This window comes from Actinotignum saccati (assembly GCF_051265055.1).
Taxonomy (GTDB): Bacteria; Actinomycetota; Actinomycetes; order Actinomycetales; family Actinomycetaceae; genus Actinotignum.
Window position 1 is genome coordinate 115344 of record NZ_JBOZCC010000001.1, and the last position, 115343, is coordinate 230686.

99 protein-coding genes (2 of these 99 cut by a window edge) are annotated in these 115343 nt (G+C 63.1%); 78 read left to right on the top strand and 21 right to left on the bottom strand.

Annotated elements, in window-relative coordinates:
* Positions 1-219: the 3' portion of a DNA-processing protein DprA gene (dprA, locus tag ACRQEC_RS00435; RefSeq protein WP_284889675.1), read on the top strand. The gene continues 1140 nt to the left of window position 1, outside the view; only the last 219 of its 1359 coding nucleotides appear in the window; its start codon lies beyond the left edge, outside the window; the stop codon is at positions 217-219.
* Positions 220-240: 21 nt separating this feature from the next.
* The gene (locus ACRQEC_RS00440; RefSeq protein ID WP_284889674.1) at positions 241-1176 is read left to right on the top strand and encodes a tyrosine recombinase XerC; all 936 of its coding nucleotides are present in this window, start codon (positions 241-243) and stop codon (positions 1174-1176) included.
* 83 nt (positions 1177-1259) lie between these two features.
* Here the strand turns inward: ACRQEC_RS00440 and ACRQEC_RS00445 are convergent, their stop codons facing one another.
* The 5 genes from ACRQEC_RS00445 to ACRQEC_RS00465 all read right to left on the bottom strand — a co-directional run bounded on the left by ACRQEC_RS00445 (position 1260) and on the right by ACRQEC_RS00465 (position 5690).
* Positions 1260-1886, bottom strand: a complete 627-nt coding sequence (locus ACRQEC_RS00445) for a M23 family metallopeptidase (RefSeq protein WP_284889673.1) — start codon at positions 1884-1886, stop codon at positions 1260-1262.
* Positions 1887-2141: 255 nt separating this feature from the next.
* Positions 2142-3236 carry a ribosome small subunit-dependent GTPase A gene (rsgA, locus tag ACRQEC_RS00450; RefSeq protein ID WP_284889672.1) on the bottom strand — a complete coding sequence of 365 codons (1095 nt, stop codon included), beginning with the start codon at positions 3234-3236 and terminating at the stop codon, positions 2142-2144.
* On the bottom strand, positions 3233-3985 hold the full coding sequence (locus ACRQEC_RS00455; protein WP_284889671.1) for an ABC transporter permease: 753 nt from the start codon (positions 3983-3985) through the stop codon (positions 3233-3235). The genes rsgA and ACRQEC_RS00455 overlap by 4 nt, the downstream gene beginning before the upstream one ends.
* Complete coding sequence (locus ACRQEC_RS00460) at positions 3985-4713, bottom strand: ABC transporter permease (RefSeq protein WP_284889670.1); 729 nt, start codon at positions 4711-4713, stop codon at positions 3985-3987. Before ACRQEC_RS00460 ends, ACRQEC_RS00455 begins: the two co-directional genes overlap by 1 nt.
* A gap of 14 nt (positions 4714-4727) precedes the next feature.
* Positions 4728-5690, bottom strand: a complete 963-nt coding sequence (locus tag ACRQEC_RS00465; protein WP_284889669.1) for an ABC transporter ATP-binding protein — start codon at positions 5688-5690, stop codon at positions 4728-4730.
* Between the two features lie 717 nt (positions 5691-6407).
* Between ACRQEC_RS00465 and rpsB the strand changes: the two genes are divergently transcribed.
* The 5 genes from rpsB (at position 6408) to ACRQEC_RS00490 (ending at position 15688) form a co-directional block, all read left to right on the top strand.
* The gene (gene rpsB, locus ACRQEC_RS00470; RefSeq protein ID WP_284889668.1) at positions 6408-7295 is read left to right on the top strand and encodes a 30S ribosomal protein S2; all 888 of its coding nucleotides are present in this window, start codon (positions 6408-6410) and stop codon (positions 7293-7295) included.
* Positions 7296-7324: 29 nt separating this feature from the next.
* Complete coding sequence (tsf, locus tag ACRQEC_RS00475; RefSeq protein ID WP_274734039.1) at positions 7325-8173, top strand: translation elongation factor Ts; 849 nt, start codon at positions 7325-7327, stop codon at positions 8171-8173.
* Positions 8174-8776: 603 nt separating this feature from the next.
* Positions 8777-10531 carry an SHIRT domain-containing protein gene (locus ACRQEC_RS00480; RefSeq protein ID WP_301574934.1) on the top strand — a complete coding sequence of 585 codons (1755 nt, stop codon included), beginning with the start codon at positions 8777-8779 and terminating at the stop codon, positions 10529-10531.
* A 29-nt stretch (positions 10532-10560) separates the two neighbouring features.
* Complete coding sequence (locus ACRQEC_RS00485) at positions 10561-14583, top strand: SHIRT domain-containing protein (RefSeq protein ID WP_284889665.1); 4023 nt, start codon at positions 10561-10563, stop codon at positions 14581-14583.
* A 223-nt stretch (positions 14584-14806) separates the two neighbouring features.
* Positions 14807-15688, top strand: coding sequence for a formate/nitrite transporter family protein (locus ACRQEC_RS00490; RefSeq protein ID WP_284889664.1), 882 nt, complete (start codon positions 14807-14809; stop codon positions 15686-15688).
* Positions 15689-15854: 166 nt separating this feature from the next.
* Here ACRQEC_RS00490 and ACRQEC_RS00495 read toward each other — a convergent pair whose 3' ends face one another.
* Positions 15855-16949, bottom strand: a complete 1095-nt coding sequence (locus ACRQEC_RS00495) for a YeiH family protein (RefSeq protein ID WP_435733984.1) — start codon at positions 16947-16949, stop codon at positions 15855-15857.
* 64 nt (positions 16950-17013) lie between these two features.
* Between ACRQEC_RS00495 and pyrH the strand changes: the two genes are divergently transcribed.
* The 6 genes from pyrH to ACRQEC_RS00525 all read left to right on the top strand — a co-directional run bounded on the left by pyrH (position 17014) and on the right by ACRQEC_RS00525 (position 22926).
* The gene (pyrH, locus tag ACRQEC_RS00500) at positions 17014-17763 is read left to right on the top strand and encodes a UMP kinase (protein WP_284889662.1); all 750 of its coding nucleotides are present in this window, start codon (positions 17014-17016) and stop codon (positions 17761-17763) included.
* Between the two features lie 102 nt (positions 17764-17865).
* Positions 17866-18423 (top strand): ribosome recycling factor, encoded by a 558-nt coding sequence (gene frr / locus ACRQEC_RS00505; protein ID WP_026428541.1) that lies wholly within the window; start codon positions 17866-17868, stop codon positions 18421-18423.
* Positions 18423-19301, top strand: coding sequence for a phosphatidate cytidylyltransferase (locus tag ACRQEC_RS00510; protein WP_284889661.1), 879 nt, complete (start codon positions 18423-18425; stop codon positions 19299-19301). The genes frr and ACRQEC_RS00510 overlap by 1 nt, the downstream gene beginning before the upstream one ends.
* Positions 19302-19459: 158 nt before the next feature.
* The gene (locus ACRQEC_RS00515) at positions 19460-19999 is read left to right on the top strand and encodes a DivIVA domain-containing protein (protein WP_284889660.1); all 540 of its coding nucleotides are present in this window, start codon (positions 19460-19462) and stop codon (positions 19997-19999) included.
* Positions 20000-20009: 10 nt separating this feature from the next.
* Positions 20010-20873: a GNAT family N-acetyltransferase gene (locus ACRQEC_RS00520; protein ID WP_284889659.1), complete on the top strand. Its 864-nt coding sequence runs from the start codon at positions 20010-20012 to the stop codon at positions 20871-20873.
* Between the two features lie 229 nt (positions 20874-21102).
* On the top strand, positions 21103-22926 hold the full coding sequence (locus tag ACRQEC_RS00525; protein WP_284889751.1) for a proline--tRNA ligase: 1824 nt from the start codon (positions 21103-21105) through the stop codon (positions 22924-22926).
* Positions 22927-23078: 152 nt separating this feature from the next.
* Here ACRQEC_RS00525 and ACRQEC_RS00530 read toward each other — a convergent pair whose 3' ends face one another.
* Entirely contained in the window at positions 23079-23480 is a 402-nt protein-coding gene (locus tag ACRQEC_RS00530; protein WP_284889658.1) for a hypothetical protein, read from the bottom strand.
* A gap of 21 nt (positions 23481-23501) precedes the next feature.
* Entirely contained in the window at positions 23502-24674 is a 1173-nt protein-coding gene (locus ACRQEC_RS00535) for a hypothetical protein (RefSeq protein ID WP_284889657.1), read from the bottom strand.
* 268 nt (positions 24675-24942) lie between these two features.
* On the opposite strand from ACRQEC_RS00535, the gene ACRQEC_RS00540 reads away from it, so the two are divergent.
* From ACRQEC_RS00540 to truB, 6 genes are all read left to right on the top strand, one after another.
* Positions 24943-25494 (top strand): ribosome maturation factor RimP, encoded by a 552-nt coding sequence (locus ACRQEC_RS00540; protein WP_087070982.1) that lies wholly within the window; start codon positions 24943-24945, stop codon positions 25492-25494.
* 14 nt (positions 25495-25508) lie between these two features.
* Positions 25509-26618: a transcription termination factor NusA gene (gene nusA / locus ACRQEC_RS00545; RefSeq protein ID WP_284889750.1), complete on the top strand. Its 1110-nt coding sequence runs from the start codon at positions 25509-25511 to the stop codon at positions 26616-26618.
* A 70-nt stretch (positions 26619-26688) separates the two neighbouring features.
* Positions 26689-26925, top strand: a complete 237-nt coding sequence (locus ACRQEC_RS00550; RefSeq protein WP_407707003.1) for a YlxR family protein — start codon at positions 26689-26691, stop codon at positions 26923-26925.
* A gap of 127 nt (positions 26926-27052) precedes the next feature.
* A complete protein-coding gene (gene infB / locus ACRQEC_RS00555) occupies positions 27053-30121 on the top strand; it encodes a translation initiation factor IF-2 (protein WP_284889655.1) in 3069 nt (1022 codons plus the stop codon).
* Between the two features lie 89 nt (positions 30122-30210).
* Positions 30211-30780, top strand: coding sequence for a 30S ribosome-binding factor RbfA (gene rbfA, locus ACRQEC_RS00560; protein WP_284889654.1), 570 nt, complete (start codon positions 30211-30213; stop codon positions 30778-30780).
* The gene (gene truB, locus ACRQEC_RS00565) at positions 30749-31906 is read left to right on the top strand and encodes a tRNA pseudouridine(55) synthase TruB (RefSeq protein ID WP_284889653.1); all 1158 of its coding nucleotides are present in this window, start codon (positions 30749-30751) and stop codon (positions 31904-31906) included. Before rbfA ends, truB begins: the two co-directional genes overlap by 32 nt.
* 99 nt (positions 31907-32005) lie before the next feature.
* Here the strand turns inward: truB and ACRQEC_RS00570 are convergent, their stop codons facing one another.
* Together ACRQEC_RS00570 and ACRQEC_RS00575 are read right to left on the bottom strand one after the other, a co-directional pair.
* Positions 32006-32905, bottom strand: a complete 900-nt coding sequence (locus ACRQEC_RS00570; RefSeq protein ID WP_284889652.1) for a DUF4862 family protein — start codon at positions 32903-32905, stop codon at positions 32006-32008.
* Positions 32906-32928: 23 nt separating this feature from the next.
* A complete protein-coding gene (locus ACRQEC_RS00575; protein ID WP_087070971.1) occupies positions 32929-33882 on the bottom strand; it encodes a carbohydrate kinase family protein in 954 nt (317 codons plus the stop codon).
* Positions 33883-34121: 239 nt separating this feature from the next.
* On the opposite strand from ACRQEC_RS00575, the gene ACRQEC_RS00580 reads away from it, so the two are divergent.
* The 5 genes from ACRQEC_RS00580 to ACRQEC_RS00600 all read left to right on the top strand — a co-directional run bounded on the left by ACRQEC_RS00580 (position 34122) and on the right by ACRQEC_RS00600 (position 40171).
* Positions 34122-35111 carry a bifunctional riboflavin kinase/FAD synthetase gene (locus ACRQEC_RS00580; protein WP_284889650.1) on the top strand — a complete coding sequence of 330 codons (990 nt, stop codon included), beginning with the start codon at positions 34122-34124 and terminating at the stop codon, positions 35109-35111.
* Positions 35112-35187: 76 nt separating this feature from the next.
* Positions 35188-35568, top strand: a complete 381-nt coding sequence (locus tag ACRQEC_RS00585; RefSeq protein WP_284889649.1) for a phage holin family protein — start codon at positions 35188-35190, stop codon at positions 35566-35568.
* A 214-nt stretch (positions 35569-35782) separates the two neighbouring features.
* The gene (rpsO, locus tag ACRQEC_RS00590; RefSeq protein WP_016442511.1) at positions 35783-36052 is read left to right on the top strand and encodes a 30S ribosomal protein S15; all 270 of its coding nucleotides are present in this window, start codon (positions 35783-35785) and stop codon (positions 36050-36052) included.
* A 274-nt stretch (positions 36053-36326) separates the two neighbouring features.
* Positions 36327-38765, top strand: coding sequence for a polyribonucleotide nucleotidyltransferase (locus tag ACRQEC_RS00595; protein WP_284889648.1), 2439 nt, complete (start codon positions 36327-36329; stop codon positions 38763-38765).
* Positions 38766-38857: 92 nt separating this feature from the next.
* On the top strand, positions 38858-40171 hold the full coding sequence (locus ACRQEC_RS00600) for a M16 family metallopeptidase (RefSeq protein ID WP_284889647.1): 1314 nt from the start codon (positions 38858-38860) through the stop codon (positions 40169-40171).
* Between the two features lie 42 nt (positions 40172-40213).
* Here the strand turns inward: ACRQEC_RS00600 and ACRQEC_RS00605 are convergent, their stop codons facing one another.
* Positions 40214-42250 carry a P-loop domain-containing protein gene (locus ACRQEC_RS00605; protein ID WP_284889646.1) on the bottom strand — a complete coding sequence of 679 codons (2037 nt, stop codon included), beginning with the start codon at positions 42248-42250 and terminating at the stop codon, positions 40214-40216.
* A gap of 37 nt (positions 42251-42287) precedes the next feature.
* Here ACRQEC_RS00605 and dapB point away from each other — a divergent pair, with 37 nt between their 5' ends.
* From dapB to miaA, 11 genes are all read left to right on the top strand, one after another.
* Entirely contained in the window at positions 42288-43034 is a 747-nt protein-coding gene (dapB, locus tag ACRQEC_RS00610) for a 4-hydroxy-tetrahydrodipicolinate reductase (protein ID WP_284889645.1), read from the top strand.
* A 9-nt stretch (positions 43035-43043) separates the two neighbouring features.
* Entirely contained in the window at positions 43044-43952 is a 909-nt protein-coding gene (gene dapA / locus ACRQEC_RS00615) for a 4-hydroxy-tetrahydrodipicolinate synthase (protein WP_284889644.1), read from the top strand.
* Between the two features lie 212 nt (positions 43953-44164).
* Positions 44165-45841 (top strand): ribonuclease J, encoded by a 1677-nt coding sequence (locus ACRQEC_RS00620; RefSeq protein WP_284889643.1) that lies wholly within the window; start codon positions 44165-44167, stop codon positions 45839-45841.
* A 61-nt stretch (positions 45842-45902) separates the two neighbouring features.
* The gene (locus ACRQEC_RS00625; RefSeq protein WP_284889642.1) at positions 45903-48818 is read left to right on the top strand and encodes an FtsK/SpoIIIE family DNA translocase; all 2916 of its coding nucleotides are present in this window, start codon (positions 45903-45905) and stop codon (positions 48816-48818) included.
* A 9-nt stretch (positions 48819-48827) separates the two neighbouring features.
* Positions 48828-49439 (top strand): CDP-diacylglycerol--glycerol-3-phosphate 3-phosphatidyltransferase, encoded by a 612-nt coding sequence (gene pgsA / locus ACRQEC_RS00630; protein WP_284889640.1) that lies wholly within the window; start codon positions 48828-48830, stop codon positions 49437-49439.
* Entirely contained in the window at positions 49436-50002 is a 567-nt protein-coding gene (locus ACRQEC_RS00635; RefSeq protein WP_284889639.1) for a CinA family protein, read from the top strand. The genes pgsA and ACRQEC_RS00635 overlap by 4 nt, the downstream gene beginning before the upstream one ends.
* A 132-nt stretch (positions 50003-50134) precedes the next feature.
* The gene (locus ACRQEC_RS00640; protein ID WP_026428564.1) at positions 50135-50515 is read left to right on the top strand and encodes a helix-turn-helix domain-containing protein; all 381 of its coding nucleotides are present in this window, start codon (positions 50135-50137) and stop codon (positions 50513-50515) included.
* 181 nt (positions 50516-50696) lie between these two features.
* Positions 50697-50933: a DUF3046 domain-containing protein gene (locus tag ACRQEC_RS00645; RefSeq protein ID WP_284889638.1), complete on the top strand. Its 237-nt coding sequence runs from the start codon at positions 50697-50699 to the stop codon at positions 50931-50933.
* A gap of 216 nt (positions 50934-51149) precedes the next feature.
* Positions 51150-52322 (top strand): recombinase RecA, encoded by a 1173-nt coding sequence (recA, locus tag ACRQEC_RS00650; protein WP_284889636.1) that lies wholly within the window; start codon positions 51150-51152, stop codon positions 52320-52322.
* A 154-nt stretch (positions 52323-52476) separates the two neighbouring features.
* Positions 52477-53049, top strand: a complete 573-nt coding sequence (locus tag ACRQEC_RS00655) for a regulatory protein RecX (protein ID WP_284889634.1) — start codon at positions 52477-52479, stop codon at positions 53047-53049.
* On the top strand, positions 53046-53960 hold the full coding sequence (gene miaA, locus ACRQEC_RS00660; protein ID WP_284889633.1) for a tRNA (adenosine(37)-N6)-dimethylallyltransferase MiaA: 915 nt from the start codon (positions 53046-53048) through the stop codon (positions 53958-53960). The genes ACRQEC_RS00655 and miaA overlap by 4 nt, the downstream gene beginning before the upstream one ends.
* A gap of 67 nt (positions 53961-54027) precedes the next feature.
* On the opposite strand, the gene ACRQEC_RS00665 is transcribed toward miaA, so the two are convergent.
* On the bottom strand, positions 54028-54627 hold the full coding sequence (locus tag ACRQEC_RS00665) for a class I SAM-dependent methyltransferase (protein WP_284889632.1): 600 nt from the start codon (positions 54625-54627) through the stop codon (positions 54028-54030).
* Positions 54628-54800: 173 nt separating this feature from the next.
* Here ACRQEC_RS00665 and hflX point away from each other — a divergent pair, with 173 nt between their 5' ends.
* The gene (gene hflX / locus ACRQEC_RS00670) at positions 54801-56306 is read left to right on the top strand and encodes a GTPase HflX (protein WP_284889631.1); all 1506 of its coding nucleotides are present in this window, start codon (positions 54801-54803) and stop codon (positions 56304-56306) included.
* Positions 56303-58243: an ATP-dependent DNA helicase gene (locus ACRQEC_RS00675; protein WP_284889630.1), complete on the top strand. Its 1941-nt coding sequence runs from the start codon at positions 56303-56305 to the stop codon at positions 58241-58243. Before hflX ends, ACRQEC_RS00675 begins: the two co-directional genes overlap by 4 nt.
* A gap of 143 nt (positions 58244-58386) precedes the next feature.
* Here ACRQEC_RS00675 and lexA read toward each other — a convergent pair whose 3' ends face one another.
* Positions 58387-59094 carry a transcriptional repressor LexA gene (gene lexA, locus ACRQEC_RS00680; protein WP_284889629.1) on the bottom strand — a complete coding sequence of 236 codons (708 nt, stop codon included), beginning with the start codon at positions 59092-59094 and terminating at the stop codon, positions 58387-58389.
* Between the two features lie 183 nt (positions 59095-59277).
* Between lexA and ACRQEC_RS00685 the strand changes: the two genes are divergently transcribed.
* Positions 59278-59961, top strand: coding sequence for a LysM peptidoglycan-binding domain-containing protein (locus tag ACRQEC_RS00685; RefSeq protein ID WP_284889627.1), 684 nt, complete (start codon positions 59278-59280; stop codon positions 59959-59961).
* A 114-nt stretch (positions 59962-60075) separates the two neighbouring features.
* Complete coding sequence (nrdR, locus tag ACRQEC_RS00690) at positions 60076-60579, top strand: transcriptional regulator NrdR (RefSeq protein WP_026428570.1); 504 nt, start codon at positions 60076-60078, stop codon at positions 60577-60579.
* 72 nt (positions 60580-60651) lie between these two features.
* Here the strand turns inward: nrdR and ACRQEC_RS00695 are convergent, their stop codons facing one another.
* Positions 60652-62754, bottom strand: coding sequence for an AMP-binding protein (locus tag ACRQEC_RS00695; protein ID WP_301574923.1), 2103 nt, complete (start codon positions 62752-62754; stop codon positions 60652-60654).
* Between the two features lie 153 nt (positions 62755-62907).
* Entirely contained in the window at positions 62908-65181 is a 2274-nt protein-coding gene (locus tag ACRQEC_RS00700) for a HelD family protein (RefSeq protein WP_284889623.1), read from the bottom strand.
* Between the two features lie 267 nt (positions 65182-65448).
* On the opposite strand from ACRQEC_RS00700, the gene ACRQEC_RS00705 reads away from it, so the two are divergent.
* Positions 65449-66570, top strand: a complete 1122-nt coding sequence (locus ACRQEC_RS00705) for a PAC2 family protein (protein ID WP_284889622.1) — start codon at positions 65449-65451, stop codon at positions 66568-66570.
* Positions 66571-66602: 32 nt separating this feature from the next.
* Here the strand turns inward: ACRQEC_RS00705 and ACRQEC_RS00710 are convergent, their stop codons facing one another.
* Complete coding sequence (locus ACRQEC_RS00710) at positions 66603-67448, bottom strand: spermidine synthase (protein ID WP_284889621.1); 846 nt, start codon at positions 67446-67448, stop codon at positions 66603-66605.
* A gap of 178 nt (positions 67449-67626) precedes the next feature.
* Here ACRQEC_RS00710 and ACRQEC_RS00715 point away from each other — a divergent pair, with 178 nt between their 5' ends.
* The 29 genes from ACRQEC_RS00715 to ACRQEC_RS00855 all read left to right on the top strand — a co-directional run bounded on the left by ACRQEC_RS00715 (position 67627) and on the right by ACRQEC_RS00855 (position 98545).
* A complete protein-coding gene (locus ACRQEC_RS00715; RefSeq protein ID WP_301574921.1) occupies positions 67627-68895 on the top strand; it encodes a DNA polymerase IV in 1269 nt (422 codons plus the stop codon).
* Between the two features lie 220 nt (positions 68896-69115).
* Complete coding sequence (locus ACRQEC_RS00720) at positions 69116-69523, top strand: DUF3040 domain-containing protein (RefSeq protein ID WP_435729798.1); 408 nt, start codon at positions 69116-69118, stop codon at positions 69521-69523.
* A 380-nt stretch (positions 69524-69903) separates the two neighbouring features.
* Entirely contained in the window at positions 69904-70335 is a 432-nt protein-coding gene (gene mraZ, locus ACRQEC_RS00725; RefSeq protein WP_026428575.1) for a division/cell wall cluster transcriptional repressor MraZ, read from the top strand.
* A gap of 112 nt (positions 70336-70447) precedes the next feature.
* Positions 70448-71434: a 16S rRNA (cytosine(1402)-N(4))-methyltransferase RsmH gene (rsmH, locus tag ACRQEC_RS00730; protein ID WP_301574919.1), complete on the top strand. Its 987-nt coding sequence runs from the start codon at positions 70448-70450 to the stop codon at positions 71432-71434.
* Positions 71431-71820: a cell division protein FtsL gene (gene ftsL / locus ACRQEC_RS00735; RefSeq protein ID WP_301574918.1), complete on the top strand. Its 390-nt coding sequence runs from the start codon at positions 71431-71433 to the stop codon at positions 71818-71820. The genes rsmH and ftsL overlap by 4 nt, the downstream gene beginning before the upstream one ends.
* 16 nt (positions 71821-71836) lie before the next feature.
* Positions 71837-73690, top strand: a complete 1854-nt coding sequence (locus ACRQEC_RS00740; protein WP_301574917.1) for a peptidoglycan D,D-transpeptidase FtsI family protein — start codon at positions 71837-71839, stop codon at positions 73688-73690.
* On the top strand, positions 73690-75366 hold the full coding sequence (locus ACRQEC_RS00745; protein ID WP_301574916.1) for a UDP-N-acetylmuramoyl-L-alanyl-D-glutamate--2,6-diaminopimelate ligase: 1677 nt from the start codon (positions 73690-73692) through the stop codon (positions 75364-75366). The genes ACRQEC_RS00740 and ACRQEC_RS00745 overlap by 1 nt, the downstream gene beginning before the upstream one ends.
* On the top strand, positions 75363-76841 hold the full coding sequence (locus tag ACRQEC_RS00750) for a UDP-N-acetylmuramoyl-tripeptide--D-alanyl-D-alanine ligase (RefSeq protein WP_284889618.1): 1479 nt from the start codon (positions 75363-75365) through the stop codon (positions 76839-76841). The genes ACRQEC_RS00745 and ACRQEC_RS00750 overlap by 4 nt, the downstream gene beginning before the upstream one ends.
* Entirely contained in the window at positions 76841-77926 is a 1086-nt protein-coding gene (mraY, locus tag ACRQEC_RS00755) for a phospho-N-acetylmuramoyl-pentapeptide-transferase (RefSeq protein WP_016442544.1), read from the top strand. Before ACRQEC_RS00750 ends, mraY begins: the two co-directional genes overlap by 1 nt.
* Complete coding sequence (murD, locus tag ACRQEC_RS00760; RefSeq protein WP_284889617.1) at positions 77923-79533, top strand: UDP-N-acetylmuramoyl-L-alanine--D-glutamate ligase; 1611 nt, start codon at positions 77923-77925, stop codon at positions 79531-79533. The genes mraY and murD overlap by 4 nt, the downstream gene beginning before the upstream one ends.
* Positions 79526-80764: an FtsW/RodA/SpoVE family cell cycle protein gene (locus tag ACRQEC_RS00765; protein WP_284889616.1), complete on the top strand. Its 1239-nt coding sequence runs from the start codon at positions 79526-79528 to the stop codon at positions 80762-80764. The genes murD and ACRQEC_RS00765 overlap by 8 nt, the downstream gene beginning before the upstream one ends.
* On the top strand, positions 80761-81852 hold the full coding sequence (gene murG / locus ACRQEC_RS00770; protein WP_284889615.1) for an undecaprenyldiphospho-muramoylpentapeptide beta-N-acetylglucosaminyltransferase: 1092 nt from the start codon (positions 80761-80763) through the stop codon (positions 81850-81852). The genes ACRQEC_RS00765 and murG overlap by 4 nt, the downstream gene beginning before the upstream one ends.
* Positions 81849-83204 carry a UDP-N-acetylmuramate--L-alanine ligase gene (gene murC / locus ACRQEC_RS00775; RefSeq protein ID WP_284889614.1) on the top strand — a complete coding sequence of 452 codons (1356 nt, stop codon included), beginning with the start codon at positions 81849-81851 and terminating at the stop codon, positions 83202-83204. The genes murG and murC overlap by 4 nt, the downstream gene beginning before the upstream one ends.
* Positions 83201-84091, top strand: coding sequence for a cell division protein FtsQ/DivIB (locus ACRQEC_RS00780; RefSeq protein ID WP_284889613.1), 891 nt, complete (start codon positions 83201-83203; stop codon positions 84089-84091). Before murC ends, ACRQEC_RS00780 begins: the two co-directional genes overlap by 4 nt.
* Positions 84092-84347: 256 nt before the next feature.
* Positions 84348-85559: a cell division protein FtsZ gene (gene ftsZ, locus ACRQEC_RS00785; protein WP_284889612.1), complete on the top strand. Its 1212-nt coding sequence runs from the start codon at positions 84348-84350 to the stop codon at positions 85557-85559.
* Positions 85560-85640: 81 nt separating this feature from the next.
* A complete protein-coding gene (locus ACRQEC_RS00790; RefSeq protein ID WP_284889611.1) occupies positions 85641-86435 on the top strand; it encodes a purine nucleoside phosphorylase YfiH/LACC1 family protein in 795 nt (264 codons plus the stop codon).
* A 62-nt stretch (positions 86436-86497) separates the two neighbouring features.
* The gene (locus ACRQEC_RS00795) at positions 86498-86905 is read left to right on the top strand and encodes a cell division protein SepF (RefSeq protein ID WP_284889610.1); all 408 of its coding nucleotides are present in this window, start codon (positions 86498-86500) and stop codon (positions 86903-86905) included.
* A complete protein-coding gene (locus ACRQEC_RS00800) occupies positions 86905-87198 on the top strand; it encodes a YggT family protein (RefSeq protein WP_016442553.1) in 294 nt (97 codons plus the stop codon). The genes ACRQEC_RS00795 and ACRQEC_RS00800 overlap by 1 nt, the downstream gene beginning before the upstream one ends.
* A 102-nt stretch (positions 87199-87300) precedes the next feature.
* Positions 87301-87876: a DivIVA domain-containing protein gene (locus ACRQEC_RS00805; RefSeq protein WP_284891192.1), complete on the top strand. Its 576-nt coding sequence runs from the start codon at positions 87301-87303 to the stop codon at positions 87874-87876.
* Between the two features lie 5 nt (positions 87877-87881).
* The gene (gene lspA / locus ACRQEC_RS00810) at positions 87882-88439 is read left to right on the top strand and encodes a signal peptidase II (RefSeq protein WP_284889608.1); all 558 of its coding nucleotides are present in this window, start codon (positions 87882-87884) and stop codon (positions 88437-88439) included.
* Position 88440: 1 nt separating this feature from the next.
* Positions 88441-89361, top strand: coding sequence for an RluA family pseudouridine synthase (locus ACRQEC_RS00815; RefSeq protein ID WP_284889607.1), 921 nt, complete (start codon positions 88441-88443; stop codon positions 89359-89361).
* Complete coding sequence (locus ACRQEC_RS00820; RefSeq protein ID WP_284889606.1) at positions 89358-89903, top strand: GNAT family N-acetyltransferase; 546 nt, start codon at positions 89358-89360, stop codon at positions 89901-89903. The genes ACRQEC_RS00815 and ACRQEC_RS00820 overlap by 4 nt, the downstream gene beginning before the upstream one ends.
* Before the next feature lie 10 nt (positions 89904-89913).
* Positions 89914-93447 (top strand): DNA polymerase III subunit alpha, encoded by a 3534-nt coding sequence (gene dnaE, locus ACRQEC_RS00825; protein ID WP_284889605.1) that lies wholly within the window; start codon positions 89914-89916, stop codon positions 93445-93447.
* Positions 93448-93600: 153 nt separating this feature from the next.
* Entirely contained in the window at positions 93601-94575 is a 975-nt protein-coding gene (locus tag ACRQEC_RS00830; protein WP_284889604.1) for a metal ABC transporter substrate-binding protein, read from the top strand.
* The gene (locus ACRQEC_RS00835; protein WP_284889603.1) at positions 94566-95252 is read left to right on the top strand and encodes a metal ABC transporter ATP-binding protein; all 687 of its coding nucleotides are present in this window, start codon (positions 94566-94568) and stop codon (positions 95250-95252) included. The genes ACRQEC_RS00830 and ACRQEC_RS00835 overlap by 10 nt, the downstream gene beginning before the upstream one ends.
* Positions 95249-96109: a metal ABC transporter permease gene (locus tag ACRQEC_RS00840; RefSeq protein WP_087070932.1), complete on the top strand. Its 861-nt coding sequence runs from the start codon at positions 95249-95251 to the stop codon at positions 96107-96109. Before ACRQEC_RS00835 ends, ACRQEC_RS00840 begins: the two co-directional genes overlap by 4 nt.
* Positions 96096-96575 (top strand): Fur family transcriptional regulator, encoded by a 480-nt coding sequence (locus ACRQEC_RS00845; protein ID WP_284889602.1) that lies wholly within the window; start codon positions 96096-96098, stop codon positions 96573-96575. The genes ACRQEC_RS00840 and ACRQEC_RS00845 overlap by 14 nt, the downstream gene beginning before the upstream one ends.
* A 2-nt stretch (positions 96576-96577) precedes the next feature.
* Positions 96578-97102 (top strand): VTT domain-containing protein, encoded by a 525-nt coding sequence (locus tag ACRQEC_RS00850; RefSeq protein WP_284889601.1) that lies wholly within the window; start codon positions 96578-96580, stop codon positions 97100-97102.
* A gap of 45 nt (positions 97103-97147) precedes the next feature.
* Positions 97148-98545: a glycine--tRNA ligase gene (locus ACRQEC_RS00855; RefSeq protein WP_087070930.1), complete on the top strand. Its 1398-nt coding sequence runs from the start codon at positions 97148-97150 to the stop codon at positions 98543-98545.
* Positions 98546-98619: 74 nt separating this feature from the next.
* Here ACRQEC_RS00855 and ACRQEC_RS00860 read toward each other — a convergent pair whose 3' ends face one another.
* Entirely contained in the window at positions 98620-98856 is a 237-nt protein-coding gene (locus ACRQEC_RS00860) for an RNA-binding S4 domain-containing protein (RefSeq protein ID WP_087070929.1), read from the bottom strand.
* 99 nt (positions 98857-98955) lie between these two features.
* Between ACRQEC_RS00860 and ACRQEC_RS00865 the strand changes: the two genes are divergently transcribed.
* Entirely contained in the window at positions 98956-100188 is a 1233-nt protein-coding gene (locus ACRQEC_RS00865) for a carboxylate--amine ligase (protein WP_284889600.1), read from the top strand.
* A 15-nt stretch (positions 100189-100203) separates the two neighbouring features.
* Positions 100204-102030: a murein biosynthesis integral membrane protein MurJ gene (gene murJ, locus ACRQEC_RS00870; protein ID WP_284889599.1), complete on the top strand. Its 1827-nt coding sequence runs from the start codon at positions 100204-100206 to the stop codon at positions 102028-102030.
* Between the two features lie 84 nt (positions 102031-102114).
* Here the strand turns inward: murJ and ACRQEC_RS00875 are convergent, their stop codons facing one another.
* Complete coding sequence (locus tag ACRQEC_RS00875; RefSeq protein ID WP_284889598.1) at positions 102115-103347, bottom strand: lipid II:glycine glycyltransferase FemX; 1233 nt, start codon at positions 103345-103347, stop codon at positions 102115-102117.
* A gap of 191 nt (positions 103348-103538) precedes the next feature.
* On the opposite strand from ACRQEC_RS00875, the gene ACRQEC_RS00880 reads away from it, so the two are divergent.
* On the top strand, positions 103539-104693 hold the full coding sequence (locus ACRQEC_RS00880; protein WP_284889597.1) for a YibE/F family protein: 1155 nt from the start codon (positions 103539-103541) through the stop codon (positions 104691-104693).
* 124 nt (positions 104694-104817) lie between these two features.
* On the opposite strand, the gene ACRQEC_RS00885 is transcribed toward ACRQEC_RS00880, so the two are convergent.
* Both ACRQEC_RS00885 and ACRQEC_RS00890 read right to left on the bottom strand, forming a co-directional pair.
* The gene (locus ACRQEC_RS00885) at positions 104818-105162 is read right to left on the bottom strand and encodes a PRC-barrel domain-containing protein (protein ID WP_284889596.1); all 345 of its coding nucleotides are present in this window, start codon (positions 105160-105162) and stop codon (positions 104818-104820) included.
* A 115-nt stretch (positions 105163-105277) separates the two neighbouring features.
* The gene (locus tag ACRQEC_RS00890; protein WP_284889595.1) at positions 105278-106054 is read right to left on the bottom strand and encodes a YsnF/AvaK domain-containing protein; all 777 of its coding nucleotides are present in this window, start codon (positions 106052-106054) and stop codon (positions 105278-105280) included.
* A 287-nt stretch (positions 106055-106341) separates the two neighbouring features.
* On the opposite strand from ACRQEC_RS00890, the gene dusB reads away from it, so the two are divergent.
* The 3 genes from dusB to dnaG all read left to right on the top strand — a co-directional run bounded on the left by dusB (position 106342) and on the right by dnaG (position 111322).
* Positions 106342-107658 (top strand): tRNA dihydrouridine synthase DusB, encoded by a 1317-nt coding sequence (gene dusB / locus ACRQEC_RS00895; protein ID WP_284889594.1) that lies wholly within the window; start codon positions 106342-106344, stop codon positions 107656-107658.
* Positions 107659-107824: 166 nt separating this feature from the next.
* Positions 107825-109075, top strand: coding sequence for a deoxyguanosinetriphosphate triphosphohydrolase (locus tag ACRQEC_RS00900; protein WP_087070636.1), 1251 nt, complete (start codon positions 107825-107827; stop codon positions 109073-109075).
* Positions 109076-109225: 150 nt separating this feature from the next.
* Positions 109226-111322, top strand: a complete 2097-nt coding sequence (gene dnaG, locus ACRQEC_RS00905; RefSeq protein WP_284889593.1) for a DNA primase — start codon at positions 109226-109228, stop codon at positions 111320-111322.
* A 105-nt stretch (positions 111323-111427) separates the two neighbouring features.
* On the opposite strand, the gene ACRQEC_RS00910 is transcribed toward dnaG, so the two are convergent.
* Positions 111428-112195 carry an IclR family transcriptional regulator gene (locus ACRQEC_RS00910; RefSeq protein ID WP_284889592.1) on the bottom strand — a complete coding sequence of 256 codons (768 nt, stop codon included), beginning with the start codon at positions 112193-112195 and terminating at the stop codon, positions 111428-111430.
* A gap of 639 nt (positions 112196-112834) precedes the next feature.
* Between ACRQEC_RS00910 and fucP the strand changes: the two genes are divergently transcribed.
* The 3 genes from fucP to ACRQEC_RS00925 all read left to right on the top strand — a co-directional run.
* Positions 112835-114214, top strand: coding sequence for an L-fucose:H+ symporter permease (fucP, locus tag ACRQEC_RS00915; protein ID WP_284889591.1), 1380 nt, complete (start codon positions 112835-112837; stop codon positions 114212-114214).
* A 69-nt stretch (positions 114215-114283) separates the two neighbouring features.
* Positions 114284-114703 (top strand): RbsD/FucU family protein, encoded by a 420-nt coding sequence (locus ACRQEC_RS00920; protein ID WP_284889590.1) that lies wholly within the window; start codon positions 114284-114286, stop codon positions 114701-114703.
* Between the two features lie 93 nt (positions 114704-114796).
* Positions 114797-115343 carry the 5' portion of an SDR family oxidoreductase gene (locus tag ACRQEC_RS00925; protein WP_284889589.1) on the top strand. The gene runs 242 nt beyond the window's last position, so only the first 547 of its 789 coding nucleotides appear in the window; the start codon lies at positions 114797-114799; the stop codon falls past the right edge of the window.

Sequence of the window (115343 nt, forward strand, 5' to 3'; positions counted from 1 at the left end):
CCGCTTGCCGGGGATCCGCGGGCGGTGCGGGTGCGCGATGCACTACCGGCTCGTAATTACCAGCCGCTGGATAAAATAGCGCAGACCGCGGGAATGGGATTTGCTGAGGTGATGGCGGCCCTCGGGAAACTCGAGGTAGCGGGAATTGCGGAAAGTCGGGGAGGGAAGTGGCGGCTGACTCCCCAGGCCCGGGAAGCGAGCCGGCAGCGCGCCTCCTGAGACTGGCATAAACTGGGGAGCATGCGAGTAGCAGATATCTTGGAACGTTATGAGCGAGAATTGCGGCTGCGCCGCGGATACTCCGAACATACGATCCGCGCCTATCTGCACGAGGTGCTCTCCCTCCTCACTTTTCTCCACGAGCTATCCACCGGAAACAAAGCGGGGGATGAGGACTTATCCGACCTTGATATTGACCTTGAACACCTGGATCTTGCTGACCTGCGGGCTTGGCTAGCCCATTCGCGCGAACACGGTAGCGCTTTGGCTTCGATGGCTCGGCAATCGGCCGCGATACGCACTTTTAGTTCCTGGGCATACCGGTGCGGCTATACCGCGTCGGATGCGGCAGCGCGGCTGAAATCACCTCGGGTGACCAACGAGCTCCCTCATGTTCTCAACGAGCACCAGGCCCAACAATTGCTCAACAACGCGAAAAGCCACGCGGTTGAGAGAGGAGAAGCTCTCGCCTACCGGGACTGGGCGGCCCTTGAGCTCATGTACGCGGCGGGTTTGCGCGTGAGCGAAGTATGTTCCTTGGATATTGACCAGGTTCGCCCTGATTTGACGGTGCGCGTCGTCGGAAAAGGAAATAAGGAACGCGTGGTCCCGTACGGGGTGCCGGCCATGCGGGCCGTGCAAGAATACCTACCTGCGCGTGCCGCTCTGATGAAAGAACCGACCCGGGCTCTCTTTTTGGGGGCGCAAGGTAGGCGCCTCAACCCGCGCTCGCTGCGCGACGTCGTGCACCGTGCGGCCAGCCGCGCCGGAGTGCCCGATATTACCCCCCACGATTTGCGCCATTCCGCCGCCACGCATCTCCTCAACGGCGGCTCGGACCTGCGCAGCGTCCAAGAGATCCTCGGTCACTCCTCCCTGCAAACCACGCAGCGCTACACCCACGTCAGCGCCGACAGGCTCCGTGCTGCTTTCGCGCAGGCCCACCCGCGGGCCTAAAGAATCCTTACCAGAAGCATCCCTGAAGCACCACAGAAGCATCCCTAAAGCACCGTAGAAGTATCACTGAAGCGTCACGGTTATCACGGGTACAGGCGGATCTCACGCCGGTAGAGGAGTGAGAGCGGGTCAATATAGGTTTTCCCGCGCCGTGCGCCCCAGTGCAAAACATCCCCGGGGAAGCGCCCGCCATCCTCATGACCGGCCAGCAACGTCCCAATCACGGTCCCGGCGCTTACGGTATCCCCGCGGTGCACGCTCGGCTCCACGGGTTCATAGGTGGTGCGCAGGCCATTGGCGTGTTCAATAGAAATCACCGGCCTGTCCGCGAGCATCCCGGCATACACCACGGTGCCCGAGCCAGCAGCCAGCACCGGACTCCCCGCTGGAAGCTCTACATCGACACCGCGATGCCCGGGCAGCCAATTGTGCTCGGGCGGATCAAAGGGCCGGGTCACCACCGGCGCGCTACCGGTGGGGGAACGGAAGCCAGTGGCGCGGGGTTGCGTAGCCTTCGTATGAGTGACATTGCTGGCTTCCGCCATAGGGGTGGACGTAAGCGGTGTTTCCGGCTCGCTATCCGTTGTCGAGGTCGCGGCCTGCTCGGGGGTGTTATCCGACGACGCCGCCACCGTGCCAGATGCCGATTCTGAAATAAGGCTCGCCACCAGGGTAAGAGCCGCGCCTGCCGCAGCCAGGCAGCGTGCCACGATTATGCGCCCCGCACGGGAGCGGGAGCGGATTGTGGCCCGAGCACGGGTGCCGGTGTGAGTGCTGGTGCTCGGGCCACAGCGCGCACCGGGGAATTGAGTCGCAAAAATCCTGAGAGTCTTCATAGGGCTGAGCATGCCCTGGACAAGACTCGCCCGCCAGAGGGCAACCGCAGGCTGTGGATAGTCGATGCGTCCCAGCATCCTGTGGATAGTTCTGGCTTATATCTGGGCGTTCACTCGGGTTTTGCGCTGTTATCCGCGGTTTTTACCTTTCAGGCGCATCGTTTCACGCCGCCCGCGGGTATTCTCTTTCGAAGCGTGGCGGTCCTGGCTCCGCGCCGTTCGTGCATTGCTGCGGGAACGTAACCGCTCCGCCTCCGCCATCATCCGCAGATAGCGCTCCAGCCGGTCCGCATCCAAAGCCCCGCTCGCACATGCGTCGCGCACCGCGCACCCCGGCTCACTTCCGTGGCTACAATTCGCGAAATGGCACGAAGTAGCTAAGGCGCGAATATCCGCGAAGGTATCCGCAATCGCCTCCGTGTCCATCGTGGCGCCTAAAGCGCGCACCCCGGGAGTGTCGATGACCGCGAAGTGTTCTCCGCAAACCAGCTGGCGCCCGGTGGTGGTGTGCCGACCCTTATGATCGCTTTCGCGCACCGTTCCCACCGTCTGGGTGGCTCCGAGCAAGGTATTGGTGAGGGTGGATTTCCCCGCGCCGGAGCGCCCCACCACCACGACCGTGCCGGAGAGGAGCTCAACGAGTCGCGCCACGTCCGCAGCTGAGCGTGCATCAAGCGCAAGCACTTCTTCGCACCCTTCACCCAGCTCCTGGAGATCTGCCGGGTTTGCTAGGTCCGCCTTCGTGAGCACCAGCCAGGGGCGGGCCCCGCTCGCGTGGGCCAGGGCCACGAAACGTTCGATACGCCCGCGACTGGCTGCTGGCACCACGGGTTCCACAATGAGAACCACATCAATATTCGCGCAGATAGGTTGCTCGAGAGCGGCTCGGCCCACCGACGGGCGGGTGAGGTAGGTACGGCGCGGCAAAATGTCGAGAATATGCCCGGCATCATCCACGCCTACCCAGTCACCCACCACCGGCGGCCAGGATTCACTATCTTGGCAGTGGCCCGGAATATCGAGGTCAATACGCACCGGCGCCCCGTCCGGCGCACCATGCGCAGCCCCGTCGGGCGCACCGGTCTCATCAACGAGAAGCACCTCAACGGCGCCGCGATGTACCGCGGCAATCCGCCCGCCGTGCACTCGCGCGCCGCCGCCAAGGTTCATTTCCGCGACTTTCAGGTAGGCTGCCCAACGTTCATCAAAACCCAGAAAACTCATACAACATCCCTCCGTATACCCGAACGTAGTCGGGCCACCGCATGGCGGGTCGCTATCACACCAACACCCGCCCAGGTCGCCGCGACTGCAATATCGCGGACTACCAGCCACCCGGCCGTCTCAGCGATACCAGCAATGGTTCCCGAGAGTGGGACGGCATTCGCTAGTGCTGCCAGCACGGGCGGATAGTACTCGAGAGGCACAATCACCCCGGTGAACACCGGCAGGAATGTCGCGAGTAGCGTCGCCCCCAGATACGGGTCGGGAAGATCCACCCCAATCCCGGCCGCCGCCACTCCGAGCAGCACCCCGCATACCAAAGCAGCCACCGCTAAGAGCGCTACGCGCCCCAGCAGCAGCGCATCTTTGTCAGGGGAGAGGAGGAAGACAGCGCCGATGGCCGCAATACCGGTGGAGACCGCCAAGAAACATGGAACGGTAGTTACCGCCACCCAGTACACCACGTCGAAACGACGGCGCAGGTGAACTTCCTGGAAGATCCCCAGCGCCCGGTCGGTTGCCACCGCGCTGACCACTCCGGAAGCCACTGACGTGGCCAAAGCAACCAGCGCCGCGGCATAGCCGGTGCGCACCAGGTCCGGGGTTCCCACATCATTGCCGAGCACCACGTCAAAAAGCACGTCGAGGAGCGGAAGCACCAGGAGGGTGGTTACCGCTGTCCCCACCGTCGCAAAGGTTACCGAGGAAGCCCAGGAGACCCGAATAATCGAACGATAACGCGTCAGCATCACATCACCTCCAAAGTCCCGGAGCGGGTAGCACGGCGCAGCGCCGCGCTACCCGCCACTCCCGCCACCGCGAGCCACGTACCCAGCACGACCGCCCAGATCGCCACGTCACTCCAGGTAATAACCTCTCCGAAGAGTAGGGAGGTGGGCATCGAGAGGGGTACGAAGAGGGAGAGATAGGCCAGCCACGCAGGTGGCGCCGTCGTCGTAAAAAGAATCCCGGACGCCAAAAACATCGGAACCAGAAGCAGACCTTCGTAACTAATCGCGTTCGGGGTGAGCACGAAAAGTGCGGCGATGACGAAGGACACGCTCAGGCACCCCATCCATAGCAGAAGGACGCCGCACGCAAATCCCCAGGACGGTGCAGTAAAGGTAACTGAGGCGGAGCACAGGGCCCACGTCGTCCAGGCCACCGGGAATGCCGCCAGGCCGAAGGAGCCGGCCGATGCCACCACCGCGGCTACGCTCCATAGCGCACCAATCGGCGCGCTCACCAGGTAGACGAGGGTGCCCTTATAGCGCTCGAAACCAATAATTCCGGCGGCGCAGGTGGCCGTGGTCCACATGCCGATAATCCCGGCACGCACCCACCCCTGCGTCGCGCTCATAGTCCCGAAAGCTCGGAAACTTAGGAATTGCACCAGTGCGGTGGCGAGCGTCGTCGTCACCATGAGCTGGATGAAATAGGGGACCGACACAAATTGGCGCACATGAAAAGCGCTCATACGTAACTGCCGGATCACCGCGCCAACCCATCTGCCAGCGCGAGATACGTTTCCTCCAGCGAGGCCGGGCGGGTCACCAGGTCCTCCGGCTCGTGCCCGAGCAGCGCCACCAAGCGTTCGGCCCGCGCACCGGCGCACGCATCCCAATAGATCGTGACCGCCCAATTGCCCGCGCGCGGACGGCGCTGCACCACTGCGTCCGGGAACTCAGTTTCGAGGCTCGCGAAAATATCTGCCTTGCGCGCACCCAGCGTGAACGTTGTGGTTGCACCAACCCCGGCATAGTCCGCAATATCGCGAACGCTGCCGCGCACCGCGATTTTTCCTGCGCCGATGACGGTGATGATATCCGCCAGCTCTTCGACCTCCGGCATGGAATGCGAGGTGAGGAGCACTGCGGTGCCGCCTGCGGCAACGTCGCGGATAATATCGCGCACCGTCAGCGCGACGTCGGGGTCCAGCCCCGTGGTCGGTTCGTCAAGAAGGAGGAGTGGCGGGGCGCCCAATAAGGCGCGCGCCAGGTGGAGACGCTGGCGCATCCCGCGCGAAAACTGGCCCACCTTAGACCCGGCAGAATCGGTGAGCTTGACACGCTCAAGAACATCAGCGACGACGCCGCGCCGCTGCCCGCTCGCCACCCCTTGCAGGTCAGCGAAATAGAGGAGATTATCGCGCGCCGTAGCCCGGGGATAAAACCCGAGGTCGCCGCCTAGCACCAGACCCAGGCGCGAGCGTGCCTTCTCCGGATGGCGCACCGCGTCAATCCCCGCGATCCGCACCTGTCCCGACGTGGGAGCCAGCAAGGTGGCGCACATCCGCACCGTTGTGGTTTTCCCAGCCCCGTTCGGACCGAGTAGGGCATGCACCTGGCCTGCCTGGACCTGGAGGGACACATCTTCAACTGCAACAAATTTTTCTTTCCCGAAAACGCGCCGCACATGGGCGACATCAAGGACGGGAATATGAGGATCTATCAAAATCCTTGTCCTTATCAATCCACTTGCCGTATTCAGGGCAGCATGAACCCCTCTCGCACGCGCCATTTAGGAAAGTACATAGGTGTACTCACCCGGAGGCTTGAGAAAGATAGACATAGGCTCCGGGCGCGCATCATCGCTAAACGCGTGCGAGAATACAGCTTTCTCGCATTTTTATATAAAGAGAATTTCCTTGATGCGATAGGTATTGGATTCAAGGACTCTCATAGGGCAGGTCGCTCCTAGATTGCAGTGTTAGTAACTATGCGTGTCATCCTATAGTCATGTGGCAACGCTGTACAACCTCAGCCGCATCTTGAGACGTAGCGGGTGCGCGTTTGCGAGCGGTGCTCGCTCTGACGGTCCCGCACCGTGTAGTCGCTGGTCCGCACCGTGTAGTCGCTGGCCCGCACCGTGTAGTCGCTGGCCCCCCGTCTGCACATACGCCCTAACCGCAATATTCCCGCGAAAATCACATCTGCCCGCCGTTCCCCGTTTTTCCGGGTGGGGTAATATGTACAGGCGGCCGGTTATCTCCGGTCGTAATACGCGTGCCCGCATAGAAGGGTCGCGGATCGGTCCCGGCATGGGCTTCCCAGTGGGTGGCGCATATGGGGAACCGCGGTTCGTGGGCACCAGGGCGCGGCGGCAATTCCGCCGTCGTGCAAGAACCGATACCGCGCCATCGCCCCGATGGCGCCTGAGAAAGGACGCCGCATGGCTGTCGTCACCATGAGCCAGCTGCTGGAAGCTGGTGTGCACTTCGGGCATCAGACCCGCCGTTGGAACCCGAAGATGAAGCGTTACATCCTCACGGATCGTAACTCGATTTACATTATTGACCTGCGCAAGACGGTCGCCGATATCGACCGCACCTACGATTTCGTCAAGGAAACCGTGGCGCACGGCGGAAATATCCTCTTTGTGGGCACCAAGAAGCAGGCGCAGGAAGCCGTGAAGGAACAGGCCGAACGCACCGGGATGCCCTACGTGAACGAACGTTGGCTGGGCGGCATGCTCACCAACTTCCAGACCGTCGCCAAGCGTATTGAGCGCCTCAAGGAACTCGAGCAGATGGACTTCGAAGATGTCGCCGGCTCGGGCCTGACCAAGAAGGAACTCCTCATGCTGTCCCGCGAAAAGGACAAGCTGGAGAAGACCCTCGGCGGCCTGCGCGATATGCACCGTCTGCCCTCCGCCGTGTGGGTTGTGGACACCAACAAGGAACACCTCGCAGTCTCAGAAGCGAACAAGCTCAACATTCCGGTGGTTGCCATCCTGGACACCAACTGCGATCCGGACGAAGTGGCCTACCCGATCCCGGGTAACGACGACGCCATTGGCGCTGTCGGGCTGCTCACCCGCGTCATCGGTGATGCGGTAGCCGAAGGCCTCCTGGCCCGCGGCGCCGGCAAGAACGCCACCGAAGATGCGATGCCCGAATGGGAACGCGAAGTTCTCGCGGCCGGGGAAGCTACCGAAGAAGCCCCCAAGGCTGAAGAAGCCGCTCCCGCTGCGGAAGCAGAAGCCGAGGCCGCCCAGGCGGAAGCCGAAGCCACCGAATCCGAAGAAAACAAGTCCGAAGAAGCTGACGCCCAGGCCTAAGCCTGAGCGCTACAAGTGAGGAGTGAAGCATGGCTAATTACACAGCCGCCGACGTGAAGGCGCTGCGTGACAAGACCGGCGCCGGCATGATGGACGCCAAGAAGGCTCTCGACGAAGCCCAGGGGGATTCCGCCAAGGCCGAAGAGATCCTGCGTGTCAAGGGCATGAAGTCCGCCGCTAAGCGTTCGGACCGCACCGCTGCGAACGGTCTGGTTGCCTCGCACGTATCCGATACCGCTGCCGGCCAGCGTGGCATTCTCGTGGAGATCAACGCCGAAACCGACTTCGTGGCCAAGAATGAGAAGTTCATCGGTATGGCCGATGAGATCCTCACCGCCGCCGTGGATTCCGGCGCCGATAGCGTGGAAGCGCTGCTCGCCGCCAAGCTGGGCGACGGCACCGTTGCGGATCGCATCACCGCCATGACCGCCGTCATCGGCGAAAAGATGGAAGTCTCCCACGTGGAAGTCCTCGAGGGCGAGCACGTGGAAGCTTATATGCACCGCACCAACCCCGACCTGCCCCCGCAGGTGGGCGTGCTGGTTGCCACCGATGCCAAGGCTGCCGAAGTTGCGCACGACGTCGCTGTGCACATCGCCGCGCTCGACCCGAAGTACCTCTCCATTGAGGACGTTCCGGCCGACGTGGTGGAAACTGAGAAGCGCATCGCCACCGAAACGACCATCGCCGAAGGCAAGCCGGAAAAGGCCGTGCCGAAGATCGTGGAAGGCCGCATGCACGGCTTCTACAAGCAGGTCGTTCTTGAGGAGCAGGGCTACGCCCGCGAGCCGAAGACCCCGGTCAAGACCATCGTGTCCCAGACCGGCGGCAAGGTGACCGGTTTCAAGCGCCTGCGTGTTGGTTCGCACGCTGAGTAAGTTCATGCGCGCACCGGGATGTAGTTTCCGGTTGCCGGGAGCCTAGCTTTCGGTTGCGTGAACGATAGACGCCGGAGGGCGGGATGTACGAGAGTGCATCCCGCCCTCCGTTGTATGTAGCACCGGTGCCTTGCGTGCAGGTGCGGGCTATATGCGTATGCAGACGCGGCGCGATTGATGGGCGCCGGTCCCTTGCGTGCAGGCGCGGCGCGATTACCGGTGCGATGTGTGCGCGCAGCGATGCGCGCCGTTAGTACGACGACGGCGCCCCGCGTGCCGCGGGGCGGGGCCAGCCCACCGTGTGCACCGTAGGCGCATATCGATCACCAGGATGTGCCGCGAACTGGCCCGCCGCCCCAGAGCGCCGTATCCTGCACCGTATGCCCCGCCGTCAGCACCGTGCCGAGCTTTAAGGAGTGTGGACTTCAGTGGATTCGGAACCTAAATAATTTTGCACGCTGGTTGAAATATGCGATGTGCCAGCTCAGGACCTAGGTGCTAAATGTCGGACATTTAAGCTATAGACATGAATATTCTTTGAGAATAATATGCAACCGGGAATGTATTTCAGCATTTATAAACCGAAGGAAATATTCGCCATGGTTGCACAAATCTCGCGGGGGGGGGGGACGTCATTCGTCCAAGCCCATCCGTGCTGTTCTAACTATTCTCCTTGCTGTAGGGCTCATCGGATTTAGCACCGTCCCTGCCTCCGCTGATCCAACTGATGTTCCGATTAACGTAGGTAGCGACGCCTACGCCATCGATAATGAGGGGCAGATTACCAGCGAGAGCGAGTTCCTCTACGACTCCTCCAAGGGCGATACCGCCACCGATGCCTACCAAATCGCCTACCGCGGCACCCTCGATATGACGAAGGTTTGGCAGCTCTACAGTTTCTTCAAGTCGGTGTGGCTGTGGAGAAACGCCAATGACCAGGCGCGCTACGCTGCCAAGACCTTCAGCGGGGAGTGGGATATTTCCTTCACTGTCGATCCCGCAGTGGTCTTCTCAAATCCCGATTTCGTGAGCTGCGAGGCCGTGCAGTCCGAAATGGATAAGCAGAACGCTCCTTCCAAGTTCGGTGAGATCATGCGCTGCGAAACCGCAGCGTACGATGCCGCCACCGGCAAGTTCACCGCTCACTTTGGACTGCACCACGCGGATGGCAGCAAGGTGACGGGCGCGGACCTCGACAAGCCGGAATACCAGCCCGCCAAGCTTGTTCTTACCACCCCAGCGCACGCCTTCTACGTGCCGCAATCGAAGTTTGAGGCCGGCAAGACCTTCTCCATGGTGGAGCCCACCGTCCGCGGCACCATGGCAATGGACTACTTCTACGTAGGGATGCCGCTGCGTTTCAACGACACGTCGGATCCGGTGACCTTGACGATGGTTGCTACCCATGATGCCAGTTTTACCTTCGCCAGTCGGGATCCCGAGCGTCAGCTCCCCGAGAGCGTCACCAAACTCGTACCGGAGCGCGTGACTAAGTTGCGCGACGGCGTACAGGTGACCCCGCCCGCACTGGAGCAGACAAGCGTTGCTGACGGCCAAGGAACCTGGACGTTTGACGCATGGGAACCCGCTGAGGCAACTATGGCCGGAAGCAACCTCAACTTCGTTGGTTACTGGAAATACGCGGTGAATCCCGATGCGGTCTTCAACGCCACGTACAAATATGTGGCGGCTGACGGCTCTGCTCTTCCCGACGAGGTGATGGCCACCCTGCCTAATTCGGAGCAGGTTACCCAGGGCTCGACAGTCACACCACCAACTCCGGCACAAACAGAGTTCACGAGTACCACTCGCACCGAGAGTGCGGATGTGGTGACAACGTGGAAGTTTGATGGCTGGGAACCCACGAGCGCGGTTGTTGATGGCGCGGACCTGAGCTTCACGGGCACCTGGACGAAGACGGTTGTGGAAACACCGCTGCCGCCCAAGCCGGAGCCTGAACCGGGGCCAGATCCGGAGCCCGAACCGGAACCGGAGCCCACAACGGAGCCGGAACCTGACCCGACATGTGAGCCAACGGTTGATCCGACGGTCGAGCCGACGGATACCCCCACCACGGAGCCCTCGCCCCGTCCATCGACGGAGCCGTCACAAACCCCGACGGTTGCTCCAACACCGGAGCCGGCACCAACCTCCGCGCCGCAGCCCACGGTGCCAGCGCCCGTTGCACCCACGACTGCTCCCACGATCTCCCCAACGGCCGCACCTACGGCTAAGCCCGCGCCGGTAGTGCAAGAACTGTCGAAGACCGGGCAGTCCGCGACCCCGTTCGCGTTCGCTGCCGGAGTCCTTATGCTTGCCGGAGTTGGGATTCTCGGCTTGCGCCGTCGTTCTCACTAAAAACAGTCGAACGACGCAAGAAACGCAAGTTGAAAGATAGGAATAACAACGTGGGCAAGAAAATTGTTGCGGTAGTAGCCGCGGCTCTCCTTGGCGTTTCAACGAATGCTCTGATATCCCCGGCTTTTGCGGCGACAACGGTGGGGACGGAGCAGGAGCTCCGTAGCGCCATCACTGCCGGGCAGAGCGTGAGTCTGAGCGCAGACATCACACTCACCGGAGAAATTGAGATCCCAAGCAACGCGGATGTGAGCGTTGAGGGCCAGGGTCATACCATTACGGCAGGGGAGCCAAGTGCCACCCCGGGCGGAGACGATCATTACAATATGTTCCGCACCGCTGGCGGGCAGGTGACCTTCTCCGATGTAACCCTTGACGGCGCGGGTAAACGGCGCGGGCTGTGGCTCGGTGCCGGCTCCGCCGCCACCCTCGATAAGGTGGCGGTCAAGAACGGCACAACCGCAGGAACCCGTAATTTCGAAGGTGGGGCCGTCTACGTTCTTGATGCTGCCCTGAATGTGACCAATGATTCGGTCATCGAAAATAATTCGAGTATCTGGTCGCAGGCCACCTACGATATGCGGGTCGCGGATGAGACGAAGAAGGATCCCGCCTTTGGGAGTCTTCCTGGTGATACACAGAGCAAGAAAATTAGCCAGACGCCTAACGGCGGGGCGATTTACGCCACCGGGCCGCGCTCCACGGTGAATATCAGCGATTCTGTGCTCCGTACTAACCAGACGAAGGACCATTCGCAGGACGGTGCGGGAGTGCGCGGCAACGAAGGGAACGGCGGCGCCATCTTCATGGACGGTGCGGCCACGCTGGTGGCTGAGCGCACCTCCTTCATTGATAACCACGTCGCCCGGGTTTCCACCGGTGGATACCAAGGCGGTGCGATTTATGCGGGGGACGGGACGACGGCGCGTATCACCGGCAGCACCATCAACGTCGGCGCACCCTTCAATACTGGCGGGTTCCTCCGTGCCTTCAACGCGAAAGTCACCGTGGATAACAGTGATTTCACCTTCACGGGGCGCGGGGATGCCTACGGAATTTCCGGCGGTGCGTTTACGAGCCAGAACTCGGCGCTGAAAATCAATAATTCGCGCTTCGTGGCCAGCGATAGTTCCAAGGTGACCTTCGCCGGCGGTTTCATTGATATTGTCGGCACCGGAAGTTTCGAACTCACCAATTCGCAACTGACGGGGCACGGCAGCGGCAACGGGAAGGGGCTGGCCACCTTCGGCGGCGCTATCACCTTCGAAACCGGATCGAGCGCCACCGCGGTGATCCAAGGATCCACCATTCGCGATGTGCACGCTGATTCCAACGGCGGTGCGATTTCCCTTTCTACCAGGATCGGTGAAGAATCCGCGGTCAATCTTCGCGTTGTTGATTCCACGATTTCCAATGCCGGAACCTTGGTCTGGGGACCCGCGACGCAAGTGGGCGGCGCGCTCTTCGTGGGTCCGGGAAATACGGTAGCGCTGGAAGGAGCGACGCTCAGCTCCGGGCGCTCGGGCCGCGGCGGTCTTATCTACAACCAGGGATCAACCACCATTACCGGCGGGACGGGGCCCTCAAAACTCTCTGGCGGTTTTGTCTATTCGGCAATTGGCGCGGGCATTTTCAATGACGGTTACCTGAAACTTGACGATATGAGTCTGGGTAGCAACAAGAAGGGCGACTGGTCAGTGCACCAGGATCATCCCTCGAGCATTGAGGTGGACGGTGCCCGGATCGGGGAGTACCCGGGTTTGAACGTGTACGCCAATAAGGACGTGATCATCACGCCCAAGGCGCGCCTAGATGCCGGCGACGTGCGGGTGATCGATGGGCAATCCGCGGTGCTCCTAACCGGCAAGCTGACCAACCAGCTCAATATTTCCCTCAGCGAGAATGTCAAGAATGCCAGTGAAACGCCCTACGCCGGGCAAAACGAGCCGGCGCAGCGCTACATCGGCTATACGGTGGCCAAGGGCGCGGACGGCTACGCACCCGGCGCAGATGACGCGAATATGGTCCACTACGTGACTCGCGATAACCGCCAGCCTGCCGCGGAATTCGGTGACCATACAGGTGCGGGCGCTTGGGATTACGTGCTCTCTGACGAGGGCACCGTGGTCCTCGGGCAGCGCGCCACGATGTGGTACCACCCCAATGAAGGGCATTTCGATGCCCAAGCGCAGAACGTTGAGGCAGTACAGCCCTATACAATCTACTCCTCGACAAAGCTCCTTCAGGAGCACCCGGCGGCTCGTCCCGCCCAAATGACTCCGTACCAGGGTGCGAACCCGGTTCGTGAGGAGAAGCGCACCATTAGCGACAGTTTGGGCCGCACCGCTGAGCTCGGCACCTACACATTCGTGGGGTGGTATTGCTCCACCGTCACTCCCACCGAGATTGTGGGCGGGCAGGCGAATGATAAGGGATACGATTTCGCGCAGGCCTTTACCGACGGCGCCGCCACTAACTCCGTGACCGACGCCAAGGGGCATAAGAACCCGTGCACGGTCGCAAGCCGAGTATTTGGCAGCGAGACGGTGCGCTCTGAGCCCGCACCGTCGCAGCCGGCCGCCCCTATCACGCAGATTGTGGAACCGCATGAGCTCACGGCCTACGCGGGCTACGCTCCCGCCTATGGCGTGACCTCCACATTCGTGAGCGGTACAGCCGGCAAGGAGCTCCCCGAGGGCGTTAAGAAACAGACGCCCGCCATCGACACCAAGAACGGTGCTGGCTATACGGAGGGCGAGACGGTGAAACCGGCGGATGCGGCAGGCTTCACGGCAGTGCCCGATGGTAACGGCCAGTGGACTTTCCAAGGCTGGGATGCTCCCACCAAGAAAATCACTGGGGCCGATCAGGAATTCACCGGTACCTGGGTGTGGCAGCAGCAGCTCTTCAAGGTAACCCACGAATTCCGAGCGGCTGACGGCGCTAACAAAGCGCTGCCCGCAGCGCTAGCAGCGCGCACTCCCGCCGATAACCTCGGTGAGAACGGTCAGGGTTTCCCGAAGGGAACGCTTGTCACCCCAACCGATACCTTCGATAAAGCGAAATACTCGGATACTCCCGGGGAAGTCTGGTCCTTCATCGGCTGGGACCGCGCGAACGACACCATTACCGATGCCGACGTTCATTTCCTCGGCACCTGGGGTCTGACTCTCTATCCGCAGCCGGCCGTTATGGGAAGCTACGGTGAATGGCAGGATGAGCAGGTTACCTGCGAGAAAAATACCGTGACGCAGACTCGCTTGAAGACCATGTATACGGTTTTCTGGAATACCACCACCTTGGAGTGGGATAAGCGCGGTACTACTGAAACGGAGACTCAGGAGCGGGAGAAGACGCCGGAGGAAGTGAGGGCCTGTACGACGGTGCCTACCAAGGACCCGACGTTCACCGAGTGGGTTGATAGGGAGAAATCCTGCGAGACCCACCAGGTGGCGCAATCCCGCACTAAGACCACGTACACGTACACCTGGAATGCGGCTACCTTGAGCTACGACGAAACAGCGACGCCGAGTACCGAGACGCAGTCACGGCCAATGAGCGCTGCGGAAATCAAGGAATGCGCGGTGGAGCCAGGTCCGGAGCCGGAGCCTGGACCGCAGCCGCCCGCACCGGGTCCGCAACCGGAACCTGGTCCACAACCTGAACCGGGGCCGGCGCCGCAGCCCGATCCAGGGCCGGGTCCATGCCCGGAGCCGGATCCCCAACCGGATCCGCAGCCAGAACCGAGCAAGCAGCCGACGTCGCGTCCTGATCCGCACCCGAGTGTCACGCCGTCGGTGCCTGGAACGCCGAGCCTCGAGCCTACCCGGGAGCCGAGTCTTATTCCGACACCGGAGCAGACGCCAACGGCTGGGCAGCCATCCAATCCGGCGCCGGTGCCTACGGCGGAGCAAAGGCCCACGCCAACAGCTGGGCACTCGCAGCGCCTCGTGCATACGGGGAGCGGGGCTGGCGGCGCCATTGGCGCAGCCCTCCTCTCGCTGCTCCTGGGTGCTGGTGCCATGGTTTATCGACGTCGTGAGCGTCGCTAAACAGGCAGTGGTGAAATAACTGAGCCGCGCGCTCCGTCCGCTAAGGACGGGGCGCGCGGCTCCGTCGTCGTACCACCGTGTGCACCGTGCCCACCGCACTACGTGCACCGTAGAACCCGCCGTCCGCACCGTGCCCCGTCGCTATCTGCCCGTAAATATCTATAGCTCCCAGCGGGCACTTTCACATAAGATGAGGGGCGCTGAACTGACAAAGGAGTAAGAGGTGAGCATAACCATTCCTGATCCGCATACCCTCGCGGTTGAAAACGCCCGCGCGGCATACAAGAAAACTAAGAAACCGCTGACGCGATCCTTCGTGATGGCGCTCTCCGGCGGTGCCTTCATTGGCATGGGATACATTTTCTACATCACGTCGCAACAGGGCCTGGCTGACGGGCCGCTCGGCCCGGCGAAAGTCCTGGGAGGCCTGTGCTTCTCCGTCGGTCTCATCCTGGTGGTGCTGACCGGCTCGGACCTCTTCACCTCAACCACGATGACGGTCATGCCGCTCTATCACAAGCGGGTGCGCCCACGGCGCTTCTTCGCCCACTGGGGCACCTCACTGGCCGGCAACCTAGTCGGGGCACTGTTCTTGGCGCTGCTCGTCTTCGGGGCCGGCCAGGCGCTCTCTAACGGCGGGGCATGGGGCGAGGTTGCCCTCCATACGGCGGCGAGCAAGGCCGCGCATTCTATCCCGGAATCCTTCCTCCTGGGTGTGCTCGCGAATATCGCGGTGTGCGCCGGCGTGTGGATCGCGCAATCGGGGCGGTCCACGGCGGATAAGATTCTCGCCTGCCTGTGCCCCATCCCGCTCTTCGTTGCCGCCGGCTTCGAGCACTCCATCGCCAATATGTTCCTGCTCCCGCTCGGCCTCATGTGCAAGTACTGGGGCGGGGACGCCTTCTGGAATTCCGAAGCGGTGCTCGCCTCCGGCCATGGGCTCGCCGACTACGCCGCGTTCACGCCGGGCGCCGTCGCCCTCAATATCGGTGTGGTGATTCTCGGCAATATCGTGGGCGGCGGTTTCATCCTCGCCACCTACTTCTGGGTTGCGTATCTGCGTGACGACGACGCAGCCGACGTTTACGACGCACCGCTCAAGTAATCCACGGCGCTACCGCCATCGCCCCGGGTACGGGCAAGCATCCCCAGGTGCGGGCACACGATCATTCCTGGCGGGACGGCGCATAGCCATCGCACCGGGTACGGGGCAAAGAAAGCGGGGGCTCTCCTAAGTGGAGGCCCCCGCTTTCGTGTATCTCACGCGGCTGCTACACCACGAAAACGGCCACGCAGGCCAGCCCGATCCCCACAATCACCAAGGTGAGAAGGAAACCGAAGAGCACGGTGCGTGCCCCCGTATGCATGATCGTCTTGAGGTGGACACCGGCACCCATGGCGCCCATGGCGGCGATGAGGAGCCAGTTAGCAACGTCATTACCAAGAATCTGCAAGGCGCTGGCCGCCCAAGCCTGGTTTTCCAGCACGGAGGCGATCCCCACCGCGATAAGGAAGCCGAGCACAAACAGCGGGATGAGGGGAGCGGAGCTACGGGTATGCCCGTGGGCATCAAGCTCCGCCCCGTCCAGCCCCGCGGCGCGGGCCTCACGTTGCTTAGCGGCGCGCTCCAGTAGCCCCACCACGGCGATGACGGCGGCCAGGCAGACCACGCGCCCGAGCTTAGCGGCGGTCGCGGTATCGGCCACCCCACCGTAAATATTCGCGGCAGCCACCACCTGGCCGACCTCGTGAATAGTGGCGCCCATCCACACGGCAGCCTGATTGGCGCTCAAATCCAGCAGGTGGGCGAGCCAGGGGAGTGCCACCAGGGTGAGGGTACCGAAGAGCGTGACGCAGGCAATGGCGGTTGCCGCGGCGGTATCACGCTCATCTTCGTTACGCACCCGCACCACGGCGGAAGTTCCCGCCACCGCGGAAGCCCCGCATATCGAGGTGCCCACGGCGGTGAGAATAGCCGAGGCATAGGGCACCCGCAGGAGCTTACTTAGGGGCACCGAAATGAGCATCGTTGCGGTCACGCAGGTGATGATGGTGATGAGAGTGCCCCAACCCAGTCCCAAAATCGCGGGGATGGACAGGCGCAGCCCCAGGAGCACCACTCCGGTGCGCAGCACCCGCTTGGACGTGAAGGTGAGACCGCGGTTGGCCGAGCGGGGAATAAGTCCCAGGTTACGCACCAGCATGCCCAGTACGATGGCGAAGAGCATGGCAGAGAGCAGGGGCATCAACTTACTCAAGCCCCAGGATGCCACCGCGATGAGAGCGGCGAGCAGCACGCCCGGCGTGAGGGCGCGCAAGGACGCCGCCCACGTGGCGGCGTCGAAAGACGTATTTTTATTAGACACCCGGATATTATGCCTCAGCGCGCGCTGGTATGGTTAAGCCCGATGAACTGAGCGACGGGAGGCAATGGTGACACTACTGGAACATGACGCGAGCTCGGATGGAGTCCGCCGAGTTCTTCTAAAACTATCTGGAGAAACTTTTGGGGCGGGTAGCGTCGGTGTCGATGCCACGGTGCTCCAGCGCGTCGCCGGGGAAATTGCCGAAGCGGCGGCTTCGGGAATTCAAGTGGCCATCGTTGTAGGCGGAGGAAACTTCTTCCGCGGAGCTGAATTGCAGCAGTCCGGAATGGACCGGGCCCGAGCGGACTATATGGGGATGCTCGGCACCGTCATGAACGCAATTGCGCTCCAGGATTTCATTGAGCAGGCCGGCACCCAGTGCCGCGTGCAAACCGCGATCCAGATGACCCAGATTGCCGAACCCTATATTCCCCTGCGCGCCATCCGCCACCTCCAGAAAGGCCGGGTGGTTATTTTCGGCGCCGGGGCCGGCATGCCCTACTTCTCGACCGATACCGTGTCCGCCCAGCGCGCCCTGGAACTGCGCTGCGATGAGCTCCTCATGGGCAAGAACGGGGTAGACGGAGTCTATACCGCCGATCCGCGTACCCATCCGGAAGCGGAAAAGCTCAGCTCCATTAGCTACGATACGGTGCTTTCCCACAACCTCCAGGTGGCCGACGGCGCCGCCTTTGCCCTGGCGCGGAATAACTCCCTGCCGATGCGGGTTTTCGGGATGACCGAGCCGGGTAATGTTACCGCCGCGCTGCGCGGTGAGAATATTGGAACGGTGGTCTCCGCTCAGGGCGCATAGCCCCGCTAAGCCGGTAAGATATGTCACATCGGGCGCGTGGAAGCTGCTGCGTCGTCGTACCACGTAGCTACGCGCCGTGAACGAAACTGCGAAGGAAAAAACATGATTGAAGAAGCTTTGCGCGAAGCCCGCGAAAAGATGGGCAAAACTATTGAAGCAACCAGCGAAGAATTTTCGCATATCCGCTCCGGGCGGGCCAGCGCCGGAATGTTCAACCCGATTCTGGTGGACTACTACGGCACCCTCACGCCGCTCCAGCAGCTGGCCACCATCACCATCCCCGAACCGCGCACCGTGATGATCACGCCCTTCGATCCGGGCGCCAAGCAGGGCATCGACAAGGCGCTGCGCGAATCTGACCTGGGCGTCAATCCTTCCGATGACGGCAATGTGCTGCGCGTGAACCTCCCGGCCCTGACCGAGGAACGCCGCAAGGACTACGTCAAGCTGGCTCGTACCCGCGCTGAAGATGGGCGCGTGTCCATCCGTGCGGTGCGTCGCAAGGCGAAGGATACCCTCGAAGCTATTCAAAAAGATGGCGAGGCCGGGGAAGATGAAGTCAAGCGCGCCGAAGACGAACTGGAAAAGCTGACGAAGAGCTTCGTGGAGCAGATCGATAAGCTCCTCGAAGGCAAGGAAAAGGACCTGCTCGAAATCTAATGCCGCGCCCCTCGTTGCGGAGCCTGCTCGCTCCGCGTCCCCCGCAACCGCCGCGCCCCACCTCCTCGCGGGCCGGCCGTAATCTCAAAGCCGCCGTCCCCACCGCGCTCATCCTGCTGGCGCTGGTGGCCCTCAGTGTTCTCTGGCGCATCGAGCTCTTTGTGGTGCTCGTGGTGGTGGCGCTCAGCTTCGCTGTATGGGAGGCCGCGGGCGCGTTTCTCGCGCGCCGTATTCGGTTGCCGCTCACGATGCTGTTGGTCGGGAATATCGCGATACTGGCACTTGCCTGGTGGCGCGGACTCGGCGCTGCCATGCTGGGTTTCGGGGCCACGGTGGTGGCCTGCGCCGTGTGGCTGGGGATACGCGACCGGGCGCAGGCACAGGTGAGCGACGCCGCCTGCGCGGTTTTCGTTTCCCTGTGGATTAGCGTGCTGGGGAGTTTTGCGGTGGCGCTGTGCCAGCTTGATTCCCCAGCGTGGATGGTGGCAGCGCTCATCCTCCTGCCCGTTGCCAATGACACGGGTGGCTGGGCCGCCGGGGTACTTTTCGGGCGCCATCCGCTCGCCCCGCGCATTTCCCCGAAAAAAACTTGGGAGGGGCTGGCCGGCTCGGTGCTGGCCTGCCTGGTGGTGGCGCTGCTTCTTGCCACGGTGGCCCTGGGGCACAGTGTGTGGTGGGCGTTGGTGATCGGGCTGGCGGCGGTGGTGTGCTGCACCGCCGGTGATCTGCTTGAATCACGCCTCAAGCGCTGGCTGGGTGTCAAGGACATGGGAGCAATTTTCCCCGGGCACGGTGGCATGCTGGATCGCATCGATTCCATCTTGCTCTGGGCGCCATTTTGCTACCTCTTCTTCGCTGCGGCGCAAGGGGTGCTCTGAAAGACGCTCTACATTTCCAACCGTAGTAGCGGTCGGTGCTGCGCTGTGAGCGAGAGCGGCGCGTGGCGGGCGCATATGGCAAAATGAGTGCGGCACATTAAAGAGGGAAGGTCGGCATGTCGGCACCGCGGTGCTGGCACAGACAAGTGAGGTGAGTTGTGAGCACGTTTAAGCGAGTGGGTCCGCTCACGCGCGGATACAATACCGAGCAGGTCGATGATTTCCTCGCCCGCGCGAAAGACGCATATTCGCGGGGAACTGGCGATATGGACGAGACAGATGTGCGGCGTGTCGGCTTTTCCCGCCAGCGCGGCGGATACGATCCGGCCCGTGTGGATGCCGCCCTCGACCGCCTCGAAGCCGCTTTTATTCACCTCAAGCGCGCAAATACCATCGGGGCGCGCGGGGAACAGGCCTGGCTCAACCTCGCCTACCAGGATGCCAGAAGTCTCTATCCGCGCCTGCTACGCCCGGCCGGGCAGCGTTTTGCCGACGCTGAAGGCTGGGGATACCGCAAAACGGACGTTGATGAACTTCTCGACCGCCTCGCCCGATATTTCGACGGTGAAGAAACCGTAACCTCCGAAGTGGTACGGGATGCTATTTTCCCGGAATCACGCGGAAAAAATGCTTATGATGAGGCCGTCGTGGACGTGTTCCTCGAGCGGGCTGTCAGCGTCTTGCTTGCGGTGGAGTAAACGCACCGCGATGAAACGCTCCATTTGGCCGCATCGAGCCGCATCCTCGCTGCGCCGTCTCACGGGCGCGGATAAATCCCGCGCCCTGGAATTTTTAGCCCGCGACCCGATCAATTCTGTGCTCGCTCGCGTCAATGTAGAACGCATGGGCGTGGGAACCTCTTCGGCGCTGGCGGCGATGCACCGCCGCGATATTGAAGCCCTCGCCTGGGATGGTGGAAATATTATTCCCCTCGGCTTTTCGGCGGCGGGGCTGCGCGAACTAGGCGACGATATTCTGTCCCGGCATCGGGTAGCCTGCTCCATCCTCGGACCGGCCGATCAGGTTCTTGGGCTGTGGGAGCACCTGGAGCGCTCCTGGAGCCCCGCCCGCGAGGTTCGCGCGCGCCAATATTCTCTCTCCCTGACCCACGCCTCTCCGGTGGTGCCCGATCCGCAGGTGCGCCCGGCCGAACCCTGGGAATTTGGCGCTGTTTTCCCGGCGGCAGTAGCTATGTTCACCGAGGAAGTCGGATACGACCCCACCGTGTACGGGCCCACCTACGCGCGCCGGGTTCGCGAGCTCATCCGCGCCGGCCGCACCTTCGTGCGCATGGGCATCGACCCCGCCACCGGCGCCCCGCGGGTGGAATTCAAGGCGGATATTGGTGCGCTGGCCGGGGGAGTGGCGCAGATCCAAGGAGTATGGACCGCTCCTGACCTGCGCGGGCACGGGATCGCAACCCGAGCGATGGCCAGCGTCGTCGATCAGGTGCGTGCCCGCCATGCGCCCACCGTCTCCCTCTACGTCAATGACTACAATGCCGCCGCGGTGCGGCTCTACCAGCATGTCGGCTTCAGCCGCGCGGGGGAGTGGGCGACGGTCCTCCTCTAGCGGCGGGGCACCGTATTCGCTCCGGGCACCGTGCTGCGCCGTATGCGCCTTGTTGCGCCGTGTTGCGCCGTCCCTCCACCGGTGCTGCGCCTCGTATGCACCGTGCCGCGCCGCCGCCCCGTCCACCACCAGTGCCGCGCCTCGTATGCACCGTGCCGCGCCGTCGCCCCGTCCACCACCACTGCCGCGCCGTTCCCGGCAAGCGGGTAGAATGGCGGGCGTGCTGAGAATGTCTAGTCTTTTTGTGCGCACCTTGCGCGAAGACCCGGCCGACGCCGAGGTCGCCAGTCATAAGCTCCTAGTCCGCGGCGGGTACGTGCGGCGCGTGGCTCCCGGTATTTACACCTGGCTGCCGCTGGGCCTGCGGGTGCTGCGGAAAGTGGAACAGGTTGTCCGCGAAGAAATGGATGCATCCGGGGCTCAGGAAGTACTTTTCCCGGCGCTCCTCCCGCGCGAACCCTACGAGGCCACAAACCGCTGGAGCGAATACGGTCCCACTCTTTTCAAGCTGGCGGACCGCAAAGGCAACGACATGTTGCTCGCCCCCACGCACGAGGAAATGTTCACGCTCCTCGTCAAGGATCTTTATTCTTCCTACAAGGATCTACCCCTCACGCTCTACCAGATCCAAACGAAGTACCGCGATGAGGCCCGTCCTCGCGCCGGCGTGATCCGCGGGCGTGAATTCGTCATGAAGGATGCTTATTCCTTTGATATGGACGAGGCGGGGCTGGACGCTTCCTACAATACGATGCGTGCGGCCTACCAGCGTATTTTCGAGCGTCTGGGCCTGCCTTACGCGATTGTCTCCGCCATGTCCGGTGCGATGGGTGGCTCGCGTTCGGAAGAGTTCCTGTTCCCCACCGCTATTGGGGAGGATACTTTTGTCCGGTCCGCGGGTGGTTACGCCGCGAATACCGAAGCGGTTACGACGCCGCCGCTCTCGGAGCAGGACTTCTCCGACGTTCCGGCACCCGAGCTGGTGGATACTCCCGGGGCGAAAACCATTGCTGACCTGGTTGAGATGGCGAACCAGGTACATCCCCGCTCGGACCGCCCCTGGAATGCGGCCGATACCCTCAAGTCGGTTATCGTGACTCTCACCCATCCTGATGGGGAGAAGGAAGTGGTGGTCATCGCTCTTCCCGGGGACCGCGAAGTCGATATGAAGCGTGTGGAAGCCAGCTTGGCTCCGGCCGAAGTGGAGCTTGCTTCTCCTGAGGATATGGAGAAGTACCCGGGAATCGTGCCGGGTTATACCGGCCCCGGCGCGGTTGGCCCGCAAGCCCGCGGCGGCGCCCTTGCCGACGGTGCCGATGACGGTGCAGCGACCGGCGACGGCGCGACGGTGCCCGTGGCGCGCCTCCTCCTTGACCCCCACGTGGCCCGTGGCTCGCGCTGGATCGCGGGTGGCAACGCGGTGGATAAGCATGTATTCAACCTGGTGTACGGGCGTGATTTCGAGGCCGATGGCACCATTGAAGCCGCGGAAGTACGCGCCGGCGACGACGCCCCGGACGGCTCGGGCCCGCTCGATATCGCGCGCGGTATCGAAATTGGCCATATTTTCCAGCTGGGACGCAAATACGCCGAAGCTCTCGGCCTCACGGTGCTCGACGAAAACGGCAAAACCCGCGTGGTCACCATGGGCTCCTACGGCGTGGGTGTTTCCCGCGTCCTCGCCGCGATCGCCGAGCAGTACCACGATGAGAAGGGCCTGGTCTGGCCGGTGGGCGTCGCGCCCGCGCAGGTGCATATCCTTGCCACCGGTAAGGACGACGCCGTCTTCTCTGCCGCGGAGGACTTAGCCACGCAGCTGACCGCCGCGGGTATCGAAGTCCTCTTTGATGACCGCCGTAAAGTGAGCGCCGGGGTGAAATTCGCTGATTACGAGCTCCTCGGTATGCCCTATGCAGTGGTGGTTGGGCGGGGCCTGGCCAACGGGACGGTGGAAGTCCGCACCCGCGCCACTGGGGAATCCGAAGACGTGGCGGTGGCGGATGCCGCCGCTCGGGTGCAGGAGATTCTGGCTGCTGGCCAAGCGGGCAAGTAATCGCTCCCGGGCCGGGTAGCTGTGTGCTCGACTCTGATAACTGATAACCACAAAATGCGCTTCCGGCGACATAAATATGTATGTTCTGGAAGCGCATTTTGTGTGCCCGGGGGTGCCAGGCCGGATCCGACCGATAGCCGGGTTACGTTCGGCTAAAACGCTCCTATCACTCCCAATGCGAAACAGAAAGCCAGGAGAGTCCCCATATCCGCGACGGTCTCAAGGTTGAACCCGAAACGGGGCGGTTTACTGCCGGGCTTGCGGTATTTCTTGACGATGACGAATAAAACCGTAAAGACGGCGCAGGCGCCCAGTAAACGCGGCCACTGGTAGGCGAGTGCCTCGCCATAGCCCACTTTTTTCTCGAGTAGTGCCCGTGAATTATTGACGTGGAAAGCGAGTAACAAGAGGATCCACAGAACATAATCGGCAAGCAGATCTAAAATGCGGGACATGCGGCGCTCGATGGCGATGTCCTCCTTTGAGCGCGGCAACGGATCGTCGAGGCCGGGGCGGTCTGAATCATCGCTGAGAGAAGCGTTGTGTGCATGCATACAAACAACGTACCTTATTAGTTATTGATTATCGCCGGGATAACGTAATTGGCCTGCCGTGTGTGGCGAAAGCCCTGGGAGTGCCTCACTGCCAAGACTCTGGCTGGCATCACCATTGGCACCGTGAGCCCCGTCCGCACCGTTCAAGGCAAGCGCAAAATTGAGAGCTTCCGTGGCCGGAACCGGGCTATGCCACAGCGCACCGATCAACGTAGCGTAAGCGGCGGATGCGAGCTCATCATCCGCAACAGCCGGGAGGGGAACGCTGGCGGCTCGGGTATCCGGGGTACCGGCCCGAAGTAGGGCTTCCTCCAGATCAGCAATGCGCGCGATGCGTTCCATACGCTCGGCGTGCCCGTCCATGCCGCGGCGTGCCGCATCAACTTCGTACCATTGGCGGGCCGTATTCGTGGCCGCAAGAAGCTTCTCGTCGCCGCCCGCCGGCACCAGCTGCGCGACGTCGTATCTGGGGCCACCCGCAGCCGCGGCACCAAAGGGATCCGGGGCAGGTAACCCGGCAGCCTCAGCCACGGCCTGAGCATCCCACGTTGCCCGCAGCGCAATAGCTAAATAAAGCGCGCGCTCCCCGGCTGTTTCCTCGGAGATCTCCTCGCGAGCGACGGCGCCTTTCGCTACGCCGCCTGCTGCACCATCCGCCCCGTCAGCTACTGCTGCACTTGCCGCACCATCTGCCCCGTCTTTCACCGGAGTTTCCGCTTCAGGCAGTAGCGCATCTGCCGCCGTCACTGCCACCGTGCTGATCTTGGATAATTCCGCGAGTAATTCAGCAGCATCCGGAGCAAGGGGAGAAGGCTCGGGAGAATTTGTGTGCCCGGCCGGGGCGCCGCTCGGCCAGGCCTGCCACACCCCGCCCAGCTGGTTCTCCCACGCGTTCGCGTGCTCGGCAACATCCTGGTACACCTGCGCGGCGTAGCCGCCCGCTTCGGCGGCCAGATCGGTGGCGGCCGCGGAGCACCGTTGGGATGCCACGGCGAGGCCTTGGCGCAGTTCTTGCGTCGTCGCCATGGGTTTGGGAGAAGGATCGCCGTGTTCCCACCGCGCTCCCATCGCAATAAGAATGGCGCCAATAATGAGAATGGCGAGCACGGCGGTGCCCACCAGCTGCACCGTGGTTCGAACCGGCTGAGAGGTGCGCCGATGAGCGGGCGCTCCGCTCCGGGGTGCAGCTGCCATGATTCTCCGCTTTCTTGACGAGAATAAAACCGCTTACATTGTGCCATCTCCGTCGGCCCTGGAGACGGTGCGCGCGCTGATGACGGTGCGCGCGCTGATGACGGTGCGTGGCGCACCGTGCCACCGTTGGCAACGGCGGGTGATACCTGCACCGTTGGCGATCGCGATCATCCCTGCACCGTGGGCGCCGGCAACGCTAACTGCACCGTGGGCGCCGTCTGGCACGCCCGTGTACCACGGTGCGGCGCGGAAACTGTAGGATTAGCCCATGAGTCATTCCAAGAGTTCGCGTCCTCCCGCGCGGCGGGACCGCCGCTCTACCGGGCCCCGTAAATCCAGTCAGGCACAGCGGACCGGTGAAATCATCGCCGCGATTGAACCTCTTGTCTCGCAATGCGGACTCTACCTGGAAGGTGTGACGGTGGGCCGTGCCGGCGGGCGCGCCGTCGTTCAGGTCACGGTCGATCTTCCCAGCGGTCCCGGCGGTGTTGGCTCGGATCAGCTCACTGACGTTTCGCGTCTTATTTCCGCGCGTTTGGACGATGTCGACCTTGTCCAGGGCGCCTATAACCTTGAAGTGTCCACCCCTGGTGCCACCCGCCCGCTCGTGGAGCCGCGCCACTTTTCCCGCGCCGTGGGGCGCCTGCTGCGTCTGACACCCTCCGGTGAAGATGAGATCGTAACTCGGCTGCGTGCCGTTGAAGGCGATACCCTCGTTCTTGCATCTGATAACGGGGGAGCGGAACGGCGCTTACCCATTGGCCGGGTGGAACGGGCCCGCGTTGATATTGAATTCCATCGCGACGGCGAGGAAGAGTAGGAGAAATCGTGGATATTCAAATTCACATGAACGAGCTGCGGGCCCTGGAAAGTGAACTTGGCCTGAGCTCCGATGTACTCGTCGAAGCAATTGAAGATGCCTTGTTGCACGCTTACGCGCGGGTGCCCGGCGCGATTCGCGGGGCCTGGGTTGATATGGATCGGCGCACCGGCAAAATCGTGGTGTGGGCCCCGGAAATTGACGAAGAAGGCAATGTCGTCGGCGAATTCGATGACACGCCGCACGATTTTGGGCGCATCGCAACGGCAACGGCGAAATCCGTGATCGCCCAGCGTCTCAAGGAAGCCGAAGCGAATCGCGTGCTCGGCTCCTTCAAAAATAAGCAGGGTGACATTATTTCCGGCGTGGTGCAAGGCCGGGCCGGGCGCGATAGCTTCTCCCGTGATCTCCTCGTGGAGGTAGGGGATCACGAAGCTATTTTGCGTGCGGAAGAACAGGTTCCCACCGAGCACCTCAACCGCGGGGATCGCATCCGCGCCCTTGTTTTGGATGTGGTAGTCACCAGCCGCGGTGCCTCCATTCGGCTTTCGCGTACCCACCCGGATTTTGTGCGCCGTCTCTTCGAACTCGAAGTGCCTGAAATTGCTAGCGGCACCGTGGAACTTGTAGCGCTCGCGCGCGAGGCGGGGCATCGCTCCAAGCTCGCCGTGTACGCCGAGGATCCGGAGGTCAACGCCAAGGGTGCGTGTATTGGCCATAACGGTCAGCGCGTGCGCGCGGTCACCACGGAGTTGGGTGGGGAGAAAATTGACATCGTTGATTACAACGATGACCCCGCGGTATTTATCGCCGCCTCGCTGTCCCCCGCGAAAGTAACCCGGGTGGATATTCTTTCCGCGGAGAAGCGCCAGGCCCGCGCCATTGTTCCCGATGGGCAGGCGTCCCTCGCTATCGGTAAAGAAGCGCAGAATGTGCGCCTGGCCGCCAAGCTCACCGGGTGGTCCATCGATATTCGTAAAGAATCCGATGTGCAAGAAGCCTCCGGTGGCGACGTCGCAGATAGTGCCGCTCCCAGCGCCGCTCCCGCTACCCCCGCCGTTGAAGCAAGCGCCGCTGAACACGGGGAAGATCACGCGCCGCATCCGCTTGATGACGTGCGTTAGTAGCATCTTGCCGCTAAAATAGATAGGGTGTGACTTTCGAGGCGGTGGGATGATGGCGAAAAATCCGCGCATGTGCGTGGGCTGCCGTCAGCGTGCCGCCCGGGAGGAACTGGTGCGCTTAGCGCTCACCGATGCGGGAGTCGTTGTGGATAAGGAACAGCGGCTACCCGGCCGGGGAGCGTGGGTGCATCCCCGCCCTGACTGTCTAGCCAGGGGAATGCGGACGGGACAACTTGCGCATGCCTTTTGCTGCGCCGTCGTTCTTCCTCCGCATGCCGTAACAGAAGTAATCAGTTCGCTCGCGTGAGCGGAGCGAAAACCCGAGACCAAGAAAGCGGGTTGGAAGCTGATGGGCACCCGATGAGTACCCAACGATGAACAACCGGATTTAACGGGTCCGCGCGCACTTTTGCCGGGCCCAACGAAGGAGAACTGTGGCAAAAGTCCGCGTCCATGAACTCGCCAAAGAACTGGGGGTGACCAGCAAGAAGCTGCTGGCCACGCTCAAGGAGAATGGCGAATTCGTCAAATCTGCCTCGTCCACCATTGAGGCACCTGTTGTGCGTAAAGCACGTGAATACTTTGAAGCGCATCCCGAATTGGTTGAATCCAAGGGGAGCGGCAAGCCGGCCCCACGCAAGCCGGTTCGTAAGCATCCTGTGGCCCCCGATGCGGTGGATATGCCCGCCGGTTCGGCCTCGATTGTCGATGTGACGGCGCAGGCGAAGGCCGCCGCGAAATCCGATGCCGCCGGTACCGCTGGCACCGGTGCGCCCAAACCCGGCCCGAAGCCGGCCCCGGCCAAGCCGCATGCGGATAGTGCCGCGGCGCCTACCCCTGCCGCGGTGGCAGGCAGCACGGGGGCGAACGCCGGAACCGCTACCGGTACCGCTGCACCTAAACCCGGTGCCGCAACTGGTGCGCACGGCGGGGCAGCCCCGAAGCCCGGCAAGCCCGGCTCGCAGCAGGCCACGCCGAAACCGGCTCCCAAGCCCGGCGCTCCCGCACCGTCCGGCAAATCCGGGGAGGCGAGTTCCGCCCAGGGCTCCAGTGCCTCGCACGGCGGCGCTAAGCCCCAGGAAACGGGGCACGCCGGCCGTTCCAATATTCCTACTCCGCGCGGTGCGGTGAAATCCGCCAAGGCCGCGCGCGCCGAAGCCGATCAGCGCACCCCGCGCCCCGGCAATAACCCCTACGCCACTTCGCAGGGTATGCCCCGTCCGGGTGGCGGGCGCGGTCCGCGGCCCGGCAATAATCCGTATGCCACTTCGCAGGGTATGCCCCGTCCCGGTGGCGGGCGCAAGAATACGGGTACTCCCCGCCCTGGTGCGCATCAAGGCGCGCATCAGAACAACCACGGCGGCGGGCAGCGCTCCGGTGGCGGGCGCGGGCACGGTGGTTCGCGTCCCTCGCCGGCGATGATGCCTAACCAGATGGCGGGTGCTCCGTCCTCCGGGCGGGGCGGTCGCGGCGGTGGCCGCGGGCGTGGCCCGGCTGGCGGAGGTCAGAATCGTGGCGGGCAAGGTCGGCCCACGGGCGGCTTCACCCGCAGCGGCGGGCGTTCGCGTGGCGGCTCCACCGCCGGTGCTTTCGGGCGCCGCGGAGGCGGCGGGGGCCGCAAATCCAAGCGGACCCGGCGCGAAGAATACGAAGCACAGTCCTCGCCGATGCTTTCCGGCGTTCAGGTTCCTCGTGGGGATGGCTCCACCGTGGTGCGCCTGCGCCAGGGTGCTTCGCTGGCGGATTTCGCCGAACGTATCGGTGCGTCCTCGGCGGCCCTTATCACCGTGCTCTTCCGCATGGGTGAAATGGCCACGATGAACCAGTCGCTGGACGAAGATACCTTCAAGCTGCTGGGCGCGGAACTCGGCTACGAGGTGGAAGTTCTCTCCGCCGAAGATGAGGATCGTGAAATCCTGGAGAGCTTCGATATTAACCTCGAAGAAGAAGAGCTCCTGGAAGACGAAGAGAACCTCAAGCCGCGTCCCCCGGTTGTTACCGTTATGGGCCACGTGGACCACGGTAAAACTAAGCTCCTCGATGCGTTCCGCCATTCGCGGGTGGAAGGTACCGAATCGGGCGGTATTACCCAGGCCATCGGTGCTTTCCAGACCGATATCGAATACGAAGGCGAAACCCGGGCGATCACATTCATCGATACCCCCGGTCACGAAGCCTTCACCCAGATGCGTGCCCGCGGTGCGGATATTACCGACATTGCGATCCTCGTGGTCGCCGCGGACGACGGCGTGATGCCCCAGACGGTGGAAGCGATCAACCACGCGCAATCCGCGGGTGTGAAGATCATCGTCGCGGTCAATAAGATCGACGTGGAAGGCGCCAACCCGCAGAAGGTGCGCAGCCAGCTGACCGAATACGGCCTCATTGCCGAAGAATACGGCGGGGACACCATGTTCCTCGACGTGTCGGCCAAGCAGCGTATCGGCATCGACGATCTACTCGAAGCCATCCTCTACGTGGCGGATGCCGAACTGGAACTCAAGGCCAATCCGGATCGCACCGCGCGCGGCGTTGCCATCGAAGCGAAGCTCGATCAGGGCCGCGGCTCGGTGATTACCGCCCTGGTACAAACCGGTACGCTGCGGATTTCCGATCCCATCGTGGTGGGTATTGCCCACGGGCGCGTGCGCGCCATGTTCGATGCCAGCGGCAACCCGGTCAAGGAAGCCGGCCCCTCCATGCCGGTCCAGGTGCTCGGTTTGGACGCGGTGCCCTCCGCCGGGGATGCTTTCCTCGTGGCAGACGACGAACGCACCGCACGCCAGATCGCTGAACAGCGCGAATCGGCCCAGCGGGCGGCCTCCCTGGCGCGGCGTCGCAAGCGTGTGTCGCTGGAGAACCTCGGGGATGTCCTCAAGGAAGGCAGCGTCGAAACGCTCAACCTTATTATCAAGGGCGATTCTTCCGGCGCCGTGGAAGCGCTGGAATCCTCGCTCCTCGATATTGAGGTCGACGACGAAGTGGCGCTGCAGATCATCCACCGTGGCGTGGGTGCCATCACCCAGAACGATGTCAACCTCGCAACCGTTGATAACGCCGTCATTATCGGTTTCAACGTGCGCCCGGCCGAACGCGTGGCCGATATGGCCGAACGCGAAGGCGTGGAGATGAAGTTCTACTCGGTCATCTACCAGGCCATCGAGGAAGTGGAAGCGGCCCTCAAGGGCATGCTCAAGCCCGTTCTCGAGGAAGTTCAGCTGGGCAGCGCCGAAGTGCGCCAGCTCTTCCGCTCGGGCAAGGCCGGCACCATTGCCGGCTCCATTGTCCGCACCGGTGCGATCAAGCGCGGGGCGAAGGCCCGGTTGGTACGCGACGGCGTCGTGGTGCAACCCGAGCTCGAAATTGTCTCGCTGCGCCGCGAAAAGGACGATGTTACCGAAGTGCGCGAAGGCTACGAATGCGGCATTACGCTCGGCTACCGCGATATTCACGAAGGCGACATTATTGAAACCTTCGAGATGCAGGAGAAGGCCCGTAGCTAAGGGGCTGTCCTGAGGAACGTTGTGGCCCGCCGGCTCGCCACTGGCGCTGGCGGGCCGCAGCATATCCACCAGCAATAAAGGAGACGAAGATGGCTAATCCCCGTGCGGAACGGGTGGCGAAACGTATCCAGCAGATCGTGGCGCAAACTATTAACACCCGTATGAAAGACCCGCGGCTGAATATGGTGACCATCACCGATACCCGCGTGACCGGCGACCTCCAGCACGCCACCGTATTCTTCACCGCCATCGGGCACGAACACCAGGTGAAAGACGCCGCCCGCGGACTGGAAGCAGCCAAGGGTGCGCTGCGCTCGGAGGTGGGGCGCCAGCTCGGTTTGCGGCTCACCCCGACCCTGGAATTCGTGGCCGACGAACTACCCGAAGGAGCCCGCACTTTTGAGGATGTATTGGCCGCCGCTCTGCACCGTGACGCCGAATTGGCGCGCAACGCGGAGGGGAAGGAATACGCGGGGGATGCTGATCCTTACCGCAAGCCCCGTGAGGTAACGGAGGACGACGGCGCCGCCGCACCGTCCGGTACCGGTGCACCGTCGGGCGCCGCTGCACCGTTCGCTCCCGCCGCACCATCGGGCCCCGTTGCGCCGTTCGCCCCTGAGGCATCCCATGAAACCGATGCGCCAGAATCCCTGGCCTGATCTGCCCCGCGCGCAGCATCCGGCGCCGAGCGGCGTCTTGGTTATTGATAAACCAGCCGGGGTGACCTCGCACGACGTCGTTGCCGCGCTGCGCCGTCTATGCGGCACCCGCAAGGTGGGGCACGCAGGTACGCTTGACCCGATGGCCACCGGGGTGCTCGTGGTGGGTATCGGCGCCGGTACTCGGCTCCTCACCTACTTGAGCGGGGCTGATAAAGATTACCGGGCCACGTTCACGCTCGGCATCGGCTCCGATACAGAGGATTGCACCGGTACCGTCACATCCGCCCCAGGTTTTTCCGGTACGACGGCGCAGCTCGACGCTGCCCTCTCCTCCCTCCAGGGTGATATCTCGCAGGTGCCCTCGGCGTATTCGGCCAAGAAGATCGCCGGGCAGCGTGCCTACGATCTGGCCCGGGCCGGGCAGGAGGTGGTGCTCGAAGCGGTACCGATCCATATTGCTCGCCTGGAACGGAGCGGGGAGCTCCGCTGGCGCCAGGCGCCGGTCCGCGGCGTGGCGCTGGGTGGCTCAGCTTTTGCGGATGGCGCGACGCAATTCGAAGGGGCGGAGCCGGTAGAAACTCAAGCAGGATCTGTGCCGGTTGCGGATGTTGATGTGGAGGTGAGCTGCTCCTCGGGTACCTACGTGCGCGCCCTTGCCCGCGATACCGGGATAGCGTTGGGAAGCGCAGCCCTCATGAGCGCGCTGCGGCGTACCCGCGTGGGTGGCTTCCGGCAAGACGAAGCGGTGAGCATAGCGGAACTGGCGCAACTGGTGCAGGGCGGGGCGCAGCCCCCCGTTATCCCACTGGCGCAGGTGGCGGCCCGCGCTCTCCCGACGGTGCAGATTGCGAAAGTCGAAGCCGAATCCGTGCGCCACGGCCAGTTCCTTCAGGCACTGGGGAAAACAGTGGCCCCGGCCGCAGGAACGGTCTCGGGAGCTGCACACGTCGCTGGAACGGCGCAGACAGATTCATGCGCTACGGGAACCACGCCGGGACAAGCACCCGCCGCGGGAAGCGAAGCTGGCACCGTCGCCCTGCTGCACGGCGATGAGCTTGTTGCGGTGGCACGCCGGCACGGGGATACCTTCCGGCCCGCTACCGTCTTCCCGCCCGGCGCATAAATACATAGATACGTAGGCGCCCAGCTGCATAAAAATCCCCGCGCCGGCACCTCTCGGGTGACGGCGCGGGGTGATGCACGCGCTAGCGATAATGTGCGGTTAGTTCGCTACCGCGGCACGGTGGATATGCTCGAGCATGGCCACGCGCTCGGGCAGGGAAGCATTGGCCGGCACGCAGATTTTGGCACCCAGATATTGCGCCCCACCCTCGCGAGCGGCCGTGGCGCAGCGGGTGATTTCTTCCGCCGTCATAATCGATGTCGGCTCATCAGCCCGCGAGGGGAGATGCCCATCAATCCAGGAGTAGCCGTACTGGGTTTCTGCCGGGCCTGCCCCGGAGAACATGAGACCGGCGAGCACACCCGCCTGCGCGCATGCCTCGATATGCGCGAAAGCAGTATCCGCGCTGCGTTCCTCAAGTGCGGAGCGGCCCCAGTTAATATGAATACCAAGACCCAGCTCCTGGCAGAGGGCGATTTCTTCCTCGAGAGGAAGGAAGCCCTTTTCCGGAGCCTGACCTTCGATATAGCGGTCACAATGCTCAATCACGGGAACTGCCCCGGACCAATCCCACTCCGATAGTTCGGCGAGGGAGGCGCGGAAAGCTGCGCCGTCGGCCTGCTTGGTTGGGGCCGAATGGAGCTGCACCTTCGTGATGACGGGGCGGCCACTGAGCTGAGCGAGGGAAGCGATGGCGTCGCGAATCTCACGGGTGAAAGCTAGAGCGGCCGCGCGGCCCCCCTCATCGGGGGAGGCCAGTCCGAAAGCCGGGTTTTTCCCGACGTTTTGCATGGTGCCAGGAATCGCGGTAATTGTGTTAAGTGTCCAGTGCGGGGCGATGACGTCCGCGATGGCCTTGGGCTCGCCGGCGAGGACTCCGGGGAAAGGAATTTCGATTCCGGAGACCCATTCCTGCTCCGCCAGCAGGCGATAGTAGTCAGGTTGCAACGCGGGTTCGGGGAGCGATGCATAAGCCCCAACAACGAAGGGGAGTGTCATTTATTTTCCTTCCAAAATAATATTTAGCGCAGCGCCGGATCGCCGGTGCGGACGGTGTCTACCTCCGCGGGAGTGGGGGAGTAGGCGCCGTCGTGGCTGACGGTTAGCCCCGCCGTAATAACCGCTTGGTGCAGGGCGGGGCGCACGTCGGAGAAGTGGGCGGCGCGCAGGCGCTGCTTGGCTTCCACCGATCCGAGGAGCCCGGCCTCCATAAGCCCGGCCAGCATTCCGGCCATGAAGGAATCACCGGCGCCCACCGTGTCGCCCAGCTCCACATTGAGCGGATCGACGACGAGCATATCGCGCTCCCCGGCCAGCTTGACATAAGCACCCCACGGCCCGCGGGTAACCACCACCATGCCCGGCCCGGAGGTAACCCACCGGCGCATAATCCGCTCCACCGGCTCACCCGGGTAGAGCCACTCAAGGTCCTCATCGGAGGCCTTGACCACATCGCACAGCGCCACCAGTTCCTCAATGCTCTCCCGCACCTTTTCCGGAGAACCCATCAGATCCGGGCGGGCATTGGGATCGTAAGATACCGTGCCGGTCAGTGCCTGGCGCTTGACGGCGCGTAAAATCTTCTTGCTCGAGGCACCCACCACCGCAGAGTACGAGCCGCAGTGCAGGTGGCCCACCGTATCCGGGTCCGGGATCTCGGGGAAGTCCGATTCGACGTCGAACTCATAACGCGCCCGGCCCTCCGCGTCGAGGAAGGCGCTCGCGGTGGTGGTGCGGCTGGCGCCGTCGGATCCGGGGACGATCTCCACACCCATGGCGGCGGCCTGCGCGGCGATCCGTTCCCCGCGCTCATCACGCCCGAACCAGGTGGCGAGCTCCACGTGCTGGCCGAGCCGGGCGACGCCGGATGCCACATTGAGAAGTGAGCCGCCCACGACCTCGGTGCCGGGTCCGCTTTCTCCCTCACGGATAATAATGTCCACAAGCGCTTCACCGGCGCTCACAAATCGTGCCATTGGTGCCTCCCATCGCCACAGCTGTTCTGCGCGCAGGCCCGGGGCACCGTAACCTGGCTGCCCGACGCTGCGCACGCTTTCTTCGCACACCAGTTTATCTGGAAAATCACCGTGATTTTGGGGCATACGGGCCGCGCAAGGCCCCGCGCCGTGGCGTAAAAATGTCAAGCCCGGGTGCGCAAAAAATTCTGGTTTTTGCGCGGGTGGGATAACGGGGCGAATAAGCTACCCTGGAGAACGTGCAGATTTGGACATCTCCTTCAGATATTTCGCCGGATTTTGACCGGAGCGTCGTGACCTTCGGGGTGTACGACGGCGTCCACCGTGGGCACCGTGCCGTGCTAGCCCGCGCCGTTGATATTGGCCGGGAGCTCGGCTGGCCCGTTATTGTTCTCACGTTTGATCCCCATCCGGCCACCGTCCACCGCCCCGAGGCACATATCCGCCTCGTTATGAGCCTGCAAGATCGTATTAACCGCATTGAGACGTTGGGGGTGGATGCGCTTTACCTTCAGCATTACGACGCCGCCTACGCCCGCGCCACCGCCGCAGAATTTGTACGGGACCAGCTGGTGGGACAACTCCGGGCCGGCTTCGTGGTGGTCGGGCATGATGCCCGCTTCGGGGCGGGGAATACGGGGGACGAGGCGGTGCTACGCTCCCTCAGCACGGAGCTGGGCTTCGGTGTGGAAATCGTAGGTGAGCGGTGTGATGCGGCGGGAGAACGGTGGTCCTCCACCCGGGTGCGCGCCGCGCTCGCCACCGGCAACGTTGATCACGCCGCGCAGATCCTGGGGCGCCCGCACCGTATCCACGGCACCGTGGTACACGGGGCGCGCCGCGGGCGCGAATTGGGATTCCCCACCGCCAATCTCAGTGGGGATGACCTGGGTGAAGTTCCGGCTGACGGCGTCTACGCCGGGTGGCTGGTGCGCCGCGTGCCGGGCGGCAGCGCTGAAGAATACCTCCCGGCCGCCATCTCCGTGGGCACCAATCCCCAATTCGATGGTCAGGAACGCACCGTGGAAGCCCACGTGCTCGGGCGTAGCGACCTCAACCTCTACGGGGAACCCATCAGTATAGATTTCGTCTCCCGCATCCGCCCCATGCTCACATTCGGATCGGTAGACGAACTGCTGGCCCGCATCGACCTTGACGTTTTAGAAACGGCGGATCGCCTGGGTGTTCCACCCGCCGGCCGCGTGCCACCCGGCGCCGTGCAAGCCTAGCACCGTGCAAGCCTAGCGCCGCCTGCGCCGTCAGCACCGTCAGCAAACGGCCGGCCGCATTCGCTAGGGTAGGTGCATGGGTACATTCGCTCTTCGCGTCGCCATCAATGCTGTAGCGCTGTGGGTGGCCACGCTCCTCATTCCCGGTCTGGCAATGGTGGGGGAGGCCCCCGATACGCTCCGTCTCATCGGATGGTTCGTGGTAGCCGGCCTCATTCTTGCCATTCTCAACGCTGTCATCCGCCCGATCTTGAAGTTCCTGTCCTTCCCGCTCTATATTCTCACCCTCGGGCTTTTCTCCCTGGTGATTAACGCGGCGATGATCTCGCTCACCGCCTGGGCTTCCCAGAGCTTGGCGGTGCACCTGGTGGTGGGCAGCTTCTGGGCGGCGCTCTTCGGTGGGATTGTGGTCTCCCTCGTCAATATGGTGCTCAGCGGCTTCGTGGACCGCTCGTAGCGCCCCGTCAGCTCCGCCAGTTCCACCGCCCGGCCACCACCACCGACCGGCAAAGGGAAAGCGGGGAAGGCCACACCCGCACTGGCGGATACGCCAGTGCGGGGCGTCGTCGGCGTGTGCTAGAATTTTCAGGCCGTTTACATCGGCCACGGTAGCGTCATGCCTGGGAGAACATGCCCCGGAGCTCCGTGCAACGGAAACTAAGGAGAATCGCATGGCCCTCAAGCCTGAAGAAAAGCAGAAGATCATTGCCGAATACGCCACGCACGAGGGCGATACCGGTTCCCCCGAAGTGCAGGTGGCCCTGCTCTCGGCTCGTATTTCGCAGCTGACGGAGCACTTCCGCTCGCACATCCACGACCACCATTCGCGTCGTGGTCTCATGCTTCTTATCGGCCAGCGCCGCCGCCTTCTCAGCTACCTCGCTGAGGAAGATATCGAGCGGTACCGGTCGCTGATCGCACGCCTCGGCTTGCGTCGATAAGTACTTAAAGCGGCTCGGGTTTCATCCCGGGCCGCTTTCCGTATGCCCACAGGCGTGAGAAGCGGCTCAGCATCGCCGCAAGTGAACTGTGCGCGGCGCTCAGCTGCTTGCTCGGGCATTACGATAGACAGGGTGCGGTGCGCCTGTGCACCCCAACATGTGGAGTACCGCGAACGTGGTCTTCGGTGATGGTTGACGAAGGCGGGAACGCTAGGGCCCGTTTTCGTGAATTACCACTGATGGCCGCCTCGCGGCCGAAATAAAAGGAGGTCCCGTGGAGGGTCCCAATATTCATAGTGTGGAAGCCGTTGTTGATAACGGCTCCTTTGGAACACGTACCATTCGATTCGAAACCGGGCTGCTGGCCCAGCAGGCCAACGGCGCCGCTCTGGCCTACCTGGACGGGGAAACCACTGTTTTCTCCGCCACCACCGCCTCGAAAAGCCCGAAGGAACACTTCGATTTCTTCCCGCTGACGGTGGACGTGGAAGAACGTTCCTACGCGGCCGGTAAAATTCCCGGCTCCTTCTTCCGCCGCGAAGGCCGGCCCGGCACAGACGCCATTCTGGCCGCCCGCCTCATCGACCGCCCGCTGCGCCCGCTCTTTACCAAGGGCATGCGTAACGAAGTGCAGATCGTGGAAACCGTCCTCTCCATCCACCCGGATGATGCCTACGATGTTCTCGCGATCAACGCCGCCTCCCTGTCCACCTCGCTGACGGATCTGCCCTTCGCCGGGCCGGTCGGTGGCACTCGCGTGTCCCTCGTGGACGGGCAGTGGATCGCCTTCCCGCGCTGGTCGGAAATGGCGCGCGCCACCTTCTCCATGGACATTGCCGGGCGCATTGTTGGGGACGACGTCGCCATCACCATGGTGGAGGCCCAAGCTCCCGAACAAACGGAAGCGAACGTGGCCGCCGGTGGCATTGCCCCCACCGAAGAAGTTATTACCCAGGGTCTGGAAGCTGCCAAGGGCGTTATCCGCACCCTTTGCGAAGCGCAGCTCAGCCTCATCAACGAATGCGGGAAGCCCACCGCGGACTACCCCTTCTTCCCGAATTACACCGATGCCCAGTTCGAGGCCGTCGGGAATGTTCTCGGTGATCGTTTCAACACCATCCTCGGGATTGTGGACAAGGTGGAGCGCGATACCGCACTCAATGACCTCACCGATCAGATCGTTTCCGAGCTGACGGTGCCCGCCGATGCCCAGTTCAACCTGGAGGAAGATGGCCCCGGGCTCGCCGCGGCGGTCAATGATCACTTCAAGGAAGTCATGCGCCGCCACGTCCTCACCGAAAACGTGCGTATGGACGGGCGCCGCCCCACCGATATTCGTTCGATTTCCGCGCAGGCCGGCGTGCTGCCGCGCGTGCACGGTTCGGCGATCTTCCAGCGTGGCGAAACGCAGATCCTCGGGGTGACCACCCTCAATATGCTCAAGATGGAGCAGCCGCTGGATAATCTTTCCCCGATTACCCACAAGCGCTACATCCACCACTACAACTTCCCGCCCTACTGCACCGGCGAAACCGGGCGCGTGGGCAGCCCCAAGCGCCGCGAAATCGGGCACGGGCACCTGGCCGAAATGGCGCTGGAATCCCAGCTGCCCAGCCGCGAGGAATTCCCCTACGCGATCCGCCAGGTCTCCGAGACGATGGGCTCGAATGGCTCGTCTTCCATGGGCTCCGTGTGTGCCTCCACGATGTCCCTGCTCAACGCGGGTGTGCCGCTCAAGGCCCCGGTTGCCGGCATCGCCATGGGCCTTATTTCCGCTCAGATCGACGGGGAAACCAAGTACGTGACCCTCACCGATATTCTCGGTGCGGAAGACGCCCTGGGCGATATGGACTTCAAGGTGGCCGGCACCCGCGATTACGTGACCGCGCTGCAGCTGGACACCAAACTGGACGGCATCCCCGCGGAAGTCCTCTCCGCGGCGCTGTCCCAGGCCCGCGATGCCCGCCTGGCCATCCTCGATCTCATGAACCAGGCCATTGACGGCCCCGATGAGATGGCGCCCACCGCCCCCCGTATCCTCACCGTGAAGATCCCGGTGGATAAGATCGGCGAAGTCATCGGCCCCAAGGGCAAGATGATTAACCAGATCCAGGAAGATACCGGCGCGGAAATCACCATCGAGGATGACGGCACCGTCTTCATTGGTGCTGCCGACGGCGCTTCCGCGGAAGCCGCCCGCGACACCGTCAATTCCATCGCTAACCCGCAGCTCCCCGAAGTGGGCGAACGCTACGTGGGCACCGTGGTCAAGACCACCACCTTCGGTGCGTTCATCTCCCTCACCCCGGGCCGCGACGGCCTCCTCCACATCTCCCAGATTCGCCGCCTCGTGGGTGGCAAGCGCGTGGAGAACGTGGAAGATGTCCTCAACGTGGGCGACAAGGTCGAGGTCGAAATCGGCGAAATCGATGATCGCGGCAAGATCTCCCTGGAAGCGGTCGTTCCGGAAGGCGAAGCGAACGCCGAAGCGGAAAGCTCCGATCAGGGCGATAACGGCGATCACGGCGAAGCGGAGGAGAGCGCCCCGCGGCAGGCCCGTGCGCGTTCCCGTTCGCGCCGGCGCAGCGAGTCCTCGGCGCCCAGCGCACCCTCGGCAGACGACTCCGATGCGGACTCCAGCTCGAGTCGCGGTTCGCGTGGAAGTCGCGGTTCACGGCGGCGTCGTCGCACCGTCCACACGGACGAAGACTAAAACCCGCGCCCACGGGCGCTAAGGCATAGTGAACTCCCCGAATGTTTCCGGACGTTCGGGGAGTTTGCGTAACTATCCAGAAAAGTATTCCCATGATGTATAGCGAACTGCCCCTTCCGCTTAACGCGGGCGCCAGTCTCAATATTGACGACGACGGCGCACTCCTACGCCGCACCGTCCTCCCCGGCGGGCTCCGTGTCCTCAGCTACCGCCTGCCCCATATTCACTCCACCTACGTCAGCATGTGGGTGGGCGCCGGGTCTCGCGACGAAGTAGCCGAGACCCAAGGATCCACCCATTTCCTTGAGCACCTGCTGTTCAAAGGAACGAAGCGTCGCAGTTCCCTCGATATTTCGCGAGAAACGGACTACCTGGGCGGGGGATTCAACGCGGCCACCTCGAAGCAATACACCCACTATCACGGCCATATTTTTGACGAGGACCTGCCCCAGGCCATCGATATCCTCGCCGATATGCTCACCAGCGCGACCCTCAGCGCCGAAGATTTCGCGGTGGAACGCGGCGTTATCCTCGAGGAGCTCGCCATGTATGCCGACGACGCTACCGATACCGCCATGGAAAAAATCCCGCAGTTGGTCTTCGGGGATCACCCGCTGGCGCGCCCCGTCGGGGGGACGGCGCAGACGGTGCGGGCCCTCCAGCACGAGGCACTCCTCGAGCACTACCACGGGGTCTACCATCCCGATGAAGTGGTGGTGGTTGCCGCGGGCGCCGTTGATCACGAGAAACTATGCGAACTTGCGGTGGAGGCGCTGAGCGCTGGGGGCTGGGATTTGAGCACGGAGCGCGACGCCCACCCGCGCCGTATCGCCCCGCCCATCGTCTACCAGGAAGCACGGGAGCTGCACGTTCCGAAAGAAGTGGAGCAGGCGGCGGTTATCGTGGGGATGCCGGGGCTGAGCTTGACCAGTGAGGACCTGCCCACCTTGCTCGCCCTCAATGCGATTCTGGGCGGGGGAACTTCCTCGCGGCTCTTCCAGGAAATTCGGGAACGGCGCGCCCTAGCCTACTCGACCTATTCCTTCCCGATCAGCTACCGCGAAGGTGGCATGTTCTGCCTGGCGGCCGGCTGCGCCCCGCATAATGTGGGCACCGTGCGCGAGCTCATGATGACCGAATTGGATCGCCTCGCCCGCGACGGCGTGAGCGAAGAAGAAACGGAATCCGCCTTCCGGCGCCTGCGCGCCGATATTGTGTTCGACGCCGAACGGGTGGGAACCGCCATGACCCGGCTCGGTACCTCGGAGCTGGTGCGGGGCAGCCTCATTTCGCATGAGGAACACCTGCGCCGGGCCCGCGCCGTGCGCGCCGCAGATATAAACGAGCTGGCCCGCCGCATCGCGGCAGGCCAGCGTTCGTGCGTAACCGTCGGACCGGAGAACTAGCGGGCGCTCCGCTGGGCCACTAATTCTCCGGTCGGTTTCCGGCTATTCGGCATCCTCCGGGCTGGGCGCGGATGGGGTGCTTTCGACCGATGGTGCGGACGGGGCACTGGGTGCGGATCCCGCACTTGGTGTCGACGGTGCGGACGCCCCAGCCTCCGCGCCGTCCGCCTCCTTCTCGTCCGTTTCTGGCTCGTCCGCGGCCGGCTCGCCCGCGGCCGGCTCGCCTACCGGAGCGTGCACCACCTTGAGGGTGCGATAGCGGTTGAGCGCCGCGGCAATATCCACCGCGCGCGGCCGGGCCAGGAAGGCCGGTTTTTCGCCGGCACCCAGGGCATCCAGGCCGTGCGTGGCAATGGTATCCTCCAGGCGTGCAATACCTTCCGGAACGGTGTATCTGCCACGCAGGCACAAGGCGCGGGTGGGGTCGGTCAGGGAACGGATCGCCCAGGCAATTGCGGCGGTCTGGCCCGGATCCACAATCTGGGGCACATCGCTGAGATCAATATCAGCGCGATCTAGAGAAATAAGATCCACCCCGCGCGACTTCGTTTTCGCCTTGACCCCGTGGGCCTTGAGGGGGAGCGGGTAGCGCGGTGCCGGGTGCGTAAACTCGGCAATATCGTTGCGCTCCCGCGGGTGTGCCGCGGCAACCTCGCGGGCCTGTTCCGTGACATCGTGGCACACATAGTGGTCCATAAGGAGTACCCGATCCGCGGCATCCAAGTAATCGCCCGAGCCACCCATGACCATAATGGTGGAGATACCGGCGCGCGCCATACCTGCCACCCGATCCACGAAAGGTGTAATCGGTTCCTGGTTTGCCGGCACCAGGGCACGCATCCGTTCATCACGAATCATAAGATTCGTGGCCGAGGTGTCCTCGTCAATAAGCAAGACCCGCGAACCGGCCTCAATGGCCTCGGCAATCGCTGCGGCCTGCGAAGTAGAGCCCGACGCATTTTCGGTGGAAAAATCAGTGGTATCCGTGCCATCGGGCAGGGAATTGATGAAAGCTGAGACATCCACACCGGTTACCCAGCGCCCATCGGCCGCACGCACCTTCATCGCGCTGGGATCCATGGCGACCAGCTCGCGCCCATCCCCGGGAATATGCGGGTAAACGCTGCGTTCGAGCGCGGAGAGCAGCGTGGACTTACCGTGGTAGCCCCCGCCGACGATCACCGTAATACCCGGAATAACCGGCATGCCGGTCACCTCGCCGGCGTGGGGCAGCTGCACGCTTTCGCGCAAATTCTCCGGGCTGGAGAAAGCAATGGCATCACTCAAAGGCAGATCGGAAATACCCGACCGGCGCACCAGTACTGCGCCGTCGTTAATAAAACCAATCCAGCCGCGTTCCCGAATCACGTCCTGAAGGGCGAGATAATCCTCATACGTTTCCACATGTTTACGTAACGCGTCCCGGTGAGCTGCGAATTCTTCCCCCTCGGAGGAGAAATTGAGCGTGGCTTCGATGATCTCGGGAAGGTACTCATCGGCGGTTTGGGCCATGGCATGCCCGAGGATTGTGCGCCCCTGCGCGGGGAAATGGCATTGGAAACGCAGCTCTATGTGATTGGCGAAAACGGTAGCGCTGGAGCGCTCCAAAATTTCTTGCCCCACTTTCGCGATGGAAATATCGCGAGAATGGCGGGCGTGCTCCGCAAAAGTACGGGCCAGGAAATCAGCAACAGCCAGGCGCTGCTCCGGGGTGGTGAGCAGATCAGCGGGGATCCCTACCTTCGCCGGATCGGCCGTCACCCGCAGCGCGGAGGGCGGGGCGTAGGGATCGGATTGCACCCGATCAATATGCACCGTGTACATGCCGTAGTCGTAATCGCCGATAACAGACTTGTAGGCAGGGTAATTGCGTCCGTCCAGTTCGTGGAGGCGGTCGATAAGGTCGACGTCGTCCCCTTCGACCCGCGCAAATTCGCGCCGTTCGCGCGGCGCCCCGCCCCGCCTATCCCGACGGTCGAATTGGCGATCCCGGCCCCCGCGCGGGCCCCGGCCTCCCCGGTAGTCCCGCCCGCCGCGGGCATCGTAACGTTCCGAGCTGTGCTCATATCCAAAACTCATAACACCTAGTCTATCCAGGCCACGTAGCATGGACGGTATGACTATCAACGTAGCTGTGGTGGGAGCGGCGGGACGGATGGGGAGCACCGTGTGCACCGCCGTCACCTCCGCCCCCGATATGAACCTGACCGCCCGGATCACCAAGGACGATCCCATCAACGCCCAGACCCTGGCGGGTGCCACCGTGGGAGTGGATTTCACCGTTCCTGACGCCACGGAAGATACCGTGCGAGCCCTCCTGACCAACGGCTGCCATGCCGTCGTCGGGGCAACGGGATGGACCCCGGAAAAAATCGCGCGTATTGAGGCGGTGGCCAAGGAGACGGGGCGCCATGTGCTCATCGCCCCGAATTTCGGTTTGAGCGCCGTGCTCACCATGATGTTCGCGGAAATGGCCGCCCCGTATTTCGAATCCGTCGAAGTGGTGGAAATGCACCATCCCGATAAAGTGGATGCTCCCTCGGGAACGGCGCGCGCCACCGCGGAGAAAATCGCGGCGGCCCGCGCGGCGGCCGGATGCGCTCCCGCCCCCGATGCGACCTGCGGGCCGGCGCCCGCCCGCGGGGAGAAAATTGCCGGCATCCCGGTGCACGCGGTGCGCCTACGGGGCCTGAACGCCCACGAAACGGTGCTGCTGGGCAACCCGGGCGAACAGCTCACCTTGCGCCAGGATTCTTTCACCCGCGAATCTTTTATGCCCGGGGTGCTTCTCGCTATCCGCGGCATTGACCAGCATCCGGGCGTGCAGGTGGGATTAGAGCAGTACATGAGCTGGGGACGATAGGCTGAGCCCATGGACGAGCACACTTTGCCTTCACGCAGTTTCGGATCCGTCAGCGTCGCTATGGTGACCCCCTTCCACGCCGACGGCTCCTTGGATGTTGATGCCGCGGTGGCGCTGGCCACCACCCTCGTGGACCAGGGCTGCGATGCCCTGCTCCTCTCGGGCACTACCGGGGAATCTCCCACCACGCACCAGCCTGAAAAAGACGTACTGGTGCGGGAAGTGTGCGCGGCGGTGGGGAATCGCGCCATGGTTATCGCCGGCGCCGGTTCTAATGACACCGCCCACGCCGTGCGCATTGCCCGCGGTGCCGAAAAAAGTGGAGCGCAGGGGCTGCTCGTCGTCGCCCCGTATTACAACCGGCCCTCCCAAGAGGGCGTGTACCAGCATATTTTGAACGTGACGGAAGCAACCGATCTGCCCGTGATGGTTTACGACATCCCGGGGCGCACCGGGGTGCGGCTCGAACTGGATACGCTGCTACGGCTAGCGGAGCATCCGCGCATCCTCGCCGTCAAAGACGCAACCGGGGACGTGGCGGGCGGTTTCGTGAAAATGGCGCGCACCGGCCTGGAATACTACTCCGGGGACGACGCCCTCAATTTCGCCTGGCTCGCCCACGGTGCCTCCGGGGTGATTTCGGTGGCCGGGCACGTTATCGCGGCGCGCTTGCGGGCCCTGGTGGAGCAGGTCGATGCCGGGGATCTGCCCGCCGCCCGCCGGGAAGCCGCCGCGCAGCGCCACATTATTTCCGCGATTATGGGCAGCGGCCAGGGCGCCGTTATGGCCAAAGAAGCGCTTAAACTCCTCGGGGTTATCCCCTCGGCAACCCTGCGGCTACCGCTGGTGGGGGCCTCCACGGCGCAGATCGCGGAACTGGCGGAGGCGTTGCGCGCCGAAGGGCTCCTCGCGGATTAGCCGGTGCGGGCACGGCGGCAACGGCGGCGGGCGCCCCGTGCCGCGCCGTGCCGCCGCAACAGGGTGGCGGGACCCGTGCCGCGCCGTGCCGCAACGAGGTGGGGCTCCCCGTGCCGCGCCGTGCCCCGCCGTCACGGACTAGCAGGCCGCCAGTTTTACGCCCGGGCATGAAGCACCTATGGAAGCGCCCCGCTTCGTGAGAGAATACAGGGGTGAGTGATGAAGTGAAGAAATCTGTACCACCGCTGCGGAACGCCGTTCGTATCGTTCCCCTAGGTGGGCTCGGTGAAGTTGGCCGCAATTGCAATGTTCTTGAATACCAGGGAAAACTGGTGGTTGCCGATTGTGGCGTGCTGTTCCCCGAAGAAGCCCAACCCGGTGTTGATCTTATTCTCCCCAATCTTGACTACCTGGAAGACCGCCTCGAGGATATTGCCGCCATCGTGCTCACCCACGGGCATGAGGATCACATCGGAGCGGTGCCCTATCTGCTGAAAATGCGCCCGGATATCCCGGTGATCGGCTCCCAATTGACCATTGCTTTCGTGGAGGCGAAACTCCAGGAGCACCACATCACCCCGAATGTCACCGTGGTGGCCGAAGGGGATTCCATGAGCATCGCGGGCATGGAATTTGAGTTCATTGCCGTCAACCATTCCATTCCGGATGCGCTGGCCCTGTTCATCCGCACCCCGGAGGGCAATATTCTCATCACCGGTGATTTCAAGATGGATCAGCTCCCGTTGGACGGGCGCCTCACCGACCTGCGTGCTTTCGCGGCGGCCGGGGATGAAGGCGTGGACCTGTTCATGTGCGATTCCACCAACGCGGAAATCCCCGGTTTTGTGCATTCCGAATCAGAAATTCAGCCGGTGATCGATTCGGTGATCGGCGGGGCCACCGGGCAGATCGTCGTCGCATCCTTTGCCTCGCACGTGCACCGGGTCCAGCAGGTCCTCAACGCCGCGGCCCACAACGGGCGCAAGGTTGCCTTCGTGGGCCGCTCCATGGTGCGCAATATGAAGATCGCGGAGGACCTGGGGTATTTGGACGTGCCAGAGGGCACCGTCGTCGATCTTAAAAATATGAAGGACCTGCCCGAAAACCGCCGCATCTACATGTCCACCGGCTCCCAGGGTGAACCCATGGCGGTGCTTTCCCGCATCGCGAATCGTTCCCACCCCAAGGTGGCGATTAATCCCGGGGATACGGTGCTGCTGGCCTCCTCGCTCATTCCCGGAAACGAAAATTCGGTGTTCCGGGTGATCAACGGGCTTATCAAGCTCGGCGCGAATGTTATCCACCAGGGAAATGCGCGGGTGCACGTGTCCGGGCACGCCGCCCAGGGCGAATTGCTCTACTGCTACAACATTTTGCAGCCGGCCTACGCCATGCCCATTCACGGGGAGGTGCGCCACCAGGTCGCTAATGCCGGTGTCGCGGTGAAAACCGGGGTGCCTGCCGATAATGTGATTCTGGCGGAAAACGGTTCGGTTATCGATATGATCGACGGCGAAGTTCGCCTCGTCGGCTCGGTTCCTTTCCAGAATATTTATGTGGACGGTTCCTCGGTCGGGGATATTACCGAATCCGAACTCAAGGACCGCCAAATTCTCTCCAACGAAGGCTTTATTGCTATTTTCGCGGTGGTGGATACCAATGCGCGGCGCATCGTTACCGGCCCGCACCTCCAGGCGCGTGCCATGGCCGAAGATGAAACCGTCTTTGACAGCATCACTCCGGAAGTCACGCGTGCCCTGGAAGAAGCCGTGGCGAAGGGCTCGGATAGCTACGGGATGCAGCAGGCCATGCGGCGCGTGGTGGGGCGCTGGGTGTCGCGCAAATTGCGCCGTTCGCCCATGATTATTCCGACCGTCGTGGAGGTGTAGTCCCCCTCGCATGCGGCGCGCCGGGAGGGGCAAGTTTTTGCACAAAGGCTAGGCTTTTGATGTGAAGTTTCAGCGACGTGTAAAAAAAACCGAGAAAGAGACGACGGCGCCCGCGCGCCGCCCGTCCCGCCGTACCGCACCGTCCGCTAACGGTGCGGGTACGGAGCGGGCAGAGGGCCGCCAGTTGACGGGGAACGTGCGCAACGCCCTCGTGGCGACCTTCCTCGGTCTCGCGGTTATCGTGGCACTGCGCGAATGGTTCAATATTTCCGGGGTGCTCGGCGGGGTTATTCACCACGCCACCGCCGGTATCTTCGGGCTACTCTCCGTTCTTATTCCCGCCGTTTTCCTGGCCCTGGCTATCAGACTGGTGGTTCCGGCGCGCGGGAACGAACACCGGCGGGTGCTGCTCGGCGTGTTGATGATCGTGGTGTGCCTGGCCGGCATTATTCACGTCGTGAAACAACCGCGCAGCCCAGCCGACCACTTCGCGGACGTGGAAAACGCCGGCGGCCTGATCGGCTGGCTTGGCGGGGGCGTCCTCGAAATGCTGTTCTCCCCGTGGGGCGCCGTTCCTATCCTCGTCATTATTATTTTGTGGGCGGGGCTCTATATTGCCGACGTCTCCATGGCGGATATTGCCGCCACCATTCGGGACCGGCGCGAACAGCGCCAGCTTGATGCGGGGGAGGAGATCGCCAACCGCGGGCATTCCGCCTCGGTGCCCTACGATTCCCCGCATGATATTGATGCGGCGGAGAACACCACTCGGCTCCCCAGCGCCGGGCGCACGTCGCGGCGCGGCAAGAAATCCGCGCGCAGCTACTTGGATGCGGCACTGTCCGGGGCTTCTTCTGAGCACGACGACGCCGCTACCGATCCCGCCTCCAGTAACGGCGGGAATGGCGCGGACGGGGCGGCGGGGGTCGCCTGGGCAGACGGTGCCAATGGTGCCAGTGGGCCCAATGGTGCGCAGACCCAGGGCGCCACCACGGTGCTGCCGCAAGCCACGGCGGGAAGCGGGGCGGCGGGCCGGGCGGCGTCGTCGCCGAAAAAAACGGTGCGCACCAAGAAAAGTGGCAGCGCGGCAGAGACCGAGGATGCGGCGGCCACGGCGCCCGATCTTCCCGCACCCGATACCGGGGCACCGTTCACCCGCACCCAGCAGCTAGTCCTCGACCCGAGTATTTTGTATGAGCTGCCCTCCCCGGATCTGCTCAAACGCGGGGCGGTGCATCCCGAACGCACCGAGGCAAATGACCGCGTTGTTGCTGCGCTCACCCAGGTCTTCACCGATTTCGGGGTGGATGCGCAGGTGGTCGGCTTTTCGCGCGGACCGACGGTTACCCAGTACGAAGTGGAACTGGGGCCGGGCGTCAAAGTCGAGCGCATCACCCAGCTCTCGAAAAATATTGCTTATGCGGTGGCGAGCGCCGATGTACGTATTCTTTCGCCCATTCCCGGCAAATCCGCGATCGGTATTGAGATTCCCAATGCGGACCGCGAAGTGGTGCAGCTGGGCGACGTTTTGGCTTCCGACGTGGCGCGCCGTGACCACCATCCCCTCACCGTGGCGGTGGGGAAGAATGTGCGCGGGCAGTTCGTGGTGACCAACCTGGCGAAAATGCCGCACCTGCTGGTGGCAGGAGCCACCGGTGCGGGGAAGTCGTCGTTCATCAACTCGATGATTACCTCGGTACTTATGCGCTGCACCCCGGACGAAGTGCGGATGATCCTCGTGGATCCCAAGCGCGTGGAGCTGACGATTTACGCGGGTATTCCCCATCTCATCACACCGATTATTACCAACCCGAAGAAGGCCGCCGAGGCGCTGGAATGGGTGGTCAAGGAGATGGATGCGCGCTACGACGATATGCAGTCCTACCGCTTCAAGAACATCACCGATTTCAACGAGGCGATCCGGGCGGGCACCGTTAAGGCACACGATCCGCACCGTACCCTCCAGCCCTACCCCTACCTGCTGGTCGTGGTGGACGAATTGGCTGACATGATGATGGTGGCGCCGCGCGACGTGGAATCCTCCATCCAGCGCATCACCCAGCTGGCGCGCGCCGCCGGTATTCACCTGGTGCTCGCCACTCAGCGCCCCTCCGTGGACGTGGTTACCGGCCTCATTAAAGCCAATATTCCCTCCCGCCTGGCCTTTATGACGTCCTCGCTGGCCGATTCGCGCACCATCCTCGACCAGGGTGGGGCGGAGAAACTCATTGGCCAGGGCGACGCCCTCTTCATGCCGGGCGGTGCCCAGCCAATTCGCCTCCAGGGTGCCTGGGTGGACGAGGCAGAAATCGAGCGCGTTGTCGAGCACGTGAAAACGCAGCTGCGTCCCCAGTATCGCGAGGATTTCCAAGAAACGGTGGAGGCCGCCGGGCGTGAAAAGAAGCAGCGCGAAGAAATCGGTGAGGATCTCGATATTCTGCTCCAGGCCGCGGAAATCGTGATCACCACACAATTCGGATCCACCTCCATGCTGCAACGTAAATTGCGCATTGGCTTCGCCAAGGCGGGGCGGATGATGGATCTGCTCGAACAATACGAAATCGTGGGGCCCTCCGAAGGCTCCAAGGCCCGCGACGTGCTGGTGGCACCGGAACTGGTGGAGGATGCCCTCGCCATGCTGCGCGGAGAACGCGACTCTATTTACGAGGACGAACCGGGGCAGGCGGAAGCCGGGGCCGGGGCAGCTGGCGCCGGTGCGCCGGGAACTGGAGCGCCCGACGGGGCGAACGGCGCGGCAACGGCGCACGGTGCGGGCGGCGGGAATGCCGGGAACGGTGCGAATGGCGCCTACGTTGGAAACGGGGCGAACGGTGCCGGTGCTGGCGCCGCGCCCGCGAACCGCTACGCCGAAGATCCACTGGCACACGACCCGGAGGACGCCGCCCCCACCTGGTACGACGACGATGATCCCGCCGGCGAATCCGGGGAGGACGCCTGGCAGCTCACGGGGCGGTAAAGTAGGGCCATGTCTCACACGAACGCTCCGGAGGCGAGCGAGCCGCCCCTCCTCAATATTGCTAATGCTTTGACGGTCGCGCGGATCATCCTCATCCCCGTTTTTGTCTGGGTGTTCTGGGAGCCCACCGCTACCCGCAGTTTCTGGGCCTGGGTAGTTTTCGCCGTCGCCGCGTTTACTGACCGCCTCGACGGGCAGCTGGCGCGTTCGCGGGGCCTCATCACGAACTTCGGGAAACTCGCCGATTCCATCGCCGATAAAGGCCTCATCGCGGCGGCGCTCATTATGCTTTCGCTCCATGACCGGCTGTGGTGGTGGGTCACCATTCTCATGATCGCCCGTGAAATTTTCATCACCCTGGTGCGGATGCTCGTGGTGACCAAACAGGTCATGGCGGCCGGCTGGATCGGCAAACTCAAAATGTTTGCCCAGTCCATCGGCGCCGGCATCCTCATGCTGCCGTGGATCGCGTGGCTCGGGCACCCGGGCGGAGATATTTTCCAATGGCTCGGGTGGATCACCCTCGGGGTGGCACTTGTGCTTTCAGTATGGTCCGCCGTCGGATACGTCGGCGACGCGGTGCGTATCGCCCGCGGTGGTGGCCACGAGGCGCACTCATGATGACGGCGCAGCCAAGTGGTGCCGCGGACCTCGCCGCGCTCACGGAAACTTGCGTGAGGCACTTGCGAGAACGCGGCCTCAGCCTCGCCTGCGCGGAATCCCTCACCGGCGGGCTACTCACCGCACAATTCGTCACCATTCCCGGGGTTTCTGCGGTGCTGCGCGGGGGAGTGGTCAGCTATGCCACCGACCTCAAAGCCAGCATCCTCGGAGTATCCAGCGAGCGTTTGGCCAGCCACGGGCCGGTAGACCGGGAAGTCGCGCTCCAGATGGCCCGGGGCGTATGCGACGTCGCCGGAGCGGATATCGGCATGGCCACCACCGGGGTAGCTGGGCCCGGCCCGCATGATGGACACCCGGCGGGAACCGTGTGGATTGCGGTGAGCACGCGGAGCGGTGCACACCTGGCGCGCGAACTCCATATTGCCGGGGGCCGGAGCGACGTACGGAGCGGGGCGGTGCGCGGCGCCGTCGAACTTCTTGGAACGTTTTTGCACGACGGCGCAACCGATCAGTGCGCCAATTCGGCTGTGTCCGGACTAACTCCTGTTCGCTCCCAGTAAATCTTCAGATTTGCCTGGCTTAATATTTGTGGAACCTTTTGATGGCCTCGTGCCACGAGCCTGGCACCGGAGGCGATGAAGATGTTTCGCTCTGTGGGGAATAAAAACAGGAAGTAGGCGTTGAGGTTAGTGATGACAATTGATACCCGTACCGGCGTAACCCGGAAGAATGATTTCGTAGTGCGTCCTGAACAGCGCCAACCCGCTCTCCTTCGCGAAGAGATTGGCGAGGTTTTGCGGGCCTACCGGCAGCGGCAAGGGCGTACCCTGCGGGAAGTTTCCTCCGATGCACGTGTTTCCCTCGGATACCTCTCCGAAGTTGAACGCGGTCAGAAAGAAGCTTCCTCGGAACTCCTCGCCTCGATTTGCCGGGCGCTCAACGTGCCCATGAGTCACGTGCTGCGCTTGGTTGCTGATCGGATTGACCTGGTTGAAGGTCGCATCCCGGCTCACCTGCGTGTGCCGGAAAGCCCGGCGGAACTCATGCGCGGGGAACTTTCCACTACGAAGTAATCCCTGTACACCACGTCGCAAACGGCGCGGTCAAGGTAGCGCCCCGCTCGCGAAGCGGGAGTGCTCGGAGCTAGCTACCTAGCTTCAGTTTCCCTTGATACGCGCCGTTATGCTGTGTCGAGCGCTTCTCACCAGGCGCCCTAATCGAGGCCCCACACCAGCAAAGGAATGCAAAGCACCGGTGCGTGAATCTGAATTCTGGCTCAATATTGATCGTGCTTTCCCGCACGGGCGCGGGAGAAGTGCAGCCCAAGATCTTATTCTTTCCGCCCTGGGGGACCGCAGCCCGGTCCAAGCCCTCGAAGCGGGGGAAGATCCGCAGCGGATCTGGGATGCCGTGTGCGAGACGATGGGATTCCCAGATTACTACCATTACCTCCACCGGCTCAGCCCGGAAGATTTCGCGGCCCGTGAGTAGCTGCGTGAATGCAGTGGGTGACACACCCTCTCGATGCGGTACCGAACAACCGTTCGTATTAGAATAGTCCACAGATCCTCAAGCGTCAGCGTTATCCACAGGAATTTCGCGGCGCCTAAGTATGTCGTAGGCCGGATATACAGTGATCTCGAGCCTCTCGGAGAGGGAGTGTCTCGCCTAGGCCTGATCTGTAGGAAACGTGAGTAAGGATGGGATATGGCCGCAGCTAAAACTAGTGCCCGCACCAAAACGGTCGGGCGCCCCGCAGTGGATGATCGCAAACAGGCAATTGATACCGCTCTGGCGCAAATTGATAAGCAATTCGGTAAGGGCTCCGTAATGCGGCTGGGTGACCATGTCCGTCCGCGGGTGGAAGTCATTCCTACCGGATCTATCGCCCTGGATATTGCCCTTGGCATTGGTGGTTTGCCGCGCGGGCGCGTGGTAGAGATTTACGGCCCGGAATCTTCGGGTAAAACCACGGTTGCGCTCCACGCTGTTGCCAGTGCGCAGCGCAATGGCGGGATTGCCGCGTTTATCGACGCAGAACACGCACTTGATCCAATCTACGCGCGGGCTTTGGGTGTTGATACTGATTCGCTGATTGTCTCCCAGCCGGATACCGGGGAACAGGGCCTGGAAATTGCCGATATGCTCATTCGCTCCGGCGCGATTGACATCATCGTCATCGATTCCGTGGCTGCCCTCGTTCCCAAGGCCGAAATTGAAGGCGATATGGGTGATTCCCACGTTGGTTTGCAGGCACGCCTCATGAGCCAAGCGCTGCGGAAAATGACCGGTGCGCTCTCCGCCTCGGGCACCACCGCCATTTTCATTAACCAGCTGCGTGAAAAAATCGGGGTGATGTTTGGCAACCCGGAAACCACCACCGGCGGAAAGGCCCTCAAGTTCTATGCCTCGGTGCGCATGGACGTGCGGCGCATTGAGACCCTCAAAAACGGTAGTGAACCCGTGGGGAACCGCTGCCGCGTCAAGATCGTCAAGAACAAGATGGCACCGCCTTTCAAGCAGGCGGAATTTGACCTCATCTACGGTGAAGGGATTTCCCGGGAGGGAAGCCTCCTCGATGTTGGGGTGGAACTGAATATTATCCGTAAGGCTGGCGCCTGGTTCACATATGAAAGTGACCAATTAGGCCAAGGTAAAGAAAAGGCCCGCCAGTTCCTCATGGATAATCCGGATTTGCGCGATGAAATTGAGGATAAAATTCTCCGCAAGGCCGGCCTGCGTGAGGACCCGGAGGAAGCTGAAGCAAGCGAAACTGAAGCTAAGGCCGGAGCAGATAGCGCTACCGCGGGAGCGGGCAGTGCCAAGCAGGCCGCATCCGCGAAAAACACCGGGAACGCCGCGGAAACCGTTGAATTCTAAGTAGGTGGTTGCGGTGGCACACTACTCGGATACCGATATCGATACCGACGGCGGTCGATCACGCGGTGCTAGCTACACACGCCGCGGTGGCCGTTCACAACGCGGTGCTAGTAGAGATGGGCGCGGCGCTCGGAGAGGTCCTGATCTCGAGTCCTTGAGTGAAGAGGAACACCTGCATCGGGCTCGGGATATTGTTTATCGCCAGCTTGGAATGATGGATCGTTCCCGCTATCAACTCAGTCAGGCGCTCCACACCCGCCAGGTGCCGGAAGCCGTGGCTGAGCGGGTACTTCACGAATTCGAGGCGGCCGGTTATATTGACGATGCCAAGTTTGCGCGCACGCTCACCGCGGCCCGCCGGCGTGATAAGAACGCCTCCCGGCGTGCTATCGCAGCGGAACTTCGCCGCAAAGGCGTAGACGCAAGCATTATCGAGGAAGTGCTTGCTGATATCGAACCGGAAGCGGAACTCGATTCGGCGGTGGCGCTTGCTCTCAAGAAGCTACGCAGCGCCTCCGGGAAACCGGAAACGCTCGCCCAACGCACATACGCCATGCTGGCTCGGCGCGGCTTCACTGCCGAACAATGCGCCCAGGCGCTCCGCCAAGCCAGAGCGGTGCTCCTAGAAGAACGCGCTGCGGAGGAACTCGCCGCGGAAGAACACACCGCGGAGCTAACTGATGATACTCAGTACGGTTACGCGGCAGATGAGGCGGTGGCCGGGTGATTATCGCAGTGGTGGGTCCCACCGCGAGCGGAAAAACATCCGTCTCGCTCGAGTTGGCGGAGCTTCTGGGTGGGCCGCAAAAAGTGGAGATCATCTCCGCCGATGCCATGCAGCTCTACCGCGGCTTGGATATTGGTACCGCTAAGCTCCCGGTGTCCCAGCGGCGCGGAATCCGCCACCATCAAATTGATGAGTTAGATATCGCGGAAGAAGCCTCGGTTGCGGCCTACCAAAAGCATGCCCGGCAGGATCTCGCGGCTATCACCACGGCGGGGAAAATCCCCCTAGTGGTGGGAGGCTCGGGGCTCTATGTGTCTGCGCTTCTCGATGAATTACAGTTCCCTGGAACTGATCCCGAGTTGCGAGCCGCGATTGCGGAGGAAGCGCGCCGTGATTATCCCCGGCTCCTGCGGGAGCTAGAGGAACGCGATCCGCAGGCATATGCCACCATCGATACGCATAATGAACGCCGCGTCATTCGTGCCGTGGAAGTTATTCGACTGACGGGAAAGCCCTACACCCCGCGTTTCCCGCGCCATACCTCCCACTATCAGGATGTGCATATCTTCGCGATCCACCGGGAATCAGCCGATCTTCACGCCGCAATTAACGAGCGGGTTGATGAGATGATGCGGGACGGACTCTTGGAAGAAACCGCCGGCTTGCTACGCCGCGGCTTGCGGGAAGCACCCACCGCATCACGGGCAACCGGCTACCCCCAAGCCATGGCCATCCTGGACGGCACCCTGGGCCTCGCTGAAGGAACCGAAGAAATCCGTATCGCCACCCGGAAGCTCGCGCGCCGGCAACGCTCGTGGTTCCGAGCTGATCCGCGCATCACCTGGCTGGACGCAGGTACGGACACGCCATCCCAGCTAGCCGCGCAGATCCTCACGAAACTCACCCGGTGAGTCCGCGGAACGGCGCGGCGGTTACTGAAGGAGCGCCTCTGTAAGTATCGAGTTAGCTCCCGTGTTACTACCGGCGTACGTACAAGACCCGGAATCCCTTAGAGGAACCGATCTTCTCGCACTGATACCCCTCGTTTACCAGCCAGGAAGCAAGGGAATCAGCCCCCAGATTCTTCTGCACAACCAGATACGCTTCCCCGTCATCACTCAGACGGCCCAACCACGTGCTAAGCAGCTCATGCAGGGCAGCTTTCCCGATACGAATAGGAGGATTCGACCACAGCAACCGAATCGACTTCTCACCCAAGCGTTCCAGAGCCGCATCCGGAGCCAACACCTCGCCTCGCAAGCCATTCGCGTCAAGATTGACGCGGGTCAATTCGCGCGCCCGCTCATTCACATCCACCGCGATAACCTGAGGTGCCTCGGTGGCCAAAGCCAAGGTGATCGGCCCCCAGCCACACCCGAGATCCACCGCGATATCGCCCGGATCCAGCTCCGGCTCGGGCACTTTTCGTAAGAGCACCGCGGTGCCTTTATCGAGGCCACCGCCGGAAAAGACGCCGTCGTCAACCGTAACGGAATAGTCCCGTTCGCGGATTGTAACCTCGAGGGTGCGCGCATTACTCGCGGTATCCGGATGCTCTGAAAAGTAGTGCGAAGTCATAACACCAGCTTAAAGGAGCGCGCAGCGGCGCGGAAACTGTCGCGCAAACTTTCGTGAAAACCACCGTGGAAACCGTCTCGAAGAATCCCGCGCACATACCCGAAGCACGCGCCACTTCCCGGTAGGAAACTCCGGCACAACGTGAGAAAATAAAAGCGAATACAAAGGAGAACGTGGCCATTAGCAACGAAGTACATGAACACAACCACCACGTCGGTGATGTCGATATCTCCACCCGCCGCGGCACGGTACTCCAAGCCGATACCGCCTGGCAGGCCAATGCCGATAGCATCCACCGTGACCACACCGGCCTCCAAGAAGTGGAAGGCCTAGCGCGCGGTATCGAACGCGAACAAGGCATCGATGTCGAATACCGCCAGGTTCGCCTCGAACGGGTCATCCTCGTGGGAGTCTTTTCTGAGGATCGCCCCCGCGCCGAAGAATCCCTGCGCGAGCTCGCCGCACTGGCGGATACCGCCGGCTCAACGGTACTGGCCGGAGTGATCCAGCGGCGCGCGCTACCCGACCGTGCCACCTACCTGGGCGCCGGAAAGGCACGCGAACTCGCCGCGATGGTCGAAGCCCAGGAAGCCGATACCGTTATCGTCGATACTGAGCTCGCGCCCTCCCAGCGGCGTGCCCTCGAAGATATCGTCAATGTCAAAGTGATTGACCGCACCGCGCTCATCCTCGATATTTTTGCGCGGCATGCCCAATCGAAAGAGGGCAAAGCCCAGGTCGAGCTCGCACAGCTCGAATATCTCCTCCCGCGCCTGCGCGGGTGGGGCGAATCGATGTCGCGGCAGGCCGGTGGGCAGGTGGCTGGCGGTGCCGGCATCGGGTCGCGCGGCCCGGGTGAAACCCAGCTCGAATTGGATCGACGCCGCATCCGCCAACGCATGGCAAAACTCCGCCGCGATATCAAAAAGATGGCACCGGCCCGCTCCACCCGGCGTGCCGAACGGCGCCGTACCGGGATTCCCTCCGTGGTGGTGGTTGGCTACACCAACGCCGGGAAATCCTCACTGCTCAACCGGCTGACAGGCGCCAATGTTCTGGTGGAAAACGCGCTTTTTGCTACTCTCGATCCCACGGTCCGCAAAGCCCTCACCCCGGAAGGCCGCGAATTCACGCTTTCGGATACCGTGGGATTCGTGCGGAATCTTCCCACCCAGCTAGTTGAAGCTTTCCGCTCCACCCTTGAGGAAGTGGACGGGGCGGATGTTCTCCTCCACGTCGTCGATGCCTCCAACGCTGATCCGGTTGCCCAGGTCACCGCCGTGCACGAGGTGCTCGCGGATGTGCCCGGGGCCCGCGATATCCCGGAAATTATTGTGCTCTCCAAAGCCGATATTGCTGATCCGGTGGATCTGACCGCGCTGCGTTCGCGCTACCCGTCCGCTATCGCGGTGTCTTCCCACACCGGGGCGGGTATCGATGAGCTTCTGGCGCGCATCGAAGAAGAACTGCCTCACCCGAATATTGAAATAGATGCGGTCATTCCTTTCGAGCGCGGCGATCTTGTTTCACGGATCCTGGAAGAGGGCGAACTCTTGGAGGAACTTGAGTATCTGCCCACCGGAACTCGCATCCACGCGCGGGTGCGAGCAAATATCGCAGGCCAGATTGAGGACCGCTGGGGTGCCCAAACAGATATGCCCACCGGGACGCGGGCATGAGGAAAGAACTAACCGAGATCCTCGAGCTGGTGGTCGCGGATCTCGGGGGAGCAGTCCGCGAGGGCCAGAATCGCATGGTCGAGGAGACGGCCACCGCACTCGAGGACTCCTCCCACCTGCTGATTCAGGCCGGGACGGGCACCGGGAAATCTATCGGCTACCTGGTCCCGCTCATGGAATGGTCGGTGCGCACCGGCCAGCGCGCGGCCGTTTCCACCGCCACCCTCGCCTTGCAGCGCCAAATCGTGGGGCAGGACGCACCGCGAGTGGCGCGGGCCGTCAGCGCCGTGACCGGCCACGAACCGCATATTGCCCTGCTTAAAGGCTGGAATAATTACGTATGTTTACGTAAAGTCCACGGCGGCTACCCCGAAGACGATGCCCTGGTCAGCCGCGCCGAAGGGGAATACGGCGCGAGCGCAACCGGCGAAGAAGTGATGCGCTTGCGCGAATGGGCCTCGGAAACCGAGACCGGGGACCGTGATGATCTTGTTCCCGGGGTCTCGGAGCGGGCGTGGCGGCAAGTTTCTTTGAGTAAACCCGAATGTGTGGGCGTGAAGTGCCCGCTGCGCGAGGTGTGTTTCCCGGTGCGCGCCCGCACCGAGGCCGCGGAGGCGGATATCGTTATTACGAACCACGCGATGCTGGGCGTGCATAGCTCGGGCACCCCGGTGCTCCCGGACGTGGATGCTTTTGTCGTGGACGAAGCCCATGACCTGGCCGATCGGGTCACCAGCCAACTCACCTTCGCGCTCTCCCACGGTGAAATCACGGGATTGGCGCGCCTGCTGCGCCGCGAAAAAATCTTGGCTGATGGGATCGAACGGGCCCGTAACGGCGTCGTCGATATTCTTGATGAGCTAGAGGAAGGGCGCCTCACGTCTCTTCCGGCGCCCCTGCAGGACGCTCTTATGTTGTTGCTACGTGAATTGCAGCTGGTGGAGAACGACGTCGCAGCTCTGCCTGGTAGTACCGAATCTGATGCCGCAACGAAAGCGGTAGTGCGCCACCGGCTTTCTACCTGCGTCGATATGGTGAGCGCGATGGTCAGTGACGAGGTGGCGAACGGCTCCCTCGTCGTGTGGGTATCCCGCGACCTGGAGGGACGGTCGAGTTTGTGCGCGGCGCCGCTCGACGTGTCCGCGCCGCTGGCGGATACCCTTTTCGAGGCGCGCCCCGCGATCCTCACCTCCGCCACGCTCGCTATTGGCGGGCGTTTCGACCTGGCCGCTCGGCAGATTGGTTTTTCGTATCCGAGTCAGGGGCCGTGGCGGGGAATCGACGTCGGCTCTCCTTTTACCTACCACCAGCAGGGCATTCTCTATATTGCGCGCCACCTGCCCGTGCCGGGAAAGGACGGGTACGGGGAGGAGACGCTGCGCGAACTCGTGGAGCTGGTCGAGGCGTCCCGGGGTGGGGCGCTGTGCCTTTTCACTTCCCGCAAGGCGGCGAATGAGGCCGCGGCTTACGCTCGTGAGCACCTTGAGCTGCCGATTTTCGTGCAGGGCGAAGACCAGCTGCCCACGCTTGTTAAGGACTTCGCGGCGGACCCGCATGCCTCGCTTTTTGGCACGCTTTCGCTGTGGCAGGGCGTGGATGTGCCCGGCCTGACGTGCCGTCTGGTGACGATTGATCGGATTCCTTTCCCGCGGCCCAATGACGCATTGGTGCAGGCGCGTTCGCGGCGGGCTAACGAGCGTGGATTTAACGGGTTTATGGATGTCTCCGCCGCGCATGCTGCCCTGCTGCTGGCGCAGGGGGCTGGGCGCCTTATCCGTAGCGAGGGGGATCGGGGCGTGGTGGCGATTCTGGATCCGCGGCTTGTAACGGCGCGTTACGGCGGGTTCTTGCGTGCCTCCCTCCCGCGTATGTGGGGTACGGTCGACGGCACCGTGGTGCGTGCGGCCCTGGGCCGGCTCGCGGAACAGCTGGGGTAACGGGAAGTAGTACGACGACGCCGCCTCCGGGCGGCAGGCTGACCTGCCACAAGTGTGGGCTTGGCCGTGGTTGGGCCCGGGGCCTTAGCCTGGAGGTAGCTCCGGGCTAGGACTTAGCCGAAGCTGGCTGACCCAGAGGATGCTTAGAGGGTGCGCAGCACCATGACGACGCGGCCGAGCACTTCGCTATCATCTGCGGGGATAGGGGAGTAGGCGGGGTTGCACGGGAGTAGCGTGACATGGCCATCGCGGCGTTGGAGGACTTTGACCGTGGCTTCGCCATCGATCATGGCGGCAACGATTTCCCCGTTTTCCGCGGTGGGCTGGCGGCGCACCACAACCCAGTCCCCATCGCAAATCGCGGCGTCAATCATTGATTCGCCCTGCACCTTGAGCGTGAAAAGCTCACCCGTTCCGGTCAATTGGCGCGGGAGTGGGAAAACATCTTCAATAAGTTCTTCGGCGAGAATCGGAGCCCCAGCCGCAATCTTCCCAACGACGGGAACATTGATTGCCTCGCTAATATCCACCGGCACATCGGATTCCAGGCTGCTCTGAGCGGGTTCACCCACGGGGAACAGGGTGCTTTCCCACGCCGAATCACTACGAGAACTGCGAGCATGGGCGATCCCTGCTTCCGTGAGCTCAATCATGCGCGGCCGACGCGGGTTACGGGAGATATAGCCCTTTTCTTCCAGTGCATCGAGCTGGTATTTCACCGAGGAAGGGGAGGACATTCCTACTTCTTCGCCGATTTCCCGCACCGTTGGGGGGACGCGGTGGGTGACGATCCCATTAATAACAACGTCCAGTATCTCTGCCTGGCGAGCTGTGAGCTGAGGACGATCCATATGCACTCCCGAGAGTTCGTGCCGATTTTTATGTCGTAAGGGCGGGTTTGAATAGTTCTATGAGGGCGAGGCCCGGAACGTTAGCGAAGCGAACGGAATCGAACGAACGTTCTAGACAAACCCTCACTGTCGTACTAGTCTAACATACAGATGTTCGGCGAACGGATGTTCGAGGAGTGGAAAATGAGTGTCGCATACCAGGAGATACCGCGGGAAACTAGCCGTGCTCACACCAGCCGGCGGCACCCGAAACTGCGGGTGGTGGCTGAGCGCCCGGCTGCTGTACACCGTGAGCTGCGCGGGGGAGAAGTGCGCTGCGGGGATGACCGTGGGGATATCCGCGGAGGTGCCCTAGGGGATGCCCGCGGGGGAGCTTCAGTCACCGCGCTGCGAGTAGCGCAGGCGCGTCGGCGCTGGAATACTCCGGCCCTGGGCGCGGTGCGCCGTCCAGTTACTTTCGCTCCACAGCCGGTTGCCCGGCCAGCCGCTCAACGCACAGGGTCGGTGGCGTCATCGCTCGCCCTAGGGGTAGAACGATCAGCTAGTCACGTGCCAGCGGTAGCGGCAGTCCGCTCGCGTACCGCTCCGGCTTCGCTGGATGCCATCGTTCGCATGGGGATGCGGGTGGCGCTGACCATCGCTGTCACTCTTCTGCTGGCTAGCTTTGCCATGATCGTAGGCACCACTTTCCTGGAAACGGGAATGGCCACGGTAACGGTGCAAGGCGGGGATACTCTGGCCAGCATTGCTGCCAGCATCCCGGGCGTTCCGGATATTTCCACCGGGGTGGCGGATATCGTGAACCTCAACGGACTCGCTTCTCATGACCTGGTTCCCGGCCAAGTGCTTGAGATTCCAGGCTATTAGTCCCGCGTTACCGGCTGTGCGTGGGCGGCACGGTCGGTGCGGATAGTGCCACGGGTAGCGCTAGCGGATCCGTCATAGTTATGCGGTTGGCGTATTATAGCTGAGACATTTAGAATGATTAATGTGCATTGCCCATTTTGTCGCAACCCTGATTCACGGGTGATTGATTCTCGTACCGCTGATGACGGTCTGTCCATTCGCCGTCGTCGTGAATGCCCGAACTGCCACCGGCGCTTCTCCACGCTGGAAACAGCCAGCCTCGTGGTCGTCAAACGCTCGGGTGCTACCGAACCATTCTCGCGCCAGAAAATCATTAGCGGGGTGGGGAAAGCCTGCCAGGGGCGCCCGGTTACCGAAGATCAACTTGCGCTGCTCGGAGCCCAAGTGGAAGAAAAAGTCCGCTCCTCGGGAAGCTCGCAGATCGATGCGCATGATATTGGTCTTGCCATTCTTGAACCGCTCAAGGCTCTTGACCTGGTCGCGTACCTGCGTTTCGCCTCGGTCTACTCGAATTACGATTCTATTGATGACTTCGAGCGAGCCATCGCAGATCTACGCCAAGATCCGGATGTCCCGGTAGCATCCGAATCGCCGGATTTCTCGAAACCCCAATCCTGAGGGTTCCACGCGCAAAGAGCTGTGCCAGGGCCGGGTGCTTCCGGTGGTCCCGGGTGCTACCGGTCGCCGGGGCTATGCGGTTTCCTCGGACTTGGCGCGGCCTTCCTGATCGATCGCGTTGTCTCCAGTGGCACCCTTGTCTTCCGTGGTGGGTGCGACGGATCGTGTAGCACCAGCAACCAGCTCGTGACCGGAACGCACCACCCAGGTGGCAAAAGACTCCAGCGTGGCTCCCGCGGAGCGGACAAAAGCTGCAATAGTTTCGCCGCTGGGGGCCGTTTTATCAACCCACTGGCGTACCGCATCGCCACTTTCCGCAGCGGATTTTGTGACACTAGACGCCCAGCTTTGAATCTGATCAACAGTCAGGTTATAGGTGGTCTCCAACCCGGCCAAGACCCGCTCGAAAGTCTCACGGGTCATATCACTCACCGCGGCAGTAGCACTACCCGCAACCACGCCGGCTTTCTTCACCCACACGCCGGCTTTCAGCTCGAAATTATCCAGCTGTTCGCGCACCGAACGGCGCATCACCTTCCCTAACTGAGACGTAGGAAGCGCATCAAAAAGAGCAATGGAGGAGGGCATCGCGTAATGGGCGAGCTTACCCTCCGCCCAGCGTCGCACCGTCGCCACATCAACCGTTGATCCCGGCTCCAAAACAAGAGCCGCCACCACAGACTCGCCACGCTCCGCAGCGGGAATTCCCACAACAGCCACATCGCGCACCTCCGGCATCCCGCGCAGGACCTCCTCCACCTCGGAAGGATAAATATTGAAACCGGAAGAATTAATCATTTCCTTTGCGCGATCCGCCATAACAACGAAAGGCCCATCCCAGCGCCCCAGGTCACCGGTGCGCAGCCAATCCTCGAACATCGCTTGCGCGGTTTCCTCCGGCTCACCCAGATACCCAGCGAACACCTGCGGGCCGCGCACCAAAATCTCACCCACATCCTCGGCGTCCTCCGCCAAATTGTCGGGATTGGCGATACGAACCTCGGTGCCGGGGAACGGAACACCCAAGGTGGACGGGCGCCGATCTTGACTCATCGGAGACCCGGAAACCACCGGAGAAGATTCCGTCATTCCGTATCCCTCAATGAGGAAGCCCCCGGTGCGTTCCTCCCAGCGGCGCGCCACCTCATCCGGCAACGCCATTGCGCCGGACACCCCGAACCGAATCGAGGACAGATCAATAGTTTCCCCGGCTGCTTCCCGCTTCTCCACCTCGGCAAGAATGCGGGAGAACATAGGAGTCACCCCGGGCAGCACCGTAATCGGCCGGCGTTTCTGAGCAGCCAAGAGGGACGGAATATCGAAATTCGGCAAGAAGATAGCGGTAGCCGCCAGATCCAGGGCGCACATCATCATGAGGGTAAAACCGAAGGCATGGAAAAGGGGAAGTACCCCCGCGATTACCTCGTGATGATCAGCCTCAAAAGGCACCCAAGCAATGATCTGCTTACGATTGGATACCAAATTCCGGTGGGTGAGCATAACAGCTTTCGGCTTTCCCGTGGTACCCCCGGTAAACATATAGAGAGCGACGTCGTCCGCCTGCGGTTTACGGAACGTTGCAAGATCCATCGGGGCCGCCTTCCGCCACTCCCGATCAAAAGAAGCCACATGAGGGGGAACCTCCCCGCGCAAACGAGCGCGCTGGGTGCGGGCCTGGGCCACCGGAAGCTTGAGAAGCATCCGCGACGTCAGTGGCAAATCACGGGAAAGATCAACCGCGAAATAATGGCGCGGGTCATCAGCGGCCGGCGCCATCGTGGCAATGGTCTTCTCCCACGCGATAACAACCCGCGCATCAACCATCGCGATCTGGCGGTGCAATTCCGGTTGCGGGGCCAGCGGATTCATCTCCGCCACGGTTGCCCCCGTCAAGATCGCACCCCACAGGGCATACATATGTTGCGGGCAATTCGGCAAAGCCAGAGCAACAGTATCCCCGCGCTGCACCCCCAAATTACGTAGCAGCGTAGCAACCTTGCGAGCACGCTCAACAAGTTCGCGGTAACTCGTTGTTGCCCCGAGGAAATCCAAGGCCACCCGATTGGGGTACCGGTCAGCAGCGCGCAGGAGCGACTCTTCTAAAGTCTCCTCATCCACCGTGATATCGGAAGGCACCCACTCCGGGTAAATATCCAGCCAAGGTTTCACGGTCATTCCTACTCCTTTACCCACCCGAACGGCAGCCTCACAGCATTGACTAATCAATCATAGTGGTAGCAATTGGGAACTGCGGCCCACGTCCGCCGAGCCTACGCCCTACGAACCTACGCCCTACGAACCTACGCTCACCGGCGCTCCACGGTGCAGCTAGACTCCTGTATCCGCCGCGCTCGCGGTGAGCCCGGCAGGGAGATCCCCTTCAGAAACCACGGAGAGAAGCTGGGTGGGGCGCGTCATCGCCACGTAAATATTGCCCGGCCCTTCGGCTAAAATCTCAGCCGGTTCCAGCAACACAACAGCGTCAAATTCCAAGCCCTTGGACTGAACCGCCGTGAGAACCTGGATACGCGCCGTGACATCGCGCCCCGTCACATCCACAGTCCATTCGGCCAGCTCCGGAGCCGCGCCGATATCCGCCGCCACCTGCGCTAGCCGAGCTTCCGGCACGATAACCCCGAGGGTACCGGCTTGCCCGTAGCGCGCATCCAAGCGCTGACACACCTGCGACGTCGCCGCAATAGCGCCCGCACCGAGAGTGCCCGGCGCGCAACGTTTAGCGATCTCCACGGCGCCGCCCTCGGTACGCGCCGCACGCACGGGGCGTACCTTCACACCGGCGGCGCGCTGCACCGCACCGGCAGTATCCAAAATAACGGCCGGTGTTCGGTAGGAAACCGTGAGTTCTTCCACTCGCACCCGATCAGCCAGGCGGCCCAGCAGCCCTTCCCACCCGGCGCGCGGGGAACCATCGGGGCGCTGGTCCAGGTCACCGACCACCGTCATGGAACGCGAGGGATTGCGCCGAATGAGCATCTCCCACTGCATGGGGGAGAGCTCCTGCGCCTCATCAACCACCACGTGCCCGTACGTCCAGGTGCGATCCGCGGCGGCCCGCTCGGCCAGCGAACTGCCGTCCCCGCGCCCGCCCATGCGTTCGGCCAGCAGCTCCGCGCTCACGATCCCGCCGCCCACGCCCAGGGCCTCCATCGTTTCCCCGGCGTAGCTAAGCCGATTGCGCTCGGCCGCATCGCGGGCCGCCCGCGCGTGGCGCTCCGCATCGGTGGCAAAAGGCCCAAGGACCTCAGCGAATTCATCGATGAGGGCAATATCGGCGATAGTAATGCCGTGCCCGGCCGGGCGCGCGAGTGCGGCCCGCTCGGCAGCGCTGAGCTCGGGGGCTACCTCGGCAAGGAGATGCGGCTTAGTGAGCAGGCGCTCGAGTAGCGCCACCGCGGAGGACGGCATCCAACGCAAATTAATCTCACGGCGCGCGTCAATACTCTCCGCCACGTCCGCAATAATCCACGGATTTTCCGAAAGTTCAACGTCCTGGCCCGCGGCAACCTGGCGGGCTAACACATCCACGAGGTATTTCGCGTAGGTATCGCGGGCCTCATTATGGCGCTTACCGGTACGGCGAGCCCGCCGCTGCGCATTCTCCACATCCTGCTGGGTCAACCGCACATCAACCCCGCTGATGCGCATGCGTACGGGGCGGAGGAGCGGACGCTCCAGGAGGGTGCGCACCGCCCGCGGGGCAATGGTGCGCCACACGAGGCGCCCCTTAATCTCCGCGGCTGGGGCAGTGTCAACGGCGCTGACCGTCACGCCGGGCACCAGCCCGGCGAGCGTCGTCGACACCACATCCGATTCGCCCAGCGAAGGCAACACCTGGTCGATATAGCGCAAAAAGACCGGCGAGGGGCCCACAATGAGCACGCCGGAACGCGCCAGGCGCTCGCGGTGGGTGTAGAGAAGATAGGCCGCCCGGTGGAGGGCCACCGCCGTTTTCCCGGTGCCTGGCCCGCCCTGAACCACGAGCACATTATTGGAATCGGCGCGAATAATACGGTCCTGTTCGGCCTGAATCGTCGCGACGATATCGTTCATTTTCCCGTCGCGCGCCGCGTTCATCGCCGCCATGAGGGCGCCCTCACCCGTCAAATTGAGATCCGAGGAGGCCTGCGAGGAATCGAGAAGTTCATCTTCCACGCCGGTCACGGTGCGCAGGCGCGTCTGAATATGGCGCCGGCGGCGCACCTTCCCGGGGTGTGCCGCGGTGGCCCGATAAAACGGTTCGGATTGCGGGGCGCGCCAATCCAGAAGCAGGATGTCCCCGGCCTCGTCTTTCAAGCCGATACGCCCGATATGGTCCGTTTCGCCCTCGCGGGTATCGAGCCGCCCAAGAACCAAGCGGTTTTCCACCCGCCGCAATCGGGTGAGATTATCTTCGTAATGGGTGGCGAAGGAATCGCGCTCGGTCATTTCACCGGCGCTTTCCTGACCGCTCTGACTGCGAACCGCGGCCAGACGCTGGGCGTAAGCCTCGCGCTGGCGGTCAAGGGCACGGTACGCAGTGTCCACGAAAAGCTGTTCTTCCCGTATCGCGTCCTCGCGCGCGCTGTGAGGATCGTTAACCACGAGCGGCTCCTCCTGATGACCGAAAATTATCGGGTGGCGTCCTGCAAAAAAGTAACAATCAATTATTACGGAAAACACCGGGGCGCGCTATAGTGCGGTGACGGGAACGACAGTGATCAGCCGGTGGCGAATACCGGAACCGTGTGCGCTTACGTCTCGTTGTAGAGATTGCCGTTATGGAGGTACGACGGCGCCCAGGGTACTCGGCCAGGCCGGTAGTCTAGGCTGGAGGGGAAGCTAGCGAGCTGGAGAGGGAGGAGGATCACGGTGAACTATTTCGTTTACCCCTGCGAGGGGAAACATGAAGATTCCTGGGCGAACGGGGAGCGTTTCGAGAGCGTCGTCGTTCATCTCACCGATCCCATCAATGACATCGGTTCGGTTTCCGAACTTATTGCCTCCCAGCTCTACACCCTGGATCTCAGCCCGGTGGCCGATATTAATGTGGATGGGCTGGTTGATTACCGGGCGCAGCGCCCGCGGGTGCACTACCTCAACGGTGCTCTGGAGGATATCGCTATCCCGGCGCTCGGACTCTTCCACGCGAAGGATATTGAAGGTACCTCGTTTTTGCTCCTGCTCGGTACCGAACCCGATTTTTGCTGGCAGGGTCTTAATTCGGAGCTCATGGCGGTATTCGCGCAACTGGGGGTGAAACGGCTTTACCGGGCCGGATCGGTTGCCGGTGCGCTGCCCCATACCCGCCAGCCGGATATGCTCATCCGCACGCGCAATGCCGATCCGGTGGCTCCCGCCCTGGAAGCCGATGTGTGGTACCCGGCTTCTTTCTCTGATTTTTTGGAATACAGCCTCGGGCAAATGGGCGTGGCAACGTTCTCGGTAACGGTGCGGGTGCCCATGTATATCGCGGGGCACCATTACGCGGCCGGGGCGGCTAGCGCGCTGTCCATGCTCGCGAAAACGGCCGGGCTGAGCTTGCCACTGGGAGATTTGGAAGCCAGTGCCGCTGAAGAATCCGAGCAGCTTGCCCAGCTCACCGAGCAGAATGAGCAGCTCGCGGACATCGTGGCGGCCCTGGAACACGAATATGATCGCGCGGAAGGGCACCCCGGGCTTATCCAGGCCCCGCAGCATACCCTCACTGTTCCCAGCGCCGATGAAATTGGGCGGGCCGCGGAAAGTTTCCTCGCCCGAGTGGATGCCTCGATGGTCAAGCGTAAGGAGCACGCGGATAACGAGCAGGCGCAGCTGACGGAACGCCTAGAAAATATGCGGGCCGCCTGGCAGCACGCCAGCAGCGGGCACCAGCCCGGCACCGAGGCGCAGACCGGAGGCGAGGCTCAAACCGGAGCGGAGGGGGATGCCCACGGTGAGGACGGCGGGGGAGAGGCGCCGCAGCGCCCGCGCGGCCGGCACGCCGCGGATTAGTTTTTAGGCCCGGATGAGTCTTTGGGCTCGGATTAACTGTCGGTCACGGCCCCGGGCGCGGGAGCACCCGCAGGCACGTAGCCAATATCGGCATCGCTCTCGAGGATGGCGCCGCGGGCTCGGCGGCGTAAATCCGCCCGCCCCACCATGCGCGCCGGGAGCGGGAGACGGCGCACCAGCCTCTCGATCTGCGCGAAAGCAAATTCCCGCTGGGAGGCAGCCAACACAATATTGCCGAAACGGCGCCCGCGCAGCACCGCCGGATCCATAATTGCCAGCACGTGCTCGAAATGCTCGAGGAGAGCCCGTGACTCATTCGCGAAGCGGGTCAGGCCGGTGGAGGCCACCGAGTTGAGGAGATACACGCCCTCCGGTTGCAAAACCTGGGCGACCCGCGCAGCGGCGTCGCCGGTACGTAAATGGGACGGGACGTCGCGGTCGGCGAAAGCATCCCGCACCACCACATCCCAGCGCGCCGCCGTGGTATCCAAGGTGACGCGCGCATCCTGGACCCGGATGCGCAAACGCGGAGACGGGGGCAGATCGAACCATTCACGCACGTACGTGGCGAGTTTCCCGTCAATTTCTGCAGCGAGCTGGCGCGAGCCGGGGCGGGCGGCATCCAGGGCGCGCGGGAACGCACATCCGGCCGCACCCAGGTGGAGCACGCGCAGCGGCTCGCGCTTGGGGTACATGGCCTCGAGAATGCACCTAAACTGTTGCATATACTCGAATTCCAGATACGTGGGATCGTCAAGGTCCAGGGCGGAAGATTCCACCCCGTCCAGGTAGAGCGTCACGAGGGAGGGGCGATCCGAGCGCCGATCCAGTTCGGCGAGGGCATAATCAGTTCGCACGGGTTCTGTAGGCACACTCACAGCTCCAGCCTAATGGAGAGCGCGCCCTCGCGAGGGGAACTCAGGAAACGAAACCGCGCGCGAGAGTGCGCGAGCGTAGCGGAGCGAGTAGAAACCGGGCGCCCGGAAACCGGGTGAACGACCCCGGGCGCACGGACACCGCACCCGAGGAAATGGAGCGAGAGGGAACGGAGGGCTCATGTCACGCGCACCGCGATCACGCGCCGCCCGCCATTCCTGGGGCGATGACGATTCGGGAACACCCATCCTCCATATTGATATGGACGCCTTTTTCGTATCGGTGGAGCTCCTCGACCACCCGGAGCTGCGCGGGCGCCCCGTCGCGGTGGGCGGCCAGGAACGGGGCGTCGTGGCGGCGGCATCCTACGAGGCGCGCGCCTTCGGGGTGAATTCCGCGATGCCGGTGGGGCAGGCGCGGCGGCGCTGCCCGAATCTCATTATGCTCACCCCGCGCCTGGGGCTCTATCGGAATGTTTCAGAGAAAATCATGGCGATTTTACGGGAGGTCACCCCGCTGGTGGAGCAGCTCTCCGTGGACGAAGCTTTTCTGGACGTCGGGGGAGCGCGCCGGCTGTTCGGCTCACCTGTACAAATCGGCCAGCAGCTGCGTGCCCGTATCCGCGCCGAGGTTGGGGTGCCGGCCTCCGTGGGGATCGCCGCGACCAAACACGTGGCCAAAATTGCCTCCGCGCACGCCAAGCCGGATGGGCTGCTCCTCATTCCCGCCGCGGCTACCCTCGAGTTTTTGCATGACTTACCGGCCGGAGCGCTCTGGGGTGTGGGCGGGCGCACCGAAGAACGGTTGCGTTTGCACGGGATCGAAACGGTGGGCGACGTCGCAGCTGCCGGCCCGGACCAGCTCCGCCGCCTCCTCGGCACCGCTGCCGGAGATCACCTCTTCCAGCTGGCCAGCGGCGTCGACTCGCGCCCCGTCACCCCGAGCCGCGAGGAAAAATCCATCGGACGCGAAGAAACCTTTTTCGACCCCCTGGCTGACCGGGACGAACTCCACCGTATTCTACTTTTCCAGGCGCATGACACCGCCACTCGGCTGCGTGCAAAAGGCCTGGTGGGGCGCACCGTCGCCATTAAAGTGCGCTTCCCGGATTTCACCACCATCACCCGCTCGGCAACACTGCCGCAAGCCACCCAGGTTGCCGCCGAGATCTACGAACGCGCCCGCGAGCTCCTGGACGGGGTGGAGATGACCGCCGCCGGCTTGCGGCTCCTGGGCTTGCGCGTGGAGAACCTGAGCGAGCAAGGCGGCTACCAGCAGCTCGCTTTCGATGATGATCCGCGCCGCGGGGAAGCTGAGAGCGCCATGGATGCGGTGCGCTCGCGCTTCGGGGTCGGGGCGCTCGGCCCGGCAAGTCTCTTACACCGGCCGGCGACGGTGCGCGGCGGCGGGGCTAAACGTGCCGGCGACGGTGCGCGGCGGCGGGGCTAAACGTGCCGGAACGGAGCACGACGGCGGGGCTGGATGGACCGGCACGGGGCGCGACGGCGGGGCTGGATGGACCGGCACGGGGCGCGACGGCGCGGCGCCGGGAAGCTCCGCGCCGGGCGGACACACGGGGCACCAGAGCGGTGTATCGTGACACAACATATCGTGACGCTGGCGCGCCGCGCACGGTAGACTGGCAGCAGTACATTAACAAGGAGGCACAGTGGCCCTATCGGACTACGAGAAGAAGATGCTCGCGGAGCTGGAAGCACAGCTCACCAACGAGGATCCCAGCTTCGCACGTAATATGAAGCCCGCTGCGCCGGAAGTGGAAGCCATCAGTCGGCAACTGTCCGTGCGCAATCTCGTACTGGGGATTCTCGGGCTGGTCGCGGGCATCGCCATTCTTATCGGCGGGATTTCCGCACCGAAGATGTGGTGGCTCGGTTTGCTCGGTGTCATTATCATGTTCGCCTCGGTGTGGTACGCGCTCGCGGGCGTGCACACGGAGAAAGTGGCGGTGCCTGCCGGCGTTGGCGGGGCGCCAACGTCGTCCGGGCCGGGCGGTGTATCGTCCTTTATGCGGCGCCAGCAAGAAATCTGGGAAAAGCGCCGCCGCGGCGAACACTAGAAAAGCGGTAGCGCCGGCCCGGTCGGCTGGTAGCTCAAACTCAGCACCCACAACGGTGGGAGGATATCGATCCTCTCACCGTTTTTCTTTTCTTTTTAGGTACGACGGCGCCGCCGGGCAAGGGCGCGCCGGGCCATCCACGGTGCTCCACGAAGCGAACCAACCGCCCCGCGCCCTCCAGGCTCCACCGTTCTGGCGTCCCACACCACGGATTATCCGCCACTGATCTCCCCACCACACTCCACCAGCCCTCCACTCGTTTTTCCGTGTTCTGGCGCGCTTTTCTAGGGATCACTAGCGCGACATACCCCTGCCGTGGCAAACTGGTGGAGGAAAGTGGAGTAAAGTGGAGGCAAGCGCCACGAGAGGGGGTGCGGTAGATGTTCCTCGGCACGTATGAGCCCAAATTGGACGACAAAGGCCGAATCATCCTGCCCGCCAAATTTCGTGACCAGCTCCAGGGCGGGCTGGTGATGACGCGCGGTCAGGAACACTGCATCTACGTTTTCCCGCTCGCGGATTTTGTGGAATTGCAGCAGACCCTGGCTAAAGCCCCCTTGACGTCCAAAGAGGCGCGGTCGTATACCCGCGTGCTGCTCTCCGGCGCTGTGGATGACATCCCTGATAAGCAGGGGCGAATCACCATCCCGGCCATGCTGCGCAGCTACGCGAACCTGGATCGCAACCTCGCGGTTATCGGCACGGGCAACCGGGTCGAAATCTGGGATAGCGCCGCGTGGGCGGCCTACCTGGAGGATCAAGAATCGGCTTTCGCCGATAGGGAGGAAGAGGTCATTCCCGGCCTCTTCTAGGAATCGCGTGATCGCGGTGGCGGTCTTTCGCGAGAGCTCTGAGGCACTTCCCCAGCTTCAGATCGCTCGCGGGGGATCACTATCGCGGGCGCCGTAATGAGAAGGGCACAGGATGGAGACAGCACGCACCCCGGGCGCGCCGCGCGCCGCTGGGAACGCGTTGCATGCCCCGGTGCTCGTGGACACCTGCATCGAGCTTCTCGCTCCCGCCTTCCAGGTTCCCGCTCCGGTCCTCGTTGACTGCACCCTCGGGATGGGCGGGCACACCGAAGCTTTCCTCGAGCGTTTCGAGAACCTCACCGTTATCGGAATCGACCGCGACCCGGCCGCCATCGCCTTGGCGGGGGAGCGCCTGGCCCGTTTCGGGCAGCGGTTCCGCCCCGTCCAAACTACGTACGACGACGTGGCCGCGGCAGCGGGCAATCGCCCCGTGGATGGAATCCTCATGGATTTGGGAGTGTCCTCCCTGCAATTGGATGAAACCGAGCGCGGGTTCTCCTACTCCCATGACGCTCCGCTCGATATGCGCATGAACGCCCAGGTCGGGCGCACCGCTGCGGATATCCTCGCGAGCGCATCGGTGCGGGAACTCACCCGGATTCTGCGCGAGTACGGGGAGGAAAAATTCGCCCACCGTATTGCCACCGCCATTGTGGAACGGCGCGCCAGTGCCCCGCTCACCCGTACCGGTGAACTGGTGGAGATCGTGCGCTCCTCGATTCCCGCCCCGGCACGGCGCACCGGCGGGAATCCCGCCAAGCGCACCTTCCAAGCACTACGCATCGCGGTCAATGACGAACTTGGAACGCTCGAACGAGCCCTGCCGGCAGCCCTCACCACGTTGCGAGTGGGTGGGCGCATCGTCGTCGAAGCGTACCAGTCCCTCGAGGACCGCTTGGTGAAACGGGCCTTCGCCGCCGGTGCTACCTCCCGGGCTCCCAAGGGTTTGCCCGTTGAACTTGAAGAACATAAACCCTGGCTGGAGCTCCTCACCCGAGGAGCTATCCAAGCCAATGAAGAAGAAATTACCCGCAATTCTCGCTCCGCGTCCGTTCGCTTACGCGCGGCCGAGAAAATCCGCCCCGGAGGTCAGCTATGAGCGCACAGCCCCACGTTGTTGCAGCGCCGCGTACCCGTCCCGTCATCTCGGGGCGTCCCGAGCTGACGCTTATTCCCACTCCGGCGGCGCACCGTGGCTGCCTCGGCACCGTGATCATCTGCCTGGCGCTCTTCTTCGGCGCGTTTGCCACAGTTTTCGCGCTTAATACGCGTATGGTAGGCACGGCGTACGAAATCCGCTCCGTCAAGCAGGAGCTGGCGGTCGCGCAATCGGTGGAGTCCACCCTCACGGATGAAGTGGTGGGGGCCTCCACTCCGCAAGGCCTCAAGGAACGCGCGCAGGCCCTCGGCCTCGTCCCCGCCACGGACGTTCAGCATATGGACCTGGGGTCCGCTACAATTCTTGCTCCGATTCCGGGGGAGTGACACGAAGGACAAGCGCATGAAGGAACTAGCCCGCCGCTGGAAGGCCGCGCAGCCGCACGTACGGCGCGTGCGCACCATGGCGATTATCTTCTTCTTCGCGCTGGGGATCCTCGGGGTACGGCTCATCGACTTGCAATTCATTCGCGCCGATGCCCTGGCTGCCTCGGCGGATGCTTTCCGCACCCGTACCTACACCCTGCAGGCCAAACGGGGCGATATCGTGGACGCTAACGGGGCGGTTCTCGCCACCTCCGTGGAGCGCTATAACGTGGGCGTCAACCAGAATCTCATCGGCTCCTATCGGCACTACCAAACCGATGAGAACGGTGACTACGTTCTGGATGCCAATGACCAGCTCATCGTGGAAGGCACCGGGGCAGCAGAAGCCGCGAAAGTACTCGCCCCCCTGCTCGGCGTGGATCGGGCGGAACTGGGAGGCACCCTCCTGGGCGGTGAGAAGAAATCCACTTTCGTGTATATTGCCCGGGATATTTCGCCAGAGAAGTGGCGGGAAATCAACGCGCTGGGAATTCCGGGAATCGAACCCGAACAGTTCATGAAACGCGAGTACCCCAATGGTTCGGTGGCCGGAAATGTGCTCGGCTACGTGGGGGAAACCGCGGACAACCCGGTGCCCACCGGCCAGGCCGGGATTGAGCGCACCCTCAATGATGCCCTTTCTGGCACGGATGGGCGCCTGACGGTGCAAACCGCCGGAGGCGGCGCCGTCGTACCGAATGGGAAAACGGAACGCGTGGATCCGGTCAATGGTGCGAGCGTGAAACTCACCATCGACCGTGATCTGCAAAACGCCCTCATGGAGTCTCTCGACGCTTCGGTGGACGCCAATGCCGCGGACTGGGGCGCCGCCGTTGTTATCGAAGTGGGGACGGGGCGGGTGCTTGCCCTGGCTGATTCCCATGCCCCTGATCCTTCGCGCCTCCAGGAAGCGAATCCGGATTCCTGGGGTTCGCGCGCCGTGCAGGCGCCGGTCGAGCCGGGCTCCTCCGGTAAGCTCCCCACCTTCACGGCGGCCATCGATACTGGCACCGTCACCCCGCTCACCCAGTTCACGGTGCCGGACACCATCACCATGCCCAATGGTGAAAGCATTTCCGATAACGACCCGCATCCCACCCAGGGCATGACGGTGGCGGGGATTCTGGCCCAGTCCTATAACACCGGGCTCGTCCAGATCGGTGACACCGTGGACGATAACGTGCGCTATGACTATATGCGCAGCTACGGGCTGGGAAGCCCCACCGGGATCGAATTACCGGCCGAATCGAGCGGAATTTTGCGCCCGCCGGAGCAATGGGGCCAGCGTGACCGCTACACCACCATGTTCGGGCAGGGCTGGGCGGCCACCACCGTGCAACTCGCTCAGATCGGGGCCACCATCGCCAACGGGGGAGTTTATATCCCGCTCCATGTGGTGGACTCGACCACCGACGCCAGTGGACGCACCACTCCCACCGTTCCCGGGGAAAGCCACCGCGTCATGAGCGAGGAATCCTCGCGCACCATGATGAATATGATGCAGGCGGTCACCAATAACCAATCCACCGGATGGCGCGGTAAAGTCCCTGGCTACAACGTGGCTGGCAAAACCGGTACCGCCCAGGTTCCGGACGCTAACGGAAACCTCACCCGCCGCGTAGGTACCTTTATTGCGGCCATCCCGGCTGAAGACCCGCAGATAGCGGTGGCGATAGCGGTCTACGGCGGGGCCGGGGCCGGGTACGGTGGGGATACGGCGGTGCCCGTTTTCGCGAACTTCGCACCCTTCGCGATGCGGCACCTGGGCGTCCCGCCCAGCACCGTTCCCCTCTTCAAATATCCGTGGTTCTCATCGGAGGTAGGCAACTAGTGAGTGACGAATTCCCTCTTCCGCAGGTGCGTCCGGTGGCGCTTAGTGAGCTTCCCGAGCTTCTCGAGGTGGATGGCGCCGGTTGCGAGGCCCCGCAGACCACCGTGACTTCCGTGACCGCCGTTAGTTCCGTGACCGCCGATTCGCGCGCGGTGCAGGACGGGGCGCTTTTCGCCGCGCTGCCCGGCGCCCACGCCCACGGGGCGCGCTTTGCCCCCCAGGCGGCGCAACGGGGCGCACGCGCCATCCTCACCGACGCTGCCGGGGCCGCTCTCATCGCGCAGGCCGGGGTGGAGCTTCCGCTCCTCGTGGTGGAGGATCCGGCCGCGCACCTGGGCGCGATTGCGGCCCGCATTTACGGGGAACCGGCCGAACACCTGCGGAGTTTCGCGGTGACCGGCACCAACGGAAAAACGACGACGACGTACCTCCTGGACGGCCTGCTTACCGCGCTGGATCGCACTACCGGGCTAGTGGGAACCGTGGAAACAAAAATTGCGGACCTGTGCGCCCCGGCGCATTTGACCACGCCCATGCCCGCGGATCTGCAAGCATTGCTCGCCCTCCTGGTGGAACGGGGCGGGACGGATGTATCCATGGAAGTCTCCTCCCACGCGCTGGCCCAGCACCGTACCAGCCCCGTGGTCTTCAGCGTGGCCGGATTTACTAACCTCACCCGGGACCACCTCGATTACCACCGCACCATGGAAAACTACTACCAGGCCAAACGCAGCCTCTTCACCTCGGAGTGCTCACGGCGGGCGGTTATTACCGTTGATGATGAGTGGGGCAGGCGCCTGGCGGGTGAAACCGAGGTTCCCACCGTGGCCCTCGCCGTGTTCTCTCAGCTTGAGGGTAGGAGTGGGTACCAGGTGCGCGATATCGAGCGCGGCCCGGTCACCTCCTTCACCCTGGCCCATAGCGACGGCTGGGAGATGACGGTGCGCACCGGCCTGCCCGGAGATTTCAATATCGCCAATACGGCGCTTGCCGTGGCCATGGTGCTGGAAAGCGGGGCGGATCGCGGCGCCGTTGGCGCCGTAGTAAGTGCCGGGCTCACACCGCAAGTTCCCGGTCGTATGGAAGTGGTGGGGGCCGCGCCGCGCGTCGTCGTTGATTTTGCGCATAATACCGCGGCGCTGCGCCTAGCGATCAATGCCCTGCGCCCCACCACCAGCGGTCAGCTCATCGTGGTGACCGGAAGCGCCGGGGAACGCGATGTGGACAAACGCCCCGAGATGGGGAGGGCGGTGGCCGAACTGGCCGACGTCGTTTACATCACGGACGACGATCCGCATGAAGAAGATCCCGCACCGATCCGCGCCGCACTCCTGGACGGGGCCCGCAGCGCGCACAGCCCCGCCCGCATCGTGGAGATAGCTGATCGCGCCACCGCCATGCGCACCGCTATCAGAGATGCGGCAGCGGAAGATACCGTGCTGCTGGCCGGGCGCGGGCACGAAACTTATCAACCGGTGGCCGGGGGGCGTAACATTCCGCTGGACGACCGCGAGGTAGCGCGGGCGGCGCTCGCTGAGCGCGCTCGGAGCGTTGGCCGGGGGAGCCGTGCCGACAGCGCTGACTGGGCTGACCGCGCTGACCGGGGCGATTGCTCCGACCGCACTAACCGGATCGCCCTCGACAAAAACACGCAAGAAGAGAAAGACACGCAATGATTTCCATGTCCTCCGCGGAGGTTATCGCCGCCGTCGGCGGGACCGCGCTCGTACCGTTGTGCGATACCGAGGTCACCGCGGCGGTTATCGATACCCGCGCCATCACGCCCGGTGCGCTTTTTGCCGCCGTGAAAGGCGCGCGCGTGGACGCGAATACCCTGAGCGGCCAGGCGCGCGCGGCAGGGGCCAGCCTCATTCTCACCGAAGATGGCCAGGCCGCCCGCGCCGGCGGCGCCGAAGCTGAGCGCATTATCGTGGTCGATGATATTCCCGCGGCACTCGGACGCCTGGCCCGGCACAACCTTGAGCTGGCCCGCCAAATCAACCCCGACTTGCGAGTTATCGCGGTGACCGGCAGCGTCGGGAAAACCACTACCAAGGATCTTCTCGCCGCCATATGCCGGGAACGGGGGGACGTGGTTGCCCCACCCGGATCGCTCAATAACGAAATTGGCTTGCCGCTCACGGTGCTCCGTGTGGGAGCGAACACCGCCACCCTGGTGGCGGAAATGGGCGCCGACCATATTGGCAACCTCGCCTACCTCACCTCCATCGCACCCCCGGATATCGCCGTGGTGCTGGTGGTTGCCCGCGCGCACCTGGGCGAATTTGGTGGCATCGAGAACGTGGCGCGCGCCAAGGCAGAACTCGTGGAAGGCCTGCGCGAGGACGGCATCGCTATCCTCAACGCCGATGATCCGCGAGTGGCCGCCATGGCCGGGCAGGTCGCGAGCGGCCGGGTACGCACCTTTGGGCGCGTGCACCCGGCAGACGTGACAGCAAGCGACATCACCCTCGGAAGTGACGGTCGGGCCAGTTTCACGCTCCACATGAACGACGGCGCAGCTAGCCCCGCGCCATCCGCGCCGTACACGTTGCCCGCGCCGTCCGCCCCGTCGGACCTGTCTGCGCCGTCCGCCCCGTGCACCTCAACTATCAACCTTGGACTCGTGGGAGAACACCAGGTCATGAACGCGCTCGCGGCGGCCACCGCCGCGGCCGCCGCAGGGGTCAGCCTGCCCGCCATTGTGGCCGGACTATCCAGCGGACCCGTCAGCGCCCACCGTATGGATGTATTCCGCCGCGGTTCCACCCTCATCATCGACGACTCCTACAATGCCAACCCGGATTCCATGCGCGCCGGCATCGCCGCGCTCGGGCAGCTCGGAAGCGGGCGCAAAGCCGCAATTCTCGGCGATATGCTCGAACTCGGCGATGCTTCACGCGAAGAACACCTCGCCCTCCTTCCGGCCCTGGAAGACGCCGGGGTGAGCCTCCTCATCGCGGTAGGTCCCCAGATGGCGGCACTCGCGGAAGCAGCCCGTGACGCCGGTATCACCGCCCGCGCCGTCGGCGCGTGGGAGGAAGCCGAGGCGGCGCTCTTCGATATGCTCAGTGAGGATGGGGCACTCCTCATCAAAGGTTCGCACGGTTCGGGCGTGTGGCATATCGCCACGCGCCTCAAGGGGGAATAGTGCTCGCGCTTATTATCGCTTTTGCGGTCTCGCTTCTCGTCACCCTATTCGGGACCCCGCTTCTCATCCGTTTCCTCGTGCGCAAGCAATTCGGCCAATTCATCCGCCAGGACGGCCCCACCTCGCACCTCGTCAAGCGCGGCACCCCCACCATGGGAGGCCTGGCCATCGTGGCAGCGGTTGTTATCGGTTACCTGGTGGGCAATATCGGGGCGGGGCGCAGCCCGGGAATGTCCGGAATCCTCCTCCTCGGCCTAATGATCGGCATGGCGGGTGTGGGCTTCGCCGATGATTTCACCAAGATATCCCGCAAACAAAGCCTGGGGCTCACCCCCTGGGCGAAAATCGCCGGTCTGGGGATTGTCGGCGTCGCCTTCGCGGTGCTTTCCCTCATGTTCGCGGATGAAAACAACCGAACCCCGGCATCCATGCGCATTTCCCACGTGCGCGATACCGGCCTGAGTCTCGCCTTCGCCGGTACCGCCGTCGGCATTATTCTCTTCATTATCTGGGCGAATTTCCTTATCACCGCCTGGTCCAATGCCGTTAACCTCACCGATGGTCTCGACGGCCTATCCACCGGTGCCTCCATCATCGCCTTCGGGGTCTACACCCTCATCACCATGTGGCAAAGCAACCACCCCTGCTACGGGCTCGTGGACGCCGCCCCCGGGTGCTACCCCATCCGTGACCCGCGCGATCTCAATATCATCGCGGTGGCCCTCGTCGGGGCACTGATCGGATTCCTCTGGTGGAACACTTCGCCGGCCCAGATCTTCATGGGGGATACCGGTTCCCTCGCCCTGGGCGGCGTCTTCGCGGGAATGTCCATCTACACCCACACCGAATTCCTCGCCGTGCTCATCGGCGGTCTCTACCTCCTGGAAGTCATCTCCGACGTAGTCCAAGTGGGCGTCTTCAAAATGACACGAAAACGGGTATTCCGCATGGCACCCATCCACCACCATTTCGAACTCAAAGGGTGGAACGAAGTCACGGTTGTGGTGCGCTTCTGGGTGATCCAAGCCCTGTGCGGCTTTATCGCCCTGGGTATTTTTTACGCTGAGTGGTTGATGCAAAGATGAGTGAGTGGCAACATCCGGGCGCGGCGGAACTGGCAGGGCGCCGTATCGCCGTCGTCGGTTTAGGGAAATCAGGGCGGGCCTGCGCGCGGGCACTGACCGAGCTCACCGAGGCGCGCGTGAGCGTATGGGACGCCGATATCACTAAGCTCGGGGCCGTCACCGCGCTCCCCGTGGACACCGGCGGGAGCGACCCGACGCCGGCCGAACTGGCACGCAAAGTGCTGGCCTGGCGGCCCGACGTCATCATCCCCGCACCCGCCATACCCGAAATCGGCCCGCTTTTTGCCACGGCCGCCGACCACGGTATCGAATTGTGGTCAGAAATTGAACTTGCCTGGCGCCTGCGCACCCATGACGGTGCGGGGCACGCCGCCCCGTGGCTCGCCGTCACAGGCACCAATGGCAAAACCACCACGGTGACCATGGCGGCCCATATTTTGCGCGCCGCGCACCTAGGAGCCGAACCCATCGGGAACGTCGGCAATCCCGCCGTCACCGCCGTGAGCGCCACCGGCCCGGACGCCCCGCGTGCCTTCGCCCTGGAGCTTTCCTCCTTCCAGCTGCGCACCACTCACACCATGGAGCCGGCCGCCAGCATCTGCCTCAATATCGCCGACGACCACCTCGAATGGCACGGCAGCCGCGCCGCCTACGCCGCCGCGAAAGCCCGTATTTACGAACATGTGCGCACCGCCGCGGTGTACCCGGTGGGCGATAGCACCGTCCACAGCATGGTCGATAACGCGGACGTGCGCGAAGGAGCGCGCGCCATCGGCATCACCACCGGCATTCCCGCCGTCGGGCAGATCGGTATCGTGGACGGCCTCATTGTGGACCGTGCCTACGGAAAGCAACGGTGGACTAGCGCCGTGGAGATTGCTTCGTTGCACGACGTCGCCCAACTGGCTCCCACGACTGCGGCGCTGCCGCGCCACCTCATCTGGGACGCCCTGGCTGCCGTGGCGCTCACTCGGGCCATTGATATTCCCGCGGAGGTGGTGCGCGCCGGCCTCCAGCATATGCGCCCGGGCCACCACCGTATCGAAACGGTGAGTGAACGCGCCGGGGTGCGCTACGTGGACGATTCCAAAGCCACCAATGCCCACGCCGCCCTCGCCTCCGTCTCCGCGCTGGCCGAAGGTACCTGCGTGTGGATTGTGGGTGGGCAACCCAAGGGCGCCCGCTTTGAATCCCTCGTGGCACAGGTGCGGGACAAGCTGCGCGCCGTCGTCGTTATTGGCGTGAACCAAGAACCCTGGCACGCGGCCCTGGACGGAGCTAACCTCCCCGTCACCTATATCGATCCGGCGGCTTCCGAACCCATGGCGCGCGCGGTGCTGGCTGCCTCGCGCTACGCACAGGCGGGAGACACCGTTATGCTGGCTCCCGCCAGTGCCTCCATGGACCAATTCACCTCCTACGCGGATCGCGGCGACCGCTTCGCCGCGGCCGTGCGCGCCCTGCCCGCCCCGTCGGAAGGTAGTGCTGTAACGGGGGATGCTGCCCCGGAAGCGGGCAGCACTTCGGCGGGCGCCGGTGCCCCGACGGAGGCGACGGTGCAGGATAACGGTGCACCGGATAGCTCCACGGAGGCGCGTCATGCGTGAGCGGACCGAGAAGCCGCAGGCACCGAGCGTCCCGGAGGAACGCGTGCGCAATGTCATGCACCGTTCCATCCTCCTCCTCGTGGTGGCCACCGCGATTCTCACCCTCCTCGGGCTCCTCATGGTGTTTTCCGCCATTACTCCCGGGGCGGTGCGGGCCGAATACGAAGACGGCCCCAACCTGTTCCGCTCCGCCTACCTCCAGATGGCCTACGCCGCCATTGGCACCGTTTTGGCGGTGATCTGCGCGCGTATTCCCCTCGCTGTTTTCCAGCGCCTGTGGGGCCTGGCCCTCGGCTTCGGGATCCTTTTGCAGCTCCTCGTGCTCAGCCCGCTGGGTGCCTCCGTTGCCGGTAACCGCAACTGGATTGCCTTCGGCCCCATCCGGCTCCAGCCCTCCGAATTCCTCAAACTCGCCATGGTGGTGGCCCTGGCCGCGGTGCTCGGGCGCATGGTGCAAGGCGCCCACTTCCAGCTCTCCGATTGGAGCGGCCCCATTGCCATCACCGGCGCGTCCATCGGCGCGGTGCTCGTGGGTGGCGATATGGGAACCGCTCTCATCTTCCTCCTCATCGGCGTGGGAATGTTATGGATGGCCGGCTTCCCGGGCCGCTATTTCCTTATCAGCGGGGCGCTGGGCTTCTTCCTCGTCGTCGTGCTTATTTTCTCCAGCCGGTCGCGCATCACCCGCATCCAAGACTTCTTCCAAAATCTCTTCACGCTTCCCACCGGGCAAACACCCTCCCAGGCTGATTACGCGCTCTGGGCTTTCGGCTCCGGGGGGCCGGGCGGCTCCGGCCTGGGCACCGGAATTGAAAAATGGCCCGGGAACCTCGCCGAAGCACATACCGACTTCATCTTCGCGGTGGTGGGAGAAGAACTCGGCTTCTTCGGATGCGCCGTCGTCATCGTGCTGCTCGGCACCATCGGCTACGCTCTTCTCACCATTTGCATGTACCACCCGCACCGTTTCGGCCGTTTCGTTGCCGGGGGAGCTACCCTGTGGCTATGCGGACAGGCCGTGGCAAATATGTTCGTCGTCACAGGCCTGCTGCCCGTTTTCGGAGTGCCGCTGCCCTTCATGAGCCAGGGCGGCTCCTCCGTGATCTCCTGCCTCATGGCGGTGGGAGTTTGCGTGGCCGCAGCCCTGGCGGTTCCGGGCGTGAAAGAATCGTTCCGGCGCTCCAGCTCACTCGCGGGCCGGGTGCGCGCAGTTATCAGGAGGACCTCGTGACACTAGTGCTCGCCGGCGGGGGAACCGCCGGGCACGTCAATCCACTACTGGCCACCGCCCACGAACTCGCCGGGCGCGGGCACCGTATCCTCGTGGTCGGCACCGCCACCGGTATGGAAAAAGACCTCGTTCCCGCCAGCGGCTTCGATTTCGCCACCGTGGAACGCGCACCGTTCCCGCGCCGTCCCGATAAGGACGCGCTACGTTTCCCCTTGGCTTTCCCGCGGGCGGTGCGCCAAGCCCGCCGTATCCTCACCGCGGCCAGAGCCGAGCTGGCAGTTGGTTTCGGAGGTTTCGCCTCCACCCCCATCTACGCCGCTGCGCGCCGGGCCGACATCCCGGTAGTGGTGCACGAACAAAACGCACTGCCGGGCCTGGCCAACAAACTCGGGGCACGGGGCGCGGCCGCCGTCGCCCTCACCTTCCCCTCCACACCGCTGCGCGCCACGCGCGGCATCACCCGCACCGTCGGTCTGCCGCTACGCCCCGCCATCGCGGCCCTGGCCAGCGCCGATAGGGCAGCAGCACGCACCGCCGCCGCGGCGCGCCTCGGCCTGGATCCCGGGCTTCCCACCCTCGTGGTCACCGGGGGTTCCCTGGGCGCCGCCCACCTCAATGACGTGATGACCGCAGCCGCCCCCCGCTGCGCCGCCACCGGCGTGCAGGTACTCCACCTCACCGGTCGGGGTAAAGCCGCCGCGGCCCAGCGCACCGCATCCACCATCCCCAGCTATCACGTGCTTGAATACCTGGAAGAAATGGAACTCGCTTACGCGGTGGCTGACACCGTGGTGTGCCGCGCCGGGGCCGGTACCGTCGCGGAAGTTTCGGCCTTGGGTATCCCCGCCGTCTTCGTTCCGCTCCCCATCGGGAACGGGGAACAGGCGCGCAACGCCGCGGACGTGGTGGCTGCCGGCGGGGCGTTGCTCATCCCCAATGCCCAGTTCAACGCGGATTCGGTGAGCACCGTATTGGACATCGTCACCGATGCGTCCACCCGCACCCGCATGGCCCAAGCCTCGCGCGCCATCTGCCCGGCCGACGGCGCGGCCCGGCTCGCCGATCTTATCGAGGAGGTTCTCAGGTGACACATATCCATCTCATCGGCATCGGCGGGGCGGGCATGAGCGTGATCGCCGATCTGCTCCACGCCGAAGGCTGGACCGTGACCGGCTCCGACGCCCGCGCCTCGGCCACCACGGAGCGCCTGGCGGATTCCGGCATCACCCTGTGGATCGGAACGGAACCGGAGCGCCTCAGCGCCGATACCCTCGTGGCGGTCTCTTCCGCCATCCGGGAAGATAACCCCGAGCTCGCGCGGGCCCGCCAGCTCGGTGCTCGCGTCATCCACCGTTCTCAAGCCCTCGCCCTCGCGAGCGGGGATCGTGATTTTGTGGCGGTGGCCGGCGCGCACGGGAAAACCACCACGTCGGCGATGCTGGCGGTGGCACTGGAGGAAGCCGGCCAGGCACCGTCTTGGGCGATTGGCGGGAGCGTGCGCGGGCACGGCTCCGGAGGCCACCTGGGCACCGGGAAGGTTCTCGTTGCCGAAGCCGATGAATCCGATGCTTCCTTCCTCAACTACCGACCCCGTATCGCCCTGGTCACCAACGTCGAACCCGATCACCTCGACCATTACGGCAGCCGGGAAGCTTTCGAAGAAGCCTTCGCGGAATTCGCGCGCTGCATCGTCCCCGGCGGGCTCCTCATCGTGTGCGGCGACGACGCAGGTGCGGCCCGCCTGGGCGCTCAAGCGGTAAGCGAAGGTATCCGGGTGGTCAGCTACGGGCGTGGCGCCGCGCTCTCCGGCGTGGAAGCTCACGTGGCGCTCGAGGACGGGGCACTACGGTGCGGGGAAAGCCGCGCCCCGCTCTCCCTCCAGGTTCCCGGATCCCACAACGAACTCAACGCGGCCGGAGCGGCCGCCGCCGGCATGGAGCTGGGCGTGAGCCTGGCGGATATGGCGCGCGGCCTGGCGGCTTTTACCGGAACGGGGCGGCGTTTTGAGCTGCGCGGCGAGGCTGGGGGAGTGCGACTCTTCGATGATTACGCCCACCATCCCACCGAAGTGGAAGCCACCTTGCGCGCCGCCCGCGCCGAGGCCGGGCAGGGCAGCGTGCGAGTTCTCTTCCAACCGCACCTGTATTCGCGCACCCGCAATTTCGCGGATCGTTTCGCCACCGCTCTCGAACTGGCCGATACCGCCATTGTTACCGCCGTATACGGGGCCCGCGAAACGCCCTTCGACGGTATCGAAGGCGATATGATCACCTCCCGCATGGGAAACGCCGGGCATTTTATAGCCGATAAACACGAGGCCGCGCGGGCGCTCGCAAAAAGCGCGAAGCCGGGAGATCTGCTCCTCACCATGGGCGCCGGCGACGTGACCGCGCTGGGCCCCGAAATTCTGGCGGCGCTAGGGGAGGGGACGGCGCGGTGAAAGAACCATCCCGGCGCCGCTCCGCGCGCGATATCAATCCGCACGCGGAGATCACCTACGTTCCCACCGCAGCCACCGCCCCGGTGGTGTACGACGACGGCGACGCCCCGCTAGCCGACCTAGGGAGCACCACCACGGTATCCCTGGACGAGCGCCTCGAAGAAAAAGCTTCCGAGAAACGCCGGGTACGCTGGCGGCGCCTCGGGGTGGTCGGTGCGGTACTCGCCGCGCTTGCCGCACTGGCCTGGGTGATTTTCTTTAGCCCGCTGCTGGCCTTGCGAGCCAGCGATATTACCGTCTCGGGTATCCCCGCGAACGCGGCGGTGACGGCGGAAGACGTCACCGCCGCCCTCGCCGAACGCTCGGGAATCCCGCTCCCACGCCTGGATACCGAAGTTCTCGCCACTGACCTGAGCACTCAATTCCCACCTATCAAAGAAGCGCAGCTGCACCGCAGCTACCTCCACGGACTCGAGGTCACCCTCACCGTACGTGAACCGGTGGCCTGCCTGGTGGGCAAAGGAGCATGCTCCGCCATGGATCGGGACGGTGTGAGCTTCCCGGTTCTCCCCGAGGTGGAAGCCAGTCTCCCGCGCGTGAGCCTGAGCCCCGGGCCGGCCACCCGCTCCGAGGATGGTAGTGACGGCCCTGGTATCCGCATCGCCCTTGATGTGCTGGCCAGCCTCAAGGACGATGTGCGGGCTCAGGTAGCCGGGGTGTCAGTGAGCGATAGCGGGCGGGTCGGACTCGATCTCAACTCCGGGCAGAAGGTGATCTGGGGGGATGCCCAGCGCTCCGATTTGAAAGCGGCAGCACTGGCCACTGTGATTACCGTTCCTGGCCAGGTGTACGACGTGTCAGAGCCCACCGCCGTCGTCGTTCATTAATCCTGAACCACTCGGCTACCGCACCGTTCCACGGCGCCGCTGTACCGTTCCGTACGAATCGCGCACCGTTCCACGCAATTCCCGCACCCCTCGACCTCGCCGCCGCACCGTTCCACCCGTTTTCCACTCGGCGGCGCACATCACTTCGCAACACACCAGCGCGGGGAATTGCACCGTTGTCATTCACCTACTATCTTTTCCGCGAAGTCAGGAACGAAAAACCTCAAGTTTTACTTGAGGTTCGGGAGGAAAACTCATGGCCGTAGTCAATAACGCCGCCAATATCAAAGTCATCGGGGTCGGCGGGGGCGGTGTCAACGCTGTTGACCGCATGATTCAAGACGGACTTGCCGGTGTGGAATTTATTGCCGTTAACACCGACGGGCAGTCCCTGGTGAAATCCGAAGCGGAAACCAAACTCGATATTGGCCGCGAGGTTTCTAAGGGTCTGGGTGCGGGTGCGGATCCCTCGGTGGGCAAGCGCGCCGCGGAAGAAAACGTGGAAGTTATCCAAAGCGCCCTCGAAGGTGCGGATATGGTGTTCGTCACTGCCGGTGAAGGTGGGGGAACCGGCACCGGTGCCGCCCCCGTGGTTGCCAAAGTGGCTCGGGATCTGGGAGCGCTGACTGTCGGCGTCGTGACCCGCCCCTTTGAATTTGAAGGCGCCCAGCGCGCCAATAACGCCTCTATGGGTATTGCGGAACTGCGCCAAGCGGTGGATACCCTCATTGTTATCCCCAATGATCGCCTCCTGGAGATCGCCGAAGAAGACCTCACCATTATTGAGGCCTACCACCTCGCCGATGAGGTGCTGCGCTCGGGCGTCAAGGGAATTTCGGATCTTATTACCATTCCGGGCCTGGTCAACCTCGACTTCGCGGACGTCAAGGCCATTATGAAGGACGCGGGCACCGCCCTCATGGGTATCGGCTCGGCCTCCGGTGAAGATCGGGCGGTGCGCGCCACCGAAAGCGCTATCTCCTCCCCGCTGCTGGAAGCCTCTATCGACGGTGCACACGGCGTACTTATTTCCTTCCTGGCCGGCGCGGACTTCGGCATGAAGGAACTTGCCTCCGCCTCCAAGATGGTCAAGGAAGCGGTGGATCCGAACGCGAATATTATCGTCGGCCAGATTATCGATGAATCCCTCGGCGACGAGGTGCGCGTGACGGTGATTGCCGCGGGCTTCGATGAGGCGCGCGACCACCTGCTGCAGATGGATGGCGTGCCCGCCGGGCACGATACCGTGGAACCTATTGAGGACCTGGCCACGGTGGAACCCGAACCGGAAGTTGAAGCTGTGGCGAGCCCGGCTCATCCGGTGGCCACCCCCACCTATGCGTCGGCTCAGCCTGAAGCGCAGCCGGCGGCGCAGCGCCCGGGAACCCACCGCGCCATCCCGCCGCGGGTGGAAGAACCCCAGCGCTCCGATCTGGATATCCCCTCCTTCCTCTTCGAGGAAAACTAGGGGAAACCGTGGGAAACTGCGGGAAACCCCGGAAAGCTCGAAAACTCAGGGAAGCATAGGGCATAGGAAACTCAGGCATCAATGACTCGTAGCGCGCTGGTGGAGTGGGTGGCGGATATCTCCGTGCCCGGTGGCCGCATCCGGGCGGGATTCACATCCCGCGCCGGTGGGGTATCCCGCGCTCCTTTTGCGGGCCTCAATGTGGCCCACCACGTCGGGGATGACCCCGCCGCCGTGGAGCGTAACCGAGCTCTCCTGGCAGAGCAGATCGGGCAGCGCCCCGTCTATATGGACCAGGTGCACGGGGACCACCTTGAAGATGCCGGCGTTCTGACTTCCGCCGGCACCTTCGTGGCCCCCGGCACCGACGGCCTCCTCATTGACATCCCGCTTAGCTCGGGCGCCGCACCGGTACCAAGGGGCGCTGCCGCGGTGGTCATGGTGGCCGATTGCCTCCCGCTGCTCCTGGTGGCGCAGGATCGCCCTGCCGGGGCAGCCGTCCATGTGGGCCGGCGCGGGCTGGAGGCCGGTATCGGGCCGGCCGCGGCGCGCGCCCTCGGGCCGGAGCACCTCATCGCCTACCTTGGCCCGTCCATCTGCGGGCGTTGCTACGAAGTGCCCGAGGAGCTCCGGGATAGCGTTTCCGCGCGCATCCCCGAAGCCGCCGGGCGCACCGCCTGGGGCACGCCCTCCCTCGATATCGCGGCCGGGCTCACCGCCCAGCTGCGCGCCGTCGGTGTGCGTGAGATTCACGTCAGTCCTCAGTGCACCCGCGAAGATCCAGATTTTTATTCTTACCGACGTGCGTCGCGCACCGGCCGCTTCGCCGGCGTCATCGCGGTGGACTGCGATACCCCCCGCGGCGCGCCGTGCTGACAAGGCCGGGCGCGTGGCCTAACGTAAAACGAGAACAGCGAGAAGGGTTGGCTGCTATGGGAATGTTCCAGCGTTTTGTCTCCAAGGCAACGCTTAACGACGACGAGTACCTGGATTACCAGGACGACGCCGATTACTACGAAGATGATTACGAGGCCGAAGCGGAAAGCCCCGTCAGCGAAATTCACGCTGTGGAGCAGCCCGTGGACATCGCCCGTATCATCACCGCCAAGCCGCGTTCCTTCACCGAGGTGCGAGGCTTCGCCGAACAATTCCGCGACGGCCTGCCCGTCATTATCAACCTGGCGGAAGCCGACGACGTTGCACGCAATCGCATTGTCGATTTCGCCACCGGGATCTGCTTCGGACTGCACGGGGATCTCAATAAGATTTCCGCGGATGTCCTGCTCATGACCCCGCGCACCGTCCGCATGGAAAACCAGCGCCCGGAGTCGCGTGATTCGTTCTAATGGCAGTACTTGGAATCATTCTTTCCACCCTCATCAGCATCTATCTTCTGGTGCTGCTCGCGCGGGTGATTATTGATCTGGTGACCATTGCGGCGCGTGATTGGCGCCCCAGTGGCGCCCTTCTCGTTATCGTTAATATCGTCTACGCACTTACGGACCCGATTCTCAATCTGGTGCGCAAAATCATCCCGCCCCTGCGGTTGGGAGGCATCGCGATTGACATCGGTTTCATCGTTGTTTTTATCGTGCTTCAAATCCTCAATGGGATAATTTTACGTATCTTTGTCTCGTAGTTCGCCCAGATGAGGTAGGCTTTATCCGAGAGCCGTGTGCTCATAACACAGCCGCGTGCTCTTAACACAGTTTCGTTACACTACTTGAGGTGAGAAATGGCAATGCTCACGGCACAGGATGTCATGGATGTCCGCTTTAAGCGCCCGGAAACCGCGGAGACCGGTTACGACGAGGTACAGGTCGATGAATTCCTTGACGCGATCTACGAAACCATCGTCGATTTGTCGAAGCAGCTCCAGGAAGCGGAGAATCGCGCCACCGTCGCCGAAGCGCGCGTGACCGAACTCCAGAACGGTTCGGGTGAAGAACCCGCAGCGCCGGACCAGGCCACAACCACCGCGTCCTTCGCTCAGCCCACCGGCACCGTTGGGGAACAGGCCGCCGCCGTGCTTCAGATGGCGCAGCAGACCTACGAAGAACTCGTGGCCCGCGGTGAAACCGAGAAGGCCCAGAAGATCCAGGATGCGGAAACCCGCAGCGCCAAGATCATCGAGGATGCCGAAGCCCAGTCCAACCGCACCCTGGCCCAGCTGGAGCAGGAACGCGGCCTGGTGGAGCGCAAGATCTCCGAGCTGCGTGACTTCGAGCGTGACTACCGCACGCGCCTGCACAGCTACCTGGAGACGCTGCTCGCCAACGTCGATTCTGGCGCGCAGGAACCCGAAGCTCGTAACTAGTGCGTATGGTGAGGCGAAGCACCTCGTGGTTCCTCATCCTCGTGGGGGCGCTGGCCGTGGTGGCCATCGACCAACTCACGAAGCAGTGGGCCATCGCTAACCTCAGCCAAACGGAGCGCATCGCCATTGTGGGGGATGCCCTCGGGCTGCACCTGGTCTTTAACCCGGGTGCAGCATTCTCACTGGGGGCAAATTCCACCCGCGTCATTACCGCCATCGCGCTTGTCGTGGTGCTTGCGGTTTTCCCCGTCCTCGCGGCACGGGTACGGCACCGTTGGATCGGCGTGGGCCTGGCCCTCATGTGGGGCGGCGCGGCCGGCAACCTCATCGACCGGATCTTCTTCGAGCCGGGTGGTTTCGCCGGGCACGTGGTCGATTTCATCGCCTACTTCGACTGGTTCGTGGGAAACGTGGCCGATATTGCACTGGTGGCCGGGGCCGTGATCATGATCGCTGTCGCGTTCTTTATGAACGACGGCGTAGCTCGGGCCAGCGCGGACTCTGGCTCCGTATCCGCATTAGGCTCCATGCCCGCACCCGGAAAGCCGGAGCGAGGCGAGTAGCATGTGGCGGACCTACCCGGTCACGGAAGAATTTAACGAGGCCCGTATCGACGCGGCCATCGCGCGACTGACCGGCCTCTCTCGCGCGGAAGTACAACGCCTCATCGATGCCGGGGATGTCCTCCTGGACGGCAGCCCGGTAGCGAAATCCCTCCGGCTGCACGCGCCGAGCATCCTGGAAATCAATATTCCTACCCCGCGCACCGTTGCCCCGCGCGGGGGAGATGTCACTATCCCCATCCTCTACGAAGATGCCGATCTGGTGGTGGTGGATAAACCGGCCGGCCTGGCGGCCCATCCCTCCCTCAATTTCACCGGCCCGGACGTGCTGGGCGCCCTCATGAATGCCGGGGTGCAGCTCTCCGCTTACGGTCCGTCCGAACGCAAGGGTATTGTGCACCGGCTGGATGTGGGCACCTCCGGGTGCATGGTGGTGGCGAAATCAGAACGCGCTTACGTGCTGCTCAAGGATGAGTTCCGCAACCGCGTTCCCGAAAAGATCTATCACGCCCTTGTGCAGGGGCATCCCGACCCGCTCTCCGGCACCGTGGACGCCCCCATCGGGCGCGATCCGCGCCACCAGTGGAAAATGGGGGTGCGGGCGGACGGGCGCCACTCCATCACCCACTACGACACCCTCGAAGCCATGGCCGGCGGCAGCCTCCTCCAGGTCCACCTGGAAACCGGGCGCACCCACCAGATCCGGGTGCATATGTCCGCCCTCGGCCACCCCTGCGTGGGGGACGCTACCTACGGGGCTGACCCGGGCCTGAGCGAAACCCTGGGGCTCACCCGCCAGTGGCTGCACGCCACCCGCCTCGGCTTCGAACACCCGGACGGCAGCTGGCGCGAATTCGAGGCACCCTACCCGGAAGACCTCGCCACAGCTCTCGAACGCATGCGTAAAGGAGTTTTTTCATGACGACGGCGCACGACGGCGCACCGCTGCACGGTGCGCCGCAACCCACCACCCCGCCGCCCGCCGCGCCAGATACCACCGTGCCGCAGCGCGGCGCCACCCAGCTGCGCTGGCTCGAGGGAGACCTGGAGCGGGCCCGCGCCCTGCGAGTGCAGGTCTTCTGCGGGGAACAGGGCGTGGAGCTTGAGGAAGAACTTGACGATATCGACGAACGCGCCCACCACGTCGTCGTCGAAAATAATGCTGGTGAAGCATTAGGTGCCGCGCGGGTATACGAAACCACTGAAGGCGTCGTACACCTGGGGCGGGTGTGCGTGACCAGTGCCGCGCGCGGGCTAGGCGTGGGGCGCTTCCTGTGCGAGGCGGCCGCCCAGGTGGCGCTGCGCGAATTTGGACACGCCGGGCAGGTGCGGATCGTCCTCGACGCCCAGGAGGACAAAATCGGCTTCTACCGGGCCCTCGGCTACGAACTTACCGCCCGCGCACCCTTCTTGGACGCGCGCATCTGGCACCGGGAAATGGCGCGGGTAGTGAGCGCTGGATAGACTAGGCCCCATGGCCGCTCCCTCAGATTTCGTTCACCTCCACACCCATACCGAATACTCCCTGCTGGACGGGGCGGCGAAAATCAAGCCGCTGGTGGCGCAGGCCGTCGCCCAAAACCAAAGCGCCCTGGCCATCACCGACCACGGCTACTGTTTCGGCGCCTACGAGTTTTACCGGGCCTGCAAGGATGCCGGCATCAAACCGATTATCGGGGTGGAAGCCTATATGACCCCGGGGACCTCGCGGTACTCGAGCAACCGGGTGCTGTGGGGGGATGAATCACAGCGCAGCGATGATGTCTCGGCGCGCGGGGCCTATACCCATATGACTTTGCTCGCCACCAATAACACCGGGATGCATAACCTCTTCCGGCTCGATTCGCGCGCTTCGCTGGAAGGCCAGATGGGCAAATGGCCCCGCATGGATATCGAGCTCCTTGAGGAGCTGCACGAAGGCCTTATCGGCACCGCCGGCTGCCCCTCCGGGGAAGTGCAAACCCGGTTGCGCCTGGGCCAGCATGCCGAAGCCCTTGAGGCCGCCGGGCGCATGCAGGAGATCTTCGGTAAAGAGAACTACTTCGTGGAAATCATGGACCACGATAATGAGATCGAGCGGCGCACCCGCAACGACCTGCTTGACCTTGCCAAGAAAATCAATGCGCCGCTGCTGGCCACCAATGATTCGCATTACGTGCGCGCGGAGGACCATTCCGTCCAGGACGCCATGCTCTGCATTAACTCCGGCTCCACCCTCCAGGATCCTAACCGTTTCAAATTCGATGGGCACGGTTATCACCTGCGCTCCACCGAAGAAATGTACAAGCTCTTCGGGGACCTGCCCGGGGCCATGGAAAACACCCTGCTGGTGGCCGAACGCTGCAATATCTCCTTCACCACCGCCGCCGAAGGCGCCAATTACATGCCGGTCTTCCCGGTGCCTGACGGGGAGGACATCACCTCCTGGTTCATTAAGGAAGTGGAACGCGGCCTGCATTCGCGCTACGGGGAACATATTCCCGATCACGTGCGCCAGCGCGCCAATTACGAGGTGGAAGTTATTGTCCAGATGGGCTTCCCCGGCTACTTCCTCGTGGTCTCCGATTACATCCTGTGGGCCAAACGCAATGGCATCCGGGTGGGGCCGGGGCGTGGCTCCGGGGCCGGCTCCATGGTGGCCTACGCGCTACATATCACCGAACTTGACCCCATCGAACACGGCCTCCTCTTCGAACGTTTCCTCAACCCGGAACGCGTATCCATGCCCGATATTGACGTGGACTTCGATGAACGCCGCCGCGGGGAAGTCATCGCCTACGTGGAAGATAAATACGGGCATGACAAAGTCTCCCAGGTGGTCACATTCGGCACCATTAAAACGAAGCAGGCCCTCAAGGACGCTTCCCGAGTACTCGGCTACCCCTTCGAAATGGGCGAACGCCTCACCAAGGCCCTCCCGCCCTCGGTCATGGGCAAAGACATCCCGCTTTCCGGCGTTTTCGATGAAAAGAATTCCCGCTATATGGAAGCCGGGGAATTCCGCGATATGGTCTCCACCGACGTGGATGCCAAACGCGTTTTCGACCTGGCCCAGGGCATCGAAGGCCTCACCCGCCAGTGGGGCGTGCACGCCTGCGCTATCCTCATGTCCTCCGTGCCCCTCACGGACGTGATCCCGGTGATGAAACGTCCGGCCGACGGCGCGGTCATCACCCAATTCGAATACCCCGAATGCGAGGACCTCGGCATCCTCAAAATGGACTTCCTGGGGCTTTCCAACCTCACCACCATTGAGGACGCCCTGGAAAATATCGTGGCGAATAATAAAGAGCCGCTCGATATTGATAATGTTCCCCTTGATGATGAGCGCACCTTCGAACTGCTCCAGCACGCCGATACCCTCGGTATTTTCCAGCTGGATGGCTCGGGAATGCGCACCCTGCTCAAGCAGATGAAACCCACCAACTTCGAGGACATTTCCGCCGTTTCGGCGCTCTATCGCCCCGGCCCCATGGGGATGAATTCCCACACCAATTACGCGCTGCGTAAGAACGGGCTGCAGAAAATCGAGGCGATCCACCCCGAGCTGGAGGAGATCCTCGAGCCGATTCTGGCCCCCACTTACGGCCTGATCGTCTATCAGGAACAGATCATGCAAATCGCCCGCACGGTGGCCGGCTTCACCATGGGCCAGGCAGATTCGCTGCGTAAAGCCATGGGCAAGAAGAAAAAAGACGTCATGGACAAGATGTACGTCGATTTCGAAGCCGGAATGGTGGCCCAGGGCTTTAGCAAGGACGCGGTGAAAACCCTGTGGGGCACCATGGAGCCCTTCGCGTCCTACGCGTTCAATAAATCCCATTCGGCCTGCTACGGCGTGATTTCCTACTGGACGGCCTACCTGAAAGCCCACTACCCGGTGGAATACATGGCGGCCCTCCTCACCTCCCGCAAAGACAATAAAGACAAAATGGCGGTCTACCTCGGGGAAGCCCGCCGCATGGGCATCAAAGTACTCGTGCCCGACGTCAACGAATCCCTGGCGAATTTCTCCGCCGTGGGGGAGGAGATCCGCTTCGGCCTCTCCGCGGTGCGTAACGTCGGCACGAAAGTTGTGGACGGCATTATTAGCGCCCGCGAAGAGAAGGGCGCTTTCACCTCCTTCCAGGACTTCCTCGACAAGGTCCCCCTCGAGGTCCTCAATAAGCGCAGCGTGGAATGCCTCGTGCGTGCCGGGGCTTTCGACTCCATGGGTTATACCCGCCGCGCCTTGCTCTCCAAAGTCGCCGAGGCGGTAGATGCCGTCGTCGCCCTAAAGAAAAATGAAGCGGTGGGGCAATTCGATTTGTTCGGCGGTTCGGAAATCGCCGGCGGGGTGGAAGTCGATATCCCCGAGCTTCCCGAATGGGATAAACGCGAAAAGCTCAACCTCGAGCGCGATATGCTCGGCCTGTATGTATCCGACCATCCGCTTTCGGGTATGGAACATATTTTGGACCGTGCGGCGGATACCACGGTGGTGCGTCTTTTGGACGACGACGCCGCAACGGACGGGCGGACTGTGACATTGGCCGGACTCGTGACAGCTGTCCAACCGCGCATCTCCAAGAAAAACGGGAAGATGTGGGCGACCATCGTCCTGGAAGATATGACGGGCAGTACCGAAATTAACTTCTTCCCGGCTACCTATCAGACCGTGGCCGGGCTGCTCGCCCCGGACCAGGTGGCGATTATTACCGCGCGCGTCTCGGATCGGGATGGCAATATCCAGCTTTCCGCCCAGGATATGAAAATCCCGAGCGGTGACCTGCTTCCGGATTCGCCCGTGGATGTGCAGCTGGCTGAACGTATCTGCACCCGCGATCTGCTCGGGCAGCTGAGTGACTTGCTGCGCACCTACCCGGGTAGCGCCCCGGTACGCCTCCATATCCAGCGCCCCGGGCGCACCTCGGTGGTGCAGGTGGGTCAGGAGTTTTACGTCAAACCCGAAGCGCGTTTCTTCTCCGATCTCAAGGTGCTCCTCGGGCGTAACTGCGTGGTGTCGTAGCGGCGCGACGGCGTTGCGAGGCGGGGCGCAGCGACTACGCGCCACCGGCGCGGCCGGTGGGCACGGTAGCTACGGGGTGGTGACGGCGCGGCTACGCGCTACTGGCGCGGGCCGCCGCGCCGCGCGGCCGGGCGCGTTGGGTAGACTGGGCGGGTGAAGAAAACTTTGACTCGTATGGTGGCGCTGCTGAGCTGCACGGCGCTGCTAGGATCCACCGCCCTGCTGGCCGGGTGCCAGCCCTCCTCAACCTCACCCGCGGATAGTGCTTCAAGCTCCGCAGCCGCATCAAGCGCGGATGCCGCGCGCATTGGCGTGACGGCATCCTTCACCCCGATCCGGTGGCTTGCCGAACAGATCGGCGGGGACTACGTGACGGTCACCTCCGCCACCCCCACCAATGTGGAACCCCACGATTACGAGTTTTCCCCTAAGCAGGTCGCGGAGCTGGAAAGCACGGATGTTATCTTCTACGTTTCCGGATTCCAGCCCTCCCTCGATGCGGCTATTTCCACTATTGGGGCCGGTAACGCTGTGAACCTGGCCGATGCCGCGAAGCTGGTCCACCACCGCGGCCTGGCCGATAATCACGGGGATGAAGCTACCGAAGCCGGGCGCGTTCTCGACCCGCATTTCTGGCTCGACCCGGTGCGCATGCAAGATGTAGCCGAAGCGATCACGGCGTCGCTCTCCTCCATGGATCCGGAGCACCGCGCTGATTTCGAGGCGAATTTCGCGCGACTCAAGCAAGAGCTCACCGATCTGAATTCGCGCTACACCACCGGCCTGGCCCAGTGCGCCACCACCACGGTGGTCTCCTCCCACGCGGCCTTCGGCTACCTGACCGACCGCTACAACCTCGTCCAGGTGGGGATCGCCGGCATTGACCCGGATCAAGATCCCTCCCCGCTCGATATTTCCGAAGTAAAACGCATTATGGCGGAAACCGGGACCCGCACCATCTTCGCGGAAGCCAATAGCCCGGCGAAAACCGCGGAGGCCATCGCCGCGGAAACCGGCGCGCAACTCTCCACGCTGAGCACCGCGGAAGCCGATCCGGAGGGCGCGGGCTACCTGGCCATTATGGACAGCAACCTCGCCCACCTGCGTGAGGGATTGCAGTGCCAGTAAGCCCGGCCCCGGCCCTCCTCGCCCGCGATCTGTGCATTACCTTGGGCGGGCGCGAAATCGTGCATTCGGCTCACCTGGAGATCGCAGCCGGGGAATCGGTGGGGATTTTCGGGCCCAATGGCTCGGGAAAATCCACCCTTGTCAAAGGGCTTCTCGGCGTCGTACCCCATACCGGAACCGCGCAGATATTCGGGGCGGATACGGCCCGGCCCCGCCAGGTACCCTGGCATCGGGTGGGCTACGTGCCCCAGTCGATGGTGCATGCCGGCAACCTGCCCGCCACCGCACTGGAAGTGGTGCGTTCCGGTTTGCTTTCCGGGCGCCATCTCTTCGCGGATAAAGGGAAAGCGGCCCGCGCCGCCGCCTATGAGGCCCTCGCGGCGGTGGGTTTGGAAAGCCGCGCCCAGGAACCGGTGCGGGTCTTTTCCGGCGGGCAGCAGCACCGCGTCATGATTGCCCGCGCGCTGGTGCGCCGCCCCGATCTGCTGGTGCTCGACGAACCGCTGGCCGGCATCGATGCCCGCGCCCGCGCCGATCTTGCCGAGATCCTCACCCGCCTGCACGGCTCGGGCCTCACCCTCGTCATGGTGCTCCACGAACGCGGGGAACTCGCCCACCTGGTGGGCCGCGATATTCAGGTATCCGATGGCTACGTGCACGGGGGAGTGGCGCAATGATCGCAGATATTCTTTCCTCGCCGCTTATGATGCGCTCGCTGCTGGTGGCGGTGCTCGTGGGGCTGGCCGCACCAATCGTGGGCAGCTACCTCGTCCAGCGCGGCATGGCCCTCATGGGCGACGGCATCGGCCACGTAGCCCTCACCGGGGTGGCCCTCGGCTGGCTGACCGGCACCTGGTTGCACGGGCAACCCGAACGGTTCGCAGTACCCGGCGCCCTCATCATCGCGGTGCTCGGCGCGCTCATTATCGAATGGGTGCGCTCCTCGGGAATCACCTCGGGCGATACTGCGCTCGCGATTCTGTTTTACGGCGGTATTGCGTGCGGGGTACTACTTATTTCCCTCGCGGGTGGTACGACGGCGAACCTCAACTACTACCTCTTTGGCTCGGTTACCACGGTCACGGGGCAGGACGTGTGGTACACCGTGGCCCTCACCGTGGTCATCCTCGCGGTGGGTATCGGGCTGCGCGGCCCGCTCTTCTCCGTAACCAATGATGAAGACTTCGCGCGGGCCTCGGGCCTGCCGGTACGGGCTTTTAATATTCTCATCGCGGTTACGGCAGCCCTCACGGTGGCGGTCTCCATGCGGGTGGTGGGAATTCTGCTGGTCTCGGCCATGATGATCGTTCCGGTGGCCACCGCCCAGCTGGTGTGCTCCTCCCTGGCGCACACCCAGCGCCTGGCCATGGGGCTCGGATGCGGGGCCGCACTTGTCGGATTGGTCATTACCCGCTATGTTTCTGCCTCTCCCGGGGCTATGATCGCGGTGATTCTCATTGCCGGGTACGCAGTTGTGGCAATCATGTCCACACTGGTACGGCGCAACCACAGGAGGGTTCATGAACGCGTCTAAACCGCGGGTAACTGCCCAGCGGATCGCCATTTCGAAGATGGTGGAGACGATCCCGGAATTCGTTTCCGCCCAGGAGCTCCACGAAAAGCTTTCTCGGGAAGGCCAGCGCATCGGCCTGGCCACCGTGTACCGCACCTTGCAGGCGATGGCGGACGAAGGGATTCTTGACACCATGCAGGAGGGCACCGAGACCCTCTACCGTTATTGCGAAACCGAAGAGCACCACCATCACCTCATGTGCCGGCGCTGCGGGAAAACCGTGGAAATCGCGCTTGAAGGGGCTGAAGATTGGGTGCGTTCCATCGCCACCGCCAACGGCTTCTCGGATGTGGACCACACCCTCGAGCTCATCGGGGTCTGCGCCGATTGCGCCGGGCAGCAAACCGCCCGCACTGCGCAGCACACTGGTCGCGCCGGGCAGCGCGGCGACAACCCGGGCCGTACCGGAGAAAGCGCGGGCCGCTAAGCATGGATTCCTTCTCCTTCCTGGCCGGGCGTTCCTTCGCCTTTGTTTACCTTTTCTTTTTCCTCGTGGTGTCCTTGCGTTCCAGCGCTACTTTCTGGCTGGGCCGCTATGCCGCCTACCTGGTAGCCCGGCAGCGCGAACCGCGCAACCGCCTTGCCCACCGGGCCTGGGCCTGGGCGCATGACGAGCGCGTGATCGCGGCCTCGCAGCGGGTGGCGCGGCGCGGCTGGCCCCTCGTTACTCTCTGCTTCTTCACCATCGGGGTGCAAACCGTCATCCTCATCGGTGCCGGGCTCACCCGCATGAGCGGCTGGCGTTTCACCCTGGCCGCGCTGCCCGGCTGGCTGGGCTGGGCGGCGATCTACTCCACGGTTGGCATGCTCGCCCTGCGAGCGGTCTGGGCCGCTATTTTCGGCAACCCGTGGGGAATTGCCGCAGTGGTGGTACTGGGCGTCGTCGTCGCATATTTCCTTTTCGTTTTCCGCACCGGCCGGGACCGCGCGGAAACGGGCGCGGCGGTAGACTAGACGGGCCACGCATCATCCGGATGCGCGCAATAGAAAGGAACAACGTTGGCTAAGCCTGCTCCCTCCCGTCTCGATAACGTTATTTCTTTGGCCAAGCGCCGCGGTTTCGTCTTCCCCGCCGGGGAAATATACGGCGGTACCCGCTCGGCCTGGGATTACGGCCCGCTGGGAACCGAGCTGAAAGAAAATATTAAGCGCCAGTGGTGGCGTTACATGGTGCAAAGTCGCGATAACGTTGTGGGTATCGACTCCTCCATTATTTTGCCGCGGGAAGTGTGGGTTGCCTCCGGGCACGTCGGCGTGTTCAACGACCCGCTTATCGAATGCCTCAACTGCCACAAGCGCCTGCGCATGGACCAGCTCCAGGAAGCGCTGGCCGCCAAGAAACATATTGACGACCCGGATTCCATTCCCACCGCGGAGCTGGGCTGCCCGCATTGCGGGGTGAAGGGCCAGTGGACCGAGCCGCGCGATTTTAATATGATGCTGAAAACCACCCTCGGCCCGGTGGAAGACGAATCCGGCCTGCACTACCTGCGTCCGGAAACCGCGCAGGGTATTTTCGTGAATTTCGCGAATGTGCAAACCACCTCGCGTAAGAAGCCGCCTTTCGGCATCGGTCAGATCGGCAAGTCGTTCCGCAACGAAATCACCCCCGGAAACTTCATTTTCCGCACCCGCGAATTCGAGCAGATGGAACTGGAATTCTTCGTCAAGCCGGGGGAGGACGAAGAATGGCACCAGTACTGGATTGATCAGCGCCTGGACTGGTACAAGGACCTGGGCATCAACCCGGAGCACCTGCGCCTGTACGAACACCCCAAGGAAAAGCTCTCCCACTACTCCAAGCGCACCGTGGATATCGAGTACAAATTCGGTTTCCAAGGTTCGGATTGGGGCGAGCTGGAAGGCATTGCCAACCGTACCGATTTCGACCTCACCACCCATATCAAGCATTCGGGCAAGGACCTGTCCTACTTCGACCAGGCCAGCGGGGAGCGCTACGTTCCCTACGTGATTGAGCCTTCGGCCGGGCTGACTCGCTCGCTTATGGCCTTCCTCGTGGACGCCTACGTGGAGGACGAAGCCCCCAATACCAAGGGCGGGGTGGATAAGCGCACCGTGCTGCGCCTGGATCCGCGCCTGGCGCCCGTCAAGGCCGCGGTGCTCCCGCTCTCGCGTAATGAGAAGCTCACGCCCCTGGCGGCGGATCTTGCTGCGCGCTTGCGGGCCTCGTGGAATGTTGATTTCGACGACGCAGGAGCGGTCGGGCGCCGCTACCGCCGCCAGGATGAAATTGGCACCCCGTACTGCGTGACCGTGGACTTCGACACCCTCGAAGACCAGGCGGTGACGGTCCGCGACCGTGACACCATGGAGCAGGTCCGGATCCCGCTGGAGAAGGTGGAGGGCTTCCTGGCCCAGAAACTGGTGGGCTGCTAGGGCTGTGGGTGCGGCCCGCGGCTGGCGTTTCGCTGTGTGCGGCCGCCGGCCGCCGGGCTGCTAGAGACTAGCTACTAGAGGCTAGCTACCCGCACGCGCAAGGCACCGCGCGGCTGGGCGAGGGCAACCACATCGCCGTCGCTCAGCGCGCTGCCGCGCCGGGTTTCCACCTGGCCGTTCACGCTAATATCGCCCGCTTCAATAAGTTCGCGGGCTTCGGCGCCCGAGGCGGCCAGCGATGCTAATTTCACGAACTGGCCGAGCTTAATCGGCAAACGAACCTCAATGCTGGGGATATCGGCTTCGGTCACGATGGTCCTTTCACGCGGGCGGAGTGCTGCCTTCTACTTTAGCGCGGCGCTGCTAGCATAATGACCATGCCCGCGGCCGGGCGCGGAGGGAGAACACGTATGGATGCACTGCCGGTGATCTTCGGTAATGAGGTGGAAGCCTATAGTTTCGCGCGGCTGTTCCACGAGACCTACGGGGTGACATCGCTCGTCGTCGCCGAATACCCGCGCGGGCATATTAATAATTCCTCTATTCTCTCGGTGCGCTACTGCGAACGCCATATTATGGAGGACGAAGAAAAATTCGTGACGCTGCTCAATTCTCTGGCCGCGGAGTTCGCGGATCGCCGCCTCATCTGCCTGGTCAATGTTGATGAGGGCGTGGACGTTATTGTGCGCAACCGGCACCGCCTCGCCTCCAACTGGTTCTTCCCCTTCGCCGCGCCGGATGTCGTGGATGTGGCGAATTCGAAAGAGGCGATGGCGCAGGTATACGAAAAGGTGGGGGAGGCGGCCCCGCGGCGCGCCGTCGTACATCTTTCCCAACCCGATACCTGGGACGCGGCACTCGCCACGCTACCTTTCCCCATCGTCGTCAAACCCGCGCGCGCGGATAACCCCACCTCGCTGTACGCCACCGGCCTGAAAAAAGTGGAGGTATTCGACGACGCCGCGCTGGCCCGCGCGAAATTTGCCACGCTTGCCGGCCGCCAGGTCGATATTGACCTCATCGCCCAGGAACTCATCCCGGGGGATGACACCACTCAGTGGGTTGTCAATGGGTATATCGATTCGCGCGGGCACCTGAGCGCGATTGGCTCGGGGAGGGTGCTCCTCGGGCTGCACGAGCCTTCGCTTATCGGTAATGCCGGGATTATCCTCACGGATCCGGAGGGGTTCCTCACCGACCGCGCCGAACGGATCGTGCGCGAGGTGGGCTTGCGCGGCTTCTTCTCCATGGACGTGAAAATTGATCCGCGTACCGGCCGGGCCTATTGGCTGGATCTCAACCCGCGGGCCGGGCGCGGGCACTACTACCTCAAGGTGGGCGGGGTGAATCTGGCGCGCGCCCTGGTGGCGGATATGGCCGGGGAAACCGCGCCGCTCCAGCGGGTCAATCGCGCCGGGATTTTCGCGATTATTCCCGCCTGGCTGGCGGGGCGCCGCTACCTGCGCGATCCGCAGCTGGCCGAGCAGGTGCGGCGGGTACGTAAGCGCGGCCCGGTGGTCAACCCGATCGCCTACAGCAAGGACCGCCACCCCAAGCGCACCATCTTCCGGATGCTTTCTGATATTCGCGCGGTACAGAAAATGCGGCGCTTCTACCCGCATCCCACCGAATCTGGATTCTAAGGCTAAGCTCAAAGCATGCGTTTCTTCCCCCCGCGCCGCCCCAGCGGACGGCATTTTGTGGCCGACGACCGCGCGGATGCCCGCCCGGATATAGCGGAAACCGCGGCCGCCACTCCCGAAACCTCGGCTGCCACCGGCCCCGAGTCCGCTACCTCCGGCGGCTCAAGCGCGAATAACGCGAGCGAAAAAAGCGCGAGCGCCGCGCGGGCCTCCATCATTATGTTCTTCGGCACGCTCGTCTCGCGTATCCTCGGCCTGGTGCGCTCCCCGATTCTGCTCGGCGCGGTGGTGGGCCTGACCTCGCCGGCCGGCAACGCTTTCGGGATCGCCAATAAACTCCCCAACCTTATCTACATGATTATTGTGGGGGGCCTGGTCAACGCGGTGCTGGTGCCGGCCATTGTGCGGGCCACCAAACGGGGGGAAAAAGAAGGCGCCGCTTTTATTAACAAGCTCCTCACCGTGGCGATTGTGGGCTTGGGTGCGGTGACCGTGCTCATCACCCTGGCCGCTCCCGCCGTGGTCAAAGTCATGGCGGCCACCATGTCCGAGGACTGGTATCGCCTCACGGTGGCCTGGGCCTACTGGTGCCTGCCCCAGATTTTCTTCTACGGCATGTACACCGTGATCGGGCAGATCCTCAACGCCCGCGAAAACTTCGGGCCCTATATGTGGGCGCCGGCTCTCAATAACGTGGTGGCGGTGCTCGGGATGCTCGCCATCCTCGCTCTTTTCGGTTCGGCCACCCCGGAAGACGCCCTGGAAGCGGGGCGCTGGACGGCCTCGCGGGTGGGCTGGCTCGGCGGTATTTCCACCCTGGGGATCGTCGCCCAAGCGCTTATTCTCATCTGGCCGTTACGCCGCCTGGGCATCCATTTCCGTTTCGATTTCCGGTGGCGCAATTCCGGGCTGGGGGCGGCCGGCCGAGCCTCCTGGTGGATGCTCCTCATGATGGTCACCTCCATTATTCCGACGGCGCTCATCTCCAATGCCGCCGCCGGGGCCTCTGACCGGGCCATTCGCATGGGAATGAACTCTGAGTACGTGGCGGGCAATTTCGCCTACGACACGGCGTACACGATCTACTCCCTGCCCACCTCGCTTTTCGTGGTTTCCATCGCCACCGCGGTCTTCACCCGCATCTCGCGCGCCGCGGCGGACGGCGACCGGGATCGGATGCGCCGCGATGTCTCCCGCACTCTGCGCATCGTCTCCACCATCATGTTCCTGGCCGCCATCGGCCTCATGGTTTTCGCGGTTCCCGTCTCCCGCCTCTTCGCCATTACTTCGAGCGCGGAGCAGGCCGTCACCCTCGGGAAAGTGGTGGCCTCCATGGCCCTCGGGCTTTTCGGCATCGGCGCGGTGAGCGTGCTCGACCGCGTCTACTACGCCTTCGAGGACACCCGCGGCGCCTTCCTCATCAGCTTGCCGTTCCAGGGAGCCTCCTGCGTGCTCACGGTTTTCTGCGCGCTACTCCCGCCCCAGCACGTGGTGTGGGCAGTGGGTATCGTGGGCTCACTCGCCAATATTTTTGCGGTCATCGTGATGCTGTGGCACCTCGCCCCGCGGATGGGTGGGGTCGACGGCGCAGTCCTGGCTTCCTTCCATCTCAAACTCCTGGGGATTTCCGGGCTGGCAGCCGCTGCCGGCTACGGGGCGGCCCGCCTGGTGGGCCCCGTCTTTAGCCCCATGAGCCCAGCGCAAGCCCTCCTGGCCCTCATTGTGGGGGGGAGCGTCATGGTGCTGGTCTACGTGGGTGGCATGAAGCTGGCAAAAATGGAAGAAATTGACGTGCTTTTCCGCCCCGTGGGTAGGATCCTGGCCCGCCTACGCCGCAGCTAATCAGCTTGGTAGCAGCTAGCCGGGCTGCGCCGGCGGCGCAGCCCGTCGTCGTACCCGCTGCGGCGCGGCGGCGTGCCGGAACCGCTAGATTAACGCTCCCGTGAGCTTGGCTTCCGGGCGCAGCGCCAGCGCGAAAGTGCCGATGAATTCCTCCACGTTCCCGTTGAGTTTGCGCTTGTACTCAAGCACCGGGTAATCGGGGCCGGTGGCGTCGAAAATACCGGAAATCCCGAGGGTGTTGTAGGTGGAAATATCGTGGGCGGCCGCCCAGCGCAGCAGGGTCGATTCCACCGGGTAATCACGGTTATAGGTGGTGAAATCCTTATTGAAACCGCGGAGCAACTGCACCAGCTCATCACCCCAGCGGAAAGCCAGAACCCCGGCAAAAGGCACATTATTGCCGTAACGCTGCGCTAAATCGCGGGCCTCGGTTTCCTGCTTGAGGAGGGAAGCGCGCTGGCTGCCGAGCTCCTTGAGGGCGCCCTCCTTTTTGCGGGTGCGCGGCTCGGTGGAATTCTGCGCGATCTGCTCATCGAGCCGGGCAATATTAGCGGTGATCTCCTCCAGGTAGGTGGCCGGATGCGCGTAGGCAATCGCGAGGAAAGCCCGCTCGGGGCCCAGCTTCTCCATCATCCCGGTATACAGCTGCGCGGAATAATCCGAGATCTCAGCCATCTCGGTGCGCTCGCGCGAGGATTCATAAAGCTGGTGGAAGGTATCCCATAATTCGACCCCGCCGGTATGCACCTCCACGCCGTAGCGCCCCACGTGCTTGACCTGGCGGCGCATCGTTTTCGTGAGGGAATCAGCGATCTCCTCGAAACTCTTCCCGGCAATATCCTTCGTATAAATAAAATGAATATCGGCCGGGTCATTGGGATCGACGGGAATATGCTGGAACCCGGCCGCGCGCAGCTGCTCGGTCACCCGCGCCCCCAGGGGCGAATCCGCAATTTTCGTGGTGTCCTCATAGAAAGCTGCGGGCACATTAGGGGTGATGCGCAGCGCAATCACCCGTTTCTTGGTGGCAAGATACGCGGCGAGCTGCGCGAAAAAGAACTCCACCAGCTCAGTATCCTCCCAATCCAGGGTGGGGCCATTGGTAATAATGGCGCGGGTAAAAAGCTTTTTCCACGGCTGGTAGGTAATAAGGGCGACGCCGCGCAGCTGTGCGCCATCACGCACCCCCACATAATCAACGGCGTCACCCTGCTCGGTGCGCCACTGGCCGTATTCGGGAAGCTGGGCGAGGAAGAGCCGCGGGCTGTGGCGGGTTGCGGAAGCGTATTCCTCGGCGGTCAAGGTGGTGAAATGCATGTATACAGTCTAGCGAGTGCGTATCGCGGAGGCGGGAGGAAACACCTGTTCCCAGGTGCGGTGGTACGGCGCGGGCGCCCCGTCCCGCCGCGCCGTCTCGCACCGTGCGCACCGTACGCGCGCAACCACGCCCCGTTGCACCAAGGCGCGCGCTTCTCGCACGCGCGGCGGCGGGCCGGTAGCCTGAAGGCGTGCATCATCATTCAGATATTGAGGTCCCGGCGCGGGTGCGCCGCAAGGTCGGGCGCGTACTTGCCGCAATTGTTGTCCCCCTCGCGCTTCTCACCGCGATTGCGCTGGCGGTGCTGTGGCCGCGCGGGGAGTCCCCGGTGGGCTCTATTCCGCTGAATTCCCCGGGCGTGCAGATGGTGAGCGGGCCGATTACCTCGGTGGGGCAGACGGATCCCCAGGGCCAGACCCCGGTGGAGATGGAGGTCGAGGGCGTGCCGGTTCCCGTGCACGTCCCCGCCGAGGTGGTGGCCTCCGGGTTGGAAGTGGGCGACGTGATCGAAGCCCGTTTCAACCCGGCTATGGTCACCTCGGGCACCGCCCATATTTTCGTTGATTTTGAGCGTGGGATGCGCCTGGCTCTGCTCGCCGGACTGTACGTGCTGGTCATTGTGGCGGTGGCACGCTGGAAGGGGCTGGCGGCGCTCGCGGGCCTGGGGGTGTCCCTCCTGGTGGTCGGCTTCTTTATTATTCCGGCGCTGGCCGGCGGCGGGAATGCTTTTGCGGTGGTGCTCACCGGGGCCTCGGCGATGATGTTCGCCTCTATTTATTTGGCTCACGGTATTTCTATCCGCACCACCACCGCGATTATCGGTACTTTCCTCGGGCTTCTTATCACCACGGCGGTGGCGGTGTGGGCGGTGGGCACCCAAAATCTCAGCGGTACGGGCGGGGAACAAACCGCGATGCTGTCCTGGAGCCTGGGCGGTATCAATATGCGCACGCTGCTGCTTGCGGGGATTATTTTGGCCGGGCTCGGGGCTCTCAATGACGTCACTATTACTCAGGTTTCCACCATTTGGGAGTTGCATGCCGAATCGCCGAGCACGCCGCGCCGCCGCCTCATCAGCCGCGGGATGGCCATCGGGCGCGACCATATTGCTTCAACCGTTTACACGCTGGCTTTTGCCTACGTGGGGGCCTCGCTACCCCTTCTTATTCTTGCCTCGATATACCAGCGGTCTTTCCTTGACCTCATGCAGGTGGAGCAGATCGCGGAGGAGATCACCCGCACCCTGGCCGCTTCTGTTGGTTTGGTATTAGCAATTCCTTTGACGACGGCGGTAGCCGCGCTCCTCGCACCTGTGGCACCCGGGCGGGATCGGGTGAGCGCCTAGCTTGTGGCTCAACACTGTGGCCAAGCAGCGGTGAGATGCGCTGGTGACCGGGCTCCTTTGGATATCTGGTTCCTGCGGAGAGCAAGTTTCCGTGGAGAGCTGGTTCCCGGTGGAGAACAGGTTCCTAAGCCTCGGTACCGTGCTCTTTGCCGTCGGCAATATCGGTGAGGGCGAAATGTTCGTAAATACGCTGCTGTTGATCCTCGGTCAGGCCGTCCTCCACCGACCAGGCCGGAGCGTTGGCCACCGCTTCTGCGGAAACAGAGAGGATGAGCTTGCCTTCCACCAGGCGCGAACCGCGCAGCGGAACCAGGGCGGAGCGAAGATTGAATAATCCCCGCCCGATGAGGGCAAAGGTGGGTTGCCCGCTGGCATCATCGAGGAATACCTCGCGCACCGGCCCAATCTCCGCTTCGGAGCGGTCATAAGCGGTGGCATCCATAATATCGCGGACGGTTACCTCAGCCATTCTTCCTCTTTTCCTAGCTTCGCTGCGCGGCTGACGTGCCCGCGCGGCTCACGTTCCTGTGCGGCTCACGTTCCTGCCTGGCCGTGCCTAGCAGGCCAAGTTTCTCACGAGCCTACTACTTGGTGGAGCGGCCTGTTTCGTCTTCGATTTCGATCTGTTCCTTGGCTACATCTTCGGAAACCGTTTCGGTATCCTGCACGACATCCTTATGGAGAGAAACGCGCTCGACGGGTACGGTTTCTTTCTCCACATTCACGCGCTCTTCATGAAGGGTGACAGCGGCGCCCCCTTCAGAAATTTCACCAACGTACTCTTCACCTTCCTTGATAGGGGTACGTTCCACCCGTACTTCTTCGCGGGTCACGGGTACCTCCACCGTTTCGGTGTCATGCACAACGTACTTGTGCAGCCGCACGGTACCGGTCGCCACATTGTCCTTAGAAACATTGAGGCGCTCTTCAGAACGAACCACGGAATTATCATCCGCGTCAGTTACCGGGGCGGGATGCTCGGCCGCAGTGCGGGGCTCACCGGTACCTACCGGCGGAACCTCGGTGGCGTAGCGGTCGCCTTCGTGAGCATCCGTGAGATGGTAGTGGGCGAGCAGGCGGTCCTGCTCTTCGGGGGTGATGCCCTGTTCCACATCGAAATCAGGGGCATCCTTAATTGCATCTTTGACGAAAGCCAGGTGGAGTTCTTCACCCTCAAGGTGCGAACCGCGCAGCGGAACGAGGCTGGAGGACATACCGAAGAGCCCGTGGCCCACTTCCACGAAGAAGGGCTGGCCCGTTTCGGCGTCAAGGAATACCTCCTTAACTCCGCCGAGCTTATCGTTATGTGAATCAAATGCGGTGGCGTTCAGGAGATCCTGAACATTCTTGTTCTCGGCCATATGTGGTGTGCCTTCCTGATAGAAAATGTAGAACCGAGGCCAGGTAGCCGAAGCTAACTGCTCACGTGTGGTGGTGACACCTACTTCCCAGCCACGGCCGGAGAGCATGGCCCCACGCGGCGTGGGCGGTGCGGGAAGAACGCAATCTGCCTGGGAACTCTGGCGAGTTCACTTGTAGCCTACCGTGATGCAGGTCATATAGCCGGGTGTTTAGCTCACGGAATAACTCTCGCTCCTGGCTGTGCGGTACCCTCATCCATGACGCAGGACGGGAAGAAGGGAAGCGTATGGCGGAGAATGCCGCATGGCCGGCGATTCAGCTGGGTGATCTAACTCTGGCTACGCCGGTCATGCTCGCGCCGATGGCCGGGGTGACCAACCCACCTTTCCGCCAGCTCTGCCGTGAAGAAGCCGAAGCGGGAATCCGGTGCGCGATGGGCGCGAAAGACGCGACGGGCACAAAAAACGCGACGGGCGCCAGCGATGCCCCGGGCGCGCCCGCCAGCAGTGCAGCGGATATGCCCTCCCCGGAACCCCACGCACCCGGATCCTACGCCCCGGCCGGTCTGTGGGTGTGCGAAATGATTACCTCCCGGGCGTTGCTGGAACGCACCCCGGAAACCATGACCATGATCCAGCCCGATCCGAGCGATCCGGTGCGATCCATCCAGCTCTACGGGGTAGAACCGAAAGTGGTGGCCGCGGCGGTGCGGCTCCTTATTGATGAAAACCGCGCGGACCATATCGATATCAACTTCGGCTGCCCGGCCCCCAAAGTTACCCGCAAAGGCGGCGGTTCGGCCCTGCCGTGGAAACTGGATTTGTACGAGGACCTGGTGCGCCAGGCCACCGCAGCAGCGAGCGCCGCGAACCGCGGGCGCGATCACGCCGTACCGATCACGGTGAAATTCCGGATCGGGATCGACGCCGCCCACGAAACTTTCCGGGACGTGGCCCGCATCTCCGAAGATTACGGGGTCGCCGGGCTCACCTTGCACGCGCGCACCACCGCGCAGCATTACGCCGGCCATGCGAACTGGGATTTTATTGCGGAGCTCGTAGACTCCACGGACCTGCCCGTCTTTGGTAACGGTGATGTTTTCGACGCCGCAGATGCCGCCGCGCTGCGCGCCCATACCGGCTGCGCCGGGGTAGCTGTCGGGCGCGGATGCCAGGGCCGGCCCTGGATTTTCTATGATCTGGCTGCCCTCATGCACGGGGCCAGCGCCCAGCGCCGCCCCACGCTGCGCGAAGTCACCGCGATGATCGAGCGCCACGCACACCTCTCGGTGGAGCATTTCGGAAGCGAAAACAAGGCGATGCGGGAGCTGCGCAAGCACATCACCTGGTATCTCAAGGGCTTCGCGGTGGGTGGGGAAACCCGCCACTCGCTGGGGCTGGTCTCCACCCTGGAGGAACTCCACGAACGCCTCCAGACCCTGGACTTGGATCAGCCTTATCCGGCGGCCGCGGAGGGTAAACGCGGGCGCGCCGGCGGGGAAAAGCGCCCGCATCTACCCGATGGCTGGCTCGATTCGCGCGAGCTGACCCCGGAGCAAGCCGCCCGAATCCACGAAGCCGAGCTCGATATTTCCGGCGGTTAAACGGGCAACGGCGTGGCGACCGCGCCGGCCACGGTGCGCTGGCTGCCCCAGCCCCGGCGCGGCGCTTGCCTCAGGCGCGGTGCCCCGCCCGTCACGACCGCCTTGCCCGTCACGACCGCACCGCTCGCCGCCACCGCACCGCCCGCGGGCTTGGTACCCTCTAGCTGTGACGGATTTATTTGGGGCGGCCGAAGTTTACGGGCCGGATGATCGCGAGCGCTGGGTGCATGAACCACCCAAATCCCGTTCGCGTACCGATTTTGAACGCGACCGCGCGCGGGTACTGCATTCTTCGGCGCTGCGCCGCCTGGGCGCGAAAACCCAGGTGCTCGGGCCTGAATCGGATGATTTTGTGCGCACCCGCCTCACCCACTCGCTCGAAGTGGCCCAAATCGGGCGCTCGCTGGCAAAAAACTTCGGCTGTGACCCGGATATTGTGGAAACCGCGTGTTTGTGCCATGACCTCGGGCACCCGCCTTTCGGGCATAACGGGGAGCGGGCCCTCGCGGAAGTGGGGGAGGAGATCGGCGGCTTTGAGGGCAATGCCCAAACCCTGCGCATCCTCACCCGGCTGGAACCGAAACGCACCACCCGCACCGGGCGCCCGGCCGGCCTCAACCTCACCCGTGCCACCCTGGATGCCGTCATCAAATACCCGTGGGGTAATAACGAAGGCCCGGGCGGCACCCCGAAGTTCAATTACTATCGCGATGACGCCGATATTTTCGAGTGGATCCACGGCGAACACGGCCACAACCGCTGCGTCGAAGCCCAAATCATGGATTTGGCCGATGATATTGCCTATAGCGTCCACGATGTTGAGGATGCGATCGCCCGCGGTTTCTTCGACCCGTCCTGCCTGACCGACCCGGGGGAGCGCCAGAAAGTCGTGGAGGATACCCTGGCCTGGTACGGCGAACCGAGCGCGGGGGAGCTTTCCGATGCCCTTGACCGCCTGCTGCGCGAAGAAGCCTGGCCGGTGCACTTCGGTGGCAATTACCGTGATTTTGCCCGCATGAAGGACCTCACTTCCGACCTCATCGGCCGGTTTGTTTCCGCTGTGTGCCAGGCAACCTGGGCGCAGTCCGGGCACGGCAAATTGGTGCGCTACAACGGTAACGTCGTCGTACCACCAGAAACTTTTGCCGAAATTACGGTCCTGAAAGGGATCGCGGTGGCCTATGTTATGGCTCCGCGCGAACACGAACCGCATTACGTGGAGCAGCGCGCCATTATTTTCGACCTCGTCGAGGCGCTCTTGGAGAATCCGGATGAATTGGAGCCGCACCTGGCGGAATTGTGGGCGAGTAGCGATAAGGACGCGCGGCTGCGTTTGGTGATTGACCAGGTTGCTTCGCTCACCGATCTCTCGGCGCGGCAGTGGCACGCGCATCTGTGCGGGATGCTGCGGCACTGATGTTGCGGCACTGATCTTCCGGAGCGTCGCGGCCCCGGCGTGCGCTGCGGCCCCGCGTGCGCAGAACGCGGTGCGCGCGTGCGGAACGCGCTGCGTGCGTGAAACGGTTCGAGCGTGCGCTGCGCGGCGGGCTCGCTTAGACTAGGCGGCATGGCCGGGCTCATCAAAAGGGAAGACATCGATCGGGTGCGCGCCGCGGTGCGGATCGACGACGTCGCCTCCCAGTACGTGGCCCTGCGCCCCGGTGGGGTGGACTCCCTCAAAGGCCTGTGCCCCTTCCATGACGAGAAAACTCCGTCCTTCCACGTGCGCCCGAACCTGGGGCGCTGGCATTGCTTCGGCTGCGGGGAAGGCGGCGACGTTTTCGCTTTCGTGCAGCGGGCCGAAAGTATTGATTTTGTGGAGGCGGTTGAGCTGCTGGCGCGGCGCGCCGGAATCGAGCTGCATTACGAGGGCGCGCGTGAACGGCGGCCAGGGGAGCCGTCCAAGCGGCGGCTCATCGATGCGCACCGGGTTGCCGTGCAGTTCTATCGCGCCCAATTCGATACCCCGGCGGCGGCCCCGGCCCGCACGCTCCTGGCCGAACGCGGTTTTGAGCGGGCGGCCGTTGATCATTTTGAATGCGGCTACGCCCCGGACTCCTGGGACGCGCTCTACACGCACCTGCGCAGCCACGGCTTTTCCGACCGGGAAATCGAAACGGCGGGCCTGGCCACCCGGGGCAACCGCGGGCTCTACGACCGTTTCCGCGGGCGGCTCATGTGGCCGATTTTCTCCATTACCGGCGAACCTATCGGCTTCGGGGCGCGCCGCCTCGGGGAGGATGACCGCGGCCCGAAATACCTCAATACCCCCGAAACACCGATCTACAAGAAATCGCAGGTGCTGTACGGCCTCAACCTCGCGAAAAAGGAGATCGCGACCTCGCGTTCCGTGGTGATCGTGGAGGGCTATACGGACGTCATGGCCGCGCACCTGGCCGGAATCACCACGGCGGTAGCAACGTGCGGTACAGCTTTCGGGGCGGAGCACGTGAAAATTGTGCGGCGGCTTTTGGGCGACGGCGCCAACCCGGCCGCCGGGGTGGTGCTCTCCTCCGGGAAGGCTTATGGCGGCGAAGTTATTTTTACGTTCGACGGCGATAGCGCCGGCCAGAAGGCAGCTTTGCGCGCCTTCGGGGAAGATCAGGCTTTCGCCACCCAAACTTATGTGGCAATTGCGCCGGATAATCTGGATCCCTGCGATGTGCGGCTCCAGCGCGGGGATGAGGCGCTGCGCGAGGTAATTGCCGGGCGGCGCCCCCTTTTCGAATTCGCGATTCGCTCCCTGATCGAGGACCTTCCGCTCACCACCGCTGAGGGCCGCAGCGCCGGGCTACGGGTGAGCGCGCCGATTGTGGCGGGGATTAGAGATCGGGTACTGCGCGGGGAATACACCCGGAATCTTGCCGGCTGGCTCGGCATGGATGAGCACGTGGTGCGCCAGGCGGTGGCGGAAGCGGGGCGCCAGGGTCGGGCCCAGGCGCGCGCCGTGCTGGAGGCAGCCAGCGAGCATACCCCGGGGGCGCTAGCGGCGGGAGCTACGCAGCAGGCGGGAGTCGCGGTGCAGCCGGGGAATGCGCCGTCGTACCAGGCGGCAGCGCAAACGACGGGTACAGCGCAGGGGAGTGCGGCCGATGCCGGTACCCACCGGGCGGCGACCTTGCCGCCAGTGTCGCAGCTGCGTGACCCTACCGAAAAAGTGGAGCGGGCCGCGCTGGAGATTTATCTTCAGCTTCCGGCTTTTGCGGCGCGGGCGGAGATGGATAATCTGCCTCCGCATACGTTCACCCATCCGGTGCACCACGCCATTCACTCGGCGATTCGGGCGGCGGGCGGAACCCGGGTCTTTGCCGAGCGGTTCGCACAGCTGACCGGCGCGGGTATGGACGTAGAACACGCCGAGCCCCAGGCGAGCGCCGCCTACGTGGAGGCGGTGATTGCGGCCGGTGGCCCGGAGCTAGCCGGGGTGATTTCTCAGCTCGCCGCCGAGCCGCTCCCGGAGACCGATGTGCAGCGCCTCCCGCATTATGTGTGGGGGATTGCTCTCGCGCTCATTCGGCTAGGCGTGCTACGCCAAATCGAGGACGTGCGCTCCGCGCTTCAGCGCACCAACCCGGAAGATGCCGCCTACCAGCAGCACTTCGCTCGCCTCATGGAACTCGAGGCGCAGCGCCGCACATGTGAGGAGCGCATGGAGCTGGGGTAACTAAGAGTTGGGGTAGCTAACCCCCGCAGGTCTGCGGTTAAGCTCCTGCTGCGAAGTTAGTCCTTGCCGAGCAGTTAATTCCCGTCGCTCATTCCCGCCACGGAATTAATCCCAGTAGCCCAGCGAGCGGGAAATCTTTCCGGCTGTCTCCACCACGAAGGGAACCAGCTCAATTACTTCGTCCATGGTTTTTTCCAAAGCGAGGGTAGTAATTGACATGGCGTGATCCACCCGCCCCATATGGTTACGGATGGGAACCGCGACGCAGCGAATGCCGGGCACGTTTTCTTCGTCGTCCACGGCGTAGCCGCAATCGCGCACCTGATAAAGCTCCGCGAAAAGCGCATTGGCCGTGGAGATCGTGCGCGGAGTTTTACGGGGCAAGCCTACATCGGCAATATATTTCCGTACGGTGTCATCACTTTGCGCGGCAAGCAAGCACTTCCCAATCGAGGTGCAGTGCAGCGGAAGCCTATCCCCGATATCGGAGGGAATGCGGTAGGGCATCTCCGATTCTTCAATGGCCACATATACCGCTTCATTACGGGTGCGCGCCCCCACGTGCACCTGGCATTTCACCTTGCGGGCCAATTCGCGCATAAAAGGCTGAGCACGCTCGGAAATATCAATATTTTTAAAAGCGTGGCTGGCCAGGGCCATCGCAGCCGGGCCCGCTAAATAATTACCCTCCTCGTTGACCGTCACAAACTCGTAGTCAACAAGGCTTTGCAAGAGTCGATGCACGCTGGATTTCGCCAGCCCGGAGGCCTCCACGATATCGGTAAAACGCGAATGCTCCAGAGTGGCCCGCAAAACAATAAGTGTTTTATCCGCCGCTCCGGGATTCTTAGGACTTTTGGAAGGCTGCGCCACAGGGAACCTCTTTTCTCATCGACTGTTCGCGACGCCGCGCACGGTCGTAACGATGTCATATTTTAGCGCGCGGGCCTGGGGAAAGGAACAATCTCAAGAATCTTAAGGAACCGTGTTCCAGTATGTGGAATTATTTTGATGTTCTTCAACGATAACCGCCGCGGCGGTAACTTTCGTCTCGCGACCCATAATCGTCCGTAGTGAAGCTCACGAAGAAAATGCAGCTAGGTCCTAGCTTCTTTCGCATAGAGAGGAGTAGAGCGCCGGTGTGTACACGAAAAATCAAATATGGAACTCAAGTCCATAGGGTGGAACAAATGGAAAAATGGGGTTATGCTAAGTCACAGCGACGGTGGTGTGAAGGTCTGAGCCGATCTTGACATTGCCGAGCAGCTACGCGAAAGCGGCAGGTGCTTGCGCGTATCGATGGATCTGAGGCTCGATGGGAGGCTGATTTACCCTCGCTAGCGCGGAAATACGATGGCACATTCACGCAGGGTGCGGCGGCGGTGAAGCTGGCGAATCCCGGAAGGGCCGGAGTGCTACCGAGCTAGCGTTCCTTGCCGGGGGAGAAAGGAACCCCCACTTCCCATGACTTTCAATGATGAAAATGTCGTTCGTGTAAAGAAAGTAACATCTATGTCTAATCAGGATTCGGTTGCGGTCCCTTCGGCTCACGGTGAAGTGGCTGCCGGAACGAAAAAGAAAGCGCCATTTGTGTGGCCGGGAATGTTGGTTCCCTTCGTGCTCCTCGTCTCGTGCTTCGCGGCCTGGGGTATTTCCACGGACTTGACCGCACCGCTGGTCAACGTATTCTCCTCGGTGTTCCATATGTCGGCGTTCCAGTCCTCGCTGGTGCAATTCGCCTACTTTGGTGCCTACTTCCTCCTCGCCATTCCCGCGGCGTACATTAACTCGAAGTTGGGATACAAGGGCGGCGTCGTTATTGGCCTGAGCCTGGCGGCCGCCGGTGCACTCCTCTTCTTCCCAGCTTCTAAGCTCATGACCTTCGGGGCCTTCATCGCTGCCCTCTTCATCCTGGCGGGCGGCCTGTCCATCGTGGAAACCTCCGCGAACCCCTTCGTCATGGCGATGGGTCCGGAAAAGACGGCTACCCGCCGCCTCAACCTGGCCCAGGCTTTCAACCCGATCGGATCCAACCTGGGTGTGCTGGCCGCAACCCTCTTCATCCTGCCGAATATCCACGTGGCAACCGCTGAAGAACGCGCCAGCATGCCGGAAGCTGAGCTTCTGGCTACCCGTTCCGATGAACTCCAGGCTGTTATGGCCCCCTACATCGCTCTCGGTTGCCTCTATGCTTTCCTCGCGATCAGCATCGCTTTCGTGAAGATCCAGAAGCGCCGCACGATGATCTCCGATTCGGCTGCCGGTGTGAAGCGCCGGAAGGGCACCTTCATGCGCCTCATGCGCAATAAGCTCTACAGCTTCGGTGTGGTTGCCCAGTTCTGCAATATCGCCGCTCAGACCTGCATCTGGACCTACATCATCTTCTACGTCATGGAAACCCTCGGGGTGGATCGCCCGACCGCCGGCTGGTGGCTGCAGGGCTCGCTCATTTCCTTCCTTATCATGCGCTTCCTCATGGTGTGGATCATGGGTCGCGTTGATCCCCGCGTCCTCATGACGGTGATGGCCTCCCTCGGCCTTATCTTCACCGCGACCGGTATGCTTTCGGGCAATATCGTCGGTGCGATTGGTGTCGCCCTGCTCTCCGGCTGCATCTCCCTCATGTTCCCGACCATCTACGGCCTGGCGCTGACCGGCCTGGGTGATGACACTAAGTTCGGTTCCGCCGGCCTGGTCATGGCGATTATCGGTGGCGCGGTTGTGCCTCCGCTCCAGGGCCTCATCCTCGACCACACCAGCGCCCAGTTCTCCTTCATTGTGGTTCTGGTGTGCTTCGCGGTCATGCTCGGCTACGCGCTCTACGCTCGCCGGCAGGATCTGGACGCCCTCGCCGCGGCTGATGATGCCAACGCGCAAATCATCGCTGACTAATTATTCCCTCTCTAACGCACGGGTGCCGGGTCGCCTGGACGCGGCCCGGCACCCGAAAGTGAGAACACCATGCTCAAGAATATTTCTCCGGTTATTAGCCCGGAACTCCTTTACACGCTGACCAGTATGGGACACGGCGATGAGATCGTGCTCGCCGATGCAAACTTCCCCTCTGAGTCCACCAATGACACCGTGATTCGCGCTGATGGCATCACCATCCCGGTGCTGCTGGACGCGATTTTGAACCTTATTCCTCTGGATCGTTACAACGAGTGGCAGATCGCCCTCATGGAACCGGTTCCCGGCGATGAAGCCCCCGAGGTCTGGAACGAATACGCTCGGATTATCTCCGCTCATGAGGGGGATTACCAGCAGCATCTCTTCGAGCGCTTTGATTTTTACGAGCACGCTCGCACAACTTTCGCCGTCGTCGCAACCGGCGAAACCGCATCCTACGGAAATATCATCCTCAAGAAGGGCGTCCTGTAAAACGGGCGTCCCGTAAAACGGACGGAACGGGCCGTCCGCGGGTAGTACGGGTAGTTGCAGTGCTACCCACCGCACAATGGAAGTGAGAAAATAATGGATCTGCATCTGCAAGGCAAAGTTATTATCGTGACCGGTGGTATGCGCGGAATCGGTAAGGGAATCGTTGTGGAACTCGCCAAGGAAGGCGCGATCCCGGTTGTTATCAACCGTTCCCAGATTCTCGATGAGTACCGCGATGAAATGAATTCGCTAACCGATACCTGGGATTTCTATTCGCTCGACCTCAACGAAACCGATGGCATCGCGCCCATCGTCGAGGAAACCTACAAGAAGTACGGGCATATCGACGGCATCGTCAATAACGCCGGCGCCAATGACAACCTCGACCTGGAATCCACCGGCTGGCGTGAATTTGAGAAGTCCCTGCACGGCAACCTCACCCACTACTACGAGCTCGTCCACCAGGCGGTTCCCTACCTCAAGGAATCCCAGGGTGCCGTGGTCAATATCGGTTCGAAGACGGCCATCACCGGCCAGGGCAAGACCAGCGCCTACGCCGCAGCCAAGGGCGCAATCCTGGGCCTGACCCGCGAATGGGCCGCCGCGCTCGCCAAGGACAATGTGCGCGTCAATACCATCG

What these genes read in the sequence shown, in the direction of transcription:
- rpsO (WP_016442511.1), top strand. Translation starts at nt 35,783, where the DNA reads ATGGCCCTCAAGCCTGAAGAAAAGCAGAAGATCATTGCCGAATACGCC.
- ACRQEC_RS00460 (WP_284889670.1), bottom strand. Translation starts at nt 4,713, where the DNA reads ATGAGCGCTTTTCATGTGCGCCAATTTGTGTCGGTCCCCTATTTCATC.
- ACRQEC_RS00530 (WP_284889658.1), bottom strand. Translation starts at nt 23,480, where the DNA reads ATGCATGCACACAACGCTTCTCTCAGCGATGATTCAGACCGCCCCGGC.
- ACRQEC_RS00550 (WP_407707003.1), top strand. Translation starts at nt 26,689, where the DNA reads ATGTGCGTGGGCTGCCGTCAGCGTGCCGCCCGGGAGGAACTGGTGCGC.
- recA (WP_284889636.1), top strand. Translation starts at nt 51,150, where the DNA reads ATGGCCGCAGCTAAAACTAGTGCCCGCACCAAAACGGTCGGGCGCCCC.
- rsgA (WP_284889672.1), bottom strand. Translation starts at nt 3,236, where the DNA reads ATGAGTTTTCTGGGTTTTGATGAACGTTGGGCAGCCTACCTGAAAGTC.
- ACRQEC_RS00600 (WP_284889647.1), top strand. Translation starts at nt 38,858, where the DNA reads ATGATGTATAGCGAACTGCCCCTTCCGCTTAACGCGGGCGCCAGTCTC.
- ftsZ (WP_284889612.1), top strand. Translation starts at nt 84,348, where the DNA reads ATGGCCGTAGTCAATAACGCCGCCAATATCAAAGTCATCGGGGTCGGC.
- murJ (WP_284889599.1), top strand. Translation starts at nt 100,204, where the DNA reads ATGCGTTTCTTCCCCCCGCGCCGCCCCAGCGGACGGCATTTTGTGGCC.
- ACRQEC_RS00840 (WP_087070932.1), top strand. Translation starts at nt 95,249, where the DNA reads ATGATCGCAGATATTCTTTCCTCGCCGCTTATGATGCGCTCGCTGCTG.
- truB (WP_284889653.1), top strand. Translation starts at nt 30,749, where the DNA reads ATGAAACCGATGCGCCAGAATCCCTGGCCTGATCTGCCCCGCGCGCAG.
- ACRQEC_RS00890 (WP_284889595.1), bottom strand. Translation starts at nt 106,054, where the DNA reads ATGGCCGAGAACAAGAATGTTCAGGATCTCCTGAACGCCACCGCATTT.
- ACRQEC_RS00875 (WP_284889598.1), bottom strand. Translation starts at nt 103,347, where the DNA reads ATGCATTTCACCACCTTGACCGCCGAGGAATACGCTTCCGCAACCCGC.
- pgsA (WP_284889640.1), top strand. Translation starts at nt 48,828, where the DNA reads ATGTCTCACACGAACGCTCCGGAGGCGAGCGAGCCGCCCCTCCTCAAT.
- ACRQEC_RS00885 (WP_284889596.1), bottom strand. Translation starts at nt 105,162, where the DNA reads ATGGCTGAGGTAACCGTCCGCGATATTATGGATGCCACCGCTTATGAC.
- fucP (WP_284889591.1), top strand. Translation starts at nt 112,835, where the DNA reads ATGTCTAATCAGGATTCGGTTGCGGTCCCTTCGGCTCACGGTGAAGTG.
- ACRQEC_RS00640 (WP_026428564.1), top strand. Translation starts at nt 50,135, where the DNA reads ATGACAATTGATACCCGTACCGGCGTAACCCGGAAGAATGATTTCGTA.
- nrdR (WP_026428570.1), top strand. Translation starts at nt 60,076, where the DNA reads ATGATTAATGTGCATTGCCCATTTTGTCGCAACCCTGATTCACGGGTG.
- ftsL (WP_301574918.1), top strand. Translation starts at nt 71,431, where the DNA reads ATGAGCGCACAGCCCCACGTTGTTGCAGCGCCGCGTACCCGTCCCGTC.
- ACRQEC_RS00540 (WP_087070982.1), top strand. Translation starts at nt 24,943, where the DNA reads ATGAGTCATTCCAAGAGTTCGCGTCCTCCCGCGCGGCGGGACCGCCGC.
- ACRQEC_RS00800 (WP_016442553.1), top strand. Translation starts at nt 86,905, where the DNA reads ATGGCAGTACTTGGAATCATTCTTTCCACCCTCATCAGCATCTATCTT.
- dapB (WP_284889645.1), top strand. Translation starts at nt 42,288, where the DNA reads ATGACTATCAACGTAGCTGTGGTGGGAGCGGCGGGACGGATGGGGAGC.
- frr (WP_026428541.1), top strand. Translation starts at nt 17,866, where the DNA reads ATGATTGAAGAAGCTTTGCGCGAAGCCCGCGAAAAGATGGGCAAAACT.
- dnaG (WP_284889593.1), top strand. Translation starts at nt 109,226, where the DNA reads ATGGCCGGGCTCATCAAAAGGGAAGACATCGATCGGGTGCGCGCCGCG.
- lexA (WP_284889629.1), bottom strand. Translation starts at nt 59,094, where the DNA reads ATGGATCGTCCTCAGCTCACAGCTCGCCAGGCAGAGATACTGGACGTT.
- mraZ (WP_026428575.1), top strand. Translation starts at nt 69,904, where the DNA reads ATGTTCCTCGGCACGTATGAGCCCAAATTGGACGACAAAGGCCGAATC.
- dnaE (WP_284889605.1), top strand. Translation starts at nt 89,914, where the DNA reads ATGGCCGCTCCCTCAGATTTCGTTCACCTCCACACCCATACCGAATAC.
- ACRQEC_RS00685 (WP_284889627.1), top strand. Translation starts at nt 59,278, where the DNA reads ATGAGTGTCGCATACCAGGAGATACCGCGGGAAACTAGCCGTGCTCAC.
- ACRQEC_RS00765 (WP_284889616.1), top strand. Translation starts at nt 79,526, where the DNA reads ATGCGTGAGCGGACCGAGAAGCCGCAGGCACCGAGCGTCCCGGAGGAA.
- rbfA (WP_284889654.1), top strand. Translation starts at nt 30,211, where the DNA reads ATGGCTAATCCCCGTGCGGAACGGGTGGCGAAACGTATCCAGCAGATC.
- ACRQEC_RS00805 (WP_284891192.1), top strand. Translation starts at nt 87,301, where the DNA reads ATGCTCACGGCACAGGATGTCATGGATGTCCGCTTTAAGCGCCCGGAA.
- ACRQEC_RS00455 (WP_284889671.1), bottom strand. Translation starts at nt 3,985, where the DNA reads ATGCTGACGCGTTATCGTTCGATTATTCGGGTCTCCTGGGCTTCCTCG.
- dusB (WP_284889594.1), top strand. Translation starts at nt 106,342, where the DNA reads ATGGCGGAGAATGCCGCATGGCCGGCGATTCAGCTGGGTGATCTAACT.
- ACRQEC_RS00790 (WP_284889611.1), top strand. Translation starts at nt 85,641, where the DNA reads ATGACTCGTAGCGCGCTGGTGGAGTGGGTGGCGGATATCTCCGTGCCC.
- ACRQEC_RS00510 (WP_284889661.1), top strand. Translation starts at nt 18,423, where the DNA reads ATGCCGCGCCCCTCGTTGCGGAGCCTGCTCGCTCCGCGTCCCCCGCAA.
- ACRQEC_RS00795 (WP_284889610.1), top strand. Translation starts at nt 86,498, where the DNA reads ATGTTCCAGCGTTTTGTCTCCAAGGCAACGCTTAACGACGACGAGTAC.
- ACRQEC_RS00675 (WP_284889630.1), top strand. Translation starts at nt 56,303, where the DNA reads ATGAGGAAAGAACTAACCGAGATCCTCGAGCTGGTGGTCGCGGATCTC.
- ACRQEC_RS00920 (WP_284889590.1), top strand. Translation starts at nt 114,284, where the DNA reads ATGCTCAAGAATATTTCTCCGGTTATTAGCCCGGAACTCCTTTACACG.
- ACRQEC_RS00575 (WP_087070971.1), bottom strand. Translation starts at nt 33,882, where the DNA reads ATGGCACGATTTGTGAGCGCCGGTGAAGCGCTTGTGGACATTATTATC.
- ACRQEC_RS00440 (WP_284889674.1), top strand. Translation starts at nt 241, where the DNA reads ATGCGAGTAGCAGATATCTTGGAACGTTATGAGCGAGAATTGCGGCTG.
- ACRQEC_RS00635 (WP_284889639.1), top strand. Translation starts at nt 49,436, where the DNA reads ATGATGACGGCGCAGCCAAGTGGTGCCGCGGACCTCGCCGCGCTCACG.
- ACRQEC_RS00520 (WP_284889659.1), top strand. Translation starts at nt 20,010, where the DNA reads ATGAAACGCTCCATTTGGCCGCATCGAGCCGCATCCTCGCTGCGCCGT.
- murD (WP_284889617.1), top strand. Translation starts at nt 77,923, where the DNA reads ATGAGTGAGTGGCAACATCCGGGCGCGGCGGAACTGGCAGGGCGCCGT.
- ACRQEC_RS00695 (WP_301574923.1), bottom strand. Translation starts at nt 62,754, where the DNA reads ATGACCGTGAAACCTTGGCTGGATATTTACCCGGAGTGGGTGCCTTCC.
- ACRQEC_RS00605 (WP_284889646.1), bottom strand. Translation starts at nt 42,250, where the DNA reads ATGAGTTTTGGATATGAGCACAGCTCGGAACGTTACGATGCCCGCGGC.
- rsmH (WP_301574919.1), top strand. Translation starts at nt 70,448, where the DNA reads ATGGAGACAGCACGCACCCCGGGCGCGCCGCGCGCCGCTGGGAACGCG.
- ACRQEC_RS00535 (WP_284889657.1), bottom strand. Translation starts at nt 24,674, where the DNA reads ATGGCAGCTGCACCCCGGAGCGGAGCGCCCGCTCATCGGCGCACCTCT.
- ACRQEC_RS00525 (WP_284889751.1), top strand. Translation starts at nt 21,103, where the DNA reads ATGTCTAGTCTTTTTGTGCGCACCTTGCGCGAAGACCCGGCCGACGCC.
- ACRQEC_RS00585 (WP_284889649.1), top strand. Translation starts at nt 35,188, where the DNA reads ATGGGTACATTCGCTCTTCGCGTCGCCATCAATGCTGTAGCGCTGTGG.
- rpsB (WP_284889668.1), top strand. Translation starts at nt 6,408, where the DNA reads ATGGCTGTCGTCACCATGAGCCAGCTGCTGGAAGCTGGTGTGCACTTC.
- ACRQEC_RS00740 (WP_301574917.1), top strand. Translation starts at nt 71,837, where the DNA reads ATGAAGGAACTAGCCCGCCGCTGGAAGGCCGCGCAGCCGCACGTACGG.
- ACRQEC_RS00750 (WP_284889618.1), top strand. Translation starts at nt 75,363, where the DNA reads ATGATTTCCATGTCCTCCGCGGAGGTTATCGCCGCCGTCGGCGGGACC.
- ACRQEC_RS00815 (WP_284889607.1), top strand. Translation starts at nt 88,441, where the DNA reads ATGTGGCGGACCTACCCGGTCACGGAAGAATTTAACGAGGCCCGTATC.
- tsf (WP_274734039.1), top strand. Translation starts at nt 7,325, where the DNA reads ATGGCTAATTACACAGCCGCCGACGTGAAGGCGCTGCGTGACAAGACC.
- ACRQEC_RS00850 (WP_284889601.1), top strand. Translation starts at nt 96,578, where the DNA reads ATGGATTCCTTCTCCTTCCTGGCCGGGCGTTCCTTCGCCTTTGTTTAC.
- ACRQEC_RS00820 (WP_284889606.1), top strand. Translation starts at nt 89,358, where the DNA reads ATGACGACGGCGCACGACGGCGCACCGCTGCACGGTGCGCCGCAACCC.
- ACRQEC_RS00845 (WP_284889602.1), top strand. Translation starts at nt 96,096, where the DNA reads ATGAACGCGTCTAAACCGCGGGTAACTGCCCAGCGGATCGCCATTTCG.
- ACRQEC_RS00665 (WP_284889632.1), bottom strand. Translation starts at nt 54,627, where the DNA reads ATGACTTCGCACTACTTTTCAGAGCATCCGGATACCGCGAGTAATGCG.
- pyrH (WP_284889662.1), top strand. Translation starts at nt 17,014, where the DNA reads ATGGTGACACTACTGGAACATGACGCGAGCTCGGATGGAGTCCGCCGA.
- ACRQEC_RS00865 (WP_284889600.1), top strand. Translation starts at nt 98,956, where the DNA reads ATGGATGCACTGCCGGTGATCTTCGGTAATGAGGTGGAAGCCTATAGT.
- lspA (WP_284889608.1), top strand. Translation starts at nt 87,882, where the DNA reads ATGGTGAGGCGAAGCACCTCGTGGTTCCTCATCCTCGTGGGGGCGCTG.
- ACRQEC_RS00715 (WP_301574921.1), top strand. Translation starts at nt 67,627, where the DNA reads ATGTCACGCGCACCGCGATCACGCGCCGCCCGCCATTCCTGGGGCGAT.
- dapA (WP_284889644.1), top strand. Translation starts at nt 43,044, where the DNA reads ATGGACGAGCACACTTTGCCTTCACGCAGTTTCGGATCCGTCAGCGTC.
- ACRQEC_RS00570 (WP_284889652.1), bottom strand. Translation starts at nt 32,905, where the DNA reads ATGACACTCCCCTTCGTTGTTGGGGCTTATGCATCGCTCCCCGAACCC.